This is a genomic window from Verrucosispora sp. FIM060022 (assembly GCF_003977705.1).
GTDB lineage: Bacteria > Actinomycetota > Actinomycetes > Mycobacteriales > Micromonosporaceae > Micromonospora > Micromonospora gifhornensis.
In genome coordinates this window covers 57,090-172,432 of sequence record NZ_RQIV01000008.1, presented here as the reverse complement: position 1 = coordinate 172,432, position 115,343 = coordinate 57,090, and the positions used below count along the sequence as shown (strand labels likewise).

104 protein-coding genes and 1 pseudogene (1 of these 105 only partly in view) are annotated in these 115,343 nt (G+C 70.9%); 79 read left to right on the top strand and 26 right to left on the bottom strand.

The window, feature by feature from the left end:
* Positions 1–8: 8 nt before the first annotated feature.
* From EG812_RS21370 to pdxT, 5 genes are all read left to right on the top strand, one after another.
* Positions 9–887: a phosphatidylinositol mannoside acyltransferase gene (locus EG812_RS21370; protein WP_126712571.1), complete on the top strand. Its 879-nt coding sequence runs from the start codon at positions 9–11 to the stop codon at positions 885–887.
* 13 nt (positions 888–900) lie between these two features.
* Entirely contained in the window at positions 901–2,061 is a 1,161-nt protein-coding gene (locus EG812_RS21365) for a glycosyltransferase family 4 protein (protein WP_013732685.1), read from the top strand.
* 26 nt (positions 2,062–2,087) lie between these two features.
* Positions 2,088–2,594, top strand: a complete 507-nt coding sequence (locus EG812_RS21360; protein WP_013732686.1) for a hypothetical protein — start codon at positions 2,088–2,090, stop codon at positions 2,592–2,594.
* Positions 2,595–2,726: 132 nt separating this feature from the next.
* Positions 2,727–3,647 (top strand): pyridoxal 5'-phosphate synthase lyase subunit PdxS, encoded by a 921-nt coding sequence (pdxS, locus tag EG812_RS21355; RefSeq protein ID WP_013732687.1) that lies wholly within the window; start codon positions 2,727–2,729, stop codon positions 3,645–3,647.
* Between the two features lie 76 nt (positions 3,648–3,723).
* Complete coding sequence (gene pdxT / locus EG812_RS21350; protein WP_126712570.1) at positions 3,724–4,329, top strand: pyridoxal 5'-phosphate synthase glutaminase subunit PdxT; 606 nt, start codon at positions 3,724–3,726, stop codon at positions 4,327–4,329.
* A gap of 397 nt (positions 4,330–4,726) precedes the next feature.
* Here the strand turns inward: pdxT and EG812_RS29345 are convergent, their stop codons facing one another.
* Positions 4,727–4,903, bottom strand: coding sequence for an MmyB family transcriptional regulator (locus EG812_RS29345; RefSeq protein ID WP_233579562.1), 177 nt, complete (start codon positions 4,901–4,903; stop codon positions 4,727–4,729).
* Positions 4,904–5,046: 143 nt separating this feature from the next.
* Positions 5,047–5,097, bottom strand: a pseudogene (locus EG812_RS29705) (hypothetical protein); the annotation flags it as partial.
* Between the two features lie 14 nt (positions 5,098–5,111).
* Here EG812_RS29705 and EG812_RS21340 point away from each other — a divergent pair.
* The 6 genes from EG812_RS21340 (at position 5,112) to EG812_RS21315 (ending at position 9,178) form a co-directional block, all read left to right on the top strand.
* Positions 5,112–5,405 carry a hypothetical protein gene (locus tag EG812_RS21340; RefSeq protein WP_126712569.1) on the top strand — a complete coding sequence of 98 codons (294 nt, stop codon included), beginning with the start codon at positions 5,112–5,114 and terminating at the stop codon, positions 5,403–5,405.
* Between the two features lie 221 nt (positions 5,406–5,626).
* The gene (locus tag EG812_RS21335; RefSeq protein WP_013732691.1) at positions 5,627–6,376 is read left to right on the top strand and encodes a YebC/PmpR family DNA-binding transcriptional regulator; all 750 of its coding nucleotides are present in this window, start codon (positions 5,627–5,629) and stop codon (positions 6,374–6,376) included.
* Between the two features lie 64 nt (positions 6,377–6,440).
* On the top strand, positions 6,441–6,653 hold the full coding sequence (locus tag EG812_RS21330; protein ID WP_013732692.1) for a type II toxin-antitoxin system VapB family antitoxin: 213 nt from the start codon (positions 6,441–6,443) through the stop codon (positions 6,651–6,653).
* Positions 6,650–7,045 carry a PIN domain-containing protein gene (locus EG812_RS21325; RefSeq protein WP_126712568.1) on the top strand — a complete coding sequence of 132 codons (396 nt, stop codon included), beginning with the start codon at positions 6,650–6,652 and terminating at the stop codon, positions 7,043–7,045. Before EG812_RS21330 ends, EG812_RS21325 begins: the two co-directional genes overlap by 4 nt.
* Positions 7,046–7,299: 254 nt before the next feature.
* Positions 7,300–7,914 (top strand): winged helix-turn-helix domain-containing protein, encoded by a 615-nt coding sequence (locus tag EG812_RS21320; protein WP_013732694.1) that lies wholly within the window; start codon positions 7,300–7,302, stop codon positions 7,912–7,914.
* Complete coding sequence (locus tag EG812_RS21315) at positions 7,907–9,178, top strand: MFS transporter (protein WP_126712567.1); 1,272 nt, start codon at positions 7,907–7,909, stop codon at positions 9,176–9,178. The genes EG812_RS21320 and EG812_RS21315 overlap by 8 nt, the downstream gene beginning before the upstream one ends.
* 31 nt (positions 9,179–9,209) lie before the next feature.
* Here EG812_RS21315 and EG812_RS21310 read toward each other — a convergent pair whose 3' ends face one another.
* The gene (locus tag EG812_RS21310; protein WP_126712566.1) at positions 9,210–9,983 is read right to left on the bottom strand and encodes a nuclear transport factor 2 family protein; all 774 of its coding nucleotides are present in this window, start codon (positions 9,981–9,983) and stop codon (positions 9,210–9,212) included.
* A 67-nt stretch (positions 9,984–10,050) separates the two neighbouring features.
* Here EG812_RS21310 and EG812_RS21305 point away from each other — a divergent pair, with 67 nt between their 5' ends.
* Both EG812_RS21305 and EG812_RS21300 read left to right on the top strand, forming a co-directional pair.
* Positions 10,051–10,239 carry a hypothetical protein gene (locus EG812_RS21305; RefSeq protein ID WP_126712565.1) on the top strand — a complete coding sequence of 63 codons (189 nt, stop codon included), beginning with the start codon at positions 10,051–10,053 and terminating at the stop codon, positions 10,237–10,239.
* A 12-nt stretch (positions 10,240–10,251) separates the two neighbouring features.
* Positions 10,252–10,986 (top strand): ribonuclease FAU-1 family protein, encoded by a 735-nt coding sequence (locus tag EG812_RS21300; RefSeq protein WP_126712564.1) that lies wholly within the window; start codon positions 10,252–10,254, stop codon positions 10,984–10,986.
* Here the strand turns inward: EG812_RS21300 and EG812_RS21295 are convergent.
* The 10 genes from EG812_RS21295 to EG812_RS21250 all read right to left on the bottom strand — a co-directional run bounded on the left by EG812_RS21295 (position 10,879) and on the right by EG812_RS21250 (position 20,864).
* On the bottom strand, positions 10,879–11,934 hold the full coding sequence (locus EG812_RS21295; protein WP_126712563.1) for a hypothetical protein: 1,056 nt from the start codon (positions 11,932–11,934) through the stop codon (positions 10,879–10,881). The genes EG812_RS21300 and EG812_RS21295 overlap by 108 nt on opposite strands.
* A 5-nt stretch (positions 11,935–11,939) precedes the next feature.
* On the bottom strand, positions 11,940–12,530 hold the full coding sequence (locus EG812_RS21290) for a hypothetical protein (protein ID WP_013732700.1): 591 nt from the start codon (positions 12,528–12,530) through the stop codon (positions 11,940–11,942).
* Between the two features lie 158 nt (positions 12,531–12,688).
* Entirely contained in the window at positions 12,689–13,750 is a 1,062-nt protein-coding gene (locus tag EG812_RS21285) for an ABC transporter permease (RefSeq protein WP_013732701.1), read from the bottom strand.
* A complete protein-coding gene (locus tag EG812_RS21280; RefSeq protein WP_043723662.1) occupies positions 13,747–14,640 on the bottom strand; it encodes an ABC transporter ATP-binding protein in 894 nt (297 codons plus the stop codon). Before EG812_RS21280 ends, EG812_RS21285 begins: the two co-directional genes overlap by 4 nt.
* An 82-nt stretch (positions 14,641–14,722) precedes the next feature.
* Positions 14,723–15,439: a response regulator gene (locus tag EG812_RS21275; RefSeq protein ID WP_013732703.1), complete on the bottom strand. Its 717-nt coding sequence runs from the start codon at positions 15,437–15,439 to the stop codon at positions 14,723–14,725.
* Positions 15,436–16,716, bottom strand: coding sequence for a sensor histidine kinase (locus tag EG812_RS21270; RefSeq protein ID WP_126712562.1), 1,281 nt, complete (start codon positions 16,714–16,716; stop codon positions 15,436–15,438). The genes EG812_RS21275 and EG812_RS21270 overlap by 4 nt, the downstream gene beginning before the upstream one ends.
* Positions 16,717–16,810: 94 nt before the next feature.
* Positions 16,811–18,817 carry a M48 family metallopeptidase gene (locus EG812_RS21265; protein ID WP_013732705.1) on the bottom strand — a complete coding sequence of 669 codons (2,007 nt, stop codon included), beginning with the start codon at positions 18,815–18,817 and terminating at the stop codon, positions 16,811–16,813.
* Positions 18,817–19,413, bottom strand: coding sequence for a LemA family protein (locus EG812_RS21260; protein ID WP_013732706.1), 597 nt, complete (start codon positions 19,411–19,413; stop codon positions 18,817–18,819). The genes EG812_RS21265 and EG812_RS21260 overlap by 1 nt, the downstream gene beginning before the upstream one ends.
* 168 nt (positions 19,414–19,581) lie before the next feature.
* Positions 19,582–20,526 (bottom strand): permease prefix domain 1-containing protein, encoded by a 945-nt coding sequence (locus EG812_RS21255; RefSeq protein ID WP_126712561.1) that lies wholly within the window; start codon positions 20,524–20,526, stop codon positions 19,582–19,584.
* Positions 20,523–20,864 (bottom strand): PadR family transcriptional regulator, encoded by a 342-nt coding sequence (locus EG812_RS21250; protein WP_126712560.1) that lies wholly within the window; start codon positions 20,862–20,864, stop codon positions 20,523–20,525. Before EG812_RS21250 ends, EG812_RS21255 begins: the two co-directional genes overlap by 4 nt.
* A gap of 157 nt (positions 20,865–21,021) precedes the next feature.
* Here EG812_RS21250 and EG812_RS21245 point away from each other — a divergent pair, with 157 nt between their 5' ends.
* The 4 genes from EG812_RS21245 (at position 21,022) to EG812_RS21230 (ending at position 28,404) form a co-directional block, all read left to right on the top strand.
* On the top strand, positions 21,022–21,636 hold the full coding sequence (locus tag EG812_RS21245; RefSeq protein WP_013732709.1) for an acyl-CoA-like ligand-binding transcription factor: 615 nt from the start codon (positions 21,022–21,024) through the stop codon (positions 21,634–21,636).
* 178 nt (positions 21,637–21,814) lie between these two features.
* Positions 21,815–23,395, top strand: coding sequence for an MDR family MFS transporter (locus EG812_RS21240; RefSeq protein ID WP_126712559.1), 1,581 nt, complete (start codon positions 21,815–21,817; stop codon positions 23,393–23,395).
* Between the two features lie 257 nt (positions 23,396–23,652).
* Entirely contained in the window at positions 23,653–27,186 is a 3,534-nt protein-coding gene (dnaE, locus tag EG812_RS21235) for a DNA polymerase III subunit alpha (protein ID WP_126712558.1), read from the top strand.
* Between the two features lie 180 nt (positions 27,187–27,366).
* The gene (locus tag EG812_RS21230) at positions 27,367–28,404 is read left to right on the top strand and encodes an aminotransferase class V-fold PLP-dependent enzyme (protein ID WP_043720283.1); all 1,038 of its coding nucleotides are present in this window, start codon (positions 27,367–27,369) and stop codon (positions 28,402–28,404) included.
* A gap of 59 nt (positions 28,405–28,463) precedes the next feature.
* Here EG812_RS21230 and EG812_RS21225 read toward each other — a convergent pair whose 3' ends face one another.
* The gene (locus EG812_RS21225) at positions 28,464–29,327 is read right to left on the bottom strand and encodes an SPFH domain-containing protein (RefSeq protein WP_013732713.1); all 864 of its coding nucleotides are present in this window, start codon (positions 29,325–29,327) and stop codon (positions 28,464–28,466) included.
* A 240-nt stretch (positions 29,328–29,567) separates the two neighbouring features.
* Positions 29,568–30,155, bottom strand: coding sequence for a hypothetical protein (locus tag EG812_RS21220; RefSeq protein ID WP_126712557.1), 588 nt, complete (start codon positions 30,153–30,155; stop codon positions 29,568–29,570).
* 549 nt (positions 30,156–30,704) lie between these two features.
* Here EG812_RS21220 and EG812_RS21215 point away from each other — a divergent pair.
* The 3 genes from EG812_RS21215 to EG812_RS21205 all read left to right on the top strand — a co-directional run bounded on the left by EG812_RS21215 (position 30,705) and on the right by EG812_RS21205 (position 33,767).
* Entirely contained in the window at positions 30,705–32,267 is a 1,563-nt protein-coding gene (locus EG812_RS21215) for an MFS transporter (RefSeq protein ID WP_043720286.1), read from the top strand.
* Positions 32,268–32,286: 19 nt separating this feature from the next.
* Positions 32,287–32,886, top strand: coding sequence for a TetR/AcrR family transcriptional regulator (locus EG812_RS21210; protein ID WP_013732716.1), 600 nt, complete (start codon positions 32,287–32,289; stop codon positions 32,884–32,886).
* 167 nt (positions 32,887–33,053) lie between these two features.
* Positions 33,054–33,767: a DedA family protein gene (locus tag EG812_RS21205; protein WP_013732717.1), complete on the top strand. Its 714-nt coding sequence runs from the start codon at positions 33,054–33,056 to the stop codon at positions 33,765–33,767.
* 47 nt (positions 33,768–33,814) lie between these two features.
* Here EG812_RS21205 and EG812_RS21200 read toward each other — a convergent pair whose 3' ends face one another.
* Together EG812_RS21200 and EG812_RS21195 are read right to left on the bottom strand one after the other, a co-directional pair.
* On the bottom strand, positions 33,815–35,734 hold the full coding sequence (locus tag EG812_RS21200; RefSeq protein ID WP_126712556.1) for a helix-turn-helix domain-containing protein: 1,920 nt from the start codon (positions 35,732–35,734) through the stop codon (positions 33,815–33,817).
* A gap of 14 nt (positions 35,735–35,748) precedes the next feature.
* A complete protein-coding gene (locus tag EG812_RS21195; RefSeq protein ID WP_126712555.1) occupies positions 35,749–36,531 on the bottom strand; it encodes a 3-hydroxybutyrate dehydrogenase in 783 nt (260 codons plus the stop codon).
* Between the two features lie 214 nt (positions 36,532–36,745).
* Between EG812_RS21195 and ruvC the strand changes: the two genes are divergently transcribed.
* The 8 genes from ruvC to EG812_RS21155 all read left to right on the top strand — a co-directional run bounded on the left by ruvC (position 36,746) and on the right by EG812_RS21155 (position 46,160).
* Positions 36,746–37,273 (top strand): crossover junction endodeoxyribonuclease RuvC, encoded by a 528-nt coding sequence (ruvC, locus tag EG812_RS21190; RefSeq protein WP_013732720.1) that lies wholly within the window; start codon positions 36,746–36,748, stop codon positions 37,271–37,273.
* Positions 37,270–37,872, top strand: coding sequence for a Holliday junction branch migration protein RuvA (gene ruvA, locus EG812_RS21185; protein WP_013732721.1), 603 nt, complete (start codon positions 37,270–37,272; stop codon positions 37,870–37,872). Before ruvC ends, ruvA begins: the two co-directional genes overlap by 4 nt.
* Positions 37,873–37,927: 55 nt before the next feature.
* Positions 37,928–38,998 carry a Holliday junction branch migration DNA helicase RuvB gene (gene ruvB, locus EG812_RS21180; protein ID WP_199743919.1) on the top strand — a complete coding sequence of 357 codons (1,071 nt, stop codon included), beginning with the start codon at positions 37,928–37,930 and terminating at the stop codon, positions 38,996–38,998.
* A 136-nt stretch (positions 38,999–39,134) separates the two neighbouring features.
* Positions 39,135–39,473, top strand: coding sequence for a preprotein translocase subunit YajC (yajC, locus tag EG812_RS21175; RefSeq protein WP_043720297.1), 339 nt, complete (start codon positions 39,135–39,137; stop codon positions 39,471–39,473).
* Positions 39,474–39,763: 290 nt separating this feature from the next.
* Positions 39,764–41,647, top strand: coding sequence for a protein translocase subunit SecD (gene secD, locus EG812_RS21170; RefSeq protein ID WP_126712554.1), 1,884 nt, complete (start codon positions 39,764–39,766; stop codon positions 41,645–41,647).
* A 1-nt stretch (position 41,648) separates the two neighbouring features.
* Positions 41,649–42,845, top strand: a complete 1,197-nt coding sequence (gene secF / locus EG812_RS21165) for a protein translocase subunit SecF (RefSeq protein ID WP_126712553.1) — start codon at positions 41,649–41,651, stop codon at positions 42,843–42,845.
* Between the two features lie 105 nt (positions 42,846–42,950).
* The gene (locus tag EG812_RS21160) at positions 42,951–43,517 is read left to right on the top strand and encodes an adenine phosphoribosyltransferase (RefSeq protein ID WP_013732726.1); all 567 of its coding nucleotides are present in this window, start codon (positions 42,951–42,953) and stop codon (positions 43,515–43,517) included.
* Between the two features lie 195 nt (positions 43,518–43,712).
* Positions 43,713–46,160 (top strand): RelA/SpoT family protein, encoded by a 2,448-nt coding sequence (locus EG812_RS21155; protein WP_193386315.1) that lies wholly within the window; start codon positions 43,713–43,715, stop codon positions 46,158–46,160.
* A 487-nt stretch (positions 46,161–46,647) separates the two neighbouring features.
* Here the strand turns inward: EG812_RS21155 and EG812_RS21150 are convergent, their stop codons facing one another.
* Both EG812_RS21150 and EG812_RS21145 read right to left on the bottom strand, forming a co-directional pair.
* A complete protein-coding gene (locus EG812_RS21150; protein ID WP_013732728.1) occupies positions 46,648–47,475 on the bottom strand; it encodes a peptidylprolyl isomerase in 828 nt (275 codons plus the stop codon).
* Between the two features lie 47 nt (positions 47,476–47,522).
* A complete protein-coding gene (locus EG812_RS21145) occupies positions 47,523–48,422 on the bottom strand; it encodes a peptidylprolyl isomerase (protein ID WP_013732729.1) in 900 nt (299 codons plus the stop codon).
* Between the two features lie 246 nt (positions 48,423–48,668).
* Between EG812_RS21145 and EG812_RS21140 the strand changes: the two genes are divergently transcribed.
* Both EG812_RS21140 and hisS read left to right on the top strand, forming a co-directional pair.
* Positions 48,669–49,388: an MBL fold metallo-hydrolase gene (locus tag EG812_RS21140; protein WP_013732730.1), complete on the top strand. Its 720-nt coding sequence runs from the start codon at positions 48,669–48,671 to the stop codon at positions 49,386–49,388.
* Between the two features lie 54 nt (positions 49,389–49,442).
* Positions 49,443–50,771, top strand: coding sequence for a histidine--tRNA ligase (hisS, locus tag EG812_RS21135; RefSeq protein WP_126712552.1), 1,329 nt, complete (start codon positions 49,443–49,445; stop codon positions 50,769–50,771).
* A 193-nt stretch (positions 50,772–50,964) separates the two neighbouring features.
* On the opposite strand, the gene EG812_RS21130 is transcribed toward hisS, so the two are convergent.
* Positions 50,965–51,483: a PaaI family thioesterase gene (locus tag EG812_RS21130; protein WP_013732732.1), complete on the bottom strand. Its 519-nt coding sequence runs from the start codon at positions 51,481–51,483 to the stop codon at positions 50,965–50,967.
* 54 nt (positions 51,484–51,537) lie between these two features.
* On the opposite strand from EG812_RS21130, the gene EG812_RS21125 reads away from it, so the two are divergent.
* Positions 51,538–52,008 carry a winged helix-turn-helix transcriptional regulator gene (locus tag EG812_RS21125; RefSeq protein ID WP_126712551.1) on the top strand — a complete coding sequence of 157 codons (471 nt, stop codon included), beginning with the start codon at positions 51,538–51,540 and terminating at the stop codon, positions 52,006–52,008.
* Positions 52,009–52,205: 197 nt separating this feature from the next.
* On the opposite strand, the gene EG812_RS21120 is transcribed toward EG812_RS21125, so the two are convergent.
* Positions 52,206–53,036, bottom strand: a complete 831-nt coding sequence (locus EG812_RS21120; RefSeq protein ID WP_126712550.1) for an SGNH/GDSL hydrolase family protein — start codon at positions 53,034–53,036, stop codon at positions 52,206–52,208.
* 249 nt (positions 53,037–53,285) lie between these two features.
* On the opposite strand from EG812_RS21120, the gene EG812_RS21115 reads away from it, so the two are divergent.
* From EG812_RS21115 to EG812_RS21090, 6 genes are all read left to right on the top strand, one after another.
* A complete protein-coding gene (locus tag EG812_RS21115; protein ID WP_043720310.1) occupies positions 53,286–54,338 on the top strand; it encodes a S1 family peptidase in 1,053 nt (350 codons plus the stop codon).
* A gap of 302 nt (positions 54,339–54,640) precedes the next feature.
* Positions 54,641–56,446 (top strand): aspartate--tRNA ligase, encoded by a 1,806-nt coding sequence (aspS, locus tag EG812_RS21110; RefSeq protein ID WP_126712549.1) that lies wholly within the window; start codon positions 54,641–54,643, stop codon positions 56,444–56,446.
* 123 nt (positions 56,447–56,569) lie between these two features.
* Entirely contained in the window at positions 56,570–57,382 is an 813-nt protein-coding gene (locus EG812_RS21105; protein WP_126712548.1) for an SDR family oxidoreductase, read from the top strand.
* Between the two features lie 147 nt (positions 57,383–57,529).
* The gene (locus EG812_RS21100) at positions 57,530–58,801 is read left to right on the top strand and encodes an IS701 family transposase (protein WP_126712543.1); all 1,272 of its coding nucleotides are present in this window, start codon (positions 57,530–57,532) and stop codon (positions 58,799–58,801) included.
* 165 nt (positions 58,802–58,966) lie between these two features.
* Positions 58,967–59,560, top strand: coding sequence for a helix-turn-helix domain-containing protein (locus tag EG812_RS21095; RefSeq protein WP_043720317.1), 594 nt, complete (start codon positions 58,967–58,969; stop codon positions 59,558–59,560).
* Complete coding sequence (locus tag EG812_RS21090) at positions 59,557–60,927, top strand: MFS transporter (protein WP_126712547.1); 1,371 nt, start codon at positions 59,557–59,559, stop codon at positions 60,925–60,927. The genes EG812_RS21095 and EG812_RS21090 overlap by 4 nt, the downstream gene beginning before the upstream one ends.
* On the opposite strand, the gene EG812_RS21085 is transcribed toward EG812_RS21090, so the two are convergent.
* A complete protein-coding gene (locus tag EG812_RS21085) occupies positions 60,885–61,628 on the bottom strand; it encodes a GNAT family N-acetyltransferase (protein WP_126712546.1) in 744 nt (247 codons plus the stop codon). The genes EG812_RS21090 and EG812_RS21085 overlap by 43 nt on opposite strands.
* A 162-nt stretch (positions 61,629–61,790) precedes the next feature.
* Here EG812_RS21085 and EG812_RS21080 point away from each other — a divergent pair, with 162 nt between their 5' ends.
* The 9 genes from EG812_RS21080 to EG812_RS21035 all read left to right on the top strand — a co-directional run bounded on the left by EG812_RS21080 (position 61,791) and on the right by EG812_RS21035 (position 74,160).
* Positions 61,791–61,988 (top strand): hypothetical protein, encoded by a 198-nt coding sequence (locus EG812_RS21080; RefSeq protein ID WP_013732742.1) that lies wholly within the window; start codon positions 61,791–61,793, stop codon positions 61,986–61,988.
* 75 nt (positions 61,989–62,063) lie between these two features.
* Entirely contained in the window at positions 62,064–63,575 is a 1,512-nt protein-coding gene (locus EG812_RS21075; RefSeq protein ID WP_013732743.1) for a replication-associated recombination protein A, read from the top strand.
* 2,576 nt (positions 63,576–66,151) lie between these two features.
* Positions 66,152–66,877 (top strand): hypothetical protein, encoded by a 726-nt coding sequence (locus EG812_RS21070; RefSeq protein ID WP_415877997.1) that lies wholly within the window; start codon positions 66,152–66,154, stop codon positions 66,875–66,877.
* Positions 66,878–67,031: 154 nt separating this feature from the next.
* Positions 67,032–67,493: a DUF948 domain-containing protein gene (locus EG812_RS21065; protein WP_013732746.1), complete on the top strand. Its 462-nt coding sequence runs from the start codon at positions 67,032–67,034 to the stop codon at positions 67,491–67,493.
* 19 nt (positions 67,494–67,512) lie between these two features.
* Positions 67,513–67,818, top strand: a complete 306-nt coding sequence (locus EG812_RS21060; RefSeq protein ID WP_013732747.1) for a hypothetical protein — start codon at positions 67,513–67,515, stop codon at positions 67,816–67,818.
* Entirely contained in the window at positions 67,815–70,493 is a 2,679-nt protein-coding gene (gene alaS / locus EG812_RS21055; protein ID WP_126712545.1) for an alanine--tRNA ligase, read from the top strand. Before EG812_RS21060 ends, alaS begins: the two co-directional genes overlap by 4 nt.
* Before the next feature lie 73 nt (positions 70,494–70,566).
* Complete coding sequence (gene ruvX / locus EG812_RS21050) at positions 70,567–71,025, top strand: Holliday junction resolvase RuvX (protein WP_126712544.1); 459 nt, start codon at positions 70,567–70,569, stop codon at positions 71,023–71,025.
* Complete coding sequence (mltG, locus tag EG812_RS21045) at positions 71,026–72,222, top strand: endolytic transglycosylase MltG (protein ID WP_013732750.1); 1,197 nt, start codon at positions 71,026–71,028, stop codon at positions 72,220–72,222. It abuts the gene before it with no gap.
* A gap of 666 nt (positions 72,223–72,888) precedes the next feature.
* A complete protein-coding gene (locus EG812_RS21035) occupies positions 72,889–74,160 on the top strand; it encodes an IS701 family transposase (protein WP_126712543.1) in 1,272 nt (423 codons plus the stop codon).
* 636 nt (positions 74,161–74,796) lie between these two features.
* On the opposite strand, the gene EG812_RS21025 is transcribed toward EG812_RS21035, so the two are convergent.
* Positions 74,797–76,053, bottom strand: coding sequence for an endo-1,4-beta-xylanase (locus EG812_RS21025; protein WP_013732753.1), 1,257 nt, complete (start codon positions 76,051–76,053; stop codon positions 74,797–74,799).
* A gap of 72 nt (positions 76,054–76,125) precedes the next feature.
* On the opposite strand from EG812_RS21025, the gene EG812_RS21020 reads away from it, so the two are divergent.
* The 13 genes from EG812_RS21020 (at position 76,126) to EG812_RS20960 (ending at position 91,737) form a co-directional block, all read left to right on the top strand.
* Positions 76,126–76,932, top strand: coding sequence for a shikimate dehydrogenase (locus EG812_RS21020; RefSeq protein ID WP_233579568.1), 807 nt, complete (start codon positions 76,126–76,128; stop codon positions 76,930–76,932).
* Between the two features lie 181 nt (positions 76,933–77,113).
* Positions 77,114–78,829 (top strand): glycoside hydrolase, encoded by a 1,716-nt coding sequence (locus tag EG812_RS21015; protein ID WP_126712541.1) that lies wholly within the window; start codon positions 77,114–77,116, stop codon positions 78,827–78,829.
* Positions 78,830–79,054: 225 nt separating this feature from the next.
* Positions 79,055–80,977: a delta-60 repeat domain-containing protein gene (locus EG812_RS21010; protein ID WP_043720321.1), complete on the top strand. Its 1,923-nt coding sequence runs from the start codon at positions 79,055–79,057 to the stop codon at positions 80,975–80,977.
* A 150-nt stretch (positions 80,978–81,127) separates the two neighbouring features.
* Entirely contained in the window at positions 81,128–82,726 is a 1,599-nt protein-coding gene (locus tag EG812_RS21005; protein ID WP_043723673.1) for a P-loop NTPase family protein, read from the top strand.
* 2 nt (positions 82,727–82,728) lie between these two features.
* A complete protein-coding gene (locus EG812_RS21000) occupies positions 82,729–84,081 on the top strand; it encodes an O-antigen ligase family protein (RefSeq protein ID WP_013732758.1) in 1,353 nt (450 codons plus the stop codon).
* Positions 84,078–85,679, top strand: coding sequence for a lipopolysaccharide biosynthesis protein (locus EG812_RS20995; RefSeq protein ID WP_013732759.1), 1,602 nt, complete (start codon positions 84,078–84,080; stop codon positions 85,677–85,679). Before EG812_RS21000 ends, EG812_RS20995 begins: the two co-directional genes overlap by 4 nt.
* A gap of 7 nt (positions 85,680–85,686) precedes the next feature.
* Positions 85,687–86,589, top strand: a complete 903-nt coding sequence (locus EG812_RS20990) for a sulfotransferase domain-containing protein (protein WP_126712540.1) — start codon at positions 85,687–85,689, stop codon at positions 86,587–86,589.
* Entirely contained in the window at positions 86,586–87,830 is a 1,245-nt protein-coding gene (locus EG812_RS20985; RefSeq protein WP_013732761.1) for a hypothetical protein, read from the top strand. Before EG812_RS20990 ends, EG812_RS20985 begins: the two co-directional genes overlap by 4 nt.
* Positions 87,831–87,902: 72 nt before the next feature.
* The gene (locus tag EG812_RS20980; RefSeq protein ID WP_126712539.1) at positions 87,903–88,376 is read left to right on the top strand and encodes a UDP-N-acetylglucosamine--LPS N-acetylglucosamine transferase; all 474 of its coding nucleotides are present in this window, start codon (positions 87,903–87,905) and stop codon (positions 88,374–88,376) included.
* An 8-nt stretch (positions 88,377–88,384) separates the two neighbouring features.
* Complete coding sequence (locus EG812_RS20975) at positions 88,385–89,056, top strand: glycosyltransferase (protein WP_126712615.1); 672 nt, start codon at positions 88,385–88,387, stop codon at positions 89,054–89,056.
* Positions 89,053–89,973, top strand: coding sequence for a glycosyltransferase family 2 protein (locus EG812_RS20970; RefSeq protein ID WP_126712538.1), 921 nt, complete (start codon positions 89,053–89,055; stop codon positions 89,971–89,973). The genes EG812_RS20975 and EG812_RS20970 overlap by 4 nt, the downstream gene beginning before the upstream one ends.
* 73 nt (positions 89,974–90,046) lie before the next feature.
* Positions 90,047–91,225 (top strand): chorismate synthase, encoded by a 1,179-nt coding sequence (gene aroC / locus EG812_RS20965; RefSeq protein WP_102658487.1) that lies wholly within the window; start codon positions 90,047–90,049, stop codon positions 91,223–91,225.
* A complete protein-coding gene (locus EG812_RS20960; protein ID WP_013732767.1) occupies positions 91,222–91,737 on the top strand; it encodes a shikimate kinase in 516 nt (171 codons plus the stop codon). The genes aroC and EG812_RS20960 overlap by 4 nt, the downstream gene beginning before the upstream one ends.
* A 14-nt stretch (positions 91,738–91,751) precedes the next feature.
* On the opposite strand, the gene EG812_RS20955 is transcribed toward EG812_RS20960, so the two are convergent.
* Together EG812_RS20955 and EG812_RS20950 are read right to left on the bottom strand one after the other, a co-directional pair.
* The gene (locus EG812_RS20955) at positions 91,752–92,564 is read right to left on the bottom strand and encodes a cytochrome c oxidase assembly protein (protein WP_126712537.1); all 813 of its coding nucleotides are present in this window, start codon (positions 92,562–92,564) and stop codon (positions 91,752–91,754) included.
* On the bottom strand, positions 92,561–93,103 hold the full coding sequence (locus EG812_RS20950) for a DUF2243 domain-containing protein (protein ID WP_126712536.1): 543 nt from the start codon (positions 93,101–93,103) through the stop codon (positions 92,561–92,563). Before EG812_RS20950 ends, EG812_RS20955 begins: the two co-directional genes overlap by 4 nt.
* 127 nt (positions 93,104–93,230) lie before the next feature.
* Between EG812_RS20950 and aroB the strand changes: the two genes are divergently transcribed.
* The 4 genes from aroB (at position 93,231) to nusB (ending at position 96,186) form a co-directional block, all read left to right on the top strand.
* On the top strand, positions 93,231–94,307 hold the full coding sequence (gene aroB, locus EG812_RS20945) for a 3-dehydroquinate synthase (protein ID WP_126712535.1): 1,077 nt from the start codon (positions 93,231–93,233) through the stop codon (positions 94,305–94,307).
* 51 nt (positions 94,308–94,358) lie between these two features.
* The gene (gene aroQ / locus EG812_RS20940; RefSeq protein ID WP_013732771.1) at positions 94,359–94,799 is read left to right on the top strand and encodes a type II 3-dehydroquinate dehydratase; all 441 of its coding nucleotides are present in this window, start codon (positions 94,359–94,361) and stop codon (positions 94,797–94,799) included.
* A gap of 395 nt (positions 94,800–95,194) precedes the next feature.
* Positions 95,195–95,752, top strand: coding sequence for an elongation factor P (efp, locus tag EG812_RS20935; protein WP_102658460.1), 558 nt, complete (start codon positions 95,195–95,197; stop codon positions 95,750–95,752).
* A gap of 23 nt (positions 95,753–95,775) precedes the next feature.
* Positions 95,776–96,186: a transcription antitermination factor NusB gene (nusB, locus tag EG812_RS20930; protein ID WP_199180211.1), complete on the top strand. Its 411-nt coding sequence runs from the start codon at positions 95,776–95,778 to the stop codon at positions 96,184–96,186.
* Positions 96,187–96,284: 98 nt separating this feature from the next.
* Here nusB and bldD read toward each other — a convergent pair whose 3' ends face one another.
* The gene (gene bldD, locus EG812_RS20925) at positions 96,285–96,773 is read right to left on the bottom strand and encodes a transcriptional regulator BldD (protein ID WP_007458348.1); all 489 of its coding nucleotides are present in this window, start codon (positions 96,771–96,773) and stop codon (positions 96,285–96,287) included.
* A 317-nt stretch (positions 96,774–97,090) separates the two neighbouring features.
* On the opposite strand from bldD, the gene pyrR reads away from it, so the two are divergent.
* The 16 genes from pyrR to EG812_RS20845 all read left to right on the top strand — a co-directional run.
* Positions 97,091–97,678, top strand: a complete 588-nt coding sequence (gene pyrR, locus EG812_RS20920) for a bifunctional pyr operon transcriptional regulator/uracil phosphoribosyltransferase PyrR (protein WP_043720330.1) — start codon at positions 97,091–97,093, stop codon at positions 97,676–97,678.
* Positions 97,675–98,601, top strand: coding sequence for an aspartate carbamoyltransferase catalytic subunit (locus EG812_RS20915; protein ID WP_013732776.1), 927 nt, complete (start codon positions 97,675–97,677; stop codon positions 98,599–98,601). Before pyrR ends, EG812_RS20915 begins: the two co-directional genes overlap by 4 nt.
* Complete coding sequence (locus tag EG812_RS20910) at positions 98,598–99,929, top strand: dihydroorotase (RefSeq protein ID WP_013732777.1); 1,332 nt, start codon at positions 98,598–98,600, stop codon at positions 99,927–99,929. The genes EG812_RS20915 and EG812_RS20910 overlap by 4 nt, the downstream gene beginning before the upstream one ends.
* Positions 99,926–101,089 (top strand): glutamine-hydrolyzing carbamoyl-phosphate synthase small subunit, encoded by a 1,164-nt coding sequence (carA, locus tag EG812_RS20905; RefSeq protein ID WP_013732778.1) that lies wholly within the window; start codon positions 99,926–99,928, stop codon positions 101,087–101,089. Before EG812_RS20910 ends, carA begins: the two co-directional genes overlap by 4 nt.
* Positions 101,082–104,450, top strand: coding sequence for a carbamoyl-phosphate synthase large subunit (gene carB / locus EG812_RS20900; protein WP_013732779.1), 3,369 nt, complete (start codon positions 101,082–101,084; stop codon positions 104,448–104,450). Before carA ends, carB begins: the two co-directional genes overlap by 8 nt.
* Before the next feature lie 57 nt (positions 104,451–104,507).
* A complete protein-coding gene (locus tag EG812_RS20895) occupies positions 104,508–105,548 on the top strand; it encodes a quinone-dependent dihydroorotate dehydrogenase (RefSeq protein ID WP_043723686.1) in 1,041 nt (346 codons plus the stop codon).
* A 222-nt stretch (positions 105,549–105,770) separates the two neighbouring features.
* Positions 105,771–107,045, top strand: a complete 1,275-nt coding sequence (locus tag EG812_RS20890) for an adenosylmethionine--8-amino-7-oxononanoate transaminase (RefSeq protein WP_013732781.1) — start codon at positions 105,771–105,773, stop codon at positions 107,043–107,045.
* A 73-nt stretch (positions 107,046–107,118) separates the two neighbouring features.
* Positions 107,119–107,955: an orotidine-5'-phosphate decarboxylase gene (pyrF, locus tag EG812_RS20885; protein ID WP_126712534.1), complete on the top strand. Its 837-nt coding sequence runs from the start codon at positions 107,119–107,121 to the stop codon at positions 107,953–107,955.
* A 171-nt stretch (positions 107,956–108,126) separates the two neighbouring features.
* Positions 108,127–108,444: an integration host factor, actinobacterial type gene (mihF, locus tag EG812_RS20880; RefSeq protein ID WP_007458370.1), complete on the top strand. Its 318-nt coding sequence runs from the start codon at positions 108,127–108,129 to the stop codon at positions 108,442–108,444.
* 25 nt (positions 108,445–108,469) lie between these two features.
* The gene (locus EG812_RS20875) at positions 108,470–109,003 is read left to right on the top strand and encodes a nucleoside/nucleotide kinase family protein (RefSeq protein ID WP_043720334.1); all 534 of its coding nucleotides are present in this window, start codon (positions 108,470–108,472) and stop codon (positions 109,001–109,003) included.
* Positions 109,004–109,054: 51 nt separating this feature from the next.
* On the top strand, positions 109,055–109,318 hold the full coding sequence (gene rpoZ / locus EG812_RS20870) for a DNA-directed RNA polymerase subunit omega (protein ID WP_007075826.1): 264 nt from the start codon (positions 109,055–109,057) through the stop codon (positions 109,316–109,318).
* Between the two features lie 14 nt (positions 109,319–109,332).
* The gene (gene coaBC / locus EG812_RS20865; protein WP_126712533.1) at positions 109,333–110,559 is read left to right on the top strand and encodes a bifunctional phosphopantothenoylcysteine decarboxylase/phosphopantothenate--cysteine ligase CoaBC; all 1,227 of its coding nucleotides are present in this window, start codon (positions 109,333–109,335) and stop codon (positions 110,557–110,559) included.
* 73 nt (positions 110,560–110,632) lie between these two features.
* Positions 110,633–111,826, top strand: coding sequence for a methionine adenosyltransferase (metK, locus tag EG812_RS20860; protein WP_013732785.1), 1,194 nt, complete (start codon positions 110,633–110,635; stop codon positions 111,824–111,826).
* Between the two features lie 29 nt (positions 111,827–111,855).
* On the top strand, positions 111,856–113,886 hold the full coding sequence (locus EG812_RS20855; RefSeq protein ID WP_158632528.1) for a primosomal protein N': 2,031 nt from the start codon (positions 111,856–111,858) through the stop codon (positions 113,884–113,886).
* A gap of 308 nt (positions 113,887–114,194) precedes the next feature.
* Positions 114,195–115,178: an AAA family ATPase gene (locus EG812_RS20850; RefSeq protein ID WP_013732787.1), complete on the top strand. Its 984-nt coding sequence runs from the start codon at positions 114,195–114,197 to the stop codon at positions 115,176–115,178.
* Positions 115,179–115,296: 118 nt separating this feature from the next.
* Positions 115,297–115,343, top strand: partial view of a cytochrome P450 gene (locus tag EG812_RS20845; protein WP_013732788.1) — the 5' end (the start) only. 1,222 nt of this gene lie beyond the right edge of the window; only the first 47 of its 1,269 coding nucleotides appear in the window; its start codon is at positions 115,297–115,299; its stop codon lies beyond the right edge, outside the window.

Here is a 115,343-nt window from a genome sequence, read left to right as displayed (position 1 = left end):
GGGTGCCGGTGAATCTCACCGAAATCGGTTACGTCGCCGGCTGGCGGCTGGTCCGCGCCCTACCCCGCCCGGTGGCTGCGGCGGCGTTCACCGCCGGCGCCGACCGGGCTCACCGTCGTCGGGGCGCCGGTGCCACCCGGCTGCGCGCCAACCTGCGCCAGGTGGTCGGCCCCGACCTGCCCGAGGCGGAGCTGGACGAGCTGGTCCGCGCGGGTCTGCGGTCGTACGCCCGCTACTGGATGGAAGCCTTCCGGCTGCCGTCGCTGAGCCGCGATCAGGTGCTCGCCACCTTCCGGCTGGACGGTGCCGAGCTGCTCGCCGCCGACGTGGCGGCCGGTCGGGGTGCGGTGGTGGCGCTGCCGCACGCCGGTAACTGGGACCTGGCCGGTGCCTGGGTGGTCGCCAACGGCTGGCCGCTGTCCACCGTCGCGGAGCGGCTCAAGCCGGAGGCCGTCTACCAGCGGTTCATGGCCTTCCGGGAGGGCCTGGGCATGGAGATCCTGCCCACCACCGGTGGTCACCGGCCGCCGCTGGACGTGCTGACCGACCGGCTGAACGCCGGGGCGGTGGTGCCGCTGCTGGCCGACCGGGACCTCTCCGCCCGCGGGGTGGAGGTGGAGTTCTTCGGCGGCCGGACCCGGATGCCGGCCGGTCCGGCGCTGCTCGCGTTGCGTACCGGCGCGCCGCTGTACGTGGCGTCCATGTGGTACGAACCGGATGCGGCGTGTGCCTCGCTCGAGGGTCCGCTGCCGGTGCCGGGCCACCAGGACGGCACGCTGGACAAGCGAGTTCGGTCGCTGACCCAGCTGATCGCGGACGGTCTCGCGGCGGGCATCGCCCGGCATCCGCAAGACTGGCACATGTTGCAGCGGATGTGGCTGGACTGAGGGGACGGGCGCAATGCGGATCGGCATCGTCTGTCCGTACTCCTTCGACGTGCCGGGCGGGGTGCAGAACCACGTCATGGACCTCGCCGAGGCGTTGATCGGGCTCGGCCACGAGGTGAGCGTGCTCGCCCCGGCGGACGAGGACTCACCCCTGCCGTCGTACGTGGTGTCGGCGGGCCGGTCGGTGCCGCTGCCGTACAACGGTTCGGTGGCCCGGATCGCGTTCGGCCCGGTCTCCACCGCCCGGGTACGCCGATGGATCACCCGCGGCGACTTCGACGTGCTGCACGTGCACGAGCCGCTGACGCTGAGCGTCTCCATGCTCGCGGTGCTCTCCGCCCGGGGACCGGTGGTGGCGACCTTCCACACCGCGATGACCCGGTCCCGGGTGCTCTCCGCCGCTCAGGGGGCGCTGCAGATCGTGCTGGAGCGGATCACCGCCCGGATCGCGGTGAGCGCGCTGGCCCGCAAGGTCCAGGTGGAACACCTCGACGGCGGCGCGGTGGAGATCCCCAACGGGGTGGCGGTGGCCAAGTTCGCCGGCATGCAGCCGCTGCCCGGCTGGCCGGGGGAGTGCGGGCCGGGCACCGGCGGCACGCTCGGCTTCCTGGGCCGGTTCACCGAACCGCGTAAGGGCTTCCCGATCCTGCGCGACGCGTTCGTCGAACTGGCCGCCCGACGTCCCGGACTGCGTCTGCTGGTCGCCGGCCCCGGTGACCCGGACGACCTGTTCGACCGTTTTCCGCCCGAGTTGCGGGATCGGGTCACCTTCCTGGGGTTGGTACCCGAGGCGGACAAGGCCCGGATGCTGCGCAGCGTGCACCTCTACGTGGCGCCGAACACCGGGGGCGAGTCGTTCGGCATGATCCTCACCGAGGCGCTGGCCGCCGGCACCACCGTGGTCGCCAGCGACCTGGACGCCTTCCGCCGGGTGCTGGACAACGGCCGGGCCGGGCGGCTGTTTCGCACCGGCGACGCGGCGGCGCTGGCGCAGACCCTCACTGACCTGCTCGACGATCCGGCTGCCCGGGCGGAGCTGACCGCCTGCGGCGACCAGGTGGTGGCAAATTTCGACTGGCCCGTGGTTGCCCGCCGGGTTCTGGAGGTATACGCAGCTGCGATCGAGGCGACCGACGGGCGGGTGATCGACCAGGAGTGGGTGGGGTCGGACTGACCGGGAGGAACGGGAGCAGCACTACGATGCCGGGCATGTGGTGGGTGGTGGGCGCGACGGTGGTCGTCGGCCTGGTGGCGGCGTACCTGATCTGGACCGCCGGCCGGGTCGAGCGGCTGCAGGCCCGCGCGCAGCTCGCGGCCCGTGCCCTCGACGCCCACCTGCTGCGCCGGGCCGCCGCCGCGGCGGTGCTGGCCGAACGCCGCTACGGCGTGGAGCTGTACGCGGCGGCGCGCATCGCGCTCGACGCGCAGCCGGAGGAGCGGGAGGCGGCCGAGAACGACCTGACCCGGCAGCTGCGCGCGGTCGAACTCGACCCCACCGACCCGGACTGCGAGGCGGTCATCGCGGCCAGCCGGCGGCTCGCCCTGGCCCGGCAGGTGCACACCGACCTGGTCCGCGACGCCCGTACGGCGCGCAGCCGTCGCCTGGTACGCCTGTTCCGGATGGGTCGCCGACACACCTGGCCGCGCTACTTCGACATCGACGACCCGACCCTGACCACGCCCGCCGCCGACGTCACCACCCGCTGACCCGCCGCCCCTGCGTACGGTGACGGCGGCCACACCGCAGGCCACCACGGCCCTGATTGGCTGTCGGCACGGCACTCGCGCCGGTCGTAGCATGTCGCTGCCCCACCGGTGCGCATCAAGGAGCGATGAGCCGTGTCCGAGACGACTTCCCCGAACACCAGCGGCACCACCCCGGTCGTCGGCACTGCCCGCGTCAAGCGGGGGATGGCCGAGATGCTCAAGGGCGGCGTCATCATGGACGTGGTCACCGCCGAGCAGGCCAAGATCGCTGAGGACGCCGGCGCGGTCGCGGTGATGGCGCTGGAGCGGGTGCCCGCCGACATCCGCGCCCAGGGCGGGGTGTCCCGGATGAGCGACCCGGACATGATCGACGGGATCATCAACGCCGTCTCCATCCCGGTGATGGCCAAGGCCCGCATCGGTCACTTCGTCGAGGCGCAGATCCTCCAGGCGCTCGGCGTCGACTACGTCGACGAGTCCGAGGTGCTCACCCCGGCCGACTACGCCAACCACATCGACAAGTGGGCCTTCACCGTCCCGTTCGTCTGCGGGGCGACCAACCTCGGCGAGGCGCTGCGCCGGATCACCGAGGGCGCCGCCATGATCCGCTCGAAGGGCGAGGCCGGCACCGGGGACGTCTCCAACGCCACCACCCACATGCGCAAGATCCGCCAGGAGATCCGCCGGCTCTCCTCGCTGCCCGAGGACGAGCTCTACGTCGCGGCCAAGGAGCTGCAGGCCCCGTACGAGCTGGTCAAGGAGGTCGCCGAGACCGGCAAGCTGCCGGTGGTGCTGTTCACCGCCGGTGGCATCGCCACCCCGGCCGACGCGGCGATGATGATGCAGCTCGGCGCGGAGGGCGTCTTCGTCGGCTCCGGCATCTTCAAGTCCGGCAACCCGGCCCAGCGGGCCGCCGCGATCGTCAAGGCGACCACCTTCCACGACGACCCGGACGTACTGGCGAAGGTCTCCCGTGGCCTCGGCGAGGCGATGGTCGGCATCAACGTCGACGACATCCCCGTCCCCCACCGCCTGGCCGACCGCGGCTGGTGAGGTGCAAGGAAGGGCACCTTATTAACGCCTGCGGTAGAGAAAGGGTCCCTTCTTAACGCTTCCCGGAAGGAGCACAGTGCCCGCACCCGTGATCGGCGTGCTCGCCCTTCAGGGCGACGTCCGTGAACACCTCACCGCCCTGACCGGCGCGGGCGCGCAAGCTCGCCCGGTGCGCCGAAGCGCGGAACTGGACGCGGTCGACGGCCTGATCATCCCCGGCGGCGAGTCCACCACGATCAGCAAGCTCGTCGACATCTTCGAGCTGCGCGACCCGATCGACAAGAGGATCTCCGCCGGGATGCCGGTCTACGGCTCCTGCGCCGGGATGATCATGCTGGCCGCCGAGGTCCTCGACGGCCGCCCGGACCAGCGCGGCTTCGACGGCATCGCGATGACCGTGCGGCGCAACGCCTTCGGCCGCCAGGTCGACTCGTTCGAGGCGCCCGTGCAGATCACCGGCATCGACGGTGGCCCGCTGCACGCGGTCTTCATCCGCGCCCCCTGGGTCGAGCGCGTCGGCACGGACGTCGAGATCCTGGGCACGGTCGCCGAAGGGCCGGCCACCGGCCGCATCGTGGCGGTGCGCCAGGCCAACCTGCTGGCCACCTCGTTCCACCCGGAACTCACCGGCGACCTGCGCCTGCACGCCCACTTCGTTGACATGGTCCGCACCGCAACCTGACCCCACTGGCCACACCGGTCCCGGCCACACCGGCCCCACCGATCCCATCGGCCCACGGGTCCCATCGGCCCACGGGTCCCATCGGCCCACGGGTCCCATCGGCCCACGGGTCCCACCGGTTCCCACCGGCCAAAGACGTCCGCCGAACCCACCATGCCACCTAACCCGCCGGACCCGCCGAACCCGGCAGGTATCGGCAGCAACTTCGGGGGTGTTGCTGCCTTCGGTCGGAGGCAGGCAGCAACATCCCCGAAGTTGCTCGCCGCATCGCCGCATCGCCGCGTCCCGCAGCGCGCAGCCGCATCGCCGCGTCCCGCAGCGCCGCAGGGCGGCGGAGCATGATCGAGGACCTGGACGAGCGCCGCCTCATGGCGCGGGGTAGGCGGGGGCCGGGCTATCAGCCGACCATGGAGCGCAGGCTGCCTGGGCGGCGGCCGAGCAGGCGATCCAGTGCCGCAGCGCTGTCGGCGTCGGCGGGCTGCGCCACCACCAGTCGCTGCTGGTCGCCGGCGACTTCCAGGGTCTCGTACGCCAGCCGTAGTGGCCCGACCTCCGGATGCCGCAGCCGGCGCACGCCGCTGGAGTGGGTCGCGACCGGGCGGCGCTGCCACCGGGACCGGAACGGTGCCGATGGTGGTCGACCGAGGCGAGTTGCTGAAGGTGCCGCCGGTCGGCGTCGTCGAGTCGCAGGGCGTCGGCCAGCGCGGCGAGGATCTCCGGCGACGGGCGGCTGTCGCGTCCCTGTTCGAGGCGGGTCAGGTACTCCATGCTGACCTGGGCCAGTGTGGCGACCTCGGCTCGGCGCAGTCTGGCCGGAGCGGCTCGACGAGCACCTGGCCCTGCTCGATCAGGTCTACCGGGAACTGGCTCACACCCGCCCGCCCGGCCTGCGCTACCTGTCGCTGCGGCTTGCCGACGGGCACCGCTTCATCGATGTGGTGATCGGCCCGCGTCTGCCGGCGCCACTGCCGTTGTTGCCGGCGTTCGTCCGCTACCGGACCGGGTTCGACGAGCGTTGCGAGGATTTCGAGATGTCGGAGGTCAGCGTGTCGGGATCGTACGGCATGGGGGAGTAGCTTCGCCCGCTATCCGGCGTTCTGCGCTGATCGACAAGGCTGTGGGCGTGCGGCGGGTGACGGTTCCCCGCCGTCCGTCGGTAGGATTGTCGAGATTCGGCAGGGCCATCTGCCCGCCACGGCTTCCACCAGAACAGACCGGCACCACCGCGTGCGCGGGTGCGGAGCGGGGCGTGCGCGGTGCGGTCGATGCAGACGGCGGGTAGCAACGGAGGTAACAGATGTCCGGCCACTCAAAGTGGGCGACGACCAAGCACAAGAAGGCGGTCATCGACGCCAAGCGCGGCAAGATGTTCGCCAAGCTGATCAAGAACGTCGAGGTTGCGGCGCGGACCGGCGGCGGCGACCCCGCCGGCAACCCGACCCTCTACGACGCGATCCAGAAGGCCAAGAAGAACTCGGTCCCCAACGACAACATCGACCGCGCGGTCAAGCGCGGTTCCGGCCTGGAGGCCGGCGGCGCCGACTACCAGACGATCATGTACGAGGGGTACGGCCCGAACGGCGTCGCGCTGCTGATCGAGTGCCTGACCGACAACCGCAACCGTGCCGCGACCGAGGTGCGTACCGCGCTGACCCGCAACGGCGGCTCATTCGCTGACGCCGGCTCGGTGTCGTACATGTTCTCCCGCAAGGGCGTGGTGATCGTGCCGAAGGCCGACACCAGCGAGGACGACGTGATGCTGGCCGTCCTGGACGCGGGCGCCGAGGAGGTCAACGACCTGGGCGAGGCGTTCGAGGTGGTCTCCGAGCCGGGTGACCTGCTGGCGGTCCGGACCGCGTTGCAGGACGCCGGCATCGAGTACGAGTCGGCCGAGTCCTCCCTCATCCCCAGCGTCAACGTGCCGCTGGACGAGGAGGGCGCGCGGAAGGTCTTCAAGCTGATCGACGTCCTGGAGGACTGCGACGACGTGCAGAACGTCTACGCCAACTTCGACGTCAGCGACGAGATCATGGCGGCCGTCGGCTGACAGCCGCTTCGATCGTTGGATATGCGAACCTCCCGGATATATCCTTGTCCGGGAGGTGTATCTCATGGCCAAAACCCTGTTGGATCTCGATGAGGATCTTCTGGCGGAGGCGACTGCTGCGCTCGGCACCGCGACCAAGAAGGAGACGGTGACAGAGGCGCTCAGGCAGGCGGTGGAGTCCAGCCGGGAGCGACGGCAGCGAGCCCTGGCTGACCTTCAGGAGGTCGCTGACGGGGGCGGCTTCGACTTCGATCAGCTCGACGAACTCGACAGGTGAAATACCTCATCGACACCAGCGCGCTGGTCCGCATGGTTCGTCGTCAAGCCGAACCACACTGGTCCGACCTGGCCGCCCGTGGTCTGATCGGCATCTGCGACCCGGTGCTCGTGGAGACCTTGACCATCGCGGATGCCAAGGCGTACGACCGGGTCGAACGCGGACTCCGCGACCTGTATCCCTGGGTTCCCGTGCCGGACGACGCCTGGCAGGTCGTGCGGGCGGTGCGGCAGGAACTCGCCAGTCACAGTGCCCACCAAGGGCTTTCCGTGGCAGATCACCTCGTGGCGGCTACTGCCATTCGGCTGAAATTGGTGGTACTTCATCAGGACGCTGACTTCGAGACTGCTGCCCGGCTGGTGCCGCAACTGAGTCAAGAACGGATTACCTGAGCGCCGTTGTCGGATGCAGTTGTGATCCGCTCCGTCGAAGGTCTCCGACGACGTCACGGCGGCCGTCGGCTGAGCCGGCTCCGACCACTGGCACCACATCAGGGCGTGTATGCGAGCCACGGGCTTGTGTGCACGCCCTGATGTGTCTCCGGAGGTCGGTCGCACGAGACGCCTCACCCGGTCGGAGACTCGTCGGCGCGTTCGTCGTCCATCAAGGGTTGCTAGAGATATCTTGCTAAAGCATTCTCTACCATATGAGCGAAGAGGTGCCTCAGCGAACCGTCAAAGTCACCGATCCTCGCGCCCTGCGGGCGTACGCGCATCCGCTGCGGATGCGCCTGATCGGGCTCCTTCGCGGCGAAGGCCCGATGACCGCGACGCAGGCCGCCGCCAGGCTCGACGACAACGTGCCCAACTGCTCGTTCCACCTGCGGCAACTCGCCAAGTACGGGTTCGCCGAGCGGGTGCCCGGGGCGGACGGGCGGGAGCGACCGTGGCGGGCCACCACGCTGTACACGTCCTGGGACGACTCCGACGATCCGGCCATGCGGGCCGCTACGGACCAGATCAACAGCGTGATGGTCGACATCTACCTGCAACGGGCGCAGAACTACCTGGCGATCCGTGCCGACGAGCCCGTCGAGTGGCGGATCGCGGCCGGCTTCGGCGACACGCTGCTGCACGTCACCGCCGCCGAGTTGCGCGAGCTCACAGCCGAGGTCGATGCGCTGCTGGCCCGGTACGACGAACGGATCGCCGACCCGGCGAAGCGTCCGCCCGGGTCCCGCCCGGTGACCTTCGTCCAGATGGCGCTCCCGCGCGGCGCCGTACCCGCCGAGGGTCAGCGCGCGGAGTCCGACCATGACTGAACCCCTGGTCCTGGCCGACCCGGCACCGCCGCGCCGGCCCCGCATCCCCCGCCTGCTGCGGCAGACGGCCTTCCGTCGCTACTGGTCGGCGCAGACCGTCTCGCTCTTCGGCGACCAGGTCACCATGCTCGCCGTGCCGCTGCTCGCCCTGCTCGCTGTCGGTGCCGGACCGGCCGAGATGGGCTACCTGACCGCCGCCTCGCTGCTGCCGAACCTGTTCCTCTCCCTGCCGGCCGGCGCCTGGGTGGACCGCCACCCGCGCCGACGTCGGGTGATGATCGCCGCCGACCTGGGCCGGGCGGGCCTGCTGCTGGCCGTGCCGCTGCTCTGGTGGACCGGCACCCTGAACCTGATGCTGCTGTGCGCCGTGGCCTTCCTGATCGGTTGTCTCTCGGTGTTCTTCGAGGTGGCGCACAGCAGCCTGTTCGCCGCCCTGGTCCGTCGACCGGATTATGTGGACGCCAACAGTCTGGTCAACGGCAGCCGGGCCATGTCGCATGTGGCCGGCCCGAGCATCGGTGGGCTGCTCGTGCAGGTGCTCACCGCCCCGGTCGCGCTCCTCTCCGGCGTGCTCACCTATCTCGTGTCGGCGGTCTTCCTGGCCCGGACCAGGGTCACGGAGCGCACCGTGACCACCGGCACCGCCCTGGGCATGGCGGCGGGCGTACGGTTCGTGGCCCGCTCCGAGATCCTGCGGGCGACCCTGCTCGGCACCACCACGCTCAACCTGTTCAACTACATGTTCGCGGCACTCTTCGTGCTGTACGTGACCACCGAGTTGGGCGTCTCACCCGGCATCCTGGGGCTGGTCATCGGGGCCGGCGCAGTCGGCGGACTCCTCGGCGCGGCGGTGACCGGCCCGGTCAGTCGCCGGATCGGCATCGGCCCCGCAGTGCTCGTCGGTTTCGTCGCCTTCCCCGCCCCACTGGTCCTCGTGCCGCTGGCCATGGGGCCGGAGCCGGTGGTGCTCGCGTTGCTGTTCACCGCAGAGTTCGTCTCCGCGCTGGGTGTCATGGTCCTCGACATCGCGGTCGGCTCGGTGCAGATCGCGGCCACACCGGTGGCCGTGCTCGCCGTGGTCTCCGGGTTCCGACGCACCGTCAACCACGGCATCCGACCGATCGGCGCCCTGGTCGGCGGGACACTCGGTGCGGCGATCGGGGTACGTCCCGCGCTCTGGATCGCCAGCATCGGCGCCCTGCTCGGGCTGCTCTGGGTCGTCTTCTCACCGCTGCGGGGCATGCGCACGCTGCCCGAAGAGTGACACCCCGCCGCGTTTCCGATCGGCAGACCCGTCAGTCGAAGATGCCGGCCGGTGGCGGGAAGCTGCCCTCCCTGGTGTGCGAGTAGTCGCGCGACTCGGCCACCAGGGCGTCGGCGTCGAAGCGCAGCAGGGTGCAGCCGGAGATGGTCAGCGGCGCGTCGTACGGGTAGGTGATCGCCCAGTATTCGACAGTCGCCGTCGCACCGTCGCAGCGCGGTGCGGCGAACCAGACCTCGGCCGGGCGCGTCTCCTCGCCGAAACACTCCTCGACGTAGGCGCGCAGCCCGTCACGCCCTCGGCAGGGGCGGAACAGGGAGGCCCAGTGGACCCCGTCGGTCGCCTGCAACGTGACGATGCTCTCGACGTCCTTGGCGGGCCAGCCGTGGGCCCAGGCGTCCGCCCAGCGCTGCGCGGCGTCCCGTACATCCATGATCATGCTCCTCGGGCAGGTGGTTCCCGGAGTTCTACCACCGGGCTGCGACACCGCGGCCCGGTGCCGGGCTCGGGGTTGTGGAGCGGCCCAGGCCAGGAAGCGGTCGAACAGTTCCTCCGGCGCGGGCAGCGGGCCCCCGGTGTGCCGCAGCAGGTCGCCGGTGGCGTCGAAGAGCATCCCGGCCAGGTAAACCGACAGGCCGACCCGGTCGGCGCCGCACTCGACCCGCAGCAGCATCCGCGCCCTGGGGCACGGCCACGGCGCCGCGCACACCCCACAAGACCACCCCGGGCGTACGGGCAGATGCCGGTGCACCGGATGCCACCGGTCCAGCGGCTGCCCCTGATCGGGTGAGAGGTTCAGTGACGACATAACCCACACGATGACCTATTGGTTGACCCGAGTCAAGGAGCCGAGGCAACTGTCTAGCGTCCGTTTTATGGAGCTGGTGGGTTCGCATGAGATTCGGGTCATGCTCGGCGGCATCAGCAAACAGCGGGTTTACGTGATCACCAGCCACCGCAACTTCCCTGAGCCGGTAGCGGATCTGATGCAGGGCAAGGTGTGGCGGAAGTCGGATGTGGAGGCTTGGATCAGGGAGTATCGGCCGGAGTTGGCCCAGGACTGACCAGGGGGAGTGGTGGCGGTCGAACGCTTCAGCCCGGGTGACGTGGTGATCCGGCGGGAGATCCTGCACGGTGAGGCCTGGTTCGCCTGCCCGACGATCTGCGTCGAGGACAGCCCCGATCTGCTGGCGCTCTACCTGCCGCCGGGTGCGGAGTTCGGCTTTCCGGTCGAGGGCAGGTTTCCGTGTGGCCGGCATCCCTGGCAGCTGGCGGGCCACCGGGCCTGGAGCGGGCACGGCAAGCTGATGCTCCAGCGTCCCGGCGAGGCACACGCCGTCGACGTCTTCTGGTCCGGCCCGCAGCGCGCCTTCGCCGGCTGGTACTTCAACCTCCAGGACCCGTTCCGGCGTACGCCGATCGGGGTGGACACCCTCGACCACGAGCTGGACCTGTGGTGGGCGGCGGACGCCGACCGGTACGTCTTCAAGGATGTGGAACTGTTCGCCCAGCGGCTGGTGGAGGGGCGTTATCCCGGCATGGCCGAGGCGATCCGGGCCGAGGGTGACCGGATCGCTGCCCTGCTCGACGCGGGCCAGCGCTGGTGGGACGAATCGTGGGCGACCTGGCACCCGGATCCGACCTGGCCGGTGCCGCGTCTGCCGGCCGGCTGGGACACGCTGCCGTACTCGGCGGACACCGGATCACCGGACGAACTGGTACCTGCGGCGTCGGGCGTACCGGTAGCCGACGACCATGACCACGCCGGCGATGGTGGCGACCACACCGCTGGCCAGGATGATCATCGGTAGCTGTTCGGAGAAGGTGGTCGGCAGTCCCCAGGAACCCTTCTGGTCCGGAAATGTGATCTTCGCGGTGACCTCCCGGTGGAGGCGTCCGCTCTCCACCCGCAGTCGGGCCTGCCACGGTCCGTTGGGGACCTGCTGGTCCAGCTCCACCTCAAGGTGGGTGGTGTCGCCGGGTAGCACGGTCGTACCGAGGGTCGCGGGGAACGGTCCCGCTGACAGTCCGCCTGGACCATCGGAGAGCCACAGCTTGCCGGTCAGGTCGAGGGCCCGTTCCCCGGTGTTGCGCACCCGCGCCCGTACCACCGGGGCACCCTGCTCGGTCCGGCCCGGGGTCAGTTCCTCGATCCGGAAGTCCGACGGCGGTTCGCCGCCCGGGCCGACGTCGAGGTAGACCCGGATGCCGACCTGGTTGACCTTGCGCACCAGCATCGCCGCGTCCCGGCGTTCCGCGGCGCCGACGGTGGCCCAGATCGTGCCGTAACGCTCACCTCGGGACGCCGAAGGCGGTACGGCAATGGTGGCGCGTACCGTCGTGGTGCTGTATGGCCGGGCCACGATGACGGGTGGGTCGATGGTGGTCCACTCGGACAGCTCGTTGGCGTCCGGCTCGGACGCCGGCACGAATTCGTGGTCCTTGATCTCGGCTGCGGCGACCCCGATGGTGATCTGATGGGTCGAGGCGGAGCTGTTGCTGATCTCGATCCGTCGGGTCATCCGGCTGCCCGGCTTGACGTGGTCGACGATGTAGACCCGGGCGCGGGGGTCGTCACGCCGGTCCACCGATGCCTCGACCAGCCGGATGCCGATGCTGCCCGATGCCGGAGCGGGGCTCGCGCCGGTGCCGCGGTCCCGGTCGGTGGCGTCCGCGGGGGCGCCGATCACGACGCTCGCCACCAGGATGGCGAGCGCCGCGACCGGCAGGCTCCACGAACGGGTTGTCCCTGAGCGCATCGAACTCAGTTCACGCTGTGGGTGATGGTGCCCGTGAACGTCCCGGCGACGCTTTGCAGCGGAATCGACACGGTGACCAGCGGGTCCCAGGTCGCTGTGTTGTTGCCGGAGCCGTCGGTGCCGTGGCTGTAGGCCGTTACGGCGGCGTCCAGCGCGACTCCGGCAGGAGGCGGCGGGGCGGTGCAGGGTCCCACCTGGCCGGGGGTGAAGGTGCCCGTTCCGGTGGTGTCGGCATCACCCGAGCAGTAGTAGACGTTGTCGCTGGTGATCGTCTCGCCGGCGCCGACGCCGGTGCCGGTGGTGAAGTCGCTGCTGCTGACCGAGGCGACCCAACCCACTCCCGACTCGGCCCGAAGGTCCTCGACCAGGACGTCGCCGATCTGGCCGGAGGCGTATCCGCCCGGCGGGCCGCTGCTGAGTGTCGCGTCGTCGGGCACGGTGATCTGCAGCGGCCCGGCGGTGACCTCGAAGGTCAGGTCTGTCTCGCAGTCGATGCCGGCCTCGCAGGTTTCGGCCTGCGCGGGCGCTGCGGCCAGTAGCGTGCCCGCCAGTGCGGCCACTCCTGCCAGCGCGGTTGTCACCAGTCGTCGTCTCATCCAGCTACCTCCTCCAGATAGGTCACTCTGTCGAGGAGGAGATTAGGGGCTTCTGTCATTATGTGACCGTTATGTAGCTATTCATCACGAGTACGGGTGATCTGCAAGCGTGCCGACGTCCCGGAGGACGTCGGCACGCTGCACTGGGCCGGGTGCCGTCAGCCCAGCGTCTCGCGCTCCCGCCAGGCGGTACGGATCGAGGTGCGGCCGTTGGTGCGCAGCAGCGAGCCCTCGTACACCCGGGACCCGGCGAGCACGAACCCGACCGCCGCGACCAGCAGCAGGGCCAGCGAGGCGAACAGTTCCCAGGTGGCGGCGTCGCCGGTGAACAGTCGCAGCGGCATCGCGGTCGGCGACGAGAACGGCAGGTAGGACAGCACCTGCATGGCACCGGCGTTGTCGTTGAGGAAGATCACCGCGAAGAACGGCAGCATCACCGCGAGCTGCACCGGCATGGACACCCCGCTGATGTCCTCCAGCCGGTTGACCAGCGCGCCGGCCGCCGCCCACATCGAGGCGATCAACACGAAGCCGAGCAGGAAGAACGGCACGAACCAGCCGATTGCCGGGCCGAGCAGGGAGAGCAACTGGTTGCTGTCGCCGAGGGCCATGCCGGCCACTGCGACGACGGCGATCAGCCCGATCTGTCCCAGCGCGAGCAGGGTGCCGGCGAGCATCTTGCCGGCCAGCAGGGCGCGTACCGGCACCGCGGCGACGAGGATCTCCACGATCCGGGTCTGCTTCTCCTCGATGATGCTCTGCGCGATCTGCATGCCGAAGGTCTGCGAGGTGATGAAGAAGATGAAGGCGAAGGCGAACGGCACCAGGAAGGCCACCACCGGGTCCACCGCGTCCGGGTTCAGCAGCCGCACCGGGGGTGCGCTGCTCAGGGCGGACACCACGTCGCTGGGGGCGTCGTTCATGGCCAGCACGGCCGGGCCGGCGACCACCGCCGCATCGGCGTCGCCGTCGCGGACCGCCTGCTCGGCGGCGGCGTCGTCGGCCACGATCCGCACCTCGAGCCCCGCCTCCCGCAGCGGGCCGGCGGCTGCCTCGGTCACCGCCACGGTGGACGGCCCACCGGCGAGCAGGGGCGGCAGGATGGTTGCCGCCGCTGCGATGAGCAGGAAGAACAGCGTACTGATCAGGAAGGTGCGGTCGCGCAGCTTGACCCGGACCTCGCGGGCGGCGACCAGCCGGGTGGCCTCGAAGGTGTTCACTTGGTGACCTCTCGGAAGATCTCGGCGAGGGACGGGGTGACCGGCCGGAAGGTGCGCACCGGGCCACGGGCCAGCGCGGCGTGCAGCACCGGCTGCTCGTCGGTGTCGGCGGCGAGGTCGAAGACGGCGCGGGGGCCGTCCAGGTCGACCAGGCTGACCCCGGCCTGGTCCCGCAGCCAGCCCGCGTCGGTGTCCACCACCAGTTCGAAGCGGCGGGTGGTGGCGGAGGACCGCAACAGCTCCCGGCTGCCGGCGGCGCGGATCGTACCGTCGGCGATGATCACCAGGTCGTCGCAGAGGCGTTCGACCACGTCGAGCTGATGGCTGGAGAACAGCACCGGTACGCCGGCGGCGGCCCGCTCCCGCAGCACCGTCAGGATGGTGTCCACGGCCATCGGGTCCAGCCCGGAGAACGGCTCGTCGAGCACCAGCACCGCGGGGTCGTGCACCAGCGCGGCGGCGATCTGGGCGCGCTGCTGGTTGCCCAGCGACAGCGTCTCCAGCAGGTCGTCGCCCCGCTCGTCGAGCCCGATCCGTTCCAGCAGGGTGTCGGTGGCGCGCCGCGCGCCCTCCGCGGTCATCCCGTGCAGCCGCCCCAGGTAGACCACCTGTTCGCGGACGCTCATCTTCGGGTAGAGGCCGCGCTCCTCCGGCATGTAGCCGAAGCGTCCCCGGATCTGGCGGTCCAGTGGCCGACCGCCCCAGGTCACCCGACCCGCGTCGGCGGCCAGTACGCCGAGGATGATCCGCATGGTGGTGGTCTTGCCGGCGCCGTTGCCGCCGACGAAGCCGGTCATCCGGCCGGCGGCGACCTCGAAGGACACGTTCTTGAGCACTTGGCGGTCGCCGAAGCTGCGGTCGACGCCGTCGAGGCGGAGGACTGTGGTCACGGCGTCCACGCTAATTCTTTGATGATCGACTGCCGTCCGCCCGGCGACGGAAATCGCGGCTCCTCCTCGCGGTGGAGTCCGTTCACCCGCCGGGGCGGACCACCCCCTGCTCGTAGGCGAAGACCACCGCCTGCACCCGGTCCCGCAGCTCCAGCTTGGCCAGCACCCGGCTGACGTGCGACTTGACGGTCGCCTCGCCGAGGTGCAGCGCGGTGGCGATCTCGGCGTTGCTGGCGCCCCCGGCGACCAGGACCAGGACCTCCCGTTCCCGGGGGGTGAGGTCACGCAGGGCCGCCTGCGGATCTGTCCCGCCGGTGCTCGGCCCGCCCGGCCGGGCGAAGGTGGCGATCACCCGGCGGGTGATCTCCGGGGCGAGCAGACCGTCGCCCCGGGCCACCACCCGGATCGCCTCGATCAACGCCTCCGGTGTGCCGTTCTTGAGCAGGAAGCCGCTGGCCCCGGCGCGCAGCGCGGCGAACAGGTAGTCGTCACGGTCGAAGGTGGTGAGGATCAGCACGGCCGGCCCTGCCTGGTCCTGCTCGGCGCGGATCCGCCGGGTCGCCTCCAACCCGTCGACGTCGGGCATCTCCACGTCCATCAGCACCACGTCGGGGCGCAGGGCGCGGGTCATGCTGACGGCCCGGTGCCCGTCGGCGGCCTCGCCGACCACCTCGATGTCGTCCTCGATCTCCAGGATCACCCGGAAGCCGGTACGCACCAGGTGGTGATCGTCGGCCAGCAGCACCCGGATCGGCCGGTCGCTGCCGGACTCCTCGGCGTGGCCCGCAGCGGTGCTCACGTCGCCCGTCCCGCCGGCACCGGCAGCGGGAACCGCACCCGTACCCGCCAGCCACCGCCGGTCCGTGGACCGACCTCCAGTTCGCCGCCGTGCGTGGCGACCCGTTCCCGCATCCCGATCAGGCCCAGGCCGTCGGCGTTCGGTGCCCGGCTGCCCCGGCCGTCGTCGGTCACTTCGATCTCCACCTCCTGCGCCAGATAGCGGATCCGTACGTCGAGCAGCCGCGCCCCGGTGGCGTGCTTCAACACGTTGGTGACCGCCTCCTGCACCACCCGGTACGCGGCCTGGGAGACCGACTCGGGCAGCGGCGTCGGGTCACCGTACACCCCGAGGGTGGCCTCCAGGCCGGCCTCGCGGGCCCGGGTGACCACCGCCTCGACCTGCGCGATCCCGGCCACCTGTTGGGGTGCGTCGGGTTCGCTGTCGCGGGCCCGCAGCACACCGAGCATCCGGCGCAGCTCGTCCACCGCCGTGCGGGCGGACTCCTCGATCGCGGTCAGCGCGGTGCGGGCCTTGGTCGGGTCCTTGTCGAAGACCCGCCGGCAGGCCGCCGCCTGCACGCCCATCACCGACACGTGGTGGGCGACCACGTCGTGCAGCTCACGGGCGATGCGGACCCGTTCGCCGACCACCGCGTTCTCGCGTGCCTCGGCCTGCGACCGGCGCAACGCCTCGGCCTGCTCGGCCACCTCGTGCTGTCGGCGGGCGGCGACCCACGCGGTCTCGCCGAAGAAATACGCGAAACCGAAGAACAGCACATTGATCAGGACGCCGGTGACGATCGCGGCGAGGACGGGCGGCACCGGCCCGACCGCGTCCGCGAAGGCGTCCGGCGGCAGACTGCCGAGGTTGATCCCGTAGGAGATCGCCAGCCACACGAACATGGCGACGATCACGCCGACGCGCACCCGACGGGACAGCCGCCGATCGCGCCCCCACGCGCCGAGGGTGAAGATCGCGGCGAACAGCGCCCACTGGGACAGCTGCCACTCGGGTACGGCCCGGACCTGCGACCCGATGAAGGCAGCGGAGATGAGCAGCGTGGTGACGGTGGGGTAGCGGCGGCGACAGATCAGCGGCAGCGGCACCGCGACGGTCCAGAGGATCTGTTCGAGGCCGGAAGGGGGCGGCCCGAGCAGGAACGACCCGGTGCTGTGCGCCAGGGTGAGGCTGAACAGCGCCAGGGCCGTCGCCGCCAGACCGGCGTAGAGGTCCACCCGCTGCTGCTCGGGGGTGGGCCCCGGCCGCTGCCACCCGTCGGCTGTCTCGCTGGTCACTCGGGTCAGGATGCCACTTCGGCGGCCGGTGTCCCAACCTGCGCCGACGTGATGTCGGCCGAACAGGTGGGGCTGCTCGCGGCGGGTGGTGCGGTCAGCCGATCCCGGCGCCGACCATCGGCGGCAGTGGGCAGTGCAGCAGACCGCAGATCGTCCGCAGCAGTTCGATCTCGGCCACCGTCATCATCTGGTCGTGGCTGATCACCGCCACCACGGCCGCGACCAGACGTTCCTTGTCCGCCGGGCGCAGCCCGTCGAGCACCGGCCAGGCGGTCTCCAGGGCCAGCACGCCGTTCTCCGGCGGCGCGTACGACCAGGTGGTGCCGGGCAGCAGGAGGTCGACGCCGGCCTGGAAGGCGCGTTGCGCGTCGGCGCGCTCGGCGTGCCCCACCTGGGCGAGCGTGGCCAGCAGGAAGCCTGCCGCGGAGCGGGCGTCGGTGAGCGTCCGCCGGTCGGTACGCCAGCGGGAGTCCGGTCGCAGCGACTCCTGGATCTCGGCCAGCATCAGCCGGGACAGGCAGTACTCGGAGACGTTTATCGCACCGTCGGCGTGGATCAGCGTGAACACCGCCGCCACGGTCGACTCCAGTTCCGGCGCCGGCCGGTCACGCAGGGCCGGGAAGGTCAGCTCGGCCAGCGGCAGCACGAGCATCGGATGCAGCCCGGTCAGGGCCTGCGCCTGACCGAGCGCGGCGTCGGCCAGTTCGCGGCCGTGCTGCTGGGCGAGGGCGGCGTGCTGGTGCTGCCGGACCTGCGGCTCGGCGCTGATCAGCAGGCCCAGCAGCAGCGGCACGGCGGTGTCGCGGCCGCGGGCCCGGTCGAGCAGCGGGGCCGGGATCTGGTCGAGCAGGGCTGCGGCGTGCTGGTAGGCGTTCTCCGTCGGCGCGGCCACCCGCCCGAGCACCTCGGTCGGCGCGAGGCGTACCCGGGTTCCCGGCACCGGCAACGGCGACGCTTCCGGGCGTACCCCACCGGCTGCCTCCGCCCCGGCGGCCCGGTCGGTTGGGACCTGGCCGGGCGCGGGTTGCGGCGGTGCGGCCGGTGCCAGGCCCAGTGCGACGTCCTCCTGCCGTCCGGACGGTGGCGCCGCCGCCCACTGCCGGGACAGCCGTTGCAGTTCGGCCGGGTCGAAGGACGGCTCCAACGCGCGGATCCGGTCGGCAAGCGGCGGGTGGGTGGCGAACCAGGAGGTCCGGGCCGCCTCGCCGAAGAGCATGTGCCCGACCTCGTCGCGCTTGGGCGACTTCAGTTCCGAGCCGTCGGCCAGACCGCCGATCTTCTTCAGCGCCCCGGCGATGCCCCGGGTCTGCCGGGTGTACTGCACGGCCGAGGCGTCGGCGAGGTACTCCCGTTGCCGCGACACCGAGGCCTGGATGAGTCGCCCGGCGAGCACGCCGACGTACCCGGCGACCAGCAGTGCCAGCCCCACCAGCAGCAGCGGGTTGACGCCACCGCCACTGTTGCCGCGTTGCCGGTTGCCGCCGCTGATCAGGCCGGAACGGGACAGGCCCCGGCCGATCACGGTCAGGAACAGGATGCCGAACAGCAGGCCCATCAGCCGGATGTTGAGCCGCATGTCCCCGTTGACCACGTGGGCGAACTCGTGCGCGATGACCCCTTGGAGTTCGTCGCGGTTGAGTCGCTGCAACGCGCCCCGGGTGACCGCGACGGCGGCGTCCGACGGGCCCCAGCCGGCGGCGAAGGCGTTGATCGCCGTCTCCTCCGGCAGGATGTAGACCTCGGGCACCGGTACGCCGGAGGCCAGCGCCATCTCCTCCACGACGTTGCGCAGCCGGCGCAGCTCCGGGTCGGTGGTGTCCGGCGGCACCGGCACCCCGCCCAGCTCACGGGCCACCTTCCCGCCACCGCCGCGCAACGCGAGGGTACGCACCAGCGCGGCCAGCCCGATCGCCGCGACGGTCGCCACGGTCACCATGGCCACGAAGCCGGCCAGCTGCCCGGGGTCGGCGGCGGTGGCGTTGAACGCGAAGATCGCCGCGACGTTCACCACCACCACGATGCCGATCACGGCCAGCACGAACAGCAGCACCAGCCGGGTCGACAGCCGGCGTACCTGGCGCTGCCGTTCGAAGAAGTTCATCAGAAGGAGACCTGCGGGGCCTGACGCTGCTGCGGGTCGTCCGGCTCGAACAGCGCGGCCGGCCCGAACGAGAACATCCCCGCGATCAGGCTGGACGGGAAGACCTCACGCTTGTTGTTGTAGGCCATCACCGCGTCGTTGTAGGCCTGCCGGGCGAAGGCGACCCGGTTCTCCGTCGAGGTCAGCTCCTCCGACAGCTGCATCATGTTCTGGTTGGCCTTCAGGTCCGGGTACGCCTCGGAGAGCGCGAACAGTCGACCCAGCGTGGCGGTGAGTGCGTTCTCCGCGCCGCTGAGCTGCTGCATCGCCGCCGGGTCGCCCGGCGCTGCGGCGGCCGTGGCCTGCGCGTTGACCGCCGCGTTGCGGGCCTTGATCACCGCCTCCAGGGTCTCCCGCTCGTGCTTGAGGTAGCCCTTGGCGGTCTCCACCAGGTTGGGGATCAGATCGTGCCGGCGTACCAGCTGCACGTCGATCTGGGCGAAGGCGTTGCGGTACGTGTTGCGGGCCCGAACCAACCCGTTGTAGATCGACACCCCGAAACCGAGCACCGCCACGACGATCAGGACCAGGCACACCAAACCGATGATCACTTCCACGGCAACTCCCAGGTCCGCACCAGTTCCGTCAAGCCCACCCTACTGACGCCCCACCACCCGCGCTCCCCACCCGACCGCCGCCCCACGGCGTTGGTCATGAGGTTGACGGCAGTGGTGGATCTCCACAGCTGCCGCCGAACCTCATGACCAACAGCGCTGGGATGGGGGTCAGGAGGTGGCGCGGCGGGCCTTGAGGGCGCTGTCGACGACGTCCCAGAGGGTGGTGGCGACGACGACCACGATGCTGATCCGGGCGACGGTGTCGATGCCGCCCTCGCGCAGCCAGGCGAAGCGGGCGACGAACTCGGGGTTGAACAACTTGTCGTTGGAAAGCAGCCAGATCACCGGCACCGCGTACGCCAGGTTGAGCACGGCGTTGACGGCGACCAGCGGCCAGGTCCACCGGCGGGCCCGGTACTTGGCGACCTCCAGTCCGATGGTGGCGACCAGGACGACGAGCAGCGCCGGCAGCCAGAAGCTCCAGAGCGCGGGGTCGAGGATCGGCAACCGGTCACCGTCGCCGACGACCGTCTGGAAGTGCTGCCACGGCAGGGCGGCGATGAACAGGACCAGGAACACGATCGAGGCGCACACGTCGGTGAGGCTGACGTCCCGCTCGACGGGCTCGTCGGGGAGCTGGTCGACGCTCCACTGTGGCTGGTTGAGCGGGGTGCCCACCCGCTCCATGACCGCGAAGACCAGGGTCACCCAGAAGGCGATCTGCACCGCGACGTTGAACGCCGCGACGATGCCCTTGCCGATCGCGCCGCCGGCGTTGTCGGAGACGGTGGCCTCCAGCACACCCATCAGCACGCCGATGATGGCCGGGATGGTGCTCAGCAGTCCGATCATCAGCCGTTGCCAGGCCAGGTAGTACGTCGGGCCGATGAGTTGCAGTCGCCGGTCGGCGTACCGGGCGGCGAGCTCGGCGGGGTTGCCCAGCTCGGTGAGCACCTCGCGCTCGGCCGTCGCGGCGTCGACCCCTTCGGCCGTCCGGCCGTCGACCATGTCGCCGATCGAGGCGCGCAGCTCGTCGGCGATCTCCTCGCGGCGTGCCGTCGGCACCGAGCGCAGGGTGGCGGCGAGGTATCTGTCGGTCAGGGAGGTCGTCATCGGGGGGCTCCTTCGATCAGGGCGGTCAAAGAGATCTGCACGGCGGCGAGGTCGGTGAGCAGGCGGTCCAGCACCTGCTCGCCCGCCTCGCTGGTGCGGTAGAACTTGCGCGGCCGGCTTTCCTCGGTGTTCCACTCGCTGGTCAGCAGCCCCTGCTCCTCGAGCCGGCGCAACAGCGGGTAGAGGGTGTTGGCGTCCACCGGAAAGCCGTGCCCGGTGAGCCGTTGCAGCAGCGCGTACCCGTAGCCGGGTTGGCGCAGCGCCACCAGGCTGGCCACCACCACCGTCCCCCGGCGTAACTCCTGCAGATGCGTCCGCAACACGTCGTCACTGCCCATGCGTCACACCATACTGTGTGGCACACAGTGTTGTCCACCGGCCAATGGTGTTGGCCCGCCAATGATGTTGGTTGCCCGACATGGTGTCAGTCAGGGAAATTCGTGTCACACGCTAAAACTTTGCAGCCTATGCACCTTTGGCTTTACGGTTTCTGACGTGCAGGTGGACGAGCTGACGACGCTGGGACGGCGGGACCGCAAGAAGCGGCAGACCCGGGCCGCCCTGGCCGCCGCCGCGCTGCGGCTGGTCGCCGAGCGCGGCCTCGACCAGGTGACGGTCGAGGACATCAGCGAGGCGGCGGACGTCTCCGCCCGGACCTTCTTCAACTACTTCCCGACCAAGGACGACGCCCTGGTGGGCGACAGCGAGGGCGACCGCGAGCGGGTACTGCGGGCACTGGCCGCCGTACCTGCCGAGCAGCCCGCACTGGAGGCGCTGCGCCGCGCCTTCATCGCTGCCGTCGAGGAGGCACAGGGCGACGCCGAACTGTGGCAGCTGAGGTTGCGGGTGGTGACCCAGCATCCGGTGCTGCTGGGCCGCCTGGTCACCGGCAACGCCACCACCGAACGGGCCCTCGTCGAGGCGATCGCCGCGCGTACCGGACTGCCGGCCGACGACGCGTACCCGGCGCTGGTCGTGGCGGTCGCGGGGGCTGCCCTGCGGGCCGCGATGATCCGGTGGGCGACCGGCGATGCCCACCGCCTGGCCGCGCTGCTTGACGAGTCGTTCGCCACCGTCGCCGCCGGCCTGCCCGACCCCCGCACCGGCTGACCACCGGGCCCGCCGCACCTGCCACCTGCCGAGCCCACCGCCAGCCGCGCCCGTCACCCACCGAATCTGCCGCCTGTCGAGCCTGGCGTCCGGCGAGGCTGGCCGCGGCACCCAGACCAGGACCACCTCTCCGGCGCGACCGCGTCGAGGACTGAACCATGCGTGAGGAAGAAGTGTCATGACGACTGCGATCGAGCCGGTCGACGCCGCAGGGGCGGACGGCGGCCGGATGTCCCGCCGGGAGATCCTCCAAGCCCTCTCCGGGCTGATGGTGGGGATGTTCGTGGCGATCCTCGCCTCGACGGTGGTCGCGAACGCGCTGCCGCGCATCATCGCCGACCTCAACGGCAGCCAGACCGTCTACACCTGGATCGTCACCAGCGAACTGCTGGCCATGACCGCCACCGTGCCGTTGTGGGGCAAGATGGCCGACCTCTACAGCAAGAAGCTGCTGATCCAGCTCTCCCTCGGGCTGTTCGTGCTCGGCTCGCTGGTCGCCGGTCTCACCCCGAACGTCGAGGTGCTGCTGGTCAGCCGGGTGATCCAGGGCATCGGCGCGGGTGGCATGACCGCCCTGGCGATGATCGTGATGGCGGCCATGATCCCGCCGCGTGAGCTGGGCCGCTACGCCGGCATCTTCGGCGCGGTGTTCGGCGTCGGCACCATCGCCGGCCCGCTGATCGGCGGCGTGCTCGTGGACACCTCCTGGCTGGGCTGGCGTTGGTGCTTCCTGATCGGGGTGCCGTTCAGCCTCATCTCGATCTTCCTGCTCCAGCGCACCCTGCACCTGCCGATCATCCGCCGCAAGGCCCGCATCGACTGGGCCGGCGCGGCGCTGATCACCGCCGGTGTGAGCACCCTGCTGATCTGGTCCTCGCTGGCCGGGCACAAGTTCGCCTGGGCCTCCGGCTGGACCGCGCTGATGGTCGTCGGTGGCCTGACGCTGCTGGTGGTGGCCATCTGGGTCGAGTCCCGCGCCGCCGAGCCGATCATTCCGCTGGAGATCTTCCGCAGCCGTACGGTCACGCTGACCACCGTCGCCAGCATGCTTGTCGGTGTCGCCCTGTTCGGCGGGACGGTCTTCCTGTCCCAGTACTTCCAGACCTCCCTGGGCAAGTCGCCGACCATCGCCGGCCTGATGAGCCTGCCGATGATCCTCGGTCTGCTGGTCTCCTCCACGATCGCCGGCCAGCTCATCACGAAGTACGGCCGGTGGAAGGCGTACCTGGTGGCCGGGGCCGCCGTCATGGTTGTCGCGATGCTGCTGCTGTCGACCATCGACATCGACACCCCGCTGCCGCTGCTGTTCAGCTACATGGCGCTGCTCGGCATCGGGGTCGGCATGCTCATGCAGAACCTGGTGCTGGCGGCCCAGAACGACGTACCCGCCCACGAACTGGGTGCCGCCACCTCGGTGCTCACCTTCTTCCGCAGCATGGGCGGCGCGATCGGCGTCAGCGCCCTCGGCGCGGTGCTGGCCAACCGGGTCACCAGCCTGATGACCGCGCAACTCGGACCGGCCGCCGGTGCGACCGACGGCGGCACCACCGAGGTACCCGACCTGTCCACGCTGCCCGAGCCGGTGCTGCGGATCGTGCAGAACGCGTACGCCACCGCCACCTCGGAACTGTTCCTGATCGGCGCGCCGATCGCGTTCCTCGCCCTGCTGGCGGTGCTGTTCATCCGGGAGAAGCCGCTGCACACCCTCAGCGGCGACGAGCGGGCCCGCCAGGAGGCGAACCTGCCCGTCGCGCACTGAACCTGAGGCCGGGCGGCCCCCGTACCCGACGGGAGCCGCCCGACCTGCTCAGCAGGCCGCCTGGCTGACGTCGCTCAGCCGGGCGGAGTTGCGGTGCAGACCAGGCGACGCCGACCACGCCGGCGTCGCTGACCGGTCACCCTCCGTCAATGGCCAGGTGGTCTGCGGTACGCCTGCCGCGCGCCGCTCGGAAGGCCCCTCGGTGGCGGGTTAGGGTAAGTCGACCCGACTTGATCAGCCGACCCGGGGGGCTTGGCATGGGCGATTCGTTCGCGCATCTGCACGTGCACACGGAGTACTCGATGCTCGACGGGGCGGCCCGGCTCAAGGACCTGTTCGCCGAGGTCAAGCGGCAGGGAATGCCGGCGGTCGCGATGACCGACCACGGCAACATGCACGGCGCGAACGACTTCTACAAGCAGGCCATGGCTGCCGGGGTGACGCCCGTGCTGGGCATCGAGGCGTACGTGGCGCCGGAGTCGCGGTTCCACAAGAAGCGGGTGCGGTGGGGTCGCCCGGAGCAGAAGAGCGACGACGTCTCCGGTAGCGGTGGTTACACCCACATGACCATCTGGGCGCGCAACCGGGTCGGCCTGCACAACCTGTTCAAGCTCACCAGCAAGGCGTACACCGAGGGCTACTTCGTGAAGTGGCCCCGGATGGACGCGGAACTGCTCGCCGAGCACGCCGACGGACTGATGGCCACCACCGGCTGCCCCTCCGGCGAGGTGCAGACCCGGTTGCGGCTCGGCCACGACGCGCAGGCCCTCGAAGCGGCGGCGAAGTACCAGGACATCTTCGGCAAGGAGAACTACTTCCTGGAGTTGATGGATCACGGCCTGGACATCGAGAAGCAGGTCCGGGACGGGCTGCTGGAGATCGGCCGCAAGCTGAACATCCCGCCGGTGGTCACCAACGACTCGCACTACACCCACGAGGCCCAGTCCGAGGCGCACGACGTGCTGCTCTGCGTGCAGACCGGCAGCAACGTCGCCGACCCGAACCGGTTCAAGTTCGGCGGCAGCGGCTACTACATCAAGTCGGCCGACGAGATGCGCGGCGTGGACAATTCCGACGTGTGGCTGGAGGGCTGCCGCAACACGCTGCTGGTGGCCGAGAAGGTCGACCCGACCGGGATGTTCGAGTTCCACAACCTGATGCCGCGTTTCCCGGTGCCCGAGGGGGAGACCGAGGAGTCCTGGTTCCGCAAGGAGACCTTCGCCGGGTTGGCCCGCCGCTTCCCGAACGGCATCCCCGAGGGGCATGTGGTGCAGGCCGAGTACGAACTCGGCGTCATCATCCAGATGGGTTTCCCGTCGTACTTCCTCGTGGTCGCCGACTTCATCCAGTGGGCCAAGAACCAGGGCATCGCCGTCGGTCCGGGCCGTGGCTCGGCGGCCGGTTCTCTTGTCGCGTACGCCCTGGGCATCACGGACCTGGACCCGATCCCGCACGGGCTGATCTTCGAGCGGTTCCTGAACCCCGAGCGCGTCTCCATGCCGGATGTCGACATCGACTTCGACGAGCGTCGGCGCGGTGAGGTGATCAAGTACGTCACCGACAAGTGGGGTGAGGACAAGGTCGCCCAGATCGCCACCTTCGGCACCATCAAGGCCAAGGCCGCGATCAAGGACTCGGCCCGGGTGCTCGGCTACCCGTACGCGGTCGGCGACCGGATCACCAAGGCCATGCCGCCGGCGGTGATGGGCAAGGACATTCCCCTCGAAGGCATCTTCGACCCGAAGCATCCGCGCTACGCCGAGGCCGGCGAGATCCGCGGCATGTACGAGTCGGAGGCCGACGTCAAGAAGGTCATCGACACCGCGCGGGGCATCGAGGGGCTGATCCGGCAGACCGGTGTGCACGCCGCCGGCGTCATCATGTCCGCCGAGCCGATCATCGATCACATCCCGCTGATGCGCCGGGACTCCGACGGGGTGATCATCACCCAGTTCGACTACCCGACCTGCGAGTCGCTCGGGCTGTTGAAGATGGACTTCCTCGGCCTGCGCAACCTGACCATCATCGACGACGCGGTGAAGAACATCCAGCTCAACCACGGCAAGGAGCTGGACCTGCTGGGTCTGCCGCTGGACGACAAGGGCGCGTACGAACTGCTGGCCCGAGGCGACACCCTTGGCGTGTTCCAGCTCGACGGCGGGCCGATGCGGTCGCTGCTGCGGATGATGAAGCCGGACAACTTCGAGGACATCTCCGCCGTCCTCGCGCTGTACCGGCCCGGCCCGATGGGCGTGGACTCGCACACCAACTACGCGCTGCGCAAGAACGGCCTCCAGGAGATCACCCCGATCCACCCGGAGCTGGAGGAGCCGCTCAAGGAGATCCTCGCCCCCACCTACGGCCTGATCGTCTACCAGGAGCAGGTGCAGCGCGCCGCGCAGATCCTCGCCGGCTACACCCTGGGTCAGGCGGACCTGCTGCGCCGGGCGATGGGCAAGAAGAAGAAGGAGATCCTGGACAAGGAGTTCATCCCGTTCCGGGACGGCTGCCGCGAACGCGGCTACTCCGACGACGCCATTCAGAAGGTCTGGGACGTGCTGGTCCCGTTCGCCGGGTACGCCTTCAACAAGGCGCACTCCGCCGCGTACGGACTGGTGTCGTACTGGACGGCGTACCTGAAGGCGCACTACCCGGCCGAGTACATGGCGGCGCTGCTCACCTCCGTCGGCGACGACAAGGACAAGATGGCGCTCTACCTGTCGGAGTGCCGCCGGATGGGCATCCAGGTGCTGCCGCCGGACGTGAACACCTCGGCCGGTCCGTTCACCCCGGTCGGCAAGGAGATCCGCTTCGGCCTCGGCGCGATCCGCAACGTCGGCGCGAACGTGGTCACCTCGATCATGCGCTGCCGGCAGGAGAAGGGCGAGTACGCCGACTTCTACGACTTCCTGTCCAAGGTGGACGCGGTGGTCTGCAACAAGAAGACCATCGAATCGCTGATCAAGGCCGGCGCGTTCGACTCGATGGGGCACTCCCGCAAGGGCCTGCTCACCGTGCACGCCGACGCCATCGACGCGTACGCCGACGTCAAGCGCAAGGAGGCCGTCGGCCAGTACGACCTGTTCGGGGCGGGCTTCGGCGAAGCCGAGGTCGCCACCAACACCACTGTCATGCCGACGATCGGCGACGGGGAGTGGGACAAGCGCGACAAGCTGGCCTTCGAGCGCGAGATGCTCGGCCTGTACGTCTCCGACCACCCGCTGTTCGGCCTGGAGCACATCCTCGGCGCGTCCGCTGACTGCACCATCTCCGCCCTGTCCGAGGAGGGCACCGTGCCCGACGGTGCGGTGGTCACCCTCGCCGGGATCCTCTCCGGCGTGCAGCGGCGGGTCACCAAGCAGGGCCGGGCGTGGGCCTCGGCCACTCTGGAGGACCTCGCCGGCGGGGTGGAGACGCTGTTCTTCCCGAACACCTACGAGGTGATCGGCCAGTACATCGCCGAGGACGCGATCGTGGTGGTCAAAGGCCGGGTGGACCGGCGCGACGACATTCCCCGCATCATGGCGATGGACATGTCCCTGCCCGACGTCTCCACCAGCACGACCAACAAGGCGGTCACCCTGACCATCCCGGTGACCCGGTGCACTCCGCCGCTGGTGGAGCGGCTCAAGGAGACGCTGGTGCTGCATCCGGGCGACGCCGAGGTGCACGTCAAGCTGCTCAACGGCAGCCGCACCACCCTGCTGCGGCTCGGCCCGGTCCGGGTGGCGGCGACCACCGCCCTGATGGCCGACCTCAAGAGCGTCCTAGGCCCAGCCAACGTCAGCTGACCCGCCCGGCGGTTGCGCGCCACTCAGTGGCTGAGCGCCGTTTCGGCGCTGTGGGGTTGACCGGCCGTTCGGGGCCCCGCCACAACGCCGAAACGGCGTCGATCTTCGCCGGGGTCGAGAGCCAGGGGGTGCGGATTGGCGCTGCTCACCGGCCGGGACCGGCGACTAGCGTCGGTTGGCGTGGAGCTTGAGCAGGCACAGAAGCTGTGGCAACCGCATCCCGGGTGGCTGAACACCGCCAGCTACGGTCTACCGCCCGACCCGGCCTGGGACGCGTTGCAGGAGGCGCTCGCCGGGTGGCGGGCAGGTACCGCCTCCTGGGAGAGTTGGAGCACGGCGACCGACCGGTCGCGGGCGGCCTTCGCCCAGCTCACCGGGGTGCCGGTGGCCGACGTCGCGGTCGGCGTCAACGTCTCGCAGCTGCTGGCACCGATCGCGGCCGCCCTGCCCGCCGGCGCCCGGGTGGTCGTACCCGAGGTGGAGTTCACCTCCAACCTCTTCCCCTGGCTGGTGCAGCGGGAACGCGGTGTCGAGGTACGCACGGTGCCCCTCGCCGACCTGGCCACCTCGATCGACGCCGGCACCGACCTGGTGGCGTTCAGCCTGGTGCAGTCCGCCAACGGCGCGGTGGCCGCGTACGACGAGATCGTCGCGGCGGCCCGGGCGCACGGCGCGCTGGTCGTGGTCGACGCCACCCAGGCCTGCGGTTGGCTGCCGTTCGACGCGGCCCGCGCCGACGCGGTGGTGGTCGGCGGCTACAAGTGGCTGATGGGCCCGCGCGGCACCGCGTTCGCCTACCTCGCGCCGCAGCTACGGGAGCGGCTGCGTCCGGACGCCGCCGGTTGGTACGCCGGCCAGGACCCGCACGGCTCCTACTACGGTCCACCGCTGCGGCTGGCCGACGACGCCCGCCGGTTCGACATCTCACCGGCCTGGTTCAGTTGGGTCGGCGCGGCCCCGACGCTGGAGTTGCTGCTGGAGATCGGGGTGTCGGCGGTGCACGCGCACGACGTAGCGTTGGCCAACCGGTTCCTCACCGGGCTGGGGCAGCCGCCGGGCGACAGCGCGATCGTCACCGTCCAGGTGGCCGGCGCGCAGGAGAAGCTCGAACGGGCCGGTGTCCGCGCAGCGGTCCGCGCCGGCAACGTCCGCGCCTCCTTCCACCTGTACTCGACCCAGGACGACGTCGACCTTGCCCTGGACGCATTGACCAGCTGATCACACGCCCTCGCCGGACTGCCCAGACAACTCATCACCGTCCGGCGAGGGGTGTCAGCTCACTTCGCGGTGCCGGTGACGATGCCCGGGTTGATGCACAGGCCCGGCGAGCTGCCGTTCTTCTCGGCGATCTCCAGGCAGCGGGTCACCTTGTCGACCTTGGCGTTGGTCTCGGTGATCTCCTTCTGGATCTCGGCGTTGCGGCGGTCCTGTTCGAGGTTGCGGGTCTGGGCCAGCTTGTCCTGGAAGGCCTTGATGTTGCCCTCGGTCTTCTCGTCGTGATTGACCCGGGTGATGGTCACCGACAGGATGTCGACGTCGCTGCCCAGCCGGCCCTCGGCGCTGGACTTGATGCTCTCGGCGAACGGCTTGAGGTCGACGTTCAGGTTGCCGGTCTTCGCGTCGATGCGCTCCAGCGGGTTGTAGGAGGCGAAGGCGTCGTTGACCGCGCTGTCGAGCTGCACACCGACCCGCTGACCGCGGAAGCTGTCGAAGTCGCCCTTGTAGTCCATGAACTGCTGCGGGGCGTTCTCCGGCTGGACCTGCCACTCGATCAGCACCTCGACGCAGGCGTCGGCGAGGGTGCCGGTACGCACCCGTACGCAGGCATCGTTGCCGATGTGGTCGTACTTCTGCCGGCCGGCGTCCCATTCGCCGACCCGCTGCCACGGCGCGACCCACTTCAGGCCGGAGCCGGTGACCTCACCGGTCGGCTTGCCGAAGCTGGTGACGATCCCGACCGAGCGGATCGGTACCGAGTGGGCGCTCGACGCGACGGTGAGCAGGAGCGTCGCGACCAGTGCGGAGACCGCCGTCAGGGCGCCGACCTGTCGTACGTTCCGGTGTCCGCCGAGCAGTGCGACGGCGACGGCGACGGCCGCGATGACCGCGCCGACGATCGCAAGGATGAAGCCGATGGGCATGGGTTACGTACCTTCCGGAGCGACCTGCTGAGTGGATCATCAACCTATCGGCCCTGCGCAAGCCCCCTTCGGAACCCCCCGCCTGCACGCCGCCGCCCGCTCGTGTCGCAGACGCCCGTCGGGCGGAGGGCAGTCGGGCGGAGGGCGGTCGTGCGGACGGTGAAGACGCCGATGGCCGGCACCCGGGTGCGGGTGCCGGCCATCGGCGTCTTGTTCCCCCTGTGGTGGAAGGTCTTGGGGTCAGCTGTTCCAGTGTTCGGTGACGAGGTCGGCGGCCTGTTGTTCCCACTGGGCGTAGTGGAAGGGGTAGGCGGAGACCTGGACGGTCTGGGCGGCTTCGGTCAGGGGCATGTTCTGCCAGCCGTCGACCTGCTGGAGGCCCTTGAGGAAGGCGGTGGTGGAGTATTCGGGGTCGGTGATCTGTTCGACGGTGCCCCAGCCGCTGGACGGGCGCTGCTGGAACAGGCCTTGGGAGTCGTGGTCGTTGCGGTCGCCGAGGTGGCCGAGGTTTTCCAGCTTCGACTCCTGCAGGGCGGTGGCGATGGAGACGACGGCGGCGCGTTCGTCCATGCCGGTCTTCTTGGTGGCGGCGATGATGGCCTTGGTGTTGGCGATCTGTTCGTCGTTGAGGTCGATGTGGGACTGGTTGCCCTGGACGCCGTGGGGGATGAGCGTGGTGGTGTCGGGCTTGGTGGCCTGCGCGACGGTGGCGGTGCTGGTGTTCGTGGTGGTGTCGGTGGTGGTGTGGTTGAGCGGGCCGGCGGCGAGACCACCGGCGACGGTGAGACCGGCGATGGCGAGGACGCTCTTACGCAGCATGGTGTTCATGATCAAAGCTCCATTCGGGGGTGATGTCCGCGCGGGGGAGGGGCGCGGGGAGGTGTGCGCCGGCAAGGGCGCGGAGGACCAGGGGGCGCGGCGCGAAGAGTCCAGAAGCGCAGGTACGGCGTGCTGCGATGCGCTGGGGGAAGCGTCGCTGACGCGTACGGTGCACGCCCGTCGTGGTGCCGGGTCCAGGTGTAACGACCGGGAGGGCCGGCCCATTCCCTGGGCGGTCGGTCGGGGCCGTGGGGGAGGATCGCGCTGGTCACCGTGGGTGCTCGGGTGTGACTGGCGCCTACCTGGCCCCTACTTCGTCAGCCATGGGTTACAACGCCACCCACCCGCCGGGGATTCCGTCCACGGCCCGGTGAGCGCCAACCATTTCCGGACAATGGCCCCAAGTTGGCATCTGGTGACCTGGCGGGTGGGGGCTGTCGGGGTGCTGGTGTGACGGCGGTCACATTAAATACGAAACGGTTCCGTATCGATACTGTCGGGCCTACGCTCAGATGCGATTACGGACGCGACCGTATCGAAAAGCGGGGGGTGCGGGGAATGCCGCCGAATGCGAACACTGGACATCCGAGGAGGTGGGCGATCCTCGGGGTGCTGGTGATCAGCCTGCTCGTGGTCGTCCTGGACAACACCATCCTCAACGTCGCGCTGCGCAGGCTCGCCGATCCGGTACACGGACTCGGAGCCAGCCACGGCGAGCTCGAATGGTTCATCAACTCCTACACCCTGGTCTTCGCCGGGCTGCTGTTCACCTTCGGCGTGCTCGGCGACCGGGCCGGTCGCCGTCGCATGATGCTCATCGGCCTGGTGCTGTTCGGCCTGGCGTCGCTGCTGTCCGCGTACGCGCAGAACCCCGCACAGCTGATCGCCGCCCGCGCGCTGATGGGGGCCGGCGGTGCGGCCATCATGCCGGCCACCCTGTCGATCATCTCCAACGTCTTCGATCCGCGGGAACGGGGACGGGCCATCGGGATATGGGCCGGCGCGGTCGGGTTGGCGATGGCGATCGGCCCGATCCTCGGCGGCCTGCTGCTGGAGCACTTCTGGTGGGGTTCGGTCTTCCTGATCAACGTGCCGGTCGTCGCGCTCGGCGTCGTCCTGGTGGCGCTGCTGGTGCCGGAGTCACGGGACCCGAACCCGGGGCGCATCGACGTGCTCGGTGTCGCGCTGTCGGTGGTCGGCCTGGTCACGTTGACGTACGGCATCATCGACGGCGGCGAGCACGGCTTCGGTCGGCCGCTGGTCTGGGCCGCCATCGTCGGCGGGCTGGCGGTGCTGGCCTGGTTCATCGCCCACGAGCGGCGCAGCAGCCATCCCTCACTGGACGTACGGCTGTTCCGGGAACCGCGCTTCGCCGTTCCGGTGGCGCTGATCGGGCTGGTCTTCTTCGCCGCCATGGGCGTGATGTTCTTCAGCTCGTTCTACCTGCAACTGGTACGCGGCTACAGCCCGTTGCAGACCGGCCTGATCTTCCTGCCGTTCGCGGTCGCCCAACTCTTCTTCGCCCCGCGCAGCGCCGCCATGGTGCGCCGGTACGGCCCCCGGGCGGTCGCGGTGGTGGGGCTGGTGCTGTCCGCCGTGGCGCTTGGCGCGTTCGCCCTCATCGACGCGGTCACGCCCATCTGGGTGGTGCTCGTGTTCTTCTTCATCCAGGGCGCCGGGATGGCCAACATCATGCCGCCGGCCACCGAGTCGATCATGTCGGCGTTGCCGAGGGAGAAGGCGGGTGTCGGCTCCGCGGTCAGCAACACCATCCGCCAGGTGGCCGCCGCGCTGGGCGTGGCGGTGCTCGGCTCGGTGCTCGCGGCGGGCTACCGCAACGGCATCGACCCGGCCCTGACCGAGCTGCCACCGCAGGCACGGGAGGCGGCCGGCGAGTCGATCTCCGGGGCGTACGCCGCCGCTGGTCAGCTCGGGCCGACGGCGCCGCAGCTGATCACGGCGGCCAACGACGCCTTCATCTCGGCGATGCACTGGTCGGCGGCGCTTGCCGCACTGGTCACCGCCGCCGGCATCCTGGTGGCGCTGCGCTGGATGCCCACCCGGTCCGGCACCGGCGCGCCGGCAGCGGTCGGTGAACCCGAGTTGGCCGGCACCGCATAGCGTCGGGAACAATGCGGGCATGACGAGCACGGCAGACGCTCCGCGGCCGCCCGGCCGGCCGCGGAGCGTCCGCGCAGACGAAGCGATCATCGAGGCCACGCTGGACCTCCTCGCCGAGGGCAGCACGATCGAGGCGATCTCGGTCGAGGCGATCGCCGCGCGGGCCGGGGTCGGCAAGGCCACCATCTACCGTCGCTGGGCGGGCAAGGACGCGCTGCTGCACGACGCGCTGCGCACCCTCAAGGGCGAGCCGCCGCAGCCGTCCGGCCGGTCCGTCCGGGAGGATCTCATCGCCCTGGTCGGCGCGGTCGGGCAGAACATCGACCCGCGCGCGGCGAAGATCATGCCCTGTCTGGTGCCCAACGTGAAACGCAATGCCGAGCACTACGCGCTGTACCAGAGCATCGTGGAGCCCCGCCGCGCGGTGATGCGCGAGGTGCTACGGCGCGGCATCCGCGACGGCGAACTCCGCCCCGACATCGACGTCGAGGTCACCCTGGCCCTGATCACCGGCCCGCTGCTCATCCAACGGATGCTGAACTGGAACCCTGACCTCGACGAGACGACGCTGCCCGCGCGGGTCGTCGACCAGGTGCTGGCGGGCATCCAGGCCCGCTGAGGCAGGGCCGCGCACCGCCGGGGCTCCGGCCGGCGGACGGCCACGGCGACCCGGTGCGCAACGGCGACATCGGCGTGTATCGGTGTCGGGTCCCCGGCGGACCGGGAGCGGCCTAGACTACGGGCGTCCCGCAGTCGTCGGGATCGTTCCCGTCATCGGAGGTCTTTGTGCCCTCGCCCGTCACCGACCTGGCCCTCGGGCCGGACTGGCTCGAACCGGAGTGGCTGATCTCGACCTTCGGGCTGATCGGCATCCTGGTGATCGTCTTCGCCGAGTCCGGGCTGCTGATCGGCTTCTTCCTGCCGGGTGACTCGCTGTTGTTCACCACCGGGCTGCTGGTCGCCGACGGGCAGTACCTCAAATATCCGCTGTGGCTGGTGTGTCTGCTCATCACCGTCGCCGCGATCGCCGGTGACCAGGTCGGCTACCTGTTCGGTCGCAAGGTCGGCCCGGCGCTGTTCCGGCGGCCCAACTCACGCCTGTTCAAGCAGGAGAACCTGCTCAAGGCGCATGACTTCTTCGAGAAGTACGGCGCGCGCTCCATCGTGCTGGCCCGGTTCGTGCCGATCGTGCGGACGTTCACCCCGATCGTGGCCGGCGTGAGCCGGATGAACTACCGCACCTTCGTCATCTACAACGTCGTCGGCGGCATCCTCTGGGGCACCGGCGTGACCGTGCTGGGCTACTTCCTCGGGCAGATCCCGTTCGTCAAGGCGAACATCGAGTTCATCCTGATCGGCATCGTGGGGATCTCGGTCCTGCCGATCGCGGTGGAGTTGCTGCGGGCCTGGTTGGCCGCCCGGCGCGGAACCACCCCGCAGGAGCAGGCCGCCGCCGAGGAGGCGATTCGGGAGACCCGGCAGCACTACGGCAAGCACTGAGCCGCGCGCGGTCGTCGCGGGCCGGCAGCCAGCAATGAGCAGCCGGCTCAACCACCGGGGGTACGCAGCCGGTGCAGTCGCAGCGCGAGCTGCACCTGAAGCGCCTGCTCCGGTTTCTGCCAGTCCGCGCCGAGCAGTTGCCCGACCCGCTCCAGCCGCTGGGTCACCGTGTTGACGTGCACGTGCAGCAGTTCGGCGGCCCGGGCCAGGCTGCCGCCGACCCCGAAGTAGGCCTCCAGCGTCCGCACCAGGGCGGTGCCCCGACGGGCGTCGTAGTCCACGACCGGGCCGATGGTGGTGGCGAGGAACTGACGCACGTCGGCGTCACCGTCGCCGGAGACCGTGCCCAGCAGCAGCCCGACGAAGCCCAGTTCGGCGGTGCTCGCACCCTGCCCTGCCCGGCCCAACGCGCCCAACGCGGCCAGGCAGCGGTCGGCCTCCCGGAAGGCGACGGCCAGCGACGTCGGCCCGGCGACCGGGCCGCTCGCTCCGGCGGTCACCGGCCGGCCGGTGATCCGGGACAGGTCCCGCGACACGGCCCGGGCGCTGCCACCGGCATCCTGCCCGGGCAGCATCAGCACCACCCGCCCGTCGCGTGCCGCGGCCAGCCCACCCCGGGTCGAGGCGTACGTGGTGGCCCAGGAGAGCACCCGCTGGCGGGCCGAGCCGGTGGCCGCGATCGCGTCGTCGTCGACCGCCACCAGCACGTGCGGGGCGTCCAGGTCCACCCCGAGGCGGCGGGCGCGGCTGCGCAGCGCCTCGGTGTCGCGCAACGGCCGGGCGATCAGGTCGTCGAGCAGCTCACCCCGGACCCGGCCCTCGGCCTCGGCCACGGTGCGCCGGAACAGCAGCAGCAACGCGGTGACCAGCGCTGCGCGTTCCAGGATCCGCTGGTCGGCGTCGGCCAGTTCGCCCTCGGGGTGCAACACCAGCGCACCCAGGTTCTCCGCGCCGGCCACCACGGCGGCATACCACACCTCACCCCGGCGTACGCTGCGTCCCTCGGTCCGGGACGCGGCCACCGCCTCCACGAGGTCGGCGCGGTCCGGCTCGTCGAGCGCACCGACCCGGGCCAGCAGCCGGCCCTCGGCGTCCAACGCCAGCAGCGTGCCGCCCAGCACCTCGGTGACCGCCGCGGCCACGTCCTCCACCCCGCCACCGCGCAGCACCAGCGCGGTCATCCGGTCGTGGGCCGCCGCGGCACGCTCGACGGAGCTGCTGTGCGCCCGGATGGTGGTGTTGGCCGACGACAGTTCCGCCAACGCCGCCCGGGTCTCGGCCAGCAGCCGCGCGGTGTCGATCGCCACCGCGGCATGCGCGGCCAGCGAGAGCAGCAACGCCACCTCCTCGCGGACGAACGGCCGGGCCGAACGGTTCGCCGCGTAGAGCACGCCGATGCTGGTGGAGCCGAGCCGCAGCGGCACGCCGAGGATCGCCACCAGCCCTTCCTCGCCCACCCCGGCGTCGATCTCCCGGGTGTGGTGGAAGCGTTCGTCCTGCGGGTAGTTCGCGGTCACGTACGGGGCGCCCGACTGGGCCACCAGCCCGCCGAGGCCGGCGCCCATCGGCAGCCGCAGCTGCTGGAAGCGGGCCGACACCGAGCCGTCGGTGACCCGCATGTAGGTGTCGCCGCGTTCGGCGTCGTTGAGGGTCATGTAGGCGACGTCCGCGCCGAGCAGGTGCCGGGCCCGGTGCACGATCGCCCGCAGCACGTCGTCCAGGTCACGCAGCCCGGCCAGGTCGCTGACCGTGTCGTACAGGCTCAGCAGTTCGCTCTCCCGGCGGCGGCGGCGCTCCAGCAGCGCGCGGACCCGCAGCGCCACCGTCTTGGCCTGCTCCAGCTCGGCGATCTGGTCGGCGGGCAGCCCGGCCGAGCGGGCGGCGACCAGCGGACCCTCGAACTCGACCGCAGCGGCTTCCCGGGCGAGCAGTTCCAGGAACTCCAGCGGCGACGACATGACCGACATTGTGCGGGGAGACACTAGTTCGCCGTCCAGCCCCCGTCGAGCGCGATCGACGCGCCGGTGAGGAACGCCGCCGGCGGTGAGCAGAGGTAGGCCAGCAGTTCCGCCACCTCGTCCGGCTCGATCAGGCGCTTGATCGCGGCCCGGGCCAGCATGATCTTCTCGATCACCTCGGTCTCCGGGATGCCGTGGGTGGCGGCCTGGTCGGCGATCTGGTCCTCCACCAGGGCGGTGCGCACGTACGCGGGGTTGATGCAGTTGGCGGTGACGCCGTGCGCCGCGCCCTCCAGCGCCACCACCTTGGACAGCCCTTCCAGGGCGTGTTTCGCCGCGACGTACGCCGCCTTGTAGGGCGAGGCGCGCAGCCCGTGCACCGAGGAGATGTTGACGATCCGGCCCCAGCCCTGCGCGTACATGTGCGGCAGCGCCCGCCGGATCAGCAGGAACGGCGCCTCGACCATCACCCGCTGCAGGTACTCGAAGCGTTCGACCGGGAAGTCCTGGATCGGAGCGACGTGCTGCAGACCGGCGTTGTTGACCACGATGTCGACCTCGGCGTCGAGCCGGTCCACCGCGGCGGCGTCCGCCAGATCCACCCCCACGGCCCGGCCACCGGCCTCCGCCGCCACCTGCTCGGCCGCCTCGGCGTTGCGGTCGACCACCAGCACCTGGGCGCCGGCCACGGCCAGCCGTAGGGCGCAGGCCCGGCCGATGCCGCTGCCGCCGCCGGTCACCACTGCGGTGCGGCCGGTGAGGTCGACGTTCACGACGTGGGGGCGCGCCACGGGTTCTGCCGTCATGGCGCATGAAACTACGAGCTGGGTGGCCGGGCGCACATGGCGTACGCGCACATACTCCTACGGTGGCAGGTGGCCTCCGGCTACATTCCGTCGCCGTTGACGTCACCGGCGTGGCGGCGGTGCCGTCGCGCGGGCGTGTCCCCGGGCGCGGCCCCGCAGGAGCATCGGTAGGGTGTCGAACACACGTACTGCTCGACGGCTGGGAGGGGGAGGCGTGCGGGTGCTCGGCGTCGACCCGGGGCTCACCCGGTGCGGGGTGGGTGTGGTCGAGGGAGTGCCGGGTCGCCCCTGCACGCTCGTCGCCTACTACGTGATCTACACCGACCCGGCCGATGAGCTGCCGACCCGCCTGCTGCACCTGGACCGGTCGTTGACCGACCTGGTCGCCGAGCACCGGCCGGACAGTGTCGCCGTGGAACGGGTGTTCAGCCAGCACAACGTCCGGACGGTGATGGGCACCGCCCAGGCCAGCGGGATCGCCGTGCTCGCCGGGGCGCGGGCCGGGCTGCCGGTGCAGACGTACACCCCGAGCGAGGTGAAGGCGGCGGTGACCGGCTCCGGTCAGGCGGACAAGGCGCAGATGACCGCGATGGTGACCCGGCTGCTGCGGCTGTCCGAGCCACCCCGGCCGGCCGATGCCGCGGACGCCCTGGCGCTGGCCATCTGCCACGTGTGGCGCGGTGGCACCCGGTCCAAGCTGGCCGCCGCCGCGGACCGGGCGAGACGAGGAGGAGCGAGATGATCGCCAGTGTGCGTGGCGTGGTGACCGCCACCGGCCCGGACCATGCGGTCATCGAGGTCGGCGGCGTCGGCCTGGCCGTGCAGTGTGCCCCCGGCACCATCGCCGACCTGCGGGTCGGCCAGCCTGCCCGGCTGGCCACCAGCCTGGTCGTCCGGGAGGATTCGCTGACCCTCTACGGCTTCGCCGACGACGACGCGAAGGCGCTGTTCGAGCTGCTGCAGACCGCGAGCGGGGTTGGCCCTCGCCTGGCCCAGGCGGTGCTGGCCGTGCACACCCCCGACGCGGTACGCAAAGCCATCGCCAACGCCGACACCGCCGCGCTGACCCGGGTTCCCGGCATCGGGAAGAAGGGCGCCGAACGGCTGGTGCTGGAGTTGCGTGACCGCATCGGCCCGGTCCCGGTCGGCGCCGACGGCGCGGCCGGGGTCACCGGGGGCGCCTGGCCGGAGCAGGTCCGCCAGGCGTTGATCGGGCTCGGCTGGACGGCGAGCCAGGCCGACCAGGCGGTCGCCGCGGTCGCGGAGACGGTCGACGGGGCCGCCCCGCCGGTGCCGGTGCTGCTCAAGCAGGCCATCCGGCTGCTGGGCCGGACCCGATGAGCGCGCGGAGTGAGGCGGGTCTGCCAGCCCTGCGGTCGCCGATGAGGATGATCCCGTGACCGGCCCCGACAGCGGCCTGGTCTCGGCGTACGTCAACGATGCGGAGCGCGACGCCGAGGTCAGCGTCCGGCCCAAGCGCCTCGACGAGTTCATCGCCCAGCATCGGGTCCGTGACCAGCTCGACCTGCTGTTGCAGGGCGCGATGCGGCGCGGCTCGCCACCGGATCACATCCTGCTCTCGGGGCCGCCCGGCCTCGGCAAGACCACCCTGGCCAACATCGTCGCCGCGGAGCTGGGCGCGGGCATCCGGGTGACCAGCGGGCCGGCGATCGAGCGCTCCGGTGACCTGGCCGCGATCCTGACCAGCCTCGCCGAGGGCGACGTGCTGTTCATCGACGAGATCCACCGCATCGCCAAGCCGGCCGAGGAGCTTCTCTACAGCGCGATGGAGGACTTCCGGGTCGACGTGGTGGTCGGCAAGGGTCCCGGGGCCACCGCCATCCCGCTGGATGTCGAGCCGTTCACCCTGGTCGGCGCGACCACCCGGTCCGGCCTGCTGACCGGCCCCATGCGTGACCGGTTCGGCTTCGTCGCGCACCTGGACTTCTACGCCCCGGCCGACCTGGAGACGCTGCTGCACCGCTCGGCCCGCATCCTCGGCGTGCCGATCACCGACGACGGCGCGGCCGAGATCGCCGGCCGGTCCCGGGGCACCCCCCGGATCGCCAACCGGCTGCTGCGCCGGGTGCGTGACTACGCCGAGGTACGCGCCGACGGTGTGGTCACCCTTGACACCGCCCGTTCCGCATTGACGGTCTACGATGTGGATGCGCTCGGTCTGGACCGGCTGGACCGGGCGGTGCTCACTGCGTTGGTCGACTCGTTCCGGGGCGGTCCGGTCGGCCTGTCCACCCTCGCGGTGGCGGTGGGGGAGCAGCCGGACACGGTCGAGGAGGTGTGCGAGCCGTTCCTGGTACGGGCCGGGCTGCTGGCCCGTACGCCGCGGGGCCGGGTGGCCACGGAGGCTGCTTGGCGACACCTGGGCCGTACTCCGCCAAATGGTACATTTGCTGCTGAAGTTCCCCTGGCACCCGATCTGTTTTCCGTGGACACGGGGGAGGCGTGATCTGTTCGTGATCTGCGGCGCGTTCGGCGTTCCCAGATACAGCGACTAGACTCGCCGCGGTCTGTACAGGATGTGAAAATCCGCCTCCGCTCCGGTGCCATGTGCCGGCTCGGGGCCAATGGGAAGGTCGACAACCGTGTTTTACGCAGCAGAAGGCAGCGGAGCGGGTAGCTTCACGCCGATCCTCATGATCGCGCTGCTCTTCGGCGTCATGTACTTCATGATGATCCGCCCGCAGCAGAAGCGCCGCCGCGAGGCGGAGGCGATGCAGTCCGGCCTCTCCATCGGCGACGAGGTGGTGACCATCGGCGGGTTGTACGGCACGGTCTCCGGAGTCGAGGACGACAGCGTCCTGCTCGAGGTCGCCCCCGGAGTGCAGACCCGTTACGCCCGACCGGCGATCGCCCGCGTGGTGACCAAGGCGGAGCGTCCCACGGAGCCGGTGGCCGAGGAAACCGACGCCGTCAAGGAGTGAGCACCGCACCCGCCCTGGCCTGCCGGTACGCCGGTGCGCCGGGGTGGGGAACAGCCCGCACGCGTCCCCGTCGGGCACCCACCGCCGGATGCGGTGTGACAACTGAATAGCAGGCCGACGCCGGGCGTCGGCGCGCCGGCTCGGTCCGGTCCACGCGCCCCCCGCGTCGACCATCAGAGGCGGCGGCGTCAGCCCCGGGCGCCGTCGGAAGGCAGATCGTCGGCCGGGCAGACCGGCCGACCCGCCGTCGCGCCTGCGGCGGCGCGACCGCACAGGGAGACAGGACAGCCGTGGCACCACCTCAGGGACAGATGCGCCCGGGACGGCAATTGGCCGTACTGGGCGGCATCCTTGTCGTCCTCTATCTTTTGGTGTTCTTCGCGGGCGGTGCCAGCGGAGGCTGGAAGGACCGGCTCGAACCGCGCCTCGGTCTTGACCTTGTCGGTGGCACCCGGCTCACGCTGGAGGCGACGAACACCCTCGACGGCCGGGCACCGACGGCGGACAACCTCGAGCAGGCCCGCCAGATCATCGAGAGCCGGGTCAACGCGTACGGCGTTGCCGAGGCCGAGGTGGTCACCGAGGGCGACCGCAACATCGTCGTCTCCCTGCCCGGCGAGAACCGGGACCTGACCGAGATCGGTAGCGCCGCCGAGCTGCGCTTCCGCAAGGTCCTGAAGATCGTCGACGGCAGCGGTGCGATCCCCTCGCCGGCCCCCAGCCCGAGCGGCACCGCCGACCCGGCCGCCACCCCGAGCCCGACCGGCAGCGCCACCCCCACCCCGAACGCCGAGGCCACGGCATCGCCGTCCGGCGGTCAGGGCGGTGGAGCCCCGTCGGAGAGCCCGAGCGCGACCCCGTCGCCGAGCGCCAGCGCGTCGCCGGGCGCCAGCGAGGAGCCGGTGCCGCAGAGCCTCGAAGATCAGCGCAAGGCCGTCGAGGCGAAGGTCGGCGCGGAGGCCTGGGCCGCCGCGAGCGGCCTCCAGGCACCGGCCGACTTCAGCGCCGACCCGACGCTTGCCGAAAAGCTCAAGCCGTTCGCCGAGCTGACCGGCCGCGAGGTCGCGGTGCTGCCGACCCAGATGCAGTTCAACGTGCCGACCATCGGCTGCCTCCAGCTCGACGACCGGCCGCCGGCGTCCATCTCCGCCGCGGACCAGCAGGTCGTCGCCTGTGAGGGCGGTTACGCCAAGAACCTGCTGGACCAGGCGAAGGTGCTCGGCACCGACGTCGACTCCGCCGCCGCGGTGCGGGACCAGACCAGCCAGTGGGTGGTCAGCCTGGACTTCACCCGCAACGGTCAGGAGAAGTGGACCGCGCTGACCCGCGAGGCCTTCAACAACGAGGGTCAGGCGTGTGACGCCTCCGCGCTCGGTGACGAGGGCCGCTGCCGCGTCGCCGTGGTGCTGGACAACCAGATCATCTCGTCGCCGCAGATCCAGGGCGTGCTCACCGGCAACTCGCAGATCACCGGTAACTTCAGCAACGCCGAGGCCAGCGAGCTGGCCGGCTACCTGAACTACGGTGCCCTGCCGGTCACCTTCGAGGCGCAGGAGCAGCAGAACGTCACCGCCACCCTGGGCGCCAGCTACCTGCGGGCCGGTCTGCTCGCCGCCGGCATCGGCATGCTGCTGGTCATCATCTACTCGTTCTTCTACTACCGGCTGCTCGGCACGGTGATCTTCGCGAGCCTGGTGCTGTCGGCGTTGCTGCTCTTCGGCGCGCTGGTGGTGCTCGGCCGGCAGATCGGCTTCACCCTCACCCTCGCCGGCATCTCCGGCATCATCGTCTCGCTAGGTGTGGCGGCGGACTCCTTCGTCATCTACTTCGAGCGATTGAAGGACGAGATCCGCGAGGGCCGCAGCCCGCGTAGCGCGGTCTCCCGTGCCTGGGTCCGCGCCCGCCGTACGATCATCTCGGCGAACGCCATCACGATCATGTCGGCGGTGGTCCTCTACATCGTCTCGGTCGGAACGGTCAAGGGATTCGCCTTCGCCCTCGGTCTGGCCACCGTGCTGGACCTGGTCGTGGTCTTCCTCTTCCGGCACCCGATGATGACGATGCTCGCCCGGAGCCAAGCGTTCCTGTCCCCGCGGGTCAGTGGTCTCGGCCGGGTGCTACCGGCCAAGTCGGAGCAGGCCCAGCCCCGCAACCCGCGTGTCAAGGAGGCCTGAGATGGCTGCTGAGAACTCTCTGGCAAGCCGCCTCTACCGGGGCGAGGCCGGCCTCAACGTCGTCGGCCGGCGCAAGATGTGGTTCACCGCGGCGGCCGTGCTGGTGCTGATCGCGTTGGCCAGCATCCTCATCAAGGGGTTCAACCCGGGCATCGAGTTCGCCGGTGGCAACTCGTTCCAGATCCCCACCAGCGTCGGCACCATGCAGCAGGCCGAGGAGACCGCGGGCGAGTCGCTGAGCACCGCGGGTGCCCACGTGGTCACCGCCCAGCAGGTCGGCGGGGCCGGCGGCTCGTTCTACGAGCTGCGGACCACCCAGCTCGACCAGTCGCAGGCCGAGACCGTCCGGCTCGACATGGCCGAGCGGTTCGGCATCGACGCGAACGACATCAGCGCCAACCGGGTCAGCGAGGCCTGGGGTAGCCAGGTGACCAACCGGGCGCTGCTCGGTCTGGTCATCTTCATCGCCCTGGTCACGGTCTACCTGGTGCTGCGCTTCGAGTGGCAGATGGCGGTCGCGGCCATCTTCTCCCTGGTGATGAACCTGGTGCTCACCGCCGGCATCTACTCGATCGTCGGCTTCGAGGTCACTCCGTCGACGATCATCGGTTTCCTCACCATCCTGGGCTTCGCGCTCTATGACGTGGTGGTGGTCTTCGACAAGGTGCAGGAGAACGCCAGAGGCATCACGGCGAACAACAACCAGACCTACGGCGAGGCCGCCAACCTGGCGGTCAACCAGAGCCTGATGCGGTCGGTCAACACCTCGGTGGTGGCCCTGCTGCCGGTCGGCGGCATCCTCTTCATCGGTGCCGGTCTGCTCGGTGCGGGCACCCTGAAGGACCTGGGTCTGGTGCTGTTCGTCGGTATGGCCATGGCGTTCATCACCTCGATCACGCTGGCCACCCCGCTGCTGGTGGTGCTGAAGAACCGCGACCCGCGGATCCAGGCGCACAACAAGCGGGTGGAGGCCCGTCGGGCCAACCCGGTGCCGGCGAAGGAGGCCCGCACCAAAGCGGCCACGGCCGCCGCGGTCGACCAGGACGACGAGGAGCCGGTGCCGGCGGAGGCCGGTGCGGCTCTGGCCGGTGCGGCGGCCCCGAAGGTGGGGGCCCGGCCGGCGGGCAAGCGCTCCGGCGGCGCCCGCGGTGGGCGGCCCGGCGGCGGCAACCGCCCGGGCGGCGGAAAGCGACGCTGAGCGACACCGGGGCCACCCGGTAGGAACTCATCCGGCGGCGTCCGGCATGCTGTGCGAGCAGCGTGCCGGACGCCGCCGTCGTCGTGGAAGGGGAGCGGAGCTACCGTGACGGAGACCCACAGCAGCGGGGTACGGGGGGACAGCGGCCCGGATGTCGCTCGGCTGGTCGCCAGCCGGGTGCTCGACGTGCCCGACTTCCCCAAGCCTGGCGTCATGTTCAAGGACCTCATGCCGTTGTTCGCCGACGGTGCCGCCTTCCGTGACGTGATCGACGGGATCGTCGCGTACCACGGGCGGGAGTCCTTCGACACCGTGGTCGGCATCGAGGCGCGGGGCTTCGTCGTCGCCGCCGCCATCGCGTACGCCACCGGGGTCGGTGTGGTGCCGGTCCGCAAGGCCGGCAAGCTGCCCCGACCCGCGTACGCCGCCTCCTACGCCCTGGAATACGGCGAGGCCACCCTGGAGGTGCACCAGGACGCCTTCACCGCCGGACACCGGGTCCTGGTGGTGGACGACGTCCTGGCCACCGGAGGCACCGCCGCGGCGACGCTGGACCTGGTCGAGCGCGCCGGTGGCACCGTGACCGGGTTCACCGTGCTGCTGGAGTTGGCCTTCCTCAAGGGGCGGGAGCGGCTGGCGCCACGCGACGTCCATGCCCTGTTGACCGTTTGAGCGCCGACCGCCACCGGACGAGGCGGCACGGTACGTCCGGCGGAGCGGCAGGGCACTGTCGGTGCGGGTAGCATTGCCCATTGCTGAGCGGACGGTGAGCCGTCCGAGCGGCACGAGACCAGGCCGGCCGGCGCACGGTCGGTTCGTTTCCGGCGAGCGGTGAGGAGGCCGGTGTCCCACGATGTCGCCCCTCCGGTGGAGGGCACGGTGCATCCGACAGGCGACGCGGACGGCTCGGTGAACCGCAACAGCGCCGCTGCGGCGCCGGGCGGCGGGCCGGGTACGGCGCTACCCACCGGCGATGTGGCCCGTACGGGTGCCGGTGCCAACATCACACCCGTCGAGGCCGCCGCTGATTCCCCGCCGAGCAGTAGCTTCGCGTTGTCCCACGCGCCCACCGGGCGCCGGGTCCGGGCGCGGCTGGCCCGATTCAACGCGCCCTGGCAGTCCTCGCAGGTCAGCGAGGTGCTGGAGCCGCTGATCTCGTCACACCGGGAGAATCACCCCAAGGCTGACGCGCGGCTGTTGCAGCGGGCCTTCGACACGGCGGCGCGCTGGCACTCCGGCCAGTACCGCAAGTCCGGTGACCCGTACATCACCCATCCGCTCGCGGTGGCGACCATCCTCGCCAACCTGGGCATGGACACCACCACGCTGGTCGCCGCGCTGCTGCACGACACCATCGAGGACACCGAGTACACCCTCGACCAGATGCGGACGGACTTCGGTGGCGAGGTCGCCCTGCTTGTCGACGGCGTCACCAAGCTGGACAAGGTCAAGCTCGGGGACGCGGCGAAGGCGGAGACCATCCGGAAGATGGTCGTCGCCATGGCCAAGGACCCTCGGGTCCTGGTGATCAAGCTGGCCGACCGGCTGCACAACATGCGTACGCTGACCTTCCTGCCCCGGCCCAAGCAGGAGCAGAAGGCCAAGGAGACCCTGGAGATCCTCGCCCCACTGGCGCACCGTCTCGGTATGAACACCATCAAGTGGGAGCTGGAGGATCTGGCCTTCGGCACGCTGTTCCCGAAGCGGTTCGAGGAGATCAACCGGCTGATCGGGGAGCACCAGCCGCAGCGGGAGGCGTTGCTGCGGCAGGTGACGCAGAAGGTGCAGACCGACCTGAAGGCCGCCAAGATCAAGGCGGAGACCACCGGTCGGCCGAAGCACCTGTACTCGATCTACCAGAAGATGATCGTGCGGGGTCGGGACTTCAATGACATCTACGACCTGGTGGGTGTGCGGATCCTGGTCGACACGGTGCGGGACTGCTACGCGGCGTTGGGTGTGATCCACGCGAACTGGCAGCCGGTGCCGGGCCGGTTCAAGGACTACATCGCGATGCCCAAGTTCAACATGTACCAGTCGTTGCACACCACGGTGATCGGGCCGACCGGCAAGCCGGTGGAGATGCAGATCCGCACGTACGCGATGCACCGTACGGCGGAGTTCGGCATCGCGGCGCACTGGAAGTACAAGGAGCACAAGGGCACTCAGATCGTCGGTCCGCCAGCGCACATCGACGAGATGACCTGGCTGCGGCAGTTGCTGGACTGGCAGCGGGAGGCCGCCGACCCGAGCGAGTTCCTGGACGCGTTGCGGTTCGACCTGTCCAGCCAGGAGGTGTACGTCTTCACCCCCAAGGGTGACGTCATTCCGCTGCCGACCGGGTCGACGCCTGTGGACTTCGCGTACGCGGTGCACACCGAGGTCGGGCACAAGTGCATCGGGGCGCGGGTCAACGGCAAGCTGGTGCCGTTGGAGTCGACGCTGTCCAACGGCGACGTGATCGAGATCTTCACCTCGAAGTCCGACACGGCCGGCCCGACGCAGGACTGGCTCGGCTTCGTCAAGAGTCCTCGGGCGCGGACGAAGATCCGGCAGTACTTCAACAAGGAGCGCCGCGAGGAGGCGATCGAGGAGGGCAAGGACGCGATCGTCAAGGCGATGCGTAAGCAGGGCATGCCTCTGCAGCGGATGCTCACCTCCGACAACCTGATGGCGATCGCCCGGGACCTGCACCTGGCCGACGTGGCGTCGCTGTACGCGGCGGTCGGTGACAGTCAGGTCTCCGCCCAGTCGGTGGTGCAGAAGCTGATGGCCACCTACGGCGGCGAGGAGGGCGCGGCCGAGGACATCGCCGAGACCGCCGTGGCCACCCGGCCGCCGCGCAGCCGGGTCTCCAGCCACGACCCCGGCGTGGTCGTACGCGGCGTCAGCGACGTCTGGATCAAACTGGCCCGCTGCTGCACCCCGGTACCCCCGGACTCGGTCTTCGGCTTCGTGACCCGCTCCGGCGGCGTCAGCGTGCACCGCGACGACTGCGCCAACGCCGAGGACCTGCGCGCCCAGGGCGAACGGGTGGTCGAGGTGAGTTGGAAGCTCACCTCCGCCTCGACCTTCCTGGTCGCCATCCAGGTGGAGGCCCTCGACCGGCACAAACTGCTCGCCGACGTCACCCGGGTGCTCTCCGAAGAGCGGGTCAACATCCTCTCCGCCACCGTCACCACCACCCGCGACCGGGTGGCGGTCAGCCGGTTCAGCTTCGAGATGGCCGACCCGAAACACCTGGGGCACCTGCTCGCCGCCGTCCGCAAGGTAGACGGCGTCTTCGACGCCTACCGCGTAACCTCCGGCTCCTAACCCCACCCCTCGCCGCGCCCCCAACCCCGCGGCAAAGCTCGCACACGCGGGCCCGTGCAGCGGCATACCCCTGCCCAGGGGTGCCCTACACGGGGATGCCCTGCGTGGGCCGTGCCGTGCGTGGGCCGTGCCGCGCGGGCCGTGCACGGGAACCTGCCCCGGGGGCCTGCACGCGCGGCCCCTTCATGCGTTGATCTTGCACTTTCGGTCGCCGAATACCGGGATAAATGCCGTGTAACGGCGACACAAAGTGCAAGATCCACGCGTACGTGTGTTGCGCGTTGCCTGAGGGGTCTACGCCCGCGGGCCTTGTGCGCGGCGATCTTGCAGTTTGGTCGTCACATATCGGGATGAACTGCGCATAAAGGCGACATGAAGTGCAAGATCGCGGGTGTGCGGGTGTGCGGGTGTGCGGGTGTGCGGGGGTGCAATGTTGAAGGGGCCCGCCGGGGTAGCCGGCGGGCCCTTCAACGTGCGGTGGAGGAGGTCAGCTCATCGTCAGGTCGGTGATGACGACTTCCTTCTTGGGGTGGCCGCCACCGGCCTGCTGGGCGAAGGCACCGTCGTCGCCCGCCTTGGCGACGTCCTCGACGATGTCCATGCCGTCGGTGATGGTGCCGAGCACGGTGTAGTTCGGGTCCAGCGGCGAGTCGCCGTAGACGATGAAGAACTGGCTGCCGCTGCTGGCCGGCTGGCCGGAGTTGGCCATCGCGATGACGCCCGCGGGGTACGGCGGACGCTTGTCGGTCGGCAGGTTCTCCTCGGCCATCCGGTAGCTCGGGCCGCCGGTGCCGTCGCTGTCCCGCCAGCCCTTGCCGGTGGCGCTCGGGTCGCCGCACTGGAGCACCTTGATGCCCTCGGTCACCAGGCGGTGGCACTTGGTGTTGTCGAAGAAGTTCTGCTCGGCCAGGTGGATGAAGCTGCCTGCGGTGCAGGGCACCGCCGAGCGGTCGATCCGGGCGGTGATCGGACCGAGGTTGGTGGTGATCGTCATGGTCTGGATGCCGACCTTGCTCTGCTCGACGGGCGGCAGACCGACGTCCTTGGTCGTCGGGCTCCGCTCGCCGTTGGGCAGCTCGACCCAGTCACACTGCACCGTGTCCGCGCTCTGGGCGGTGGTGTCGGTGCCGCTGTCGTCGCCGATCAGGCTGCTGGCCAGCCAGACCGTACCGGCGACCACCAGCAGCAGGACCACGCCGCCGCCCACGACCGCCTGCGTCTGGCGGCGCTTGCGGGCCCGGGCCGCCCGCTCGGCCATCTCCTTCTCGAGCCGGGCGCGGGCCGCCGCGCGCTGCCGCTCTCTGGTGGACGTCACGCTCGATCCTCCTGGACTGTCTGTGGATGCCGCTGGCCCGTGGCGGGTCAGCCGGCGTTCGGGCTGGCCTCGGTCGAGCCGGAGACCGCCGGGCTCGGCGTACCCGTGGGGTCGGCCGGCGATGCCGGATCGAGCACCGGCTCACCGACGGTCAGGCTCTGGATGACCACGTCGTTCTCCGGCTTGACCTTCTGCCCAGCCTCATTGTCCACGGTCGGCAGGGCACCGATCTTCTCCACCACGTCGAGGCCCCCGGTGACCCGACCGATGATCGGGTACGCCGGCTCGTGGCTGATGGAGTCCTTGAAGAAGATCAGGAACTGGCTGCTGTTGGCACCCGGCGGGCTCGAGATCATCGCCACCGTGCCCTTGGGGTACGTCGGCGGCTCGGTCGCCGGGGCCGGGCTGCTCTCCGGTGCGGTCGGCACGTTCTCGCTGTAGAACGAGTACGCCGGGCCGCCGAGTCCGGTGCCGCTCGGGTCACCGCAGCGCACCGCGCCGTCGGCCGTGATCTCGTGGCAGTTGGTGTTGTCGTAGAACGACTGGCTCGCCAGGTGAGCGATGCTCGCGGCGGCGCACGGCGCCTTCGCGAGATCCAACTCGATGCTGATCGGCGCGCCCTGGTTGGTGGTCACCGTCATGGGCCGTGTGCCGGTGGTCGGCAGCCCGGTGGTGGCCGGCTCGCCCACGTCCTTGAGGTTGCTGTTGCCCTCGGTGTTCTGCGGGGTCCAGAGGCAGACCTCGGGGGCCGCAGTGTCCTCGGTCGGTTCCCGGTCGAACGCACCCAGCGCCCAGGCCGAGCCCGCCACGACAAGGACGAGGATCAGGGCGGTACCGACCCCGGCACGAATCTGCCGACGTCGTCTGAGGGCGGCGGCCCGACGAGCCATTTGCCGGTCGAGCTTGGCCCGCGCCAGTTTGCGCTGCCGGTCCCTGCTGGAAGCCACCCGTGCTCCCCTTCCTCTACCCTGTTCGTCAAGCCGGTGGTTGCGCGTACCCGTCGGGCGGCAGGTGCGCCACGCCACACGCCCGCCAGAGTGTACGGGTACTGGCTGGAAAAGTCGTGTACGAGGTCTGTGCACAGGCTGATCGGGACATACCAGCGCCCGGTGAGGCTGGTGGGGCGGACGACGAAAACGTCGCGAGCTGCCGGTTAGGCTTCGACCGGACAGCACGACAGATGAGGAGCGGACGTGCTCGTAGCCGGCTTTCCCGCCGACGCCTTCGGTACCAACTGCTACGTGGTCGCCACCGGGCCGGGGGAACAGTGCGTGGTGGTCGACCCCGGCATCGGGGTGATCGACCGGCTCGACGCGCTGCTGGCCGAGCATCGCCTGCATCCGGCCGCGGTGCTGCTCACCCACGGCCACCTGGACCACACCTTCTCGGTGGCGCCGGTCTGCGGGGCGCGGGGGATCACCGCCTACGTGCACCCGGGGGACCGGGAGCTGCTGGCCGATCCGGCCAAGGCGCTGTCGATGGACCTGACCCAGCTGTTCGGCGGGCGGCTGCCGTACGCCGAACCGGAGGACGTGGCCGAGCTGTCCGACGGTGCGACGCTCACCCTCGCCGGGTTGGAGATCACCGTCGACCACGCGCCCGGCCATACCGGCGGGTCGGTGCTGTTCCGACTGCCCGGCGCCGGTTCGCCGTGGGAGGCCGATCAGGTCTGCCTCTCCGGTGACGTGCTGTTCGCCGGCTCGATCGGCCGTACCGACCTGCCGGGCGGCAGTATGCCGACGATGCTGACCAGCCTGCGGGACAAGATCCTGCCGCTGGCCGACGACACCGTCGTACTTCCTGGCCACGGCCCCGCGACCACCATCGGCCGCGAGCGCGCCACCAACCCGTACCTCGCCGAGGTGGCCGGGATGGGCGGCGGGCGACCGGCGGCCTCCACCCGCGGCCTGTAGCGGCCGCTCCCACGCTCACCCGCGCGGACCGTGCGGGTTTCCGAACGGAGCATCATGAGCAAGCCCACGCCCATCTCCGGCTTTCCGGAGTGGACGCCCGCCCAGCGGATGATCGAGCAGTACGTCCTGGACCGGATCCGGTCGACCTTCGAGTTGTACGGCTTCGCCCCGCTGGAGACCCGCGCGGTCGAGCCGTTGGACCAGCTGCTGCGCAAGGGGGAGACCTCCAAGGAGGTCTACGTGATCCGTCGGCTGCACGGGGACCCGGAGGGCCCGTCCGGCGACGACACCCTCGGCCTGCACTTCGACCTGACCGTGCCGTTCGCCCGCTACGTGCTGGAGAACGCCGGCAAGCTGAACTTCCCGTTCCGTCGCTACCAGATCCAGAAGGTGTGGCGCGGTGAGCGCCCGCAGGAGGGTCGCTACCGGGAGTTCCTCCAGGCCGACATCGACATCGTCGACCGGGACACCCTCGCGCCGCACTATGAGGCGGAGATGCCGCTGGTCATCGGCGACGCGCTGCGGTCGCTGCCGATCCCGCCGGTACGCATTCAGGTCAACAACCGCAAGATCTGCGAGGGTTTCTACCGGGGTGTCGGGCTGACCGACCCGGAGGCGGCGCTGCGCGCGGTCGACAAGCTCGACAAGATCGGCCCGGCCGGGGTGACGGAGCTGCTGGCGACCACGGCCGGGGCGAGCGATGCGCAGGCCAAGGCGGTGCTGGCGTTGGCCGAGATCTCCGCGCCGGACCCGTCTTTCGCCGACGCGGTGCGTGGGCTGGGGGTCAGCGATCCGCTGTTGGACGAGGGCGTCGAGGAGTTGGTCCGGGTGGTGGAGACCGCCGCCGCGCACTCGCCCGGCCTCTGCGTGGCCGACCTGCGCATCGCCCGGGGCCTGGACTACTACACCGGCACCGTCTACGAGACCCAGATGATCGGGTACGAGCGCTTCGGCTCGGTCTGCTCCGGCGGCCGGTACGACAACCTGGCCAGCGCCGGTAACGTCCGCTTTCCCGGGGTGGGCATCTCCATCGGGGTGACCCGGCTGCTCGGCCTGCTCTTCGGCGCGGACGCGCTGTCGGTGTCACGGTCGGTGCCGACCTGCGTGCTGGTCGCCGTGACCAGCGAGGAGCAGCGCGCGGCCAGCAACCGGGTCGCCGAGGCGCTGCGCTCGCGGGGCATCCCCACCGAGGTCTCGCCGAGCGCGGCGAAGTTCGGCAAGCAGATCCGGTACGCCGAGCGGCGCGGCATCCCGTACGTCTGGTTCCCCGGCACCGACGGCGCGCCCGACGAGGTCAAGGACATCCGCTCCGGCGACCAGGTCGCCGCCGCAGCAGGGGAGTGGACCCCGCCCCAGGCCGACCTCAAGCCGCTGGTCGGCTGAGCGGGCCGGCACCGAGCCGGTGCCGGCGCGGTCCCGCTGCAGCCCGGACCGCCTGTCTGCCGGCCGACCCGAACTCGGCCGTCTACCGGGCCTGGTTGTGCTCGTACCCCGGTGAAGCCCCGGGCGTGGTCGTTGCTGGCTCTGGCGACGATCACGCCCGGGGCGGCTCGTGTGCCGCCCGGTGCTGGCTGCGTCAGGCGGCGGGAGGCTCCAGGGGCAGCAGGAGGCAACTGGACGTGGCGTGGGCGACGAGACGGTCCCGCCCGTCGGTCAGCCGGGCCTCGGCCAGGGCGGTACGACGGCCCTGTTGCAGCACCGTCCCCTCGCAGCGCAGCGTGCCGGAGTTCACGGTCACCGGGCGGAGGAACTTCACGTTCAGGTCGAGTGTGGTGTAGCCGATGCCGGCCGGCAGGGTGCTGTGTACGGCGCAGGCGGCGGCGGTGTCCAGCAGCGTCGAGATGACGCCGCCGTGCACCGTGCCGAGGGGGTTGTAGTGGAACTCCTGCGGCTGCAATTCGACCACCACCCGTCCCTCTTCGGCGGTCATGCTGGCCATGTCGATCAGGTGCATCACCGGAGGGGCGGCCAGTTCGCCGGCGACCATGGCGCGGAGCAGGTCCAGGCCGCTGCGCCGGCCGATCTGCGCGGCGTTGATGCTCGGGTCGGACCACGAGAAGGTGCGGCTGCGCGTCGCATCCTGCGTCTGCGTCATGGACTCAGCCTGGCAGCGGTTGCTGAGTCTGTCAACGAGACCTAGCCTGGTGGGATGAGACCCGCCGCGTTGGACTGGTCGGTGGACAACTGCACGGTCGCCCGCGCCATGGAGATCCTCGGCGAGAAGTGGACCCTGGTGGTGCTGCGTGAGGTGTTCAACGGGGTCCGCCGCTTCGACGACATGCGGGTGCGGACGGGGATTCCCCGGCAGGTGCTGACCAACCGGCTGGCCGGCCTGGTCGAGCAGGGCGTGCTACGCCGCGAGCCGTACCGGGAGCCGGGCAGCCGGATCCGCCACGAGTACCGCCTCACCCCCAAGGGCTTCGACCTGTGGCCGGTGCTGGTCGCCGTCCTGGCCTGGGGTGACCGCTACCTCGCCGACCCGGAGGGGTCGCCGCTGAGCGTCGGCCACCGCGACTGTGGCGCCGAGGTGCAGGTGGAACTCCACTGCACCGCAGGCCACCCCGTCACCGACCCCCGCGACCTCATCCCCCGCCCCGGCCCCGGCGCCCACCCCCGCTAGCCTCCCCACCCCGCAGACTCCCGCCCCGTGCCCGGGCTCCCGCCCCGTGCCCGTCGATCTTGCACTTTCGGTCGCGCTTTCGGGGCTTTTGCTCAGGTTCGCACCGACAGAAAGTGCAAGATCGCGGGGAGGGTACGGGCGCGGGGCGGGGGCGGGGGCGGGGGCGGGGGGAGGGGGAGGGGAAGAGAGGGGGAGGGCTACCAGGGGTAGCCGGCGGGGTAGGAGATGGTGGCCAGGGCTTGTTGGCCGGTGGTGTTGGGGTGGAAGTAGTCCCAGGTGGAGAGCTGGGCGAGGGTGAAGGGGTAGCTGAAGACGGCGTTGTTGTCGTACCGGCAGTTTGCGCCGTATGCGGCACAGGCCGCGGCTAGTTGGGCGTTGAAGTCGACCACCCGTTGGCGGACCCGGTTGCGGCGGTCGACGTCGGCCTGGGCGGTGGAGGTCGGGTTGGCCAGGATGGACTGGCAGATGCCAAAGAGCGACCAGGCCGTACGCGCGCTGCTGCTGTCCTTGCCGACCGACCAGAGTCGGTGCACGTCCGGGATGCTGATCACGTAGATCTTGGCGTTCGGCAGGCCGGACTTGAGTCGGGTCAGCGCGGAGTCGATGTTCGCCCGGAAGGTGGCCGTCGAGGTCATCGTCGACTCCGAGCTGGTGCAGGCGTCGTTGGCGCCGATCAGGATGGTCACGTAGCCGACGCCCTGGCTGACCGCGGTGCCGGCCTGGCCGTACAGGTCGGCTGACTTGGCCCCGGTGCGGGCGGCGTTGTGGTTGCGGCCGTTGATGGCCGAGTTGACTCGGCGGATTCGCAGGTAGTGGCTGTTCACGGTGGTGTCGTCGCCGGTGCTGAACGAGCGGCCGGTGCAGTCGACGTACCACCCGCAGGCGTTGAAGCCGCGGGTGATCGAGTCGCCGAGGCTGGCCATCGAGTTCGGTGGTGGGCCGGGGTCGGCGACGGCGGGGCTGGTGGCGAACAGGACGAGGGCGGTGACGCCGGCGAGGGTGGCCAGCGCGCGTCGGACGAGGGTCATGGTGGCCTCCGGTTCACGGTTGCCGGGTGGCGGCGCGGTGACCAGAGCGTATAGACGACTGTCTGTATCCACAATGTTGCAGACGGGTTACCTCGGTCGAACGGTGAAAGTGGGGGCAAAGGGTGGCCTTGTCAATGATCTTAAATATGTGAATACTTGCCTTCGCTTGGCCGTTTCCCCAGGTGGCCGAGTTTTGCCCTGCCCTGTCGACGTGACAGGGCCCTCCAACCCCCTCCGGGAGGCTGTTACATGCGACCCACAAGGTCAATGCTGCGCCGCGCCGTCACCGTCGCCGCGGCCGGAACCCTCGTCGCTGGCGTACTGGCCGGCACCCCCGCCCAGGCGGCCCCCGCGTCCGCCACGCCTGACTCCGCTGCGGCTCTCGCCGAGCGGCTCGGCGCCCGCGCCGCCGGCGCGTACGCCGATGCGGCCGGCAAGATGGTCGTGGCGGTGACCGACAGCCTCGCCGCCCGCCAGGTGGCGTCGGCCGGCGCCACCCCGAAGCTGGTCAAGCGTGGTGCGGCGGAGCTGAACCGGGCCACCGCCGAACTGGACCGCTCCGCGGCCATCCCGGGCACCGCCTGGTGGGTCGACCCGGCCACCAACCAGGTCGTCGTCTCCGTCGACAGCACGGTGACCGGCGCCAAGCTGGAGCGCGTCAAGGCCGCCGCGGCGCGGACCAACGGCGCGGTACGCATCGAGGCCGAGGCCGGTGTGCTGAGCACCCGCATCTCCGGTGGCGAGGCCATCTACGCGCAGGGCGGCGGGCGTTGCTCGCTCGGCTTCAACGTGCGGGCCGGCAGCACGTACTACTTCATCACCGCGGGGCACTGCACCAACATCGCGGCGAACTGGTACAGCAACTCCAGCCAGACCTCGCTGCTGGGTTCGCGTACCGGCAGCGTCTTCCCGGGTAGCGACTACGGCATCGTCCGGTACAGCAACCAGAGCGTGGTGCAGCCGGGCAACGTCTCCCTCTACAACGGCACCTTCCGCGACATCACCGCCTCCGGCAACGCCTACGTCGGCCAGTCCGCGCAGCGCTCCGGCAGCACCACCGGCGTACGCAGCGGCTCGGTGACCGCCCTCAACGCCACGGTCAACTACGCCGAGGGTCAGGTCCGCGGCCTGATCCGGACCAACATCTGCGCCCAGCCCGGTGACAGCGGGGGCTCGCTGTTCAGCGGCACCATCGCGCTCGGCCTGACCTCTGGCGGCAGCGGCAACTGCAGCATCGGCGGCACCACCTACTTCCAGCCGGTCGGGCCGGTGCTGAGCCGCTACGGCGTCAGCGTCTACTGATCCGTTCGCACCACTGACCCTCCTCACCGCAGCGGGCCGCCGGATTCCTCCTCCGGCGGCCCGCCCGCATGCGTGCCGACGTTCACGCGCCGACGCATGTCGATCTGGTGGGCCGCCCGCGTGTGCGCGGGCACCAGGTAGCGGAGCACCTCGATCCGGTGCGCGCTGACTGTTAAAAGGGGGCCCCTTTACTACCTGAGGCGTTAACAAGGTGCCCTTCCTTGCACCCGGCAAACGGCGGCGGGGGCGTGCTGCGAGAATGCCGGGAACAGATGTAGAGCTTCACGAGGGAGACGCACGCCGTGATCCGTACCCATGACGCCGGCAGCCTGCGCGCGACGGACGCCGGCACCACGGTGACGCTCGCCGGGTGGGTGGCCCGCCGGCGCGACCACGGCGGTGTCATCTTCGTCGACCTGCGCGACGGCTCCGGCGTGGTCCAGGTGGTCTTCCGCGAGGAGGACGCGCACGCGCTGCGCAACGAGTACTGCGTCAAGGTCGTCGGTGAGGTGACCCGACGCCCCGAGGGCAACGAGAACCCGGAGCTGCCCACCGGCGAGATCGAGGTGACCGCGTCCGAGCTGGACGTGCTCTCCGAGGCGGCGCCGCTGCCGCTGCCGGTCGACGACCAGGTGGTCGCCGGCGACGACATCCGGCTCAAGTACCGCTACCTCGACCTGCGCCGCAGCGGCCCGGCCAAGGCGATGCGGCTGCGCTCGCGGGCCAACCAGCTGGCCCGCACCGTGCTGCACGAGCGGGACTTCCTGGAGATCGAGACCCCGACGTTGACCCGGTCCACCCCGGAGGGTGCCCGCGACTTCCTGGTCCCGGTGCGCCTGCAGCCCGGCAGCTGGTACGCCCTGCCGCAGTCGCCGCAGCTGTTCAAGCAGCTGCTGATGGTCGGCGGCATGGAGCGGTACTACCAGATCGCCCGCTGCTACCGCGACGAGGACTTCCGGGCCGACCGGCAGCCGGAGTTCACCCAGCTGGACATCGAGATGTCCTTCGTCACCGAGGATGACGTGATCGACCTCGGTGAGGCGATCGTCGCCTCCCTCTGGTCCGACCTGGCCGGGTACGAGATCCCCCGCCCGATCCCGCGGATCACCTGGCACGACGCGATGGCGCGGTACGGCTCGGACAAGCCCGACCTGCGCTACGGCGTCGAGCTGACCGAGCTGACCGACTACCTGCGCGGCACCCAGTTCCGGGTCTTCGCCGGCGCGATCGACGCCGGGGGGTACGTCGGCGCGGTGGTCATGCCCGGTGGTGCCAGCCAGACCCGCAAGGAGCTGGACGGCTGGCAGGACTGGGCCAAGGCGCGCGGCGCGAAGGGCCTGGCGTACGTGGTGCTCGACGCCGAGACCGGCGAGGCACGCGGCCCGGTGGCGAAGAACCTGTCGGCCGAGCACCTGAACGGGCTGGCCGACGCGGTCGGCGCCAAGCCCGGTGACGCGATCTTCTTCGCCGCCAGCGCCGAGACCCGGGAGGCGCAGGAGCTGCTCGGCGCGGCCCGGATCGAGATCGCCAAGCGGGCCGGCCTGATCGACGAGAGTGCCTGGGCGTTCTGCTGGGTGGTCGACGCGCCGATGTTCGAGAAGACCGACGAGGGTGGCTGGACGGCGGTGCACCACCCGTTCACCTCGCCGAACTCCGAGTGGGTGGACCGCTTCGAGGAGGCACCGGACCGGGCGCTGGCGTACGCGTACGACATCGTCTGCAACGGCAACGAGATCGGCGGCGGCTCGATCCGTATCCACCGGCGTGACGTGCAGCAGCGGGTCTTCGACCTGCTCGGCATCACGCCCGAGGAGGCGCAGGACAAGTTCGGCTTCCTGCTGGAGGCGTTCAACTACGGCCCGCCGCCGCACGGCGGCATCGCCTTCGGCTGGGACCGGGTCTGCATGCTGCTCGCCGGTGCCGACTCGATCCGCGAGGTGATCGCCTTCCCGAAGACCCGAGGCGGCTTCGACCCCCTCACCGGCGCCCCCACCCCCATCACCGCCCAGCAGCGCACCGAAGCCGGCGTCGACGCCAAGCCCAAGCCGACCCAGACCCCCCACCCCGGCACCGCCGGCCCCGCCGCCCCGGTAGCCGACCCCACCTGACCCACCCACCCTTGCTCGGCCCCCGCGGCCTCCTTGGCTTCCTGGTCGATCAAGAAGTTTGCGTCATGCTCTAGGCGCTTCGGCGACGCAACTTCTTGATCGACCAACCGGGGGAGGCTGAGGATGCGGGTTCTGGTGGTGGGGGGTAGCGGGTTCCTGGGGCGGGAGGTGTGTCGGCGGGGGGTCGGCGCGGGGTGGTCGGTGGTCGGGACGTGCCACTGCGGTGATGTGCGGGTGCCGGGGGTGGTGGTCCGGCGGCTGGACGTGACGGACCGGTCCGCGGTGCGTGCGCTGGTCGCGGACGTGCGCCCCGACGTCGTGGTCAACGCCTCCTACCGGTACGACGCCTGGGCGGTCACCGCCGACGGGGCGGCGCACGTGGCCGGGGCCGCTGCCGAGGTGGGTGCCCGGCTGGTGCACATGTCCAGCGACGCGCTGCACGCCGGGCGTCCCGAGGCGTACGCCGACGACGATCCACCCACCCCGGTCTTCCCGTACGGTGCGGCGAAGGCGGCCGCGGAGACGGTGGTACGGGCGCTCGACCCGTCTGCGGTGCTGGTGCGTACCTCGCTGATCGTGGGTGCGGGCAGCAAGCAGATCCAGCTCTGTCGCGACGCGTTGGCCGGTCGGGCCACGCTCTTCACCGACGAGCTGCGTTGCCCGATCGACGTCACCGACCTCGCCGCCGCCGTGGTGGAACTTGTCGACTCCGACTACGCCGGACCGCTGAACGTGGCCGGTCCGGAGGCGGTCAGCCGGGCCGAGTTGGGTCGGCTGGTGGCGCACCACGAGGAACTCGACGCGTCCGCCCTGAAGACCACGACCACGGTCGAGTACGGCCTGGTCCGTCCCACCACGATCCGCCTCGACACCACCCGCGCCACCACCCTGCTCCGCACCCGCCTACGCGGCATCACCGAACTCCTCACTCTCTAATACTCCAACGTCAGTTGGTTTCGGCGTTGGGCGTGGCGTGGGCATGAGGACGGCCACCGCGTTGATCATCGATGGTTTGTGAGGACAACCGAAGATCGTGCGGTGGCCGTGTGCCACAGCGTAGACCCCGCCGGGTGGCGGGTCATCATGGACGAGGCGGTGACGCGTGTCGCTGGCCGGTTCGTGCGAGCGGAGCCTCGTCGCAGCGCCGGGCAGTTCGTGGAAGGGCTGCTGTCGAGCGTGGAACGCAAGACCTGCTGGTCCCTCGCGGAGCGGGCGGGTCACGACGATCCGCAGGCGATGCAGCGGCTGCTGCGCACAGCGGTGTGGGACGCCGACGCCGTCCGCGACGACGTGCGGGACTGGCTGGTGGAGCAGCTCGGCCATCCCGATGGTGTGCTGGTCACTGACGAGACGGGGTTTCTGAAGAAGGGTGTGTGCTCGGTCGGGGTGCAGCGGCAGTACACGGGCACTGCCGGTCGTGTCGAGAACAGTCAGGTCGGGGTGTTCCTGGCCTACGTGACGCCTGCCGGGCGGGCGTTGATCGACCGTCGGCTCTACCTGCCGGAGGCGACCTGGTGCGATCGCCGCGACCGTCTCACCGCCGCCGGTGTCCCTGACCAGGTCGAGTTCGCCACGAAACCCGCCCTTGCCCGGCAGATGATCGCCGCCGCGCTCGACGCGGGTGTCCCGTTCAGATGGGTGACCGGCGACGAGGTCTACGGTGCCGACCCCAGCTTGCGCGCTGACCTCGAAGACCGCCGAATCGGCTACGTCCTGGCCGTCGGCTGCGACCGCCGCGTGCACGTCAATAACGGCCGCACCCTCGTGCGGGTCGACGACCTCGCCGACCGGATCCCCACTACCGAGTGGCAGCAGCACAGTTGCGGGCCCGGGGCCAAAGGCCCCCGCGACTACCTGTGGGCCTGGATCACCACCGCCACCCGGCGCGGTGAACATCGGTGGCTGCTCATCCGCCGCAACCGCAGCACCGGCGAGCTGGCCTTCTACCTGTGCTGGTCACCCCGCCCGGTGCCGCTGCACACCCTCGTGACCGTCGCCGGCTCCCGCTGGAGCATCGAGGAGCTGTTCCAGACCGGCAAAGGCCAGGTCGGACTGGACCACTACCAAGTCCGCGGTTGGACCGGCTGGCACCGATTCATCACCCTGGCCATGCTCGCCCTGGCCGTCCTGACCATCCTCACCGCCACCGCGCAACAACCCGACGCTGACCCCGAGATCATCGCGCTGACCATCGCCGAGATCCGCCGACTCCTCAACGCCTTCGTCCTCACCGCATCACTACCGCCACAACACACCCTGCACTGGTCGACCTGGCGACGAACATCCCAAGCCCGAGCCCGACGATCCCACTACCAGCGCAGACTCGGTCACGAAACCAGACGGAAGATCAAGTGACGTTGGAGTACTAACCCCACCCCGCCCGCCCGCGCCGATCTTGCTCTTTCTGTCGGGGCGAACCCGTGCAAAAGCCGCTAAAGGGCGACCATGAGTGCAAGATCGCGGGGCAAGGAGGGTGCACAGGGATTGTGCATAAGAGTTGTGCATAGGTATTGTGGATGAATGGGGAGTGGTGAGAAGGGCCGGCCCAGGCGGGTGCGGATCGATGGGCGGCAGGTTCGGGCGTTGGCGCATCCGCTGCGGACGCGGCTGTTGGGGGCGTTGCGGATCAAGGGGCCGGCGACGGCTACCGGGCTTGCTGAGTTGCTCGACACCAACACCGGGGCGACCAGTTACCACCTGCGGCAGTTGGCCGAGGTGGGGCTGGTGGTCGAGGAACCCGACCGGGGGACCGGGCGGCAGCGATGGTGGCGCGCCGCGCACGACGTCACGAACTGGGAGAACACCGACTTCGACGACGACCCGGATGCGCGGGCGGCCATCGAGTGGATCCAGGCCGAGCAGGTACGCCAGTACGCCGAGCAAGCCGAGCGGTGGTTCGCCGTACGCGACCAGTGGCCGCCGGCCTGGCGCGACGCGTTCGGCATGAGCGACATCTTCATGACCATTCCGGTGACCCGGCTGGCGGAGCTGCGCACACAGGTGTGGCAGGTGCTGGAGCGCTACCGTGCCGAGGCTGATCCGGCCGAGCCCGGTGCCGAGCAGGTGCAGATCTTCCTCGCCGCGCTGCCGTTGCTGATCGGTGGCGGCCGGTGAACCCCCTGTCCGTACGCCAGGTCCGGCGGCGTTACCTGGTCCTGCACGGCCTGCGCTGGTTGCCGGTCGGCCTGCTGATCCCGGTGACCATCCTGCTCATGCAGGAACGCGGCCTGACGCTGACCCAGATCGGTCTGGCCATCGCCGCGCAGGGCGTGGTGGTCCTGGCGCTGGAGTTGCCGACCGGTGGGTTCGCCGACGCCCTCGGGCGCAAGCCGGTGCTGGTGGTGGCGAGCCTGGTCGGTCTCGTCTCGACCGGGCTGCTGGTGGTGGCGGACTCCTTCGCCCTGCTGGTCGCCGTCTGGGCGTTGCAGGGTGTGTTCCGCGCCCTGGACAGCGGCCCCCTGGAGTCCTGGTACGTCGACACCACCCTGGCCGCCGACCCCGACGCCCGGTACGAGAACGGGCTCGGCCAGGGCGGCACGGTGCTCGGCCTGGCCATGGCGGCCGGCGCGCTGCTCAGCGGCGCCCTGGTGGCCCTCGGGCCGATCGGTCCGCTCAGCGCGCTGACCGGACCGGTGATCGCCGCCGTCGGCTTGCAGGTGGTCTACCTGGTGGCGTTGCTGGCTCTGTTGACGGAACGACGCGCGGTGACCGGGCCGGCGGCGCTGCGCGCCTCGGTGCGGGAGGCCCCACGGATGGTGGGCGAGGCGTTCGGCCTGCTGCGCCGCTCCCGGGTGCTGCTCGCGTTGGTGGCGGTCGAGTTGTTCTGGGGCTTCGGCATGGCCACCTTCGAGGGGCTGTTGCCGATCCGGCTGGCCGAGGTGGTCGCCGACGCGGATCGGGCCGCCACCCTGCTCGGCCCGGCCAGTACGGCGGCGTGGCTCGCCTCGGCCGGCGGCGCGGCGTTGACGCCACTGCTCATCCGTCGGCTCGGTGCCGCGCCCGGTGCCGCCCTGCTGCGGATCCTGCAGGGCATCACCGTCGTCGGCATGGCGCTGTTCGCCGGTCCGACCGGAGTGCTGATCGCCTTCGTCGCCTGCTACGCCGTGCACGGCGCGTCCAACCCGTTGCACATGGGGCTGCTGCATCGGCAGGTCGCCGGCCCGTACCGGACCAGTCTGATCTCGCTGAACTCCATGGTGGCGATGCCGGCGGGCGCCCTCGGTGGGGTGGTGCTCGGCTACATCGGCGACCGAGCCGGGGTGAGTACGGCGATGCTGGTCGGCGCGGTGGTGCTGGCCGTCGCCGCGCCGCTCTACCTGCCGGCCTGGCGCGCCGGCCGCCACCCCGCAGGCGATGGGCGGGATGCCGGCGTGCCGGCGGCCGGACCGCCAGGCGTGCCGGTGGCCAGACTGGCGGGGGACGGTGAGCCGGCGGCTGGTCAGGCGCAGCGCACCGAGGTGAGCGAAAAGGCGGCGGTGTAACCGAGCCGACGGTAGAGCCGGATCGCGCCGATGTTGGCCGGGTAGACACCCAGCGCCAGCGTGTCGTGGTGGGCTGCCAGCGCGCGGCTCATGCCGGCGGTGAGCGCGGCGCCCAGGCCGCGACCGCGAAAGGCCGGAGCAACCGTCAGCCCGGCGAGGAAGCCCACGTCACCTCGGGTCCGGTCGGCCCCGCAGGCGATCAGCCGGTCGCCCTCGCGGATGCCGTACCAGTCGACGACCTGTGGATTGCCCGGCCGTGCCGTCGAGGTCGGAAACGACTCGTCGATGAGCGCGGTCAACGCCGGGTGGTCCGCCTCGGAGAGCCGGACGACCCGCTCCTCGCCCGGCTGCCGCGGCGGTGGCGTGGTCGTCCAGAGGAAGTCCCAGTCCTCGTGGCCCGTCACGCTCGGCACGGCGTCGAGGGCTTCCGAGGCCAGCCGGGGCAGGTGCACCCAGCGGCCGGGCTGGAAGACACCCTCGGCGGTGAGCGCGCCGAACAATTCGAGCGCCTCGGCCGGCGGCCCGAAGACTCCACCCAGCGGCCCCAGCGTGGCAGCGGGTAGCAGCCAGCCCAGGGTGCCGTCCCCTCGCCAGACCCGAAAGGTCTCCCGCGTCGGTAGTGAGTGTCGGACGAACGGGTGCTGGTCCATGGCGCTCAAAATCGCCTCCCGCTCGGCGAGCGCCCCGTCGGCGATGACCATGAGGATGAGCCTAGGGGTGCCGGGACAAGGGCACGAACGGCCCCTCCCGGGGTGGCGGCCTGCCCTTCTCGGCGCGGGTCGGTGCTCCACCGTGGAGATTGGCGTCGGGACCGATCGGGTACATGCGGGACGACCTACTGGCACCCCCACCGGAGGAACGTCATGCTCGCTATCGCCGCCGCCGTGGTCTTCGGCTTCGCACTTCTGCTCGACCTGCTGGGCAGCAACCTCGGAGCGCCGGACCTGTTCAACTGGAACACCCTCGTACTCATCGGCCTGCTGCTGCTCGCGCTGCACCTGGCCGGCGTGGGCGGGCGCGGTGGCCGCTGGTACCGGGGCCGTCGCCCCGGTCGCGGCTGACCGAGAAGGATCATCCCGGGCTCGGTCGACGGCGTGATTCTGGCGCCGTCGGTCGAGCCCGGTACTGTTCTCGTGATGGAGTCCGAGACGCTCTTCACCCTGGGTGAACCTGCCGCAGCAGCCAGTGCGGTGGCGGGTTCCAGTGGCGTCGGCGGCTTCACCCCGGTCGGCCCGGACGCCCCGCTGCCGGTGCGGATGCGTCCGGCGACCCTGGACGAACTCGTCGGTCAGGACCACCTGCTCGCCCCCGGCGCGCCACTGCGACAACTCGTCACCGGTGACGCCCCGATGTCGGTCATCCTCTGGGGGCCGCCTGGAAGCGGCAAGACGACCATCGCCCATCTGGTGGCCGCTGCCACCGACCGGCGGTTCGTCGCCATGTCGGCGTTGTCGGCCGGGGTGAAGGACGTCCGAGCGGTGATCGACACCGCGCGGCGGCAGCGCCGGTCGGGGGGACCGCCCACCGTGCTCTTCATCGACGAGGTGCACCGGTTCAGCAAGACCCAGCAGGACTCCCTGCTCGCCGCCGTCGAGGACCGTACCGTCACGCTTCTGGCGGCCACCACGGAGAACCCGTACTTCTCGGTCATCTCGCCGCTGCTGTCCCGGTGCGTGCTGCTCACCCTGCAACCCCTCGACGACGCGGCGGTGCGCGGCCTGCTGCGCCGGGCGATGACCGACGAGCGGGGTCTGGCCGGTGCGCTCACCCTCGACAGCGAGGCCGAGGACCATCTCGTCCGGCTGGCGGGCGGGGACGTCCGCAAGGCGTTGACCGCCCTGGAGGCAGCGGCCGGCTCGGCCACCGCGCTGGGCACCGGTCGGATCGACCTGGCCACCGCCGAGCGGGCGGTGGACACCGCGGCCGTGCGCTACGACCGCGCCGGCGACGCGCACTACGACGTGACAAGCGCCTTCATCAAGAGCATGCGGGGTTCGGACGTGGACGCCGCGTTGCACTGGCTGGCCCGGATGCTGGTCGCCGGGGAGGACGCGAGGTTCATCGCCCGACGACTGGTCATCTTCGCCAGCGAGGACGTCGGCATGGCCGATCCGAGCGCGCTCAGCGTGGCGACCGCCGCCGCGCACGCGGTCGAGTACGTCGGCCTGCCCGAGGTGCAGCTCAACCTCGCTCAGGCGGTGATCCACCTCGCCACCGCACCCAAGTCGAACTCGGCCACCACCGCGATCGGCGCGGCGATCGCCGACGTACGGGCGGGTCGGGGTGGCGCGGTGCCGCGGAGTCTGCGCGACGCCCACTACGCCGGTGCCCGCGGCCTCGGCCACGGCACCGGGTACCGCTACCCCCACGACGACCAGCGTGGCGTGGTCCGCCAGCAGTACGTGCCGGACGACCTGGTCGGGACCGACTACTACCAGCCGAGCCAGCACGGCGCGGAACGGTCGGTGGCCACCCGGCTGCCGTTGTTGCGCCGGATCGTCCGTGGCCTGGCCGCCCCCACGACGACGCCACCGGTCTCCGGTCGGGCTCCGGCCCGACCCGGTGCCGAGGAACCGCAGTTGACGACCGCGGACGCCGAAGTGACCGATGAGGTCGGCGATCGCGCCGACGGGAAGGGTCAACAGTGAGATCGCCTGGTTCGGAGCGACCGGAGGACGGCCAGGACGAGCGGCGTCCCAAGAACCGCCGCTGGGGCCGCAACAAGTCCGAGGCCGTCGCGGAGGAACCGGAAGGCGGCGAGGACTTCGGCTGGATCGACGATCTGCGCTCGGCCAAGCAGCAGCGCGGTGGTCTCGGTCCCGACGGCGCGCCACCCACACCGGAGGCACCGGCCGCGCGGTCCGGCCCGGCGGTGCCACCCGGTCCAGTGCCACCTGGCGCGGCGGTGCCACCCGGCCCGGATCGTGCCGGCCCGCCGGCCGCCGGCCGTATCGGTCCGCTTCCGGGCCGCCCCCACCCTGCCCCGGGCTCGTCGGGGCCGCCGACGGGGCCGGTCCCAGGGCCTACCGCTGACGCGCGTACGCAACCGGATCTCGGACGTCCCGCTGGTGCCGACCCGTCGTCCCCGCCGCGCCCGGCAACCGCCGAACCGCCCCGCGCCCGCCCGGTGGACGGCCCCTGGCCAGGCGCGCCGCTCACCCGCCCGGCTGGCGGCCCGCATCAGACCGGTGGCCTCGCCCCGGCTGGCGGACCCCGTCCGGCCGGTGGGGCTGCCCCGGCTGGCGGACCCCGTCCGGCTGGGGGGTCCATCCCGGCTGGAGGCCCCGCAGCGCATGGGGGATCCGCTGTGCCTGGAGGGCCCGCTGCGGCCGGTGGGCCCCGTCCGGCCGGCGGCCCGCCGTTCTTCGGTGGGCCGGTGACCGGCCCGATCCCCGGTACGCCGGACGGCCCGGTCTCCGGTGTGCCGGTCGGTCCGGTGTCGGGCCCGCCCACGTCGCGTCGCACGGTCGGCCGGCCGGCCGGCACACCCGCCGGCCCTCGTCGTGCCGCGCCGGACCATCTGGACCCTGCTGGCGTTCCTGGTCCGGCGGAAGGCAACACCGGGCCACGTCCGTACGCTCAGCCGGGTCGTCGGGCGGTTCCCGAGGCACCTTCCGGCGGCGAACCGATCGAGCGCGGCCCGGGTCGTCCGCCGACCGGCATGACGCCCGTGTCGGGGGCCGGTCCCACCGGCGCACCGGCCGGCGGCCGGCGCGCCGGTCGACGGCGCGCCGCCGAGCCCGACGTGGACCAACCGGCGGTGCCGTTGTCCGGCAACGCTCCGTCGATTCCCGAGTCGTCCTCCGCCGGCGACGAGCATCCGCCCCGGGCCCGCCGGGCCGCGTCGGTCCCGCCGCAGACCCCGGCGACTCCGTCTCGGGGGCGTCGGGCAGCACCCGAGCCGCCGGTCACCGGTGCTCGGGCGGCCGGCGCGACGGACGTGCCCGCCTCCGTACACCCAGGGGAACCGGAACCGCTGGGCCGGCCTGGCCGGCGAGCCGCCGAGGAAGGGCCGGTCACCAGGTCCGGCCCGGCCGATGACCTGGGGCGGCGGGCGGCGGATCCAGTCGGCCGCACCGACCACGCCCCACGCCAGGCCGACCCGACCAGCGGCACCGGTCGCGCCCCACGACCGGCCGACCCGGCCAGCGGTGCCGGGCACGCCCCACGACCGGCGGACCAGTCCAGCGGCACCGGTCGCGCCCCACGACCGGGCGACCCGGCCAGCCGTGCCGACCGCCCACAATCACCGGCAGACGCGGCTGGCGGCGCCGGCCGCCCACAACGGCCGGCGGACTGGCTGCGACAGGCCGGTCGTGCCCATCACACCGATCCGGCGCTGCGCACGATCCGGCCGGGCAACGCCCCGGCCGGTTCGTCCACCGACGACCTGCCCGCGACGCGTGAGCAGCGCGGCATGGACACTCCCACCGGGCCGCCACCGGGCCGTCCGGCCCCCGGCGCCGAGACGGCCCGGCCCGGCACCGGACCACGGCGGCCGGCCGCCGGCGCACCGCGCCACGACGAGCCGCCCACCGGCCGTGGCCGTGCCGTGCCGCCCGGCGTGCCGCCGGTCAGCAACCAGCCCGGCATGCTGCCGGCCGGCAGTCAGCCATCGCCGGGCGGGCCGCCGACCACCGGCCAGTCACTGCCCGGCTGGCCCGGAACGGCCTCGACGGCCGGGCGGGCGGGATCGGCGTCGGTGGCCGGGCGCGCCGGGTCAGCGCCGGCGGCCGGGCCTGTCCGGGTGCCGGGGCAGCCGGACACCGCAGTGCCCGGAGCGGCGCGCCGCGCCGTCGAGCCGGACGACCTGCCACCGAATGTGGCACGCCCCGGCAGGCTGCCGGAGCCGCCGAGGACGGGACGGTCGGGCGAGTTTCCATCCGTACCCCCGCCGGGGGCGCGGCGCGGCGACGAACCGCCGGTGCCGCCGAGGGCGGCGCCCACCAGCGGCGGACCGCGCGTTGCGGGTGGTCCCGACGGAGGACCCGCCGGTGGCCCCGGCCGACCCGGTGGCCCGCCACCGGGCCCTCACCGGGGCAACGTTCGCCCTGAGGAACGGCAGGCGGGTCGGGCCGCCCCGCCACCACGTAACCCGTCGCGTCCGGAACCGTCCGGCACCGCACCGGTACCCCCGTCGCCGTCGCGGGTCGGTGAATCGCCGGTGGTGGCCCGGGCCGCCGCGGCGGTCGCGCCGATGGGCCCGGCCGTGCTCCGACCCGGCATGGAGCCGGAGGTACGGCGACCCGCCGACGCCGAACGCGGGGACGCCGACGGGCCGGTCGACGACGGGCCGGACGACGGTGGCGAACTGCGCCACCAGGGTGGCGGCAACCAACGGCTGCGCGTGGTGGTCCTGGCGGTGGCCAGTGTGCTGCTGCTCGGCGTGGTGCCTGCCTTCTTCGGTCTGCGGGCGGAGGGCCGCGACCCGGTCTTCGCCTCGTTGGACGACCTGGCGGTGCCCACCTGGGCCGCGGTCGACCCGGTCGACGCCGTCAGCGGCAGCCGCTGGTGTCTGCTGGACTGCCGGCTGCGGGAGCGGACCGTGAACTCCGAGCGGTCACCGGAGGAGACCGCCCAGGTGTACGAGTCGGCGCTCAGTCAGGACGGCTGGCAGCCGTGGAAGCCGGCCTACTGCCCCGAACAGGAGGAGAAGGGCAGCTACACCTGCTGGCGGCGGGACGAGTTGACCCTCGATCTCTGGGTCCGGGCACCCACCTGCGTACCGCCTCCGGTGGACGGTGAGCCGGCGGTGGTGCCGTCGCTGGACCCGGAGACCGCCGCCGAGGAGTGCCCTGGATCGTTGGTGACGGTGAAGGTGCGCAACGCGATCGACGACGACCGGACCCGGCCCCAGCCGAGCACCGATCCGTCACTGACCGGTGTGGACCCCTACCCGACCCTGGGCGACGACCCGTTGGGTGACTTGACGCCGTCACCACCGTCCTGAGCCGGATGTCATCACGGACGGTAGGGTCTGGTCTGGCGTCACGCGTGTCACCCTGCCGTTCGTTCGGCAGGGCCAGCGGGCGTCGGCGCGGGCGAGACGGTCGTGCGGATCGGGGATAATGCCGCCCCGAGACATTTCGTTGAGGAGGACAGGCGTGGGCTTTTTGGAGGTCGCGGCGCTGATCGCGGCGATCGCGTTCGCGATGCTGGTGCTGATCCTGACGCTGCCCATCCTGCGGCTGCGGCACACCGTGGACGCCACCACCCGGATGATCAACGAGCTCAACGACCGGACCGGCCCGCTGCTGGGTGATGTCAACACCACGGTGCGCAACGTCAACGTCACCCTGGAGCAGGTGCAGACCTCGCTCGACGGGGTGAACCTGCAACTCGCCAAGGTCGACACGATGACCAGCCACGCGCAGAACATCAGCGCCAACGTCGCCAACCTGGTCACCGTCGTCTCCGCCGCCGCGGCGAACCCGCTGGTCAAGGTGGCCGCGTTCGGCTACGGGGTGCGCAAGGCCGCATCCGCCCGCCGGCACGCCGAGACCGAGCGCGAGGTCCGCGACACCATCAAGGCCCAGCGGCGCGCCGCCCGGCGCGGCAACCAGTGACCCGTCGGGAGGTACGAGCATGAGGCGTCTGTTCTGGCTGGGTATCGGACTGGCCGTCGGCGTGGTGGTGGTCCGCAAGGCGACCCGTGCCGCGCACGCGTACACTCCGGCCGGCATCGCCGACAACCTGTCGCAATCCGCTGGCGGCCTCGTCGAGGAACTGCGTAGCTTCGTCGCGGACGTGCGCGCCGGGATGGCCGAGCGGGAGCAGGAGATCCACGAGGCGTTCGCGCAGGGTGAGGCGTTCGACGACCAGTTCGCCGAGTTGCGGGAGGACCCGCGGCTCGGTGATCGAGAAATCTTTCCGGAGGAACACCAGCGATGAAGACGGCGGAGATCAAGCGGCGGTATCTCGCCCATTTCGAGGCGAATGGCCACGCCGTGGTGCCGTCCGCTCCGCTGCCCGCCATCAGCGACCCGAACCTGCTGTTCGTCAACGCCGGCATGGTGCAGTTCGTCCCGTACTTCCTGGGCCAGCAGTCACCGCCGTTCCCCCGCGCGGTGAGCGTGCAGAAGTGCATCCGTACGCCGGACATCGACGAGGTCGGCAAGACCAGCCGGCACGGCACGTTCTTCCAGATGAACGGCAACTTCTCCTTCGGTGACTACTTCAAGGACGGGGCGATCCCGTTCGCCTGGGACCTGGCCACCAAGTCCGTCGAGGCGGGGGGGTTCGGGCTGGACCCGGAGCGGATCTGGGCGACGGTCTACCTGGACGACGACGAGGCGTACGACATCTGGCTGCGCACCGGCGTGCCGGCGGAGCGGATCGTGCGCCGGGGCAAGAAGGACAACTTCTGGTCGATGGGCATCCCCGGACCGGCGGGCCCCTGCTCGGAGTTGTACTACGACCGGGGCCCCGAGTACGGCCTCGAAGGCGGCCCGGAGGTCGACGAGGACCGGTACCTGGAGTTCTGGAACCTCGTCTTCATGCAGTACGAGATCGCGGACGTCCGGAGCAAGGAGGAGTTCCGGATCGTCGGTGAGCTGCCGAAGAAGAACATCGACACCGGCATGGGCCTGGAGCGGATGGCCTCCATCCTGCAGGGCGTCGACAACCTCTACGAGATCGACGAGGTTCGGCCGATCCTGGAGCGCGCGGCCGAGCTGACCGGCAAGCGTTACGGCGCGCAGTCCGGCCAGGCGGCCAACCAGTCCCACCCCGACGACGTACGGCTGCGGGTGGTCGCCGACCACGTGCGGACCGCGCTGATGCTCATCGGTGACGGGGTGACCCCGTCGAACGAGGGCCGGGGCTACGTGCTGCGGCGGATCATGCGCCGGGCGATCCGGGCGGTGCGGCTGCTCGGCTGGCAGGAGCGGGCGCTGCCCGAACTGCTGCCGGTGGCCCGGGACTGCATGGCGCCGTCGTACCCGGAACTGGCCACCGACTTCGACCGGATCTCCGCGTACGCGTACGCCGAGGAGGACGCCTTCCTCGCCACGCTGCGCGCCGGTACCACGATCCTGGACACCGCGATCACCGAGACGAAGTCGGCGGGCAAGCCGGCGCTCTCCGGTGACAAGGCGTTCCAGCTGCACGACACGTACGGCTTCCCGATCGACCTGACCCTGGAGATCGCCGCCGAGCAGGGGCTCGACGTCGACCAGGAGGGCTTCCGCCGGCTGATGGCCGACCAGCGGGCCCGGGCCAAGGCCGACGCGCAGGCGCGCAAGACCGGGCACACGGATCTGTCGGCGTACCGGTCGGTGCTCGACGCCGGGGGCCCGGTGACCTTCACCGGTTACACCGAGACGGCCCGCGAGTCGACGGTACGGGCGGTGCTCGGCACCGACGGCCCGCGTGCGGCGGCGGTCGAGGGTGACATGGTCGAGCTGGTGCTCGACACCACCCCCTTCTACGCCGAGGGTGGTGGGCAGCAGCCCGACCTCGGCATGATCACCGTGGGCGGTGGGCAGGTCGAGGTGCTCGATGTGCAGCAGCCGGTGCCGGGGCTGATCGTGCACCGGGCCCGGGTGATCCGGGGCGAGGTGCGCGCGGGGGAGACCGGCTACGCCGAGATCGACACCAGTCGGCGGCGGGCGATCTCCCGGTCGCACACCGCGACCCACCTGGTGCACCAGACGATGCGCAACTTCCTCGGCGAGTCCGCCACCCAGGCCGGTTCGCTGAACGCTCCGGGTCGGCTCCGGTTCGACTTCAACACCGCGACCGGTGTCGCCCCGAGCGTGCTGCGGGACGTGGAGCAGCAGGTCAACGAGGTGCTGCTGGCCGACCTGGAGGTGCACGCCTTCGTCACGTCGCTGGACGAGGCGCGTCGCATCGGCGCGATGGCGCTGTTCGGCGAGAAGTACGGCGACCAGGTCCGGGTGGTCGAGGTCGGTGACTACGCCCGCGAGCTGTGCGGTGGCACCCACGTGTCCCGCTCCGGCCAGCTCGGCCTGGTGAAGATCCTTTCGGAGTCGTCCATCGGGTCCGGGGTCCGCCGGGTCGAGGCGCTCGTCGGCATGGACGCGTTCAACTTCCTGGCCCGGGAGCATCTGCTGGTGTCCCGTCTCGCCGAGCTGTACCGGGTTCCCTCCGAGCAGGTCGCGGACCGCGTCGAGCAGACCGTCACCCAGCTGCGCGACGCGGAGAAGGAGCTGGAGAAGCTGCGCGCCCAGCTGGTGCTCGGCGGCGCGGCGGCGTTCGCCGCCCAGGCCAAGGACGTCCGTGGGGTCGCCTACGTCGGCATCGAGGCGCCCGAGGGCGCGGCCGGCAACGACGTCCGCACCCTCGCGCAGGAGATCCGGGGCCGGATCGACGCGGCCCGGCCGGGTGTGGTCGCGGTGGCGTCCCGGTCGAACGGCAAGGCGTCGCTTGTGGTGTCGGTCAACCCGGCCGCCCGCAGCCGGGGTCTTGCCGCCAACGACCTGGTCAAGGCGGCGTTCTCCGGGCGCGGCGGCGGCAGCCCGGATCTCGCCCAGGGCGGCGGGTTGCCCGAGTCTGAGGTGCCGACCCTGCTGCTGACGGTCGAGAAGGCGATCGCCGAGGCGTGAATCATCGGCACAGCGGGCCAGGGCGGACCACTTCGGTCCGCCCTGGCCTCTTTCGCAACAGAGGTGACGGTCGGTGACTGAGTTATCCCGGGGTGTACGGCTGGGTGTGGATGTCGGTCAGGTCCGCATCGGGGTCTCCCGGTCCGATCCGCACGGGGTGCTCGCCACCCCGCTGGTCACCGTCGCTCGGGAGCAGAATCCCAGGCCGGACGCGGTGCCGAAGGATCTTGTCGAGATCGCCGGGTTGGTCGTCGAACACGAGGCGGTCGAGGTGGTCGTCGGCCTGCCGGTCAACCTGGCCGGTCGACATGGGCCCGCAGCCGAGCACGTCAAGGCGTACGCTCGACAACTGGCCGAGGTGATAGCGCCTGTCCCGGTGACGCTGACCGACGAGAGGATGTCCACGGTCGTGGCGAGCCGTAGGCTGGCCGAACGAGGTGTCCGGGGGAAGAAGCAACGCGCGGTGGTCGACCAGGCCGCCGCGGTGGAGATTCTGCAGAGCTGGCTGGACACGCAGCGGAGGCGGACGTAGATGTTTGACGAGCTGGACCTCGGTCACGACGAGCAGGATCGGGGGGACAAGGGCAAGCACCGTCGAGGTCGTAAGCGGGGCGGTCGCTCCGGCGGGGGCCGGGGCAAGACAGCGCTGGCGCTGCTGCTGGCCCTGGTGCTGCTCGGCGGCATCGGTGGTGGTGCCTTCTACGGCTTCGACCGGGTCCAGAGCTACTTCGTCACCCCCGACTACGACGGCGCGGGCACCGAGGAAGTGACGATCCAGATTCCGCAGGGCGCGTTCCTGGCCGACATGGCCGTGGCGCTCTACGACGCGGGCGTGATCAAGAGCACCAAGGCGTTCATCGAGGCGGCCGAGAAGAACTCCCGCAGCCGCAACATCCAGTCGGGCACCTACAAGCTGCGTAAGCAGATGAGCGGCGAGTTGGCGCTGGCCGCGATGCTCGACCCGGCCAGCCGGATCGTCAATGGGATCACCATCCCCGAGGGGCGTACCGCCAAGAGCATCTTCAAGCTGCTCAGCGACAAGACCGACATCCCGGTCAAGGAGTTCGAGGCCGCCGCGAAGGACCCGGAGAAGCTCGGCGTACCGGACTGGTGGTTCAAGCGGGACGACGGCAAGAAGTCCAAGAAGTCCATCGAGGGTTTCCTCTTCCCGGACACCTACGAGATCCCGCCGAACGCCACCGCCGAGACCATCCTCGGACAGATGGTCGACCACTTCCTGAGCGTCACCGGTGAGATGGAGTTCGCCGACCGGGTGCAGAAGGACCGCAAGATCAGCCCGTACGAGGCGCTGATCGTCGCCTCGCTGGCCCAGGCTGAGGCTGGTAATGCCGAGGATCTAGGAAAAATCGCCCGGGTGGCGTACAACCGCGCCTACAGCGGCAACTTTCCGTGTAATTGTCTTGAGTTCGACGTGTCGGTCAACTACTACTGGGAGTTGACTGGAAAAAAGACCAAGTCCTCGAAAGAAATGCGGAGGGAGGAAATTCGTGATCCGAAGAACCCGTACAGCACACACTCACACCCCGGTCTGACGCCCACGCCGATCAATAATCCAGGAAAGCAGGCGCTGGAAGGGGCGATGGATCCGCCCAAGGGTGATTGGCTCTTCTTTGTTGCGATCGACAAGGAAGGGCGCTCCGCATTCGCCGAGACCAACGCCGAGCACGAACGTAACGTGGCGAAGGCCAAGGAAAACGGAATTCTCTGAGAGCGCATGACGGCTTGCATGTTTGCGCCGAAGTCGCGATGCTGCTGGAATACCAGGCGTCGATCATGTCGCCCTTGACGCTGCGCGTGGTCTCGGTGAGGCCGGTCGCAGTCGAACGGTTTCCCGCCTAGGAGGATGAGACCAGCCGTCGGCGGCGACCCGCCGCAGGGCCGTGTGCAGATCCTGCGCCTGGGCCGCGAGGACAGTGAAGCCCTCGTCGCGGTAGCGGTACGCGGTGGCCCGTGAAGCGCCGAACCCCGCGCCGTGCAAGGCGACGTCCTCGGCTTTGCGGAACCGGATGAGCACCATCAACGCCTGATAGAAGCAGGTCAACGCGCGCGGAGCCGGTACGGGTGCCCCGAGCCCGGCGTTCGGCGGCCCTCGCCGGATGACACCAGCACCGGCGGCCGGCAACGTCGTTACCGAGTTGCGGTCTTGTCATTGTGCTTTGGGGCTGTTCAACGCTATAACAACAACTCGCCTGATCGATCTGTTGACTCGCCCATATCGATGGCCTAGTACTCCAACGTCAGTTGGTTTCGGCGTTGGGCGTGGCGTGGGCATGAGGACGGCCACCGCGTTGATCATCGATGGTTTGTGAGGACAACCGAAGATCGTGCGGTGGCCGTGTGCCACAGCGTAGACCCCGCCGGGTGGCGGGTCATCATGGACGAGGCGGTGACGCGTGTCGCTGGCCGGTTCGTGCGAGCGGAGCCTCGTCGCAGCGCCGGGCAGTTCGTGGAAGGGCTGCTGTCGAGCGTGGAACGCAAGACCTGCTGGTCCCTCGCGGAGCGGGCGGGTCACGACGATCCGCAGGCGATGCAGCGGCTGCTGCGCACAGCGGTGTGGGACGCCGACGCCGTCCGCGACGACGTGCGGGACTGGCTGGTGGAGCAGCTCGGCCATCCCGATGGTGTGCTGGTCACTGACGAGACGGGGTTTCTGAAGAAGGGTGTGTGCTCGGTCGGGGTGCAGCGGCAGTACACGGGCACTGCCGGTCGTGTCGAGAACAGTCAGGTCGGGGTGTTCCTGGCCTACGTGACGCCTGCCGGGCGGGCGTTGATCGACCGTCGGCTCTACCTGCCGGAGGCGACCTGGTGCGATCGCCGCGACCGTCTCACCGCCGCCGGTGTCCCTGACCAGGTCGAGTTCGCCACGAAACCCGCCCTTGCCCGGCAGATGATCGCCGCCGCGCTCGACGCGGGTGTCCCGTTCAGATGGGTGACCGGCGACGAGGTCTACGGTGCCGACCCCAGCTTGCGCGCTGACCTCGAAGACCGCCGAATCGGCTACGTCCTGGCCGTCGGCTGCGACCGCCGCGTGCACGTCAATAACGGCCGCACCCTCGTGCGGGTCGACGACCTCGCCGACCGGATCCCCACTACCGAGTGGCAGCAGCACAGTTGCGGGCCCGGGGCCAAAGGCCCCCGCGACTACCTGTGGGCCTGGATCACCACCGCCACCCGGCGCGGTGAACATCGGTGGCTGCTCATCCGCCGCAACCGCAGCACCGGCGAGCTGGCCTTCTACCTGTGCTGGTCACCCCGCCCGGTGCCGCTGCACACCCTCGTGACCGTCGCCGGCTCCCGCTGGAGCATCGAGGAGCTGTTCCAGACCGGCAAAGGCCAGGTCGGACTGGACCACTACCAAGTCCGCGGTTGGACCGGCTGGCACCGATTCATCACCCTGGCCATGCTCGCCCTGGCCGTCCTGACCATCCTCACCGCCACCGCGCAACAACCCGACGCTGACCCCGAGATCATCGCGCTGACCATCGCCGAGATCCGCCGACTCCTCAACGCCTTCGTCCTCACCGCATCACTACCGCCACAACACACCCTGCACTGGTCGACCTGGCGACGAACATCCCAAGCCCGAGCCCGACGATCCCACTACCAGCGCAGACTCGGTCACGAAACCAGACGGAAGATCAAGTGACGTTGGAGTACTAGGGTCTTCTTTGCAGAAGTTAACGGAGAGTTCGGGGGTTGATTCTGTGGGTGTTGTTCGAGGTTCACGCCGCTTAGCAGTGGTCGCAGCGGGCGTGGCTGCCGTTCTCGCCGCTTCAGCGCTGCCCGTTCAGGCGGCCGTGAACGAGTACTTCAGCACGACCGGAGCAGCGGGGAGAGCCGAATACATCAGAAACGGGGACTGGAATCTCTACGCCAGGGACACTCTGACTGACAGTCATTGCGCACGATGGCAGTACCGGGCGCCTGGATCCAGCACCTGGAACTGGCAAGGCAGTAGCGTCTGCACCGCCACCGAGCAGCACGCGACCTTCGGGCGCGCGCAGTATTCGTACCGCATCTGCCGGACTGGTATCGGCAACTGCTCCGCGCCCAAGACGCTGTATTAGCTAGGGCGCTGCTCAAGTCTGACGATTGAAGCGCGCCCGGTCAGCAATTGCTGGGCGCGCTTTAATCCGTTAGTGAAATCGGGTCTTGGTGAGTTGACGGCAGTCGGCGGCAACCGAAAATGTCATCGCGCGCTCGTTGGCAATGTGGCTGGCTCTCCTGGCCTCGGATTTCTCTGTGTTGCGGAGATTTGCAGGACCTCCGGTGCCGATCATGGTCAGGCCACGCTGATGGTGGCGGCGCTGTCGGCGGCGTCGAGGGTGAAGTGGGCGCGGTGCTCACCCGCGCTCACCGTGTAGTCGCCGAGGAAGCCCTCGACGGTGACCCGGCCGTCGGCGTCGGTGCGCATCGGGGTCGGCGGTAGCCACCACTCGCCCTTGATCAGGGCTTCGAGGGCGTCGTACGCCGGCTTGCGGCTGCCGTCGGCACGGACCAGGCCGGCAGGGGCGCCCAGCCACGCACCCCGGTCGGTGAGCCCCCAGTAGTTCACCGACTCGACTGCCGGGTGTGCGAGCAGGGACCGGTAGTGCCGGACGATCTCCTCGGCCTGCCGGGCCTCGCCCTCGGAGGTGCTCGGCCACTGCGGGATCTGGTAGTCGTTCAGGTCCTCGATCTCCGCCGGCATGAGGTGGCCGGAGACCAGCGTGGTCTCGGTCAGGTGCAGCGGCAGGCCGTAGCGGGCGAACCGGTCGAGCATCTCGTGCATGTACTCCTCGCCCCGGTATCCCTGGTGCATGTGGGTCTGCAGGCCGATCGCGTCGATGCCGACGCCGGCTTCGAGGACGCCTTCGATCAGGCATTCGTAGGCCGAGCTGAGGTCGAAGTCGTTGAGCACCAGGGTCGCCGTCGGGTTGGCCGCCCGGGCCTCCTCGAACGCCATCCGCACCATGTGGATCCGGCCTCGGGCCCGGGCCAGGTCGGTGATGGCGTTGTCCCCGTTGGCGAAGACGGGCATGATGACCGCCTCGTTGATCGCGTCCCAGGTGTCGATCAGGCCGGCGAACCCGCCGACCAGGTCGCGGATGCGGGCCCGTTGCAGCGCCTCGACCTCGTCGAGGTCGAGGCCGAGCAGCCACGGCGGCTGCACGGTGTGCCAGACCAGCGGGTGACCCTTGACCGTCACCCCGTGATCGGCGAGCCAGCGCGCGGTCCTCGTCAGCCGCTCGGTGTCGGGTGCGCCGCGTCGTGGCTCGTAGCTGCCCCAGTAGAACGGCAGCGTGGCGGTGTTGAACAGGCCGAGCCACAGGTCGCCGAGCCGGTCGAGATCCGCGGAATCCGTACCGCCGAAGGGCTGGGCATTCTCGGGATCGGGGCCGCCGACCAGGTTGACGAAGTCGAAGCCGATGTTGCCGAAGGCGAAGGCGTGCCGCCGCTGCGCGAGGGTGACGACCTGCTCGGCGAGCGCCCGCCGGTCCGGCCCACGCAGGGTGAGGGTGGTCTTTCCGATGCGGTGTCGCAGGCTGCTGTCGGACATTGTTGGATGTTAGGCGACAGTCGTCCCTGCGGTGGAGGAGCGTCGGTGGCGGGCTCGGTGCACAAGGCGGCGGTGGTGGGCAAGCCGATCGCGCATTCCCTCTCCCCGGTGATCCACAACGCCGGCTACGCGGCCGCCGGGCTCGACGGGTGGTCGTACACCCGGATCGAGTGCGCGGCGGCGGAGCTGGCGGATCTGGTCGCGGGTCTGGGCCCGGAGTGGGCCGGGTTGTCGGTGACCATGCCCGGCAAGGAGGCGGCGCTCGCGGTGGCCGCCGAGGTCTCGCCGGTCGCTGCCGCCGTCGGTGCCGCCAATACGTTGGTACGCCGACCCGACGGTTCCTGGTACGCCGACAACACCGACGTCACCGGCATGGTCGAGGTGCTGACCGAGGCGGGGGTGGGTGCCGGTGCCACGGTCACCGTGCTGGGTGCCGGTGGCACCGCCCGGGCGGCGCTGGCGGCGGCGGCCCGGTTGCAGGCGGCCGGCGTCACCGTGATCGCCCGCCGAGCGGCGGCGGTCGCCGAACTGACGCCGGTGGCGCACACCCTGGGCCTGGCGCTGACCGCCGCGCCCTGGTCCGAGGCGGTGGCATCGACGAACGCCGACGTGCTGATCTCCACAGTGCCCAAGGGTGCCGCAGACGGGTTGGCCGATGCGGTGGCCTGGCGTCCCACCACGGTCCTCTTCGACGCCATCTACGATCCCTGGCCGACCCCGCTCGCCGCGTCGGCCGCGGCCGCCGGCTGCCGCGTCGTCTCCGGTCTGGACCTGCTGCTGGCCCAGGCGATCGGCCAGTTCGAGCAGTTCACCGGTGTGCCGGCCCCGCGTGCGGCGATGTCCTCGGCGTTGACCGCCGCCTACGCCGACCGTCCATGATCTACGGACGAGTGTGGTGATGCTCGATCCGGACGAGAGTGATCACGGACCGAAAGGGTCGTTTCTGCGCTGAGCCTTAGGTGAGGATTAAGACCCGCTTAGGTCCCCCTGTCATGCCCATGCTCTGTTGTGTACACCGATACGCTGCACAGCGTTACCGCCGCAGACGCAAGGAGTTTCCGTGACCAGGCGTGGACTGCATCGCCTCATCCGGCACCCCGGTCCCCGGCGCAAGGCCGTTGTCCTCGGTGCCCTCGGCATCACGGTCGTGCTCGGACTCACCGCGACCATGGTGCCGCTGCTCGCCGACGACGACGTCTCCATCCCGGTGGTCGCCGACACCACCGCCACGGCCGTGGTGCAGGACGGGGACAACAGCGTCAAGTCGACCCTGGCCACCTGCCCGGCGCGGTGCGACGGAAATCCACGTGGTGGCCGGGACGCGGTGCTCGCCTTCATGGTGACCACGCTGCCGGCGAACGCGACGAACGTCCGGGCCACCCTGCGGGTGCACGCCTGGCAGGCGTTCAAGGCCACGGTGAGCGCGCACGCCTCGAACCTGGACGCCACCGCGCAGCGCCCGGCGCCGGAGCGCCTCGCCTCGGCTCTGGACACGGTCACCGGCGTCGCCAAGGGGTTCAACGAGTGGGACGTCTCCGGGCTGGTCACGGGTAACGGCATCTGGACGGTCTCGCTGGCCCAGGCCGGTCTCGACACCCGCATCTACTGGGCCTCGGCCGAGAACCGCAGCGCGGATCTGCGGCCCAACCTGGTGCTCAGCTACGACGTCGCCGGTCGTCCGGCGCCGCCCCCGCCGAGCGCCACCCTGCCGCCCACCGCGGAGCCGACCCGACCGCCCGTCTCGCCGAGCCCGTCGCCCAGCGTCTCGCCCAGCCTGAGTCCGACGCCCGCGCGGCCGACGCCGACCGCGACCCGACCGCCGGCCGACTCCGGCGCCTGCGGGAAGGTGTCGGACAAGTTGGTGCCGTCCTGCGGCGCCTGGTGGGGGATGTACTCGCCGACCAACCCACAGACCTGGGACCACGGCCGGGCCGTCACCGACATCGAGGCGCAGGTGGGTCGCAAGTTCGACATCGTGCACCGCTACCACGACTTCTCCAACACCGGCAGCAACGGTGCGTTCCCGGACGCGTACCAGCAGCAGCAGATGCGCGAGGGTCGGCTGATGTTCTTCGCCTGGGAGAGCCGGGTCTTCTCCTCCGGCACCGTGTTGACCTGGAAGGACGTGTACAGCGGCCGGTACGACGAGACGATCGACGCGGTCGCCGGCCGGATCCGGGCGGTGGGACAGCCGGTCTTCATCGGCTTCGATCACGAACCGGAGGACGAGCCGGCCAAGGGCAGCGACGCCGACTTCGTCCGGGCCTGGCGGTACGTGCACGACCGGTTCGCCGCGGCCGACGTGCGCAACGCGGTCTGGGTGTGGACGATGATGGGCTGGTCCGGTCACTACGACAGGTACGCCGGGCTCTACCCCGGGGACCGGTACGTCGACTGGGTCGCCTGGGATCCGTACAACTTCCACGTCTGCAACGGCAGCACGGTCTGGAAGAGCCCGAGCACCACCGTCGGATCGTTCTACCGGTGGCTGGACGAGAAGGGCATCGGTGCGGGCAAGCCGCGGATGCTTGCCGAGTTCGGTACGAACTTCGACGCGAATGATCCGAACGCCAAGCGGCGTTGGTTCGAGGAATTCCCGGCGGCGTTGAAGGCCCACCCGAAAATCAAGGCAGCGATCTACTTCAATTCGCCGGGCATGACGACCACGACCAAGACCTGCAACATGACGATGAATCACGACGCCGCGGCGCTGGCCGGGTTCACCGCCGCGGGACGGGACAGCTACCTGCGGCAACCCACCGGAGGGAGCCGCTGACGGCAACCGGACAGCGGTTTGGGACACTCGGTCGCTGCTGAAGCCTCTGGTGTCGCCACTGTCCGCTAACGGATTCACCGACCGCCCAATCGGCGGATGTCGCCCTGCAGGGTGGACGCGAGAGGCTACCGGCAATCCCGTCCACCCTGGAGGCGTAGCGTGCCCATAATCTCCTTCCGGCGGCATCCCACCCGTAGACGTCGAGTACGGGTCGCAGCTGTCGCGTTGGCAACTCTCGCGGCGGTACTGGCCGTACCCAAAGCGGCCGAGGCGGCCGTGTTGCCCGTACCTGAGACGGGCACCCTCGTGTCGACGAACCCGGTCGACCACACCCCGCACGGCCGCGACGGTGAGGCTCGTACCTTCGCCGAAGTGGGTAACACCGTGTTCGTCGGGGGCAACTTCACCCAGATCCGGCAGACCGCCAGTTCTCCGTGGATCACCCAGCGGTACCTGTTCTCGTACAACCGCACCACCGGTGTCATCAACACCGCCTTCGTGCCGGTGCTCGACGGCGCCGTCAACGCCCTGATCGCCGGGCCGGGTGGCACGCTGATCGTCGGCGGGGCGTTCAAGAACGTCAACGGTGAGTCGCGTCGCAACCTGGTCGCTCTCGACCCGGCCACCGGCGAGACCATCGCCAGTTGGGTCGGCCGTTCCGACGGCGGAATGATCCGCGACATGGTCCTGCACGGCAACGACCTCTACCTGGCCGGCGCCTTCAACTGGATCAACGGCACCGCGCACTCCGGGCTCGCCCGGCTCAACGCCTCCACGGGCGCGATCGACCCGACGTTCAACATCAACGCCACGGTCGGTCGGCACGGCACCGGTTCGTACGCCTGGACCATCGACGTCACCCCGGACGGCAGCACCATGGCCGTGGGTGGCAACTTCACGCTCGTCGACGGGCTGTCCCGTAACCAGATCGCGCTCATCGATCTGACCGGTACGCCGAGCGTGATCGACTGGAGTTCGGAGAAGTTCGTCGCGCCGTGCGTGGACCCGGCCACCTTCGTGCACTACGTGCAGGACCTGCGCTTCGGTGGTGACGGCAGCTGGTTCGTCGTCGGCACCAACGGTGGCTCCGGCTGGCCGGCCGCCTACTGCGACGCCCTGATCCGGTTCGAGACCGCCGCGCGTGGTCCCAACCAGCTGGGCACCTGGGTCAACTACACCGGTAACGACACGATCACCTCGGTCGAGGTGGCCGACAACATCATCTACCTCGGTGGGCACTTCCGCTGGCTGAACAACCCGAACGCCAGCGACCGGGCCGGCGCGGGTGCGATCGACCGGCTCGGTATCGCCGCGGTCACCCCGGCCACCGGCATGCCGGTCAACTGGAACCCGGGTCGTCGCGGCGGCAGCGCCCTGCCCTCGGGGGCCAGCAACTGGGGCTCGGCCGTGCCGGTGATCTGGCGGGGCAGCGACGGGCTCTACTTCGGGCACAACTCCGACGGCATGGCCAACGAGTACCACGGCCGGCTCGGCATGTTCCCGATCGCCGGTGGTCGGACGATCACTCCGCGCAACCCGTCGGCGGCCAGCTCCGGTCACCTGTACCTGGGTGTGACCGCGGGCGAGCTGCAGCGGGTGCCGTTCGACGGCACCACCGTCGGCACGCCGACCACGGTCAGCCAGCCCAACTACACCGGTGCCGGCGCGACCTGGGGTCTGGGTGACCGGATCTACTGGTCGCGGACCGTCCCCGGCAGCACCACCGGCAGCCGGATCGACATCTCGATGTTCAACGGCGGCAATGTCGGGGTGCCGTGGGAGTCGTCCGGTTTCAACGCCTGGTACAACCCGGCGAACATGACCGGCGCCTTCTTCCTCGACGGTCGCCTCTACTACACCCGTACCGGCGCCAACGGGCTCTACTACCGGTACTACGAGGTGGACGGCAACTACCTGGGCGCCACCGAGTTCACCCTGCCGACCACCGGCGTGACCTGGTCTGCGGTCCGGGGGCTGGCCTGGGTCGACGGCAAGATCGTGTACGGTCACACCGACGGCAGTCTGCGCAGCGTGCCGTTCGACCCGACGGCCGCGCCCGCGGTCAGCGGGGCGGCGAGTACGGTGCTCACCACGGCCGCAGATGGGCTCTCCTGGTCGATTCCGCGGATGTTCTTCGCGGTGCAGTAGGGGTGTACCCGTTGTAGCAGAAGGTCGGTAACTTGTTCAGGTCGGGCCGGCGGCGGATTCCCGTCGCCGGCCCGAGCGCTGGGCGGAGCTGTCCCGCAGGCCGCTGCACCCGCGATGCTCCTTTTCGACAACGTAGCGACGGTGGCGTTCATGACTGATGCACAGCCCGGCTGGTCCGGCGGTACGGTTGCGGCTCGTACGGTCACGCTGACCGATTTGTTGCGGGTTCCGCTGCACCGGATCCGGCTGGTGGCCGCAGTCGCGGTGCTGGGTCTGGCGGCGGCGATCGGGTACGTCTTCCTGATCCCCGGTGCGGTCAGCGCGAGCGCGGTGGTCGCGGTCCGCCCGGTGGTCACCGACGCCTTCACCCCCAGCGGTGCGGCCGCCGACCGGGCGGTGAACATGAACGTGGAGAGCGGAATCGCCACCGGCACCGACGTGGTGCAGCGGCTCGCCGACGCCGGTGGCCGGGATCCCCGCGACGTGCGCGACGCACTGGACGTGGAGGTACCGGCCGGCGGGCAGATCCTGCGTTTCACCTTCACCGCCGATTCGGCCGAGTCGGCGGTGAACAATGCCAACCTGGCCGCCCAGTCCTATCTGGATGTACGTCGCAACATGTACGAACGGCAGCGGGAGGAGATGCTGCGCTCGTACGACAAGAGCATCGAAGATGTCGCCGCGCGGCAGGCGGCCCTGCAGAAACGGATGGCCAACGCGCGGGACGGGGCGCGCGAAGCGGTCGTCGCCGAACTCGCCGGGGTGAACAACCAGTTGACCCAGCTCAGCTCCGCCCGTACCGAGATCGCGGCGGTCGACGTCAATCCGGGCTGGGTCACCCAGAGTGCGGAGAAGGCCCTGGTCTCCTCCAGCGGGCGCGGCCCGCTCTACGTGGCGGCGGGGCTGCTCGGTGGTCTGCTGTTCGGGGTGGTGCTGGCCTACGCCTGGGAGTCGATGGACCGGCGGATCCGCTCGGTCGACGACGGGCGCGACGCCACCGGCCTGCCGTTGCTGGGCACCGTGCGGGGGCAGGGGCTGTTCGGACGGCGCCGGCCGGTGGACGCGGACATCCGGTACGTGGCGATGGCCATCGCGGAGCGGGTACGCGAACCGGCCCGGATCGCCCTGTTGACCACCCGGGAGGACCAGACCCCCCTCACCGCCGGCCTGGCGGTGGCCCTGGCGGCCACCGGCCGGGACGTCTACGTGGCCGACGACAGCGGCCGGTTGGACGAGTTGCGCGCGACGGTGATGACGGATCGCGGTCGGCTGCCCGCCGCGGTCAACCCGGCCCGCCCCACCATCCCCAAGCCGCGCCCGGACGGCTCCGGTTCCATCGACGACGTCACCGAGCTGATCACGCCGGTACGCCGTCCGTCCCCGCATCCCAACCCGGCCCGGCCGGCGGCCGGTGACCCGGAGGCGACCATGATGCTGCCCCGGATGAGCGGCGGCCCGGTGACCGCGAAGAGCCCGGTCACCGAGCAGGCCGACGAGGTGCCGGTGGGCGCCGGTGGGGTGCGTTTCGGCACCTGGCGGCAGCGCGCCGCCCAGGGGCTGGTGTTGTTCAACGCCCCGCCGGCCGAGGCCGACGAGCGGGGCGTGGCCGCCGCCCGGCAGGGCACCGCCGTCGTGGTGGTCGAGCAGGATCGGACGAAGCAGGGCGATCTGCGCCGCCTGGCGGAGCGACTGCGGGCCGCCGGAGTGGCCCCGCTGGGATTCGTCCTGACCCGCACCGGCCGGGGCTGACCGTGCCCACCCTCAGCCCGCCGTCGGTCGACGAGCCGGCTGGCCAGCATCCGGGCGCCCGGCTGGCGGCTCCGGTGCTGCCCCGGCTGCCGGTGTGGCCGCTGGTGGTGATGTTCGGGCTGGTGCCGCTCTGGTGGCTGGCCGGCGCGTTCTACCTGGGCTGGTCGTTGCTGGGCGCGGTGCTGCTGGCGTTGCTGCTGGTCCGGGGTCGGGTGCCGCTGCCGCCGGGCACCGGCTTGTGGCTGCTGTTCCTGTCGCTGGTCGTGGTCAGCGCCACCCAGCTGTCCTCGGTCGGTTCGTTGCTCGCCTTCGGCCTGCGACTCGGCTTCTACGTGACCGCCCTCGTGGTGGGCGTGTACGTGTACGCGGTGGCGCGCCAGGGCATCGAGTTGTCCACCTTGCTGGTGCCGATCTGCCTGTTCTGGTTCGGGCTGGTCGTGCTCGGCTGGCTGGGTGTGCTGGCGCCCCGCTTCGAGATGAGCACGCCGATGGAGATGCTCCTGCCGGGTGGCGTCTCCGGCAACGCCTACATCCAGGACCTGGTACGGATCGCGGCCAGCGAGTACAGCCCGCGTGCGCTCAACCCCATCTACCGGCCGTCGGCGCCGTTCCCGTACACCAACAACTACGGCAGCGCGTACGCGATGACGCTGCCCTGCGTGGTGGCCTTCGTCATGCTGCGGCGGCAGGGCGTGCTGCGCTGGGCGGTTATCGTGTCGTTGCCGCTGTCGCTGGCGCCGGCCTTCCTCACCCTCAACCGGACGATGTTCGTCAGCCTCGGTGTCGGCCTGCTGGTGCTCGGGTTGCGGGCGGCCCGGCGCGGCAACGTCCGGGTCGGCGCCTCCGTGGTCGGTGTGCTGCTCATCGGTGGCCTGGCCACCCTGTTCATCCCGGTCACCGAGCTGATCGGCAACCGGGTCGAGTCCAGCGACACCAACAGCGACCGGTTCGCCCTCTACGAAGAGGTGCTGCGGCGGGTGGCGGAGTCACCCTGGCTCGGTTACGGCGCGCCGGCCACCGTCGACACGATCAGCGCACCCGTCCCGGTGGGCACCCAGGGCCAGCTGTGGATGGTGCTGTTCTGTCACGGCGTACCGGCGTTGTTGTTCTTCCTGGCCTGGTTCGCGCTCGTGGCGGTGATCTGTGCGCGGGCCCGCTCGGCGGCGGGCCAGTGGCTCGCGGTGGTGCCGGTGGTGTGCATCGTGCAGATCCCGTTCTACGGCCTGGCCAGCCCGAACCTCGCGGTGGCGTTCTTCGCCGTCGCCCTGACCATGTCCCTGGTGGAACGCGAGGCCCGACCGCCTGGCCCGGCCCTGCCCCACCCGTCCGCGGCCCAACCGGAGGTGGTGGCATGAGCCTCCCCGTCCACCCGCCCGCGCCGCAGCCACCCGCCACGGGCGGCCCCGCCGAACCCGCGTCGGACAGCACCGCGACCGAGACCCGCCGGGGCGCCCGCAGCGGCGCGGCCGGGCTGCTCGGGGCCGCCGTCAACGGGCTGATGGGTTTCGTCCTGGTGGTCGTCATCACCCGCGGCTACGGCACCGAGGGTTCCGGTGTCTTCTTCGCGGCGATCGGCGTGGTGACGGTGGCCGCCGCGCTCTGCGTGCTGGGCGCGGAGACCGGCCTGATCTGGAGCCTGCCCCGACGCCGGCTCGGCCCGCAGGGCGACGCGGCCCGGATGCTGCCGGTGGCGTTGATTCCGCCGCTGTCGACGGCGCTCGTCATCGCGACCGTCGGGATTCTCGCCGCCGACCCGCTCGCGCGTCGGCTGCTCGACGGCGCCGGCGTCGACGGTGCTGCGCTGCTGCGGGTCAGCTTCGCCGCGGTGCCGGTGGTGGTGGCGATGACCCTGCTGTTCGGCGTGCTGCGCTGCGTACGGCCGATGCGGATGTACGTCGCGGTGCAGTCGGTGCTGCTGCCCACCGCGCGGCCGCTGCTGGTCGGCGCGGCCGTGCTGCTGGCCGGCGGTGGCCTGCTGGCCGGCATGACCGGCTGGGTGCTGCCGGCCCTGCTGGCCGCTGCGGTGACCCTGTTGCTGGTCGTCGGGCCGCTGGGGATCGGCCGGGGCGCGGGACTGCGCGCCCGACGCGACGAGTGGCGTTCCTTCTGGCGGTTCTCCCTGCCCCGGGCCGCGTCGGCGGCCATCGACTCGGGTGCGGTCTGGATCGGTGTGCTGCTCACCACAGTGCTCGCCGGTGCGGCCGATGCCGGCATCTTCGGCGCGGTGAGCCGCTACATCCTGGCCGGCCAGCTCGCCATGCAGGGGCTGCGGGTGGCGGTGTCGCCGCAGCTGTCCCGGCTGTTCGGGCAGGACCGTCCCGACGCGGCCGCCGCCCTGCACCGGCAGTTGACCACCTGGGCGCTGGTGCTGTCCTGGCCGGTGTACCTGCTGCTGGCCGTCTTCGGTGCGGGGTTTCTCGAACTCTTCGGCTCCGGGTTCGCCGGCGGCGCCACCGCGATGACCGTGCTGGCGCTGGCCATGCTGGTGAACACGGGTGTGGGCAACGTGCAGAGCATGTTGCTGATGAGCGGGCGCAGCGGGCTTCATCTCGCGGCGACCGTGGCCGGTCTCACGGTCACCGTCTCCCTCGGCCTGGTGCTGATCCCCGCCCACGGTGCCACCGGCGCGGCCTGCGCCTGGGCGGCGGGCATCGTCACAGAGAACCTGATCGCGGTGACCTGTGCCCGCATCGTCGTCGGTCAGCCGTTGGCCGACATGTCGATGTTGCGGGCCGCGCTGTTCACGGTCGGCGGTGTGGGTGCCGCGGCGATCGTCGGAGTGTTGGTCGGCGGCCGGGGGATCGTCGGTCTGGCGGTGGCGCTGGCCGTACTGGCCGTCGGTTGCGTCGGTTTGTTGACGTTGCCTCGGGTGCGGCAGGGCATCCGGGCGACCATGGTGCAGATCCGTGGCGGGGCGCCGAGCGTCTCGCCACGACCCTCGAAGGGCAGGTGACATCGTCGTGGCGTCCATCCGCGACCGGGTGAAGCAGTTGGTGCCGACCCAGGTGACGAGCCGGGTGCGGGAGAGCCTCGTCGACTACGGGGTACGCACCAGCGACCGTCGACCGCTACCGGATTTCCTCATCATCGGCACCAAGCGGGGCGGCACCACATCGCTGTGGAACTACCTCATCCAGCATCCGCTGGTGCCGCGACTCTTCCCGGCCTGGAACACGAAGTCCTCGCACTACTTCGAGGAGAACTGGGGCCGGGGCGAGGCGTGGTACCGGTCGCACTTCCCGACCCAGCGGCAGCGGGAGACGCTGGAGAACCGGCACGGTGGTCCGGTGCGGGTGGGTGAGGCCGCGCCGCTGTACATGTTCCACCCGCTGGCCGCGCAGCGGGTCGCCGCGTTGATGCCGCAGGTGAAGCTCATCGTGCTGTTGCGTGATCCGGTGGAGCGGGCGTACTCGCACTGGAAGGAGCGGCGCACCAACGGGGTGGAGCCGTTGGACTTCGCCGCCGCGCTGGCCGCCGAGCCGGAGCGTACGGCGGGGGAGCGGGAGCGGCTGATCGCCGAGCCGGAGTACTTCAGCGAGGCCTACGACTGGTACACCTACCGGGCGCGGGGCCGCTACCTGGAGCACCTGGAGCCGTGGCTGACGCACTTCGACCGCGAGCAGCTGCTCTTCCTGCCCAGCGAGGACCTGTACCGCGACGCGCGGGCCACCTACCGGCGCACCCTGGACTTCCTCGGGCTGCCCGCGCACGACCTGCCCGACTTCAAGGTCTACAACGACCGGCGGTCGGCGCCGCTGGAGCCGGCGCTGCGGGCCGAGTTGACGCAGTACTACCGTCCGTACAACGAGGCGTTGCGGCAGCGGCTGGGGCTGCGTCTCGACTGGCCGGACCAGGTCGCGTGACCGGGGCCGACGATCTGCGTAGCCGCGAGGACGGGTTGGGGTGGGTCACCCGGGCGGTCTTCGGTGACCAGCGGATCACGTTGGTCGTGGACGCCCCGGTGCCGGCCGGGCACACGGTGGTGGCCCGTTACGCCGTCGTCCCGTCGGTGGACCGGGCCCGGTTCCTGCTGCCGCTGGGCTCGTCGCGGGCCACTGCGGCGGCGCTGCTGGCGTACAACGCGTTGCGGCCGGTGAAGGTGCGAGCCGTGCGGGCCGCGCTCGGCGTGGCGGCGCGGGCCGGTGTGGTCGCGCGGGCACCGTTTCCGGTGCTGAGTGTCGCCGTGCCGGCCGCGCTCGATCCCGCCGAGGTGCTGCTCGCCGAGCGGCTCAGCACCGAGTTGGGCGGCGGCCGGGCGTACGCGGCCTGCGGGGTCCGCCCGCCGGATCCGAACCACAAGCCGACCCTGCAACTGTTCGACCACGCGGGGACGCCCCGCGGCTACGCCAAGATCGGCTGGAACGACGCGACCCGGGCGCTTGTCACCGCCGAGGCGGCGGCGCTGCGCGAGGTGGCGGAGGTGGCCGGCGTCGCCGGGCATCCGGCCACCCCCCGGCTGCTCGCCGAGACCAACTGGGCGGGGCAGGCCGTGGCGCTTGTCGAGCCGCTGCCCACCGGGGTGCGCGGGGTGCCGGTCGACGCCCCGCCGGAGCTCGCGGCGCTGCTCGCGGTGGCCCGGCGGGGTCGGCCACCGGCGACCCCGCGTCCGCTGGCCGGCTCGTCGTTCCTCGACCGGTTGACCGTAGCGGCGCAGCGGGCGGCCGAGACGGATCCGGCCGGGGCGCGGGCGGTGGCGGCGGTGGCGGAACTGGCCCGCCGGCACGGCGACGTGGCCGTCGAGTTCGGCCACTGGCACGGCGACTGGGTGCCGTGGAACCTCGGCCGGCACGCCGGTGAGTTGGTCGCCTGGGACTGGGAGCACAGCGGGCCGGACGTACCGGTCGGCTTCGACCTGGCCCACGACGCGTTCCAGCGGTCCCTGGTGCTGCGGGGTGAACCGGCCGCGACCGCGGCCGAGCAGGTGACTCAGTGGCTAGACCGGTACGGCGACCGGCTGGGCCTGGACCCGGCCCGCCGCCGCCTGGTCGCCGACGCGTACCTGATCGAGATGTGGCTGCGGACCTGGCGGCTGGCCGACGCCGGTGCCGGCTGGAACCCGGCGCTGCATCCGGCGTTGCTTGACGTCATCGAGAAACGACAGTGAGAGATGGTCGGGCCGACCGCTGGGGGTACGGCTCGACCGTGGTGCAGGCACAGCGGACTTGTGGGGAGTCGCGTGGACAACGTAGACAAAGTGGGGCAGCAGTTGCTGCTGGTCGGGTCGAGCGGCGGGCACCTGGCCCAGCTGCTCGCCCTGAAACCCTGGTACGAGACCTGGCAGCGCTGCTGGGTGACCTTCGACACGCCGGAGGCGGTGTCCCTGCTGGCCGGCGAGGACCTGATCCCGGCCTACCATCCGACCACCCGCAACGTGCGCAACCTGTTGCGCAACACGCTGCTGGCGGCCCGGGTGCTGCGCCGGCGGCGGATCGCCGCGGTGGTGACCACCGGGGCCGGGGTGGCGCTGCCGTTCGTCGTGCTGGCCCGGCTGCGCCGCATCCCGACGGTCTACATCGAGGTTTACGACCGGATCGACACCCCGACGCTTACCGCCCGGCTGTGTCGCCCGTTCCTGTCGAAGATGCTCGTGCAGTGGGAGGAGCAGCGCCGCCAGTACCCGGAGGCCACGGTCGTGGGGACGCTGCTGTGAGCGGCGAGGTGACGCGCACCGACGCGCAGTTCGGCGTAGCTGCGGACCGGGCCGCCGGACACGTTCCGGCGCCTCGCGACGGCAACCGGGTCGGCCGGGCCCAGCTGCTGGTGGCGGTCGGCACCGACAAGCACCCCTTCGACCGGCTGGTCGGCTGGCTGCGGGAGTGGTACGGCGAGGTCGCCGACGAGGTGGTGCTGACCGTGCAGCACGGCCACACCCGGGTCGAGGGTCTGCCCGACGCGGTGCCGTTCCTCGGGCACGCCGAGTTGCAGACCGCGATGGCCGGGGCGGACCTGGTGGTCTGTCACGGTGGCCCGGCGACCATCCTGGAGGCCCGCCGGCACGGGCACCTGCCGATCGTCGTGCCCCGGGACCCGAGTCTGGGCGAGCACGTCGACAACCACCAGCAGTTGTTCGCCCGCCGGCTCGGTGCGGCCGGCCTGGTCGCGCTCTGCGAGACCCAGCAGGAGTTGCGGGACGCCCTCACCGCCGGCCTGGCCGATCCGGGACGGTTCACGGTGACCGTGGACGCCGAGGCGGCCGAGGCGCAGCGCACCGCCGTGCGCCGGGTGGGCATGATCGTCGAGGAGTTGGTGGCCGAGGCCGCGCAGCGGCGTCACCGGCCCTGGTGGCGACCGTGGCGTAAGCCCGGCCCGAATGGAAGGCACAAGCTATGACCGCGTACCCGAGCGTCACCGCCGTCGTACCCACCCGGGATCGTCCCGAACTGCTCCGGGCCGCCGTACGGGCCATCGTCGGGCAGGACTATCCGGGGCAGGTCGAGACGGTCGTGGTGTACGACCAGTCCGAGCCGGACCCGTCGCTGGCCGAGTTGTCGGCCCCCGACCGGCCGGTGCGGGTGGTGACCAACACCCGCACCCCCGGGCTGGCCGGGGCCCGCAACTCCGGCACCATGGCTGCCACCGGTGAGCTGATCGCCTTCTGTGACGACGACGACGAGTGGCTGCCGGGCAAGCTGGCGGCCCAGGTCGACGCCCTCAACGCGGTGCCCGGTGCGGAGTTCGTCAGCTGTGGCATCCGGGTCAGCTACGACGGGCACACCGTCGAGCGGGTGCTGGAACGCGACTCGATCAGCCTGGCCGACCTGCTGCGGGACCGGATGACCGAGCTGCACCCGTCGACCTTTTTGATCCGGGCGGCAGCCCTGCGCGACGGGTTCGGGCTGGTCGACGAGGAGATCCCGGGCAGTTACGCCGAGGACTACGAGTTCCTGCTGCGGGCCGCCCGCAGCGCCCCGCTGGTCAACCTGCGCACCCCGTACGTGCTGGTGCGTTGGCACAAGCGGTCGTACTTCGCGCAGCGCTGGGACACCATCTCCGAGGCGTTGCAGTGGCTGCTGGAGCGCTACCCCGAGTTCGCCACCCAGCCGGCGGGACAGGCCCGGGTCACCGGGCAGATCGCCTTCGCCCGGGCCGCCTCCGGGGACCGGCGCGGGGCGATGCGCTGGGCCCGACGCACCATCCGCCGCAATCCGCGGGAGCCTCGGGCGTACCTGGCCCTGGCGGTGGCCGGGCGGGTGGTCCGCGCCGACGCCGTGCTGCGCACCCTGCACAAGCGCGGCCGGGGCATCTGAGGCAGACGTCCGTAGGGCGGGACGGGGCGGGCGGTGCGGTGCGGCGGGCACCGGGCGTGACAGACTCATGGCTGTGTTGCGCTGGTTGACCGCAGGGGAATCGCACGGACCCGCCCTCGTCGCGTTGCTGGAGGGGGTGCCGGCCGGGATCGAGGTGACCACCACCGAGATCGCCGGGGAGTTGGCCCGCCGCCGGCTCGGCTACGGCCGGGGTGCGCGGATGTCCTTCGAACAGGACGAGGTCGAGGTCATCGGTGGGCTGCGGCACGGGGTGACACTGGGCAGCCCGGTCGCTCTGCGGGTCGGCAACTCCGAGTGGCCCAAGTGGCGCACCGTGATGGCCGCCGACCCGGTCGACGCCGACGAGCTGGCCCGCCAGGCCCGCAACGCCCCGCTCACCCGGCCCCGGCCCGGCCACGCCGACCTGGCCGGCATGCAGAAGTACGGCCACACCGACGCCCGGCCGATCCTGGAGCGGGCCAGCGCGCGGGAGACCGCCGCCCGGGTGGCCGTCGGCACGGTGGCCAAGGCGCTACTGCGGCAGGCCCTCGACGTGGAGATCGTCTCGCACGTGGTGGAGTTGGGCCCGGTGGCCGTCAAGCCGGGGCTGCGGCCCCGCCCGGAGGACGCCGAGCGCATCGACGCCGACCCGCTGCGCTGCCTCGACCCGGAGGCCAGCGCCCGGATGGTCGCCGAGGTCGACGCCGCGAAGAAGGCCGCCGACACCCTCGGTGGTGTGGTCGAGGTGCTGGCGTACGGCGTGCCGCCCGGCCTGGGCAGCCACGTGCAGTGGGACCGCAAGCTCGACGCCCGGCTGGCCACCGCGCTGATGTCGATCCAGGCGATCAAGGGTGTGGAGATCGGCGACGGCTGGCAGCAGGCCCGCTCGCGCGGCTCCGAGGCGCACGACGAGATCATCCCCACCGCCACCGGCGTACGTCGGGTCACCGACCGGGCCGGTGGCCTGGAAGGCGGCATCACCACCGGCGAGCCGCTGCGGGTGAAGGCCGCGATGAAGCCGATCTCGTCGCTGAACCGGGCCCTCGCGACTGTCGACATCACCACCGGTGAGCCGGCCACCGCGATCAACCAGCGCTCCGACGTCTGCGCGGTGCCCGCTGCCGCCGTCGTCGCCGAGGCGATGGTGGCGCTGGTGCTGGCCGAGGCGGCAGTGGAGAAGTTCGGCGGCGACTCGATCGCCGAGATGCGGCGCAACCTCGCCGGCTACCTCGACGCGCTGGTGATCCGGTGACCGGTCGGACCCGTCCGGTCTGCGTGCTGGTCGGCGCGCCCGGCTCCGGCAAGACCACCGTCGGTGAGGTCCTCGCGGCCGAGCTGGGGGTCGAGTTCCGGGACACCGACGCCGACATCGAGCGCCTGGCCGGCAAGCCGATCCCGGAGATCTTCGTCGACGAGGGGGAGGAGCACTTCCGTGCCCTCGAACGGGCGGCGGTGGCCGCGGCGCTGGCCTCCTGCGACGGGGTGCTGGCTCTCGGCGGCGGCGCGGTGCTGGCCGAGGAGAACCGCGCCGCGCTGGTCGGTCACCAGGTGGTGCACCTGTCGGTCGAGTTGACCGACGCGGTGAAGCGGGTCGGTCTCGGTGTCGGGCGTCCGCTGTTGGCGATCAACCCGCGGGCCACCCTCAAACACCTGATGGACCAGCGGCGACCGCTCTACGCCGAGGTGGCGACCGTGACGGTGGTGACCGACGGCCGCACTCCGCAGGAGATCGCCGCCGAGATCATCCCCCTGCTCAAGCGGTAAGGAAGGGCACCTTCTCAACGCCTCAGGTAGAGCAGGGGTCCCCTTTTAACGCCTGACGCGGCGGCCGGTGCCGGTGCGCGGCGCGGCTGCGGGCGCCAGCTGGCCAGCAGGGCCAGGGCGAGCAGGATCTCGGCCGCATCGCCGCCGTAGTACATCACCGCCGCGCCGGCCCGCAGCGCCTGCGGCGGGGCCGGTACGTCGACAAGCAGCCCCGCGTACAGGAGTTGGGCCAGGCTGGCGTGCGCGACGACCGCGGCGCCGAGCACCACCAGCCGTACCGGCACGGACGCCCGGTGCCGGTACGGTTCCGGGCCGGCGATCGACCAGGTGAACAGCAACCCGCTGAGCAGGAAGTGCAGGTTGACCAGGTCGTGCAGCACCGGGCTGGCGAGGGTGGCCCGGTACAGCGGGGTGAGGTAGAGCAGCCACAGCCCACCGGCGGTGAGCAGCAGGCCGGTGACCGGGTGGGCGAGCGTGCGCGCCACCGGATGCCGCGCCGCCCGCAGCGCAGCCCGACCGACCCGCCGGTCGACGGTCCGCAACAGCAGAGTGCCGGGCGCGCCGAGCACCAGGCCCAGCGGGGCGAGCATGCCGAGCAGCAGGTGCTGCCACATGTGCGCGGCGAACCCGTCGGCCGGCAGCAGCAGGGCGACGGCGAGCAGCGCACATCCGGCGGCGAACGCGGCCGTACGCCAATGGCTCCAGCCCGGCCGGTCCGGTTCGCGCTGCCGCAACACGGCAGCCAGATAACACCAACCCGCCACCAGGGGTACGAGCACAGCCGGGCCGACGGTCGTGGCGTGCTGCGCGGTGTGCGCCACGCTCATCGGCGTGGGCTCGCCGAGGTCGTGTCGTCGGCGCAGAGGTCCACGGCGGTGGCGCGGCGTTGCACGAGCCACCCGACGGCGATCAGCACGACGCCCAGGGCGAGGAAGCCGAGGTCCCACCAGAGTTGGTGTTCGCCGGCCCGGACGTGGTGGATGGCCAGGATGTGGTGGTCGATGATGCCCTCGACCAGGTTGAACAGCCCCCACCCGATCAGCGCCCAGCCCCACAGCATCGGCGAGCGCCACAGTCGCCCCCGGGACCGGGTCACCCGGGCGTAGAGCATGGCCAGGCCGGTCAGCACCGCCACCCAGGTGACCACGTGGAAGAGCCCGTCCCACAGGGTGTTCATCTGCAATCCGGCGACGGTGTCCACCGGGTACTCGCGGATGCCGATGTTGTCGGCGCCGGTGTTGCTGAGCAGGTGGTGCCACTGGAGCACCTGGTGCAGCACGATGCCGTCGACGAAACCGCCGAGCCCGACGCCGAGGATGGTGGCCGGCAGCCGGATGTCGGCGCCGTCGATCGTCCGCTCGGTCATGGTGCCCCCTGGATAGCTGGTGATGGTCCCCTGCCCGGTCCACGAACCGGTAAACCTCCGTTCCATTGATCGGGCACCGGTGAGCGGATCCGGTCCAGGCGGTCGACGGTGGGCTAGGCTCCCGGCGATGGACAACGTGACCCGGATCCCGGTCGGCGGCGAACGGCCGTACGACGTACTGGTCGGTCGTGGCCTGCTCGACACGCTGCCCGGCCTGCTGCCCGATGCCACCCGGGTGGCGGTGCTGCACGCCCCGCCGCTGAAGGAGTTGGCCGACGCCATCGGTGACCGGCTCGGCGCCGCCGGCATGACACCGCTGCCGATCGAGGTGCCCGACGCCGAGGCCGGCAAGCACGTCGACGTGGCGGCGGCCTGCTGGGACCGGCTCGGCGAGGCGGGGTTCACCCGTACCGACGCGGTGGTCGGGTTGGGCGGCGGCGCGGTCACCGACCTGGCCGGGTTCGTGGCCGCCTGCTGGCTTCGCGGGGTGCGCTGGGTGCCGGTGGCCACCTCGCTGCTGGGCATGGTCGACGCGGCGGTGGGCGGCAAGACCGGCATCAACACCACGGCCGGCAAGAATCTGGTCGGCGCCTTCCACCCGCCGGTCGGGGTGTTGGCGGACCTCAGCACGCTTGACACCCTGCCGCCGGTCGACCTGGCCGCCGGTCTGGCCGAGGTGGTCAAGTGTGGCTTCATCACCGACCCGGTCATCCTCGAACTGGTCGAGAACGACCCGGCGGCGGCCGTCGATCCGACCGGGCCGGTGGCCCGGGAGCTGATCGAGCGGGCGATCCGGGTCAAGGCCGACGTGGTCGGCGGAGACCTGCGTGAGTCAGGCGTACGCGAGGTGCTCAACTACGGGCACACCCTGGCGCACGCCATCGAGAAGGTCGAGGAGTACCGCTGGCGGCACGGTCACGCCGTCTCGGTCGGCCTGGTCTACGCCGCCGAACTGGCCCGCCTCACCGGCCGGTTGGACGAGGCCACCGCCGGCCGGCACCGTGCCGTGCTGACCGCGCTCGACCTGCCGACCCGTTACCCGGCCGACGCCTGGCCCGGGCTGCTGTCCGCCATGCGGGTCGACAAGAAGGCCCGAGGCAACCGGCTGCGGTTCGTGGTGCTCGACGGGCTGGCCCGACCGGCGATCCTGGACGGTCCCGACGACGACCTGCTGCACACCGCGTACGCCGCGGTGTCCGGCTGAATCGTCGCGGGTTTCTGCGGCTGAACTGTCGCGAGTGGAAGGCGAACCAGCATGAAGGTGTACGTGCTCAATGGGCCGAACCTGGGCCGGCTGGGCACCCGCCAGGTCGACGTCTACGGGACGACCAGCTACGCCGACCTGGTCACACTCTGCGAGACGACGGGACGAGACCTGGGCCTGGACGTCGTCGTGCGGCAGACCGACGCCGAGCACGAACTGCTCGGCTGGCTGCACGCCGCCGCGGACGAGGGTGCCGCCGTGGTGCTCAATCCGGCCGCCTGGTCGCATTACTCCATCGCGGTGCGCGACGCCTGCGCCATGCTGCGCGGGCCGCTGGTGGAGGTGCACCTGTCCAACATCCACGCGCGGGAGGAGTTCCGGCACCGCTCGGTGGTCTCGGCGGTGGCGACCGGCGTGATCTGCGGGCTCGGCGTCGACGGCTACCGCCTCGCCCTGCACCACCTCGCCGCCCGCCGCGACCAGCGCAGCTGACCTCCCCGCCGGCACGCATACTCCGGTCGGCCGGGCGAGCACTACGCTCGGCTTCCCCTGCTTCAATCACGCTCGGTGATGTCCGCCGTTCCGTCCCTCGTACCCTCGCTTCGCCCTTTGCTCTGCTTCAACCCACGCAACCGTCGATGAGCAGCATCTTCGTGTTGCGGGTGGCGCGAGATGTCCCGCGCTTTCGCCACGGGGCGTAACCGTTGCGCGGGTTGAAGCAGAGCAAAGGGGCGGGGTGGGGGAGGCGGTGGGGTGGGTTGTGTCACGGAGGGTGGCGGTCCGGGTCGGGTGGGGCCGGACTGACCGTGGACGGCGGCGGTCGGGGTACCGCAGGGCGGCTAGTAGACTTGCTAGGTCTGTCCGCCAAATGACGATCAAGGCAGGAAATGGCCACCACCAACGACCTGAAGAACGGCCTGGTACTCAACCTCGACGGGGAGCTCTGGGCCGTCGTTGAGTTCCAGCACGTCAAGCCTGGTAAGGGTGGTGCGTTCGTGCGTACCACGCTGAAGAACGTGCTCTCCGGCAAGGTCGTCGACAAGACCTTCAACGCGGGCACCAAGGTCGAGACCGCGACCGTTGACAAGCGCACCATGCAGTACCTCTACGCCGACGGCGAGGACTACGTCTTCATGGACATGGAGACGTTCGACCAGATCACCGTGCCCGGTGGGACGGTCGGCGAGGCGGCGAACTACCTGCTGCCCGAGGCCGAGGCGATCGTGGCGACGCACGAGAGCGTGCCGCTCTACGTCGAGCTGCCGACCTCGGTCGTGCTGGAGATCACCTACACCGAGCCGGGCCTGCAGGGCGACCGGTCCACCGGTGGCAACAAGCCGGCGACGGTGGAGACCGGCGCGACCGTGCAGGTGCCGCTCTTCATCACCACCGGCGAGAAGATCAAGGTCGACACTCGCGACGGCCGTTACCTCGGCCGCGCCTGATGGCCGAGGGTCCGAAGCAGCAGATGCCCGCGCGCCGCAAGGCGCGCAAGCGGGCGCTGGACGTGCTCTTCGAGGCCGACCTGCGTGATCGTCCGCCGGTCGAGGTGTTGGCCGGCTACATCGAGCGGATCGAGAAGCCGCGCCCCGACCACCTCGGGTACGCGGTCGGCCTGGTCGAGGGCGTGGCCGGTCATCTCGACCGGATCGACGAGCTGATCGCCAGCTACGCCGAGGGTTGGACGCTGGACCGGATGCCGGTGGTCGACCGCAACCTCGCCCGGATCGCGGTCTACGAACTGCTCTACGTCGACGAGATCGACGACGCGGTGGCGATCAGTGAGGCCGTCGAACTGGCTCGGCAGATGTCGACCGACGACTCGCCTCGCTTCCTCAACGGTCTGCTCGGCCGCATCGCCGAGTACGCCACCCGCTGATCGGCTCCGATGCGGGCCACCGCTTGCGGTGGCCGTCGGGGAGTGCGACGAAACGAAAGGCCCGCGCCGTCCGGCGCGGGCCTTTTGTTGCTGGGAATTCAGGAAGCGAAGAACGCCCGGGGGTCGGCGACCAGCACGCCGTGCTCGGTCAACCGCTCGATCAGGCCGGAGGGCGAGGCGTCGTAGACGATCGCGAGGGCCCGCAGGTCGTCGGCGCGGATCGACAGGACCCGGCCGTTGTAGTCGCCGCGCTGCTGCTGGATGGCGCGGGCGTACCGGGCGACGTAGGCGAGGTCCTCGCTGGCCTCGTCGTAGAGCCGCTCCAGGTCCAAGACGATCTTGCTGGTGGGCTCGTGCCGCACCCCGCTGCCGTCGGGCAGCAACTCCGAGACCGGTACGCGGTAGAACTCGGCCAACTCGGCCAGGCGGGACACCGTGACGGCCCGGTCACCGCGCTCGTACGAGCCGACCACAACCGCCTTCCAACGCCCGTTCGACTTCTCCTCCACGCCCTGCAGGGACAGACCCTGCTGCTGGCGAATGGAGCGCAGACGGGCGCCCAGAGACTTGGCGTATTCAGAGGGCATTCGGACACTCCCAGTGCTGCTCGGGGTTCTCCCAGCGATCGCTACGGAGCGTGACGGTACGGGGATTCGTAAACGTGGTCAAGTGGTGGCGATACCTCAGTTGAACACCCCGGTCGACTTGTCCCGTTCTGCCCGCTGAACCGATACGCCGACCGGTCTCTCCCCGACGTGGTCTGAGCCACTCGTGCCCGACCGTGGTTACGGCAACGACCACTGGTAACGTGGCCCAAGCCCTCCCGCCGGCCGTACCCGGCTGACCTGGGGGGATCCGACATCCTTTAACGACCCGTCCCGTGAGGCGGGGAAGGAGGTCCGCCGTGGCCTGCCCACCGGCTGCCCACCCGTCGCCACCGCGACAACCCTCGGTGAAGGTGATTCTGACCAGTGCCGAGGTGCAACGTGTCGTCGACCGGATCGCCCACCAGATCCTGGAGAAGACCCAGGGCGCGGCGGACACCGTACTGCTCGGAGTGCCGACCCGAGGCGCCCCGCTGGCGCGACGCCTCGCCGAGCGGATCAACGCCTTCGAGGGCACCGCGGTGCCGGTCGGTGTGCTCGACATCACCCTCTACCGCGACGACCTGCGTCGCAACGCCACCCGGGCGGTCGGCCCGACCCAGGTGCCGCCGGGCGGAATCGACGGCATGCGGGTGATCCTCGTCGACGACGTGCTCTTCTCCGGCCGTACGGTGCGCGCCGCCCTCGACGCGCTGAGCGACCTCGGACGTCCGTCGTCCGTGCAGTTGGCGGTCCTGGTCGACCGGGGCCACCGGCAGTTGCCGATCCGCGCCGACTACGTCGGCAAGAACATCCCGACCGCCCTCGCCGAGAGTGTGAAGGTGACGCTGGCCGAGACCGACGGCGTCGACGAGGTACGGCTCTACGGGGAGGCCGCGCTTTCATGATCAGGCACCTGCTCTCCGGCGCCGATCTCGACGCCGACACCGCCATCCAGATCCTGGACACCGCGGCCGAGATGGCCGCCGTCTCCGGCCGCGAGGTCAAGAAGCTGCCCGCGCTGCGCGGGCGTACGGTGGTCAACCTCTTCTACGAGGACTCCACCCGGACCCGGATCTCCTTCGAGGCGGCGGCGAAGCGGCTCAGCGCCGACGTGATCAACTTCTCGGCCAAGGGGTCCAGCGTCGCCAAGGGCGAGAGCCTCAAGGACACCGCGCTGACCCTGCAGGCGATGGGCGCCGACGCGGTGGTCGTCCGGCACCCGGCCTCCGGCGCCCCGCACCGGCTCGCCGACTGGGTCGACGGTTCGGTGGTCAACGCCGGTGACGGCACCCACGAGCATCCCACCCAGGCGCTGCTGGACGCGTACACGATGCGCTCCCGGATGGGCCGGCTGGCCGGCCTGTCGGTCGCGGTCGTCGGGGACGTGCTGCACTCGCGGGTGGCCCGGTCGAACGTGCTGCTGCTGTCCACCCTCGGCGCGAAGGTCACCCTGGTCGGGCCGCCCACCCTCATCCCGGTCGACATCGCCGCCGCCCTGGCTCCCGGCACCGCCGTCTGCTACGACCTCGACGCGGTGCTGCCGTCGACGGACGTGGTGATGATGCTGCGGGTGCAACGGGAGCGGATGGGCGACTCCTACTTCCCGTCCGCCCGCGAGTACGCCCGCCGCTACGGTCTCGACGGCGCCCGCATGCGCCGGTTGCCGGAGCACGCGATCGTCATGCACCCCGGTCCGATGAACCGGGGCATGGAGATCACCCCGGAGGTCGCCGACTCGCCCCGCTCCACCATCGTCGAACAGGTCACCAACGGAGTCTCCGTACGGATGGCCGTCCTCTACCTGCTGCTCGGGGGAAACAACCGGTGAACTCGTACCTGATCAGAAACGTCAGCGTGCTCGGCGCGGCACCGACCGACCTGCTGCTGCGCGACGGCGTGGTCGCCGAGGTGGGTCGGGGGCTGTCCGCGCCGGACGCAGTCGTGATCGACGCCGACGGGCTGGTGGCCCTGCCCGGCCTGGTCGACCTGCACACCCACCTGCGCGAGCCGGGCCGGGAGGACGCCGAGACCGTCGAGACGGGTTCCCGGGCGGCGGCGCTGGGCGGCTACACCGCGGTCTGCGCGATGGCGAACACCTCGCCGGTGGCCGACACCGCCGGGGTGGTCGAGCAGGTCTGGCGGCTCGGTCGGGAGGCAGGGCTGGTCGACGTGCAGCCGATCGGCGCGGTCACCGTCGGGCTGGCCGGCGAGCGCCTCGCCGAGCTGGGCGCGATGGCCGACTCGGCCGCCCGGGTGCGGATCTTCTCCGACGACGGGCACTGCGTCGCCGACCCGAGGCTGATGCGCCGCGCCCTGGAGTACGTCAAGGCGTTCGACGGGATCATCGCCCAGCACGCCGAGGAGCCCCGGCTCACCGAGGGCGCGCAGATGCACGAGGGTGAGGTCTCCACCCGGCTGGGCCTGACCGGCTGGCCGGCGGTGGCCGAGGAGGCGATCATCGCCCGGGACGTGCTGCTGACCGAGCACGTCGGCGGCCGGCTGCACGTCTGCCACGTCTCCACCGCCGGCAGCGTCGAGGTGCTGCGTCAGGCCAAGGCGCGCGGCGTACGGGTCACCGCCGAGGTGACCCCGCACCACCTGCTGCTCACCGACTCGGTCGTCGGCGGCAGCAACGAACTCGCCAGCCCCGCCATCGCGGACACCTGGCACCCGGCCGGGGCGTACGACCCGGTGTACAAGGTCAACCCGCCGCTGCGTACCGCCGCCGACGTCGCCGCCCTGCGGGCCGCGCTGGTCGACGGCGTGATCGACATCATCGCCACCGACCACGCCCCGCACGCCGTGGAGGACAAGGAGTGCGAGTGGGCGTACGCCCGGCCGGGCATGCTCGGGCTGGAGACGGCGCTGTCGATCGCGCTCGACGTGCTCGGCCCCGAATGGGACATGATCGCCGAGCGGATGTCGCGCACCCCGGCCCGCATCGCCGGGCTGACCGAGCACGGCCGTGATCCCGCCCCCGGAGTTCCGGCCAACCTGACCCTGGTCGACCCGGCGAGCCGCCGGCTGATCGACCCGGCTGAGTCGGCAAGTCGCAGCCGCAACACCCCGTACGCCCGGATGACGCTGCCGGGTCGCATCGTGGCGACCTTCCTGCGTGGCGAGGCGACGGTCCTGGACGGAAAGGCAGTCAAGTGAGTCGTAGGCGTCCAGCGATTCTCGTCCTGGAGGACGGGCGCACGTTTCATGGTGAGGCGTACGGCAGTGTCGGGGAGACCTTCGGTGAGGCGGTCTTCAACACCGGGATGACCGGTTATCAGGAGACGCTGACCGACCCGTCGTACCACCGGCAGGTGGTGGTGCAGACCGTCCCGCACGTCGGCAACACCGGTGTCAACGCCGAGGACGACGAGTCCCGGCGGATCTGGGTGGCCGGTTACGTGGTGCGTGACCCGGCCCGGATCAGCTCGAACTGGCGCGCCACCGGCGGGCTGGAGGACCGGCTGGCCACCGAGGGCATCGTCGGCATCAGCGGGGTGGACACCCGGGCGTTGACCCGGCACCTGCGTGAGCGTGGCGCGATGCGGGTCGGCATCTCCAGCATCGACGACGACCCGCGCGCCCTGCTGGCCCGGGTCCGCCAGTCGCCGCAGATGGTGGGCGCGGACCTGTCCGCCGAGGTGACCACCACCGCGCCGTACGTGGTGGCCGCCGAGGGCGAGCACCGGTTCACGGTGGCCGCGTTGGATCTGGGCATCAAGCGCAACGTGCCGCGTCGACTCGCCGCCCGGGGTGTGACCACCCACGTGCTGCCGGTCACCGCGACCATCGACGATCTGCTGGCCACCGGCGCGGACGCGATCTTCTTCTCGCCCGGTCCGGGTGACCCGGCCACCGCCGACGGGCCGGTGAAGCTGGCCCGTGAGGTGCTGCGCCGCAAGGTGCCGCTGTTCGGCATCTGCTTCGGCAGTCAGATCCTCGGTCGGGCGCTCGGCTTCGGCACCTACAAGCTCGACTACGGCCACCGCGGCATCAACCAGCCGGTGCTGGACCGGATGACCGGCAAGGTCGAGGTGACCAGCCACAACCACGGCTTCGCCGTGCAGGTGCCGGGCGTCACGCCGGGCGCGACGGTGCCCGACGAGGTCATCGAGACCGAGTTCGGCGGTGTGCAGGTGAGCCACGTCTGCCTCAACGACAACGTGGTCGAGGGGCTGCGGGCCCTGGACGTGCCCGCGTTCACCGTCCAGTACCACCCGGAGGCGGCGTCCGGCCCGCACGACGCGGACTACCTCTTCGACCGTTTCGCCGAACTGATCGAGGGTCGGACCCACAACGAGGGACACAGCAATGCCTAAGCGGAGCGATCTCAAGCACATTCTGGTGATCGGCTCCGGGCCGATCGTCATCGGGCAGGCCTGCGAGTTCGACTACTCCGGCACCCAGGCGTGCCGGGTGCTGCGCAGCGAGGGGATCCGGGTCAGCCTGGTCAACTCGAACCCGGCCACGATCATGACCGACCCGGAGTTCGCCGACGCCACGTACGTCGAGCCGATCACCCCGGAGTTCGTCGAGCTGGTCATCGCCAAGGAGCGGCCGGACGCGGTGCTGCCGACCCTCGGCGGGCAGACCGCGCTGAACACCGCGGTCGCGCTGCACGAGGCCGGGGTGCTGGAGAAGTACGGCGTCGAGCTGATCGGCGCCAACATCGACGCGATCCGCCGCGGCGAGGACCGGCAGCTGTTCAAGGAGATCGTGGCCAAGGCGGGCGTACGGCTCGAGGTGGCCGACCCGGAGGGTCTGGTGCCCCGCTCGCGTGTCTGCCACTCGATGGACGAGGTCCGCGAGACCGTTGCCGACCTCGGTCTGCCGGTGGTGATCCGGCCGTCGTTCACCATGGGCGGTCTCGGTTCCGGCATGGCGCACAACGACGAGGACCTGGAGCGCATCGCCGGTGCGGGGCTGGCCGCCAGCCCGGTGCACGAGGTGCTGATCGAGGAGAGCGTGCTCGGCTGGAAGGAGTACGAGCTCGAACTCATGCGGGACCGGCACGACAACGTGGTGGTGGTCTGCTCGATCGAGAACATCGACCCGATGGGTGTGCACACCGGCGACAGCGTCACCGTGGCACCGGCCATGACGCTCACCGACCGCGAGTTCCAGCAGCTGCGTGACCTGGGCATCGCGGTGCTGCGCGAGGTCGGGGTGGACACCGGCGGCTGCAACATCCAGTTCGCGATCAATCCGGCCGACGGGCGGATCGTGGTCATCGAGATGAACCCGCGGGTGTCCCGCTCGTCGGCGCTGGCCTCCAAGGCGACCGGCTTCCCGATCGCGAAGATCGCCGCGAAGCTGGCCATCGGCTACACCCTCGACGAGATCCCCAACGACATCACCCGTAAGACGCCTGCGGCGTTCGAGCCGACGCTGGACTACGTGGTGGTGAAGATCCCCCGGTTCGCGTTCGAGAAGTTCCCCGGCGCGGACCCGGAGCTGACCACCACGATGAAGTCCGTCGGCGAGGCGATGAGCCTCGGCCGCAACTTCACCGAGGCGTTGAACAAGGCGATGCGGTCGATGGAGACCAAGGCCGCAGGCTTCTGGACGGTGCCCGACCCGGCCGGCGCGACCAAGGAGAACACCCTCGCCGCCCTGGCCACCCCGCACGACGGCCGGCTCTACACGGTGGAGCGGGCGCTGCGCCTGGGCGCCTCGATCGCCGAGGTCACCGCGGCCTCCGGTGGCATCGACCCGTGGTTCGTGGACCAGATCGCCGCGCTGGTGGAGCTGCGCAACGAGATCGTGGCCGCGCCGGTGCTCGACGGTGATTTGCTCTACCAGGCCAAGCGGGCCGGCCTGTCCGACCGTCAGCTGGCCGCGCTGCGGCCCGAACTGGCCGCCGAGGACGGCGTGCGGACCCTGCGGCACCGGCTCGGGATCCGGCCGGTCTACAAGACGGTGGACACCTGCGCCGCCGAGTTCGAGGCGACCACGCCGTACCACTACTCGTCGTACGACGCGGAGACCGAGGTGATCGGGTCGCCGCGACCGAAGGTGCTGATCCTGGGTTCCGGACCCAACCGGATCGGGCAGGGCATCGAGTTCGACTACTCCTGCGTGCACGCGGTCCAGGCGCTGCGCGGTGCGCAGTCGGGTGTCGGCGGCACCGGGTTCGAGACCGTGATGGTCAACTGCAACCCGGAGACCGTCTCCACCGACTACGACACCGCCGACCGGCTCTACTTCGAGCCGTTGACCTTCGAGGACGTGCTGGAGGTCTGGCACGCCGAGGACTCCTCCGGTCGGGAGGCCGGTGGGCCCGGCGTGGTGGGCGTGATCGTGCAGCTGGGCGGGCAGACCCCGCTCGGGTTGGCGCAGCGGCTCAAGGACGCCGGTGTGCCGGTGGTCGGCACCTCCCCGGAGTCGATCCACCTGGCCGAGGAGCGGGGCGCATTCGGGTCGCTGCTGGCCCGGGCCGGTCTGCGGGCTCCGGAGCACGGCACCGCCACCTCGTACGAGGAGGCGAAGGAGATCGCTGACGAAATCGGCTATCCGGTGCTGGTCCGCCCGTCGTACGTGCTGGGCGGCCGGGGCATGGAGATCGTCTACGACGATGCCACGCTGCGTGACTACATCGGGCGGGCCACCGACATCTCGCCGGATCACCCGGTGCTTGTCGACCGGTTCCTCGACGACGCCATCGAGATCGACGTGGACGCGCTCTGTGACGCCGACGGGGAGGTGTACCTCGGCGGTGTGATGGAGCACATCGAGGAGGCGGGCATCCACTCCGGCGACTCCTCCTGTGCCCTGCCGCCGATCACCCTGGCCGGTTCGCACGTGGCGCAGGTCCGCCGGTACACCGAGGCGATCGCCCGGGGCATCGGCGTACGCGGCCTGCTCAACGTGCAGTACGCGTTGAAGGACGACACCCTGTACGTGCTGGAGGCCAACCCGCGCGCCTCGCGTACGGTGCCGTTCGTCTCCAAGGCGACGGCGGTGCCGCTGGCCAAGGCGGCGGCCCGGATCGCCCTCGGGGCGACCATCGCCGAGCTGCGGGCCGAGGGCATGCTGCCCGCGACCGGGGACGGTGGCACCCTGCCGCCGGACGCCCCGATCGCGGTCAAGGAGGCGGTCCTGCCGTTCAAGCGCTTCCGGACGCCGGCCGGCAAGGGGGTGGATTCGCTGCTCGGCCCGGAGATGAAGTCGACGGGTGAGGTGATGGGCATCGACACCGCCTTCGGGCACGCCTTCGCCAAGTCCCAGTCGGCCGCGTACGGGTCACTGCCCGTCCGGGGCAAGATCTTCGTCTCGGTGGCGAACCGGGACAAGCGCGGCATGATCTTCCCGGTGAAGCGGCTGGCGGATCTGGGCTTCGAGATCGTGGCGACGGCCGGTACCGCCGAGGTGTTGCGCCGGCACGGGATCGCCTGCGAGGTTGCCCGCAAGCACTACGAGGCAGGTGCCGACGACGATGCGGTGTCGCTGATCCGCAGCAACCAGATCGCCCTGGTGATCAACACCCCGCAGGGGTCCGGTGCCAGCGCCCGCTCAGACGGCTACGAGATCCGCAGCGCCGCGGTCACGGCGGACATCCCCTGCGTGACCACGGTGCCCGGGGTGGCCGCCGCCGTGATGGGCATCGAGGCCCTCATCCGCGGCGACATGCAGGTCCGCCCGCTGCAGGCCCTGCACGCCAGCCTCCGGACCTCCCGATGACCCTCGCTGCACCCATGTCGGTCATGGGGGTGGCGGCGGTGGCGCCGGGAGGTGAGCGTGATGTTTGAGCAGACGGTGCGGCGGGGGTTGTTCCGGGTCGGTGGCGGGGACGCCGAGGCGGCCCACGAGTGGACGCTGCGGCGGTTGAGCGCCCTGTCGCGGACGCCGGGGGCGTTGGCGGTGCTGCGTGCCCGGTACGCGGTGGCCGCACCCCGGACCGTGTTCGGGGTGCGCTTTCCGAACCCGGTGGGACTGGCCGCCGGGATGGACAAGGACGGGGTGGCGCTGCCGGCGTGGCCGGCGTTGGGCTTCGGGTTCGTCGAGGTCGGCACGGTGACGGCGTACCCGCAGCCGGGCAACCCCCGGCCCCGGCTGTTCCGGCTGCCGGACAGCGAGGCAGTGATCAACCGGATGGGCTTCAACAACGCCGGAGCCGAGGCCCTGGCGGCCCGGCTGGCGGCGTTGCCGCGCCCGTTGGGCGTACCGCTGGGGATCTCGCTCGGCAAGTCCAAGGTGACGCCGCTGGACGAGGCGGTGGCCGACTACCAGGCGTCGTACCGTGCGTTGCGCGGGCACGGCGACTACTTCGCGGTCAACGTCTCCTCGCCGAACACCCCCGGCCTGCGTGCCCTGCAGGACCGGGACCACCTGGACGCGCTGCTCGCCGCTCTGGTGGGGGAGAAGCCGGTGCTGGTGAAGATCGCCCCGGACCTGACCGAACCCGCCATCGCCGAACTGCTGGAGGTGTGCCTGGCCCGGGGTGCCGCAGGGGTGATCGCCACGAACACCACTTTGGGGCGCGACGGCCTCGCGCCGGGCGACCGACACCGCGCCGACGAGGCCGGCGGCCTGTCCGGTCGACCGCTGACCGACCGGGCCCGACAGGTGGTCGACTTCGTGCACCGGGAGACCGGTGGACGGCTGCCGATCATCGGGGTGGGTGGCATCGTGCACCCCGACGACGCCGCCCGGATGTTCGACGCCGGCGCCAGCCTGGTGCAGCTCTACACCGGGTTCATCTACCGAGGCCCGGCCCTGCCCCGCGCCGTCGCCCGGGCGGCGGCGACCGCACCGCGGGCGGCCACCACCACACCATGACCGATCACGGTGGGGCGGGCTGCGCCGGACCCGACGGCAGGCCGCGACGGGCCCGACCCACCTGTTCTTGGCCCCTTTGCTCTGCGCCAACCCACGCACCGGGTTTCGACCGGAACCGGTGCGTGCGGTGAAGCAGAGCAAAGGGGCCGAGGTGTACGAGCGACGGGTGCCGGGCGCGGGCCGTTCGCGGCACCGACGACCAGGTGCCGGAGGGGAGACCGGGTGACTCCGCAGGAGCTGCTCGCCGCCGACGCCGCGCACGTCTGGCATCCGTACGCGACCCTGCCGCCGGCTGTGCCGCCGTATCTGGTGGAGGCGGCCGAGGGGGTGCGGCTGCGGCTGGCCGACGGGCGTGAGCTGGTCGACGGGATGTCGTCGTGGTGGGCGGCGATCCACGGCTACCGGCATCCGGTGCTGGACGCGGCGGTGACCGACCAGCTGGGCCGGATGAGCCACGTCATGTTCGGCGGGTTGACCCACGCCCCGGCCGTCGAGTTGGCCCGCACGCTTGTCGAGTTGGCCCCCGACGGGCTGGAGCACGTGTTCCTGGCCGACTCGGGCTCGGTCAGCGTCGAGGTCGCGATCAAGATGTGCCTGCAGTACCAGCGGGCCACCGGCCGGCCGCAGCGGCGGCGGCTGGGCACCTGGCGCGGTGGCTACCACGGGGACACGTTCCACCCGATGAGCATCTGCGACCCCGAGGGCGGCATGCACCATCTCTGGGGCGACGTGCTGCCCCGGCAGGTCTTCGCGCCGGTGCCGCCGGGCGGCTTCGACACACCCCCCGACCCGGCGTACGAGGCGGCGCTCGTCGACGCGGTGCAGCGGCACGCCGACGAGTTGGCCGCGGTGATCGTCGAGCCGGTGGTGCAGGGCGCCGGTGGCATGCGGTTCCACCACCCCCACTACCTGAGGGTGCTGCGCGAGGTGACCCGGGCGCACGGGGTGTTGCTGATCTTCGACGAGATCGCCACCGGGTTCGGGCGTACCGGGACGATGTTCGCCGCCGAGCACGCGGGGGTCGTCCCGGACGTGATGTGTGTGGGCAAGGCCCTCACCGGCGGCTACCTGACCCTCGCCGCCGCGCTGTGCACCCCCGAGGTGGCGGCGGGCATCCGTACGGGTGGGGTGCTGGCACACGGCCCGACGTTCATGGGTAATCCGCTCGCCTGTGCGGTCGCCAACGCGTCGTTGGGGCTGCTGCGGGCGGGCGACTGGGCCGGGCAGGTGGCGAGGCTCCAGCGCCATCTGCGGGCCGGCCTGGAGCCGTTGCGCGGCCTGCCGGGCGTGGCCGATGTCCGGGTCCTCGGCGGCATCGGCGTGGTGCAACTCGACCACGAGGTCGACATGGCGGCCGCCACCGCCGCCGCGGTGGGCCAGGGGGTGTGGCTGCGCCCGTTCCGGGATTTGATCTACACGATGCCGCCGTACGTCACCGACGACGCTGACCTGGCCCGGATCGCGGCGGCTATCGGCGCGGCCGCCCGGGTCGCCTGAGTAACCGGTAGCCCGCAGAAGCCGAGTTTGAGTAGTCGGACAGGGCAGATTGAGCACTGAGAGGAAGGCACGGATGGAGAGCTTTGGCGCCCGGCTGCATCGGGCCGTTGGCGAGCGCGGCCCGCTCTGCGTCGGCATCGATCCGCACCCGGCACTGCTGGCCCGGTGGGGTCTGGCCGACGACGTGGACGGGCTCAGTCACTTCGCCGGGACGGTCGTCGACGCCCTCGGTGACCGGGTTGCGGTGGTCAAGCCGCAGTCGGCGTTCTTCGAGCGATTCGGGTCCCACGGGGTGGCGGTGCTTGAGTCAACTATCCGACAGTTGCGTGAGCGCGGCGCGCTCGTTCTGCTCGACGTCAAGCGTGGCGACATCGGCTCGACGGTCCAGGCGTACGCGTCGGCGTACCTCAACCCATCCAGCCCCATGCATGTCGACGCGATCACGGCAAGCCCATTCCTGGGGGTCGGATCGTTGGCCCCCATGTTCGAACTGGCCGCCGAACACGGCGGCGGGGTCTTCGTTCTGGCGCTCACCTCCAACCCCGAGGGCGCCTCGGTCCAGCGGGCCACGACCGCCGACGGACGCACCGTCGCGCAGACCGTGATTGACGAGATTTCGCAGCTCAACGTCGGTGCGGAGCCGCTCGGCAGCATCGGTGCGGTGGTCGGGGCGACGGTCGGCGAGACCGGCTGCGACCTGTCGGCGATGAACGGTCCGTTGCTCGCGCCGGGCCTCGGCGCGCAGGGTGCCACGGCGGCGGATCTCCGCGTCGTGTTCGGCTCGAGCCTGCCCGCCGTGCTGCCTTCGTACTCCCGAGAGGTGTTGGGAGCGGGCCCAGACCCGGAGGCTCTGCGGGCCGCAGCCGACCGGGCGGTAGTCGACTGCCGGGCCGCGCTCAAGCTGTCATGACTGACTGATGGCTCGGTCACTTTGTGGTGATCATCGCGCGCCCACGTTGCCGAAAGCTCCGTTGACCGCTAGTTTTCCCGGCGCTGGGAACCCCTGGGTTCACAGCGACACCACGTTTCACAGATGCGGCGGTGCGTCCCGCCCGTCGCGATAGGGACCTGAGGAGAACTGGTGCCGCTCCCGTCACTGACCCCCGAGCAGCGCGCAGCCGCGCTGGAGAAGGCTGCGGAGATCCGCAAAGCCCGTGCCGAGCTGAAGGAGCAGCTCAAGCAGGGCAAGACCACCCTCGGAGCCGTTCTCGAACGGGCCGAGTCCGACGACGTCGTCGGCAAGCTCAAGGTGTCGGCCGTGCTGCAGGCGATGCCGGGCATCGGCAAGATCCGGGCCACCCAGATCATGGAGAAGCTCAAGATCGCCGACAGCCGTCGCCTGCGTGGCCTCGGCGAGCAGCAGCGCAAGGCCCTGCTTGGGGAGTTCGCCGCCAACTGAGTGTGGCTGCGTGTAGAAACAAGCAGTGAGCTTGGATGACGAGACGCGCCCGGCGGCTCGGCTCACTGTCCTGGCTGGCCCATCCGGTGCCGGTAGGGAGAGTGTCGTCGAGTTGGTCCGGGCGCGTTCTCCGTCCGTGTGGCGGCCGATTCCGGTCACCACCCGCCCCCGACGTGAGGGCGAGCTGGACGGGGTCGATCGCCACTTCCTGACCCCTGAGCAGTTCGAGCGGCGCCTGGCCGCCGGTGACCTGTTGGAGTGGAGCCGGTTCGGTGCGCACCGCCGGGGCACCGAGATCGCCCCGTTGCGCAGCCGCATCGCCGCCGGCGTGCCGGTCCTGTTGCCCCTGGACCTCGACGGGGCGCTGCTGGTGCGGGCCGCCTGGCCGCAGGCCCGCCTGGTGTTGCTTCACCCACCCGGTCGGATGCCGGTTCCGACCGTGACGACGGCCTTCGACCACGCCGTCTCGTACGACCGCACTGAGCAGGTCGTGGACGAACTGGTAGGATTCATCGGTTCTTCCTTCCTGGCTCCGGCCCGGCCGCGCCTGCGCGGTTGAGCGCCGGCACCGCGTTCGCGCGGTCCGTGCGAAAGACGCAGAGGTTTATCCGTGGGATCCATCGCCAACCCAGAAGGCATCACCAACCCGCCGATCGATGAGCTCCTGGAGAAGACGACGTCGAAGTACGCTCTGGTCATCTTCGCGGCCAAGCGTGCGCGTCAGGTCAACGCCTACTACAGCCAGCTCGGCGAGGGTCTGCTCGAGTACGTCGGCCCGCTGGTCGAGACCACCCCTCAGGAGAAGCCGCTCTCCATCGCGATGCGTGAGATCAACGCGGGTCTGCTCACCGCTGAACCGACCGACCAGCCGTAACCGTTCCACGTTCGATGAACGCCCGGATCATCCTCGGGGTCGGCGGCGGGATCGCTGCGTACAAGGCGTGTGAACTGCTCCGACTGTTCACCGAGTCGGGCCACCAGGTCCGGGTCGTACCGACCGCCGCCGCGCTCCGGTTCGTCGGCGCGCCGACCTGGGCCGCGCTCTCCGGGCAACCGGTCGCCGAGGACGTCTGGTCCGACGTGCACGAGGTGCCGCACGTACGTCTCGGCCAGCAGGCGGACCTGGTGGTGGTCGCACCCACCACCGCCGACCTGCTGGCCAAGGCCGCCCAGGGCATCGCCGACGACCTACTCACCAACACCCTGCTCACGGCCCGCTGCCCGGTGGTGCTGGCACCGGCCATGCACACCGAGATGTGGGAGCATCCCGCCACCGTCGACAACGTGGCGACGCTACGACGTCGAGGGGTGCGGGTCATCGAGCCCGCGGTGGGACGGCTCACCGGGGCCGACACCGGCAAGGGTCGGCTGCCCGACCCGGCGGAGATCTTCGCGGTCGCCCGCCGGACCCTGGCCCGGGGTGTCGCCGCCCCGGCCGACCTGACCGGCCGGCACGTGGTGGTCACCGCCGGGGGCACCCGGGAGCCGCTGGACCCGGTGCGCTTCCTGGGTAACCGGTCCTCCGGCAAACAGGGCTACGCCTTCGCCCGCGCCGCGGTGGCCCGCGGCGCCCGGGTCACGTTGATCTCGGCCAACGTGTCGCTGCCCGATCCGGCCGGGGTCGACCTGATCCGGGTGGGCACCACCGCCGAGCTGCGGGACGCCACCCTGAAGGCCGCGGTCGAGGCCGACGCGGTGGTGATGGCGGCGGCGCCGGCCGACTTCCGGCCGGCGACCTACGCATCCGGCAAAATCAAGAAGACGGACGACGGGGTGGCGCCCACCATCGAACTGGTGACCAACCCGGACATCGCCGCCGAGCTGGGTCAGCGGCGGCGGCCGGAGCAGGTGCTGGTGGTCTTCGCCGCCGAGACCGGCGACGCCGAGGCCAACGGTCGGGCCAAGCTCGCCCGGAAACGGGCCGACCTCATCGTCATCAACGAGGTCGGGCCGGACAAGGTCTTCGGTGCCGACACGAACGCGGCCACCGTGATCGACGTGGACGGTTCGGTCACCCGGCTGGCCGAACAGTCCAAGGAGGATCTCGCCGACCAGGTGTGGGACCAGGTCGTCGTTAGGCTGGGCGGCGGCTCCTCCTTACGGGTGGACCGCTAGACGACCATCGACGTACCCGTACCTGTTGGTGACTACACTGCCGCCGAACGACATCCACTGACTTAGGAGTGCCGTGACACGCCGCCTATTTACGTCCGAATCGGTCACGGAAGGCCACCCGGACAAGATTGCCGACCAGATCAGCGACGGCATCCTCGACGCCCTCCTCAGCCAGGACCCGCACAGCCGGGTGGCGGTGGAGACCCTGATCACCACGGGTCAGGTGCATGTCGCTGGCGAGGTGACCACCAAGGCCTACGCCGACATCCCCACGATCGTGCGGGAAACCATCCTCGGCATCGGCTACGACTCGTCGAAGAAGGGCTTCGACGGCGCCTCGTGCGGTGTCAGCGTCTCCATCGGCTCCCAGTCACCGGACATCGCCCAGGGTGTCGACAACGCCTTCGAGCTGCGTACCGGCGCGTCGGAGAGCGCGCTCGACGCGCAGGGCGCCGGCGACCAGGGCATGATGTTCGGCTTCGCCTGCTCCGAGACGCCCGAGCTGATGCCGCTGCCGATCGCCCTGGCGCACCGGCTGGCGCGTCGCCTCGCCGCGGTCCGCAAGGACGGCACCGTCCCCTACCTGCGGCCCGACGGCAAGACCCAGGTCACCATCGAGTACGAAGGGCTGCGGCCGGTACGCCTCAACACCGTCGTCGTCTCCAGCCAGCACGCCGCGGACATCTCGCTGGAGTCGCTGCTCACGCCGGACGTGCGTGACCACGTCATCGCCCCGGAGCTGGAGAGCCTCGGCCTGGACACCGACGGCTACCGGCTGCTGGTCAACCCGACCGGGCGCTTCGAGATCGGTGGCCCGATGGGCGACGCCGGCCTGACCGGCCGGAAGATCATCGTGGACACCTACGGCGGTTACGCCCGCCACGGCGGTGGCGCCTTCTCGGGCAAGGACCCGTCGAAGGTCGACCGCTCGGCCGCGTACGCGATGCGGTGGGTGGCCAAGAACGTGGTCGCCGCCGGCCTGGCCGAGCGGTGCGAGGCGCAGGTCGCCTACGCCATCGGCAAGGCGCACCCGGTGAGCCTGTTCATCGAGACGTTCGGCACCGAGACCGTGCCGGTGGCCTCGATCGAGAAGGCGGTGACCGAGGTCTTCGACCTGCGTCCGGCCGCCATCATCCGGGACCTGCACCTGCTGCGCCCGATCTACGCGCAGACCGCCGCCTACGGTCACTTCGGCCGGGAACTGCCGGAGCTGACCTGGGAGAGCACCGACCGGGCCGCCGACCTCAAGTCGGCCGCGGGAGCCTGACCGGCACCAGGCGAGACGACCGGCGGCCCGTGGACGGGTCGCCGGTCGCTCGTGTCTGCGTCGACGTGCCGCTGCCCCACCTGGATCGCCCCTTCGACTACCTGGTGTCGCACGGGCTGGGCGAGGACGCGCGGCCCGGCGTACGGGTGAAGGTGCGCTTCGCCGGCCAGCAGGTCGACGGCTGGCTGCTGGAACGCCTCGACCACTCCGATCATCCCCGGCTGGCGTACCTGGAGAAGGTGGTTTCGCCGGTGCCGGTGCTCGCCCCGGAGGTGCTCCGGCTGGCCCGCGCGGTCGCCGACCGGTACGCCGGCAGCCTCGCCGACGTGCTGCGTCTGGCGATCCCACCCCGGCACGCGCGGGTGGAGAAGGAGTTCCTTCCCCGCACCGACGCCACCGCGCCGCCCACCCCGCCCACCGGACCGGTTTCCGCTTCCACCGGAGCCGTTTCCACTTCCGTCGGGCCGCCGATGCCGGCCGTCGCGGCCGATGGACCGGTCGGACCCGTCGAGCCGGGCGGCTGGCGGGACTACCCGGCCGGGCCGGCGCTGCTGCGGGCCCTCGCGGACGGTCGCCCGGCCCGGGCCGTCTGGTCGGCATTGCCGGGCGAGGACTGGGCGGCGAGGTACGCCACCGCGGTCGCCGCGACCGTGGCCGCCGGCCGGGGCGCGCTGGTCGTGGTCCCCGACGGTCGGGACCTGGATCGGCTGGACGCCGCGTTGACCGCGACCCTCGGGCCGGACCGGCACGTCTGCCTCTCCGCCGCGCTCGGTCCGGCCCGCCGCTATCGCGCCTTCCTCACCGCCCGCCACCACGATGCGCCGGTGGTCATCGGCACCCGGGCCGCGATGTTCGCCCCGGTGGCCCGGCTGGGCCTGGTGGCGATCTGGGACGACGGCGACGACCTGCACGCCGAGCCGCGGGCACCGTACCCGCACGCTCGTGAGGTGTTGCTCACCCGCGCCCAGCTCGACGAGGCCGCGGCACTGGTCGGCGGCTACGCCCGCACCGCCGAGGCGCAACTGCTGGTGGAGACCGGGTGGGCCCGCGAGGTGGTGGCGGCCCGGGAGGTGCTGCGGGCCCGTGCCCCGGCGGTGGCGCCGACCGGTGACGACCCTCAGCTGGCCCGTGATCCGGCGGCGGCGACCGCCCGGCTGCCCAGCCTGGCCTGGACCGCTGCCCGGGAGGCGCTGCGGGCGGAGTCTCCGGTGCTGGTGCAGGTGCCCCGACGCGGTTACCTGCCGTCGGTGGCCTGTGACGACTGTCGTACCCCGGCACGTTGTGTGCACTGCGCCGGGCCGTTGGCGCTGCCGTCCGCCGGGGGGACTCCGGCCTGTCGTTGGTGCGGACGGGTGGCGGCCGCGTACGCCTGCCCGCACTGCGGTGGGCGGCGGCTGCGGGCCTCGGTCACCGGGGCCCGACGGACCGCCGAGGAACTGGGGCGGGCCTTTCCCGGCGTGCCGGTGCGCACCTCCGGACGGGAGGAGGTGCTGGCGGACGTTCCCGGCGGCGCCGGACTGGTGATCGCCACCCCGGGTGCCGAGCCGGTCGCCGAGGGTGGCTACGGGGCGGTGCTGCTGCTGGACACCTGGGCCCTGCTCACCCGAGCCGACCTGCGCGCGGGGGAGGAGGCGCTGCGGCGGTGGGCGGCGGCGGCCGCGTTGGCCAGGCCGGCCGCCGACGGGGGTCGGGTCGTGGTGGTGGCCGATGGCGCGCTCGCCCCCGTGCAGGCGCTGCTGCGCTGGGATCCCGCCTGGTTCGCCGCCCGCGAGCTGGCCGAGCGGCGGGAACTCGGCTTTCCGCCGGCCGTGCGGATGGCCAGCCTGACCGGTGCCCCGGATGCCGTGGCCGACCTGTTGGCGCAGGCGCGCCTGCCCGAGGAGGCGCAGTTGCTCGGTCCGGTGCCTGCCGACGGTGACCGGGAGCGGATGCTCGTCCGGGTGCCCCGGGCGCGGGCGGCGGCGCTGGCCGAGGCGTTGCACGCGGCGGCCGGGGTGCGCAGCGCCCGGAAGGCGGCCGATCCGGTACGCCTGCAGGTCGACCCGCTCGCGATGTTCTGACGCCACCCGCCCACGCCCTGCGCCGTCCGTGCGTTCAGGTTTGTGTGGCGGCCGACACGGCAATTATCTGCCATATGTGAGGGTGTCATTGCCGTGCGTGTCGATGGCGCGCGTCGGTGGTCGTGTCTTCGGGGCCGCCGTACCGAAGGTGATAGAGTCGCCCGTCATGCCGGGGCGGACGACAGCTCCAGGTCACGGCGCGGCGGCAGGCGCGCAAGGGTAGGGGTTGTCGCAGGGCGGCGCGACCGCGTCGGTCCGGCGCGATATCGATGCTTCCAAATCAGCCGGTTATCAGGGGTGGGCCAGTCGTGACCGTTCGTCAGTCGATCGTCTTCAACGGTGACCTCGGTAGCGGCAAGAGCACCGTGTCGGTGGAGATCGCCAAGCGGTTGGGGTTGCGCCGGGTCAGCGTCGGCGACCTCTACCGGCAGATGGCCCAGGAGCGTCAGATGACCGCGCTCCAGCTCAACCTGCACGCCGAGCTGGACCAGGCCGTCGACGGCTATGTCGACCAGCTCCAGCGCGACATCGCCGCCTCCGGTGAGAGCCTCGTCATGGACTCGCGGTTGGCCTGGCACTTCTTCACCGACGCGCTCAAGGTGCACATGATCACCGAGCCGGGTGAGGCGGCCCGCCGGGTGCTGCTGCGCCCCTCCGGGCCGGCGGAGAGCTACACCTCGCTGGAGGAGGCCAAGGCCAAGCTCCGGGAACGCAGCGAGAGCGAGCGGGGTCGGTTCCTGGTCCGCTACGGCGTGGACAAGGCCCGGCTGCGTAACTACGACCTGGTCTGCGACACCACCCGGGCCCCCGCCGACGAGGTGATCGAGCGCATCGTCGACGTGTACGAGGGTCGGCTCGCCCCCGAGGTGCTGCGCACCGCGCCGCCGCTGCTGCTGCTCGACCCGGCGCGGGTCTACCCGACCGAGGACGTCGCCGGTCTGCGTGGCCTGTGGGACTCGACGGACGTCGGGGCGGTGGCCGAGGCCGGCGAGACGGGGCTGGAGCCGCTGGAGCTGGGCTACACCGGCGAGTACTTCTTCGTGATCAACGGGCACCGTCGGCTCAGCGCCGCCCTGCGCAACGGCTTCCGGCTGGTGCCCGGCCGGCTGGTCGCCGAGGTCGACGAGCCGGTGGTGGGCACCACGAGCGCGGTCGACTTCTTCGCCGCCCAGGCCCGCCCCAGCCTGATCCACGACTGGGAGGCGGCCCACGACATCCGTCTGCCGCTGCCCGAGCACGCCCTGCTCGCCGGGGACGCGGTGCTGGCCGGGGAGCCCGGCGGCCTCGGCTGACCACTGGGCCGGCGTGCTGACCATTCGGGCGGCGCGCTGATAGATCACCCGGCGCGGTGCGCGCCGGGTGGCGTGCGGTGGGCATGATGAAGCCTTCCGGCACACCGGGAGGCCAGCCATGGACCCTGCGGAGACCTTCGCCACCCTCATGTCGCCCGAGGGACG

Coding starts and splice junctions, on each gene's coding strand:
- EG812_RS21365 (WP_013732685.1), top strand. CDS start 901: ATGCGGATCGGCATCGTCTGTCCGTACTCCTTCGACGTGCCGGGCGGG.
- EG812_RS21360 (WP_013732686.1), top strand. CDS start 2,088: ATGCCGGGCATGTGGTGGGTGGTGGGCGCGACGGTGGTCGTCGGCCTG.
- EG812_RS21335 (WP_013732691.1), top strand. CDS start 5,627: ATGTCCGGCCACTCAAAGTGGGCGACGACCAAGCACAAGAAGGCGGTC.
- EG812_RS21330 (WP_013732692.1), top strand. CDS start 6,441: ATGGCCAAAACCCTGTTGGATCTCGATGAGGATCTTCTGGCGGAGGCG.
- EG812_RS21320 (WP_013732694.1), top strand. CDS start 7,300: ATGAGCGAAGAGGTGCCTCAGCGAACCGTCAAAGTCACCGATCCTCGC.
- EG812_RS21315 (WP_126712567.1), top strand. CDS start 7,907: ATGACTGAACCCCTGGTCCTGGCCGACCCGGCACCGCCGCGCCGGCCC.
- EG812_RS21310 (WP_126712566.1), bottom strand. CDS start 9,983: ATGTCGTCACTGAACCTCTCACCCGATCAGGGGCAGCCGCTGGACCGG.
- EG812_RS21305 (WP_126712565.1), top strand. CDS start 10,051: ATGGAGCTGGTGGGTTCGCATGAGATTCGGGTCATGCTCGGCGGCATC.
- EG812_RS21295 (WP_126712563.1), bottom strand. CDS start 11,934: ATGCGCTCAGGGACAACCCGTTCGTGGAGCCTGCCGGTCGCGGCGCTC.
- EG812_RS21290 (WP_013732700.1), bottom strand. CDS start 12,530: ATGAGACGACGACTGGTGACAACCGCGCTGGCAGGAGTGGCCGCACTG.
- EG812_RS21265 (WP_013732705.1), bottom strand. CDS start 18,817: ATGAACTTCTTCGAACGGCAGCGCCAGGTACGCCGGCTGTCGACCCGG.
- EG812_RS21255 (WP_126712561.1), bottom strand. CDS start 20,526: ATGACGACCTCCCTGACCGACAGATACCTCGCCGCCACCCTGCGCTCG.
- EG812_RS21250 (WP_126712560.1), bottom strand. CDS start 20,864: ATGGGCAGTGACGACGTGTTGCGGACGCATCTGCAGGAGTTACGCCGG.
- EG812_RS21240 (WP_126712559.1), top strand. CDS start 21,815: ATGACGACTGCGATCGAGCCGGTCGACGCCGCAGGGGCGGACGGCGGC.
- dnaE (WP_126712558.1), top strand. CDS start 23,653: ATGGGCGATTCGTTCGCGCATCTGCACGTGCACACGGAGTACTCGATG.
- EG812_RS21225 (WP_013732713.1), bottom strand. CDS start 29,327: ATGCCCATCGGCTTCATCCTTGCGATCGTCGGCGCGGTCATCGCGGCC.
- EG812_RS21220 (WP_126712557.1), bottom strand. CDS start 30,155: ATGAACACCATGCTGCGTAAGAGCGTCCTCGCCATCGCCGGTCTCACC.
- EG812_RS21215 (WP_043720286.1), top strand. CDS start 30,705: ATGCCGCCGAATGCGAACACTGGACATCCGAGGAGGTGGGCGATCCTC.
- EG812_RS21210 (WP_013732716.1), top strand. CDS start 32,287: ATGACGAGCACGGCAGACGCTCCGCGGCCGCCCGGCCGGCCGCGGAGC.
- EG812_RS21200 (WP_126712556.1), bottom strand. CDS start 35,734: ATGTCGGTCATGTCGTCGCCGCTGGAGTTCCTGGAACTGCTCGCCCGG.
- EG812_RS21195 (WP_126712555.1), bottom strand. CDS start 36,531: ATGACGGCAGAACCCGTGGCGCGCCCCCACGTCGTGAACGTCGACCTC.
- ruvA (WP_013732721.1), top strand. CDS start 37,270: ATGATCGCCAGTGTGCGTGGCGTGGTGACCGCCACCGGCCCGGACCAT.
- secF (WP_126712553.1), top strand. CDS start 41,649: ATGGCTGCTGAGAACTCTCTGGCAAGCCGCCTCTACCGGGGCGAGGCC.
- hisS (WP_126712552.1), top strand. CDS start 49,443: ATGAGCAAGCCCACGCCCATCTCCGGCTTTCCGGAGTGGACGCCCGCC.
- EG812_RS21130 (WP_013732732.1), bottom strand. CDS start 51,483: ATGACGCAGACGCAGGATGCGACGCGCAGCCGCACCTTCTCGTGGTCC.
- EG812_RS21125 (WP_126712551.1), top strand. CDS start 51,538: ATGAGACCCGCCGCGTTGGACTGGTCGGTGGACAACTGCACGGTCGCC.
- EG812_RS21120 (WP_126712550.1), bottom strand. CDS start 53,036: ATGACCCTCGTCCGACGCGCGCTGGCCACCCTCGCCGGCGTCACCGCC.
- EG812_RS21115 (WP_043720310.1), top strand. CDS start 53,286: ATGCGACCCACAAGGTCAATGCTGCGCCGCGCCGTCACCGTCGCCGCG.
- EG812_RS21105 (WP_126712548.1), top strand. CDS start 56,570: ATGCGGGTTCTGGTGGTGGGGGGTAGCGGGTTCCTGGGGCGGGAGGTG.
- EG812_RS21100 (WP_126712543.1), top strand. CDS start 57,530: ATGGACGAGGCGGTGACGCGTGTCGCTGGCCGGTTCGTGCGAGCGGAG.
- EG812_RS21095 (WP_043720317.1), top strand. CDS start 58,967: ATGGGGAGTGGTGAGAAGGGCCGGCCCAGGCGGGTGCGGATCGATGGG.
- EG812_RS21085 (WP_126712546.1), bottom strand. CDS start 61,628: ATGGTCATCGCCGACGGGGCGCTCGCCGAGCGGGAGGCGATTTTGAGC.
- EG812_RS21080 (WP_013732742.1), top strand. CDS start 61,791: ATGCTCGCTATCGCCGCCGCCGTGGTCTTCGGCTTCGCACTTCTGCTC.
- EG812_RS21075 (WP_013732743.1), top strand. CDS start 62,064: ATGGAGTCCGAGACGCTCTTCACCCTGGGTGAACCTGCCGCAGCAGCC.
- EG812_RS21070 (WP_415877997.1), top strand. CDS start 66,152: ATGGAGCCGGAGGTACGGCGACCCGCCGACGCCGAACGCGGGGACGCC.
- EG812_RS21060 (WP_013732747.1), top strand. CDS start 67,513: ATGAGGCGTCTGTTCTGGCTGGGTATCGGACTGGCCGTCGGCGTGGTG.
- alaS (WP_126712545.1), top strand. CDS start 67,815: ATGAAGACGGCGGAGATCAAGCGGCGGTATCTCGCCCATTTCGAGGCG.
- mltG (WP_013732750.1), top strand. CDS start 71,026: ATGTTTGACGAGCTGGACCTCGGTCACGACGAGCAGGATCGGGGGGAC.
- EG812_RS21035 (WP_126712543.1), top strand. CDS start 72,889: ATGGACGAGGCGGTGACGCGTGTCGCTGGCCGGTTCGTGCGAGCGGAG.
- EG812_RS21025 (WP_013732753.1), bottom strand. CDS start 76,053: ATGTCCGACAGCAGCCTGCGACACCGCATCGGAAAGACCACCCTCACC.
- EG812_RS21005 (WP_043723673.1), top strand. CDS start 81,128: ATGACTGATGCACAGCCCGGCTGGTCCGGCGGTACGGTTGCGGCTCGT.
- EG812_RS20995 (WP_013732759.1), top strand. CDS start 84,078: ATGAGCCTCCCCGTCCACCCGCCCGCGCCGCAGCCACCCGCCACGGGC.
- EG812_RS20970 (WP_126712538.1), top strand. CDS start 89,053: ATGACCGCGTACCCGAGCGTCACCGCCGTCGTACCCACCCGGGATCGT.
- EG812_RS20955 (WP_126712537.1), bottom strand. CDS start 92,564: ATGAGCGTGGCGCACACCGCGCAGCACGCCACGACCGTCGGCCCGGCT.
- EG812_RS20950 (WP_126712536.1), bottom strand. CDS start 93,103: ATGACCGAGCGGACGATCGACGGCGCCGACATCCGGCTGCCGGCCACC.
- aroB (WP_126712535.1), top strand. CDS start 93,231: ATGGACAACGTGACCCGGATCCCGGTCGGCGGCGAACGGCCGTACGAC.
- aroQ (WP_013732771.1), top strand. CDS start 94,359: ATGAAGGTGTACGTGCTCAATGGGCCGAACCTGGGCCGGCTGGGCACC.
- efp (WP_102658460.1), top strand. CDS start 95,195: ATGGCCACCACCAACGACCTGAAGAACGGCCTGGTACTCAACCTCGAC.
- nusB (WP_199180211.1), top strand. CDS start 95,776: ATGCCCGCGCGCCGCAAGGCGCGCAAGCGGGCGCTGGACGTGCTCTTC.
- bldD (WP_007458348.1), bottom strand. CDS start 96,773: ATGCCCTCTGAATACGCCAAGTCTCTGGGCGCCCGTCTGCGCTCCATT.
- EG812_RS20915 (WP_013732776.1), top strand. CDS start 97,675: ATGATCAGGCACCTGCTCTCCGGCGCCGATCTCGACGCCGACACCGCC.
- carB (WP_013732779.1), top strand. CDS start 101,082: ATGCCTAAGCGGAGCGATCTCAAGCACATTCTGGTGATCGGCTCCGGG.
- pyrF (WP_126712534.1), top strand. CDS start 107,119: ATGGAGAGCTTTGGCGCCCGGCTGCATCGGGCCGTTGGCGAGCGCGGC.
- coaBC (WP_126712533.1), top strand. CDS start 109,333: ATGAACGCCCGGATCATCCTCGGGGTCGGCGGCGGGATCGCTGCGTAC.